At 32.0% G+C, this 115,065-nt stretch carries 111 protein-coding genes, 9 tRNA genes, 1 pseudogene, 2 riboswitches and 1 other annotated feature; of the genes and pseudogenes, 41 read left to right on the forward strand and 80 right to left on the reverse strand.

The genetic code is table 11. The annotated features are described in order from the left end of the window. Positions 1–129: 129 nt before the first annotated feature. Positions 130–1,824 carry a septation ring formation regulator EzrA gene (ezrA, locus tag LQ611_RS06500; protein ID WP_037588531.1) on the reverse strand — a complete coding sequence of 565 codons (1,695 nt, stop codon included), beginning with the start codon at positions 1,822–1,824 and terminating at the stop codon, positions 130–132. Positions 1,825–1,960: 136 nt separating this feature from the next. Here ezrA and LQ611_RS06505 point away from each other — a divergent pair, with 136 nt between their 5' ends. Together LQ611_RS06505 and rpsD are read left to right on the forward strand one after the other, a co-directional pair. After that, positions 1,961–2,425, forward strand: coding sequence for a GAF domain-containing protein (locus LQ611_RS06505; protein ID WP_103361546.1), 465 nt, complete (start codon positions 1,961–1,963; stop codon positions 2,423–2,425). Positions 2,426–2,650: 225 nt separating this feature from the next. Beyond that, positions 2,651–3,253 carry a 30S ribosomal protein S4 gene (rpsD, locus tag LQ611_RS06510; protein WP_025905513.1) on the forward strand — a complete coding sequence of 201 codons (603 nt, stop codon included), beginning with the start codon at positions 2,651–2,653 and terminating at the stop codon, positions 3,251–3,253. Positions 3,254–3,295: 42 nt separating this feature from the next. Here the strand turns inward: rpsD and LQ611_RS06515 are convergent, their stop codons facing one another. Further along, positions 3,296–4,060: a glycerophosphodiester phosphodiesterase gene (locus LQ611_RS06515; RefSeq protein ID WP_025905514.1), complete on the reverse strand. Its 765-nt coding sequence runs from the start codon at positions 4,058–4,060 to the stop codon at positions 3,296–3,298. Positions 4,061–4,133: 73 nt separating this feature from the next. Here LQ611_RS06515 and LQ611_RS06520 point away from each other — a divergent pair, with 73 nt between their 5' ends. The 3 genes from LQ611_RS06520 (at position 4,134) to serA (ending at position 7,424) form a co-directional block, all read left to right on the forward strand. Further along, entirely contained in the window at positions 4,134–4,577 is a 444-nt protein-coding gene (locus tag LQ611_RS06520; RefSeq protein ID WP_025905515.1) for an SACOL1771 family peroxiredoxin, read from the forward strand. Between the two features lie 101 nt (positions 4,578–4,678). Then, entirely contained in the window at positions 4,679–5,836 is a 1,158-nt protein-coding gene (locus LQ611_RS06525) for a pyridoxal-phosphate-dependent aminotransferase family protein (protein ID WP_204174845.1), read from the forward strand. After that, positions 5,829–7,424 carry a phosphoglycerate dehydrogenase gene (gene serA, locus LQ611_RS06530; RefSeq protein WP_025905517.1) on the forward strand — a complete coding sequence of 532 codons (1,596 nt, stop codon included), beginning with the start codon at positions 5,829–5,831 and terminating at the stop codon, positions 7,422–7,424. The genes LQ611_RS06525 and serA overlap by 8 nt, the downstream gene beginning before the upstream one ends. Positions 7,425–7,477: 53 nt before the next feature. On the opposite strand, the gene LQ611_RS06535 is transcribed toward serA, so the two are convergent. The 3 genes from LQ611_RS06535 to LQ611_RS06545 all read right to left on the reverse strand — a co-directional run bounded on the left by LQ611_RS06535 (position 7,478) and on the right by LQ611_RS06545 (position 10,055). Then, a complete protein-coding gene (locus LQ611_RS06535; RefSeq protein WP_025905518.1) occupies positions 7,478–8,011 on the reverse strand; it encodes a hypothetical protein in 534 nt (177 codons plus the stop codon). A gap of 144 nt (positions 8,012–8,155) precedes the next feature. Further along, positions 8,156–9,271, reverse strand: coding sequence for an HAD family hydrolase (locus tag LQ611_RS06540; RefSeq protein WP_103361548.1), 1,116 nt, complete (start codon positions 9,269–9,271; stop codon positions 8,156–8,158). 154 nt (positions 9,272–9,425) lie between these two features. After that, positions 9,426–10,055, reverse strand: a complete 630-nt coding sequence (locus LQ611_RS06545) for a lysophospholipid acyltransferase family protein (RefSeq protein ID WP_025905520.1) — start codon at positions 10,053–10,055, stop codon at positions 9,426–9,428. Between the two features lie 200 nt (positions 10,056–10,255). Between LQ611_RS06545 and LQ611_RS06550 the strand changes: the two genes are divergently transcribed. After that, the gene (locus LQ611_RS06550) at positions 10,256–11,479 is read left to right on the forward strand and encodes a S1C family serine protease (protein ID WP_210142522.1); all 1,224 of its coding nucleotides are present in this window, start codon (positions 10,256–10,258) and stop codon (positions 11,477–11,479) included. A gap of 59 nt (positions 11,480–11,538) precedes the next feature. Here the strand turns inward: LQ611_RS06550 and LQ611_RS06555 are convergent, their stop codons facing one another. The 3 genes from LQ611_RS06555 to tyrS all read right to left on the reverse strand — a co-directional run bounded on the left by LQ611_RS06555 (position 11,539) and on the right by tyrS (position 14,339). Then, positions 11,539–12,378 (reverse strand): TPM domain-containing protein, encoded by an 840-nt coding sequence (locus LQ611_RS06555; RefSeq protein ID WP_049318640.1) that lies wholly within the window; start codon positions 12,376–12,378, stop codon positions 11,539–11,541. Beyond that, positions 12,378–12,956: a LemA family protein gene (locus tag LQ611_RS06560; RefSeq protein ID WP_025905523.1), complete on the reverse strand. Its 579-nt coding sequence runs from the start codon at positions 12,954–12,956 to the stop codon at positions 12,378–12,380. Before LQ611_RS06560 ends, LQ611_RS06555 begins: the two co-directional genes overlap by 1 nt. 120 nt (positions 12,957–13,076) lie before the next feature. Then, positions 13,077–14,339 (reverse strand): tyrosine--tRNA ligase, encoded by a 1,263-nt coding sequence (gene tyrS, locus LQ611_RS06565; RefSeq protein WP_103361687.1) that lies wholly within the window; start codon positions 14,337–14,339, stop codon positions 13,077–13,079. 50 nt (positions 14,340–14,389) lie between these two features. Beyond that, positions 14,390–14,583 (reverse strand) — a binding site (T-box leader). 100 nt (positions 14,584–14,683) lie between these two features. Between tyrS and LQ611_RS06570 the strand changes: the two genes are divergently transcribed. Continuing rightward, positions 14,684–17,140, forward strand: coding sequence for a transglycosylase domain-containing protein (locus tag LQ611_RS06570; RefSeq protein WP_107565170.1), 2,457 nt, complete (start codon positions 14,684–14,686; stop codon positions 17,138–17,140). Positions 17,141–17,220: 80 nt separating this feature from the next. Here LQ611_RS06570 and LQ611_RS06575 read toward each other — a convergent pair whose 3' ends face one another. Together LQ611_RS06575 and acsA are read right to left on the reverse strand one after the other, a co-directional pair. After that, positions 17,221–18,888, reverse strand: coding sequence for a formate--tetrahydrofolate ligase (locus tag LQ611_RS06575; RefSeq protein WP_107565177.1), 1,668 nt, complete (start codon positions 18,886–18,888; stop codon positions 17,221–17,223). Positions 18,889–19,053: 165 nt separating this feature from the next. Then, positions 19,054–20,766, reverse strand: a complete 1,713-nt coding sequence (gene acsA / locus LQ611_RS06580; RefSeq protein WP_239709482.1) for an acetate--CoA ligase — start codon at positions 20,764–20,766, stop codon at positions 19,054–19,056. Between the two features lie 149 nt (positions 20,767–20,915). Here acsA and LQ611_RS06585 point away from each other — a divergent pair, with 149 nt between their 5' ends. Genes LQ611_RS06585 through LQ611_RS06595 form a run of 3 tightly spaced genes read left to right on the forward strand, consistent with a single transcriptional unit; the run spans position 20,916 to position 23,349 of the window. Next, on the forward strand, positions 20,916–21,551 hold the full coding sequence (locus LQ611_RS06585) for a GNAT family N-acetyltransferase (protein ID WP_025905291.1): 636 nt from the start codon (positions 20,916–20,918) through the stop codon (positions 21,549–21,551). Positions 21,552–21,566: 15 nt separating this feature from the next. After that, complete coding sequence (locus LQ611_RS06590; RefSeq protein WP_025905290.1) at positions 21,567–22,211, forward strand: CBS and ACT domain-containing protein; 645 nt, start codon at positions 21,567–21,569, stop codon at positions 22,209–22,211. Next, positions 22,204–23,349, forward strand: coding sequence for an acetoin utilization protein AcuC (locus LQ611_RS06595; RefSeq protein ID WP_025905289.1), 1,146 nt, complete (start codon positions 22,204–22,206; stop codon positions 23,347–23,349). Before LQ611_RS06590 ends, LQ611_RS06595 begins: the two co-directional genes overlap by 8 nt. A gap of 53 nt (positions 23,350–23,402) precedes the next feature. Here the strand turns inward: LQ611_RS06595 and ccpA are convergent, their stop codons facing one another. The 14 genes from ccpA to LQ611_RS06665 form a co-directional block, all read right to left on the reverse strand. Continuing rightward, on the reverse strand, positions 23,403–24,392 hold the full coding sequence (ccpA, locus tag LQ611_RS06600) for a catabolite control protein A (RefSeq protein WP_025905288.1): 990 nt from the start codon (positions 24,390–24,392) through the stop codon (positions 23,403–23,405). A 259-nt stretch (positions 24,393–24,651) separates the two neighbouring features. After that, positions 24,652–25,731 (reverse strand): bifunctional 3-deoxy-7-phosphoheptulonate synthase/chorismate mutase, encoded by a 1,080-nt coding sequence (locus LQ611_RS06605; RefSeq protein WP_103361691.1) that lies wholly within the window; start codon positions 25,729–25,731, stop codon positions 24,652–24,654. Positions 25,732–25,988: 257 nt separating this feature from the next. Next, positions 25,989–26,651 carry a YtxH domain-containing protein gene (locus LQ611_RS06610; RefSeq protein WP_107596724.1) on the reverse strand — a complete coding sequence of 221 codons (663 nt, stop codon included), beginning with the start codon at positions 26,649–26,651 and terminating at the stop codon, positions 25,989–25,991. Between the two features lie 91 nt (positions 26,652–26,742). Continuing rightward, entirely contained in the window at positions 26,743–27,294 is a 552-nt protein-coding gene (locus LQ611_RS06615) for a DUF948 domain-containing protein (RefSeq protein ID WP_025905285.1), read from the reverse strand. Positions 27,295–27,384: 90 nt separating this feature from the next. Next, complete coding sequence (gene murC, locus LQ611_RS06620) at positions 27,385–28,692, reverse strand: UDP-N-acetylmuramate--L-alanine ligase (RefSeq protein WP_239709483.1); 1,308 nt, start codon at positions 28,690–28,692, stop codon at positions 27,385–27,387. A 22-nt stretch (positions 28,693–28,714) separates the two neighbouring features. Further along, the gene (locus LQ611_RS06625; RefSeq protein ID WP_308192889.1) at positions 28,715–31,981 is read right to left on the reverse strand and encodes a DNA translocase FtsK; all 3,267 of its coding nucleotides are present in this window, start codon (positions 31,979–31,981) and stop codon (positions 28,715–28,717) included. Further along, entirely contained in the window at positions 31,965–32,570 is a 606-nt protein-coding gene (gene ytpR, locus LQ611_RS06630) for a YtpR family tRNA-binding protein (protein ID WP_107596725.1), read from the reverse strand. The genes LQ611_RS06625 and ytpR overlap by 17 nt, the downstream gene beginning before the upstream one ends. Positions 32,571–32,582: 12 nt before the next feature. Further along, positions 32,583–33,461 carry a DUF1444 domain-containing protein gene (locus LQ611_RS06635; protein WP_025905281.1) on the reverse strand — a complete coding sequence of 293 codons (879 nt, stop codon included), beginning with the start codon at positions 33,459–33,461 and terminating at the stop codon, positions 32,583–32,585. A gap of 155 nt (positions 33,462–33,616) precedes the next feature. After that, the gene (locus tag LQ611_RS06640) at positions 33,617–33,931 is read right to left on the reverse strand and encodes a thioredoxin family protein (protein ID WP_107596726.1); all 315 of its coding nucleotides are present in this window, start codon (positions 33,929–33,931) and stop codon (positions 33,617–33,619) included. After that, a complete protein-coding gene (locus tag LQ611_RS06645) occupies positions 33,928–34,944 on the reverse strand; it encodes a PTS sugar transporter subunit IIC (protein ID WP_049318627.1) in 1,017 nt (338 codons plus the stop codon). The genes LQ611_RS06640 and LQ611_RS06645 overlap by 4 nt, the downstream gene beginning before the upstream one ends. An 87-nt stretch (positions 34,945–35,031) precedes the next feature. Next, positions 35,032–35,760 carry an amino acid ABC transporter ATP-binding protein gene (locus LQ611_RS06650; protein WP_239709484.1) on the reverse strand — a complete coding sequence of 243 codons (729 nt, stop codon included), beginning with the start codon at positions 35,758–35,760 and terminating at the stop codon, positions 35,032–35,034. Further along, the gene (locus tag LQ611_RS06655) at positions 35,757–36,476 is read right to left on the reverse strand and encodes an amino acid ABC transporter permease (RefSeq protein ID WP_103361692.1); all 720 of its coding nucleotides are present in this window, start codon (positions 36,474–36,476) and stop codon (positions 35,757–35,759) included. The genes LQ611_RS06650 and LQ611_RS06655 overlap by 4 nt, the downstream gene beginning before the upstream one ends. After that, positions 36,457–37,236: an amino acid ABC transporter substrate-binding protein gene (locus LQ611_RS06660; protein ID WP_025905276.1), complete on the reverse strand. Its 780-nt coding sequence runs from the start codon at positions 37,234–37,236 to the stop codon at positions 36,457–36,459. Before LQ611_RS06660 ends, LQ611_RS06655 begins: the two co-directional genes overlap by 20 nt. An 87-nt stretch (positions 37,237–37,323) precedes the next feature. Then, positions 37,324–38,400 carry a M42 family metallopeptidase gene (locus tag LQ611_RS06665; RefSeq protein WP_037588580.1) on the reverse strand — a complete coding sequence of 359 codons (1,077 nt, stop codon included), beginning with the start codon at positions 38,398–38,400 and terminating at the stop codon, positions 37,324–37,326. 79 nt (positions 38,401–38,479) lie between these two features. Here LQ611_RS06665 and LQ611_RS06670 point away from each other — a divergent pair, with 79 nt between their 5' ends. Further along, complete coding sequence (locus LQ611_RS06670; protein WP_051539247.1) at positions 38,480–38,794, forward strand: hypothetical protein; 315 nt, start codon at positions 38,480–38,482, stop codon at positions 38,792–38,794. 62 nt (positions 38,795–38,856) lie between these two features. Here the strand turns inward: LQ611_RS06670 and LQ611_RS06675 are convergent, their stop codons facing one another. The 9 genes from LQ611_RS06675 to LQ611_RS06715 all read right to left on the reverse strand — a co-directional run bounded on the left by LQ611_RS06675 (position 38,857) and on the right by LQ611_RS06715 (position 48,075). Further along, the gene (locus tag LQ611_RS06675; protein ID WP_239709485.1) at positions 38,857–40,056 is read right to left on the reverse strand and encodes a MalY/PatB family protein; all 1,200 of its coding nucleotides are present in this window, start codon (positions 40,054–40,056) and stop codon (positions 38,857–38,859) included. Beyond that, positions 40,046–40,888, reverse strand: coding sequence for a YtnP family quorum-quenching lactonase (locus LQ611_RS06680; RefSeq protein ID WP_239709486.1), 843 nt, complete (start codon positions 40,886–40,888; stop codon positions 40,046–40,048). Before LQ611_RS06680 ends, LQ611_RS06675 begins: the two co-directional genes overlap by 11 nt. A 132-nt stretch (positions 40,889–41,020) precedes the next feature. Then, the gene (gene trmB, locus LQ611_RS06685; protein ID WP_025905271.1) at positions 41,021–41,656 is read right to left on the reverse strand and encodes a tRNA (guanosine(46)-N7)-methyltransferase TrmB; all 636 of its coding nucleotides are present in this window, start codon (positions 41,654–41,656) and stop codon (positions 41,021–41,023) included. Positions 41,657–41,669: 13 nt separating this feature from the next. Continuing rightward, complete coding sequence (locus LQ611_RS06690) at positions 41,670–42,461, reverse strand: phosphotransferase family protein (protein WP_025905270.1); 792 nt, start codon at positions 42,459–42,461, stop codon at positions 41,670–41,672. A gap of 263 nt (positions 42,462–42,724) precedes the next feature. Then, positions 42,725–43,573 (reverse strand): D-amino-acid transaminase, encoded by an 849-nt coding sequence (gene dat, locus LQ611_RS06695; RefSeq protein WP_103361695.1) that lies wholly within the window; start codon positions 43,571–43,573, stop codon positions 42,725–42,727. Continuing rightward, positions 43,570–44,988: a dipeptidase PepV gene (gene pepV / locus LQ611_RS06700; RefSeq protein ID WP_103361696.1), complete on the reverse strand. Its 1,419-nt coding sequence runs from the start codon at positions 44,986–44,988 to the stop codon at positions 43,570–43,572. The genes dat and pepV overlap by 4 nt, the downstream gene beginning before the upstream one ends. Before the next feature lie 252 nt (positions 44,989–45,240). Then, positions 45,241–45,666 carry a YtxH domain-containing protein gene (locus LQ611_RS06705; protein ID WP_025905267.1) on the reverse strand — a complete coding sequence of 142 codons (426 nt, stop codon included), beginning with the start codon at positions 45,664–45,666 and terminating at the stop codon, positions 45,241–45,243. A 63-nt stretch (positions 45,667–45,729) separates the two neighbouring features. After that, on the reverse strand, positions 45,730–46,437 hold the full coding sequence (locus LQ611_RS06710) for a pseudouridine synthase (protein ID WP_204177516.1): 708 nt from the start codon (positions 46,435–46,437) through the stop codon (positions 45,730–45,732). 3 nt (positions 46,438–46,440) lie between these two features. Beyond that, positions 46,441–48,075, reverse strand: coding sequence for a putative polysaccharide biosynthesis protein (locus LQ611_RS06715; RefSeq protein ID WP_107596727.1), 1,635 nt, complete (start codon positions 48,073–48,075; stop codon positions 46,441–46,443). A gap of 122 nt (positions 48,076–48,197) precedes the next feature. Here LQ611_RS06715 and LQ611_RS06720 point away from each other — a divergent pair, with 122 nt between their 5' ends. After that, positions 48,198–49,457: a BaiN/RdsA family NAD(P)/FAD-dependent oxidoreductase gene (locus tag LQ611_RS06720; protein ID WP_239709487.1), complete on the forward strand. Its 1,260-nt coding sequence runs from the start codon at positions 48,198–48,200 to the stop codon at positions 49,455–49,457. 153 nt (positions 49,458–49,610) lie between these two features. On the opposite strand, the gene LQ611_RS06725 is transcribed toward LQ611_RS06720, so the two are convergent. The 3 genes from LQ611_RS06725 to LQ611_RS06735 all read right to left on the reverse strand — a co-directional run bounded on the left by LQ611_RS06725 (position 49,611) and on the right by LQ611_RS06735 (position 53,795). Further along, positions 49,611–49,922, reverse strand: a complete 312-nt coding sequence (locus tag LQ611_RS06725) for a rhodanese-like domain-containing protein (RefSeq protein WP_103361701.1) — start codon at positions 49,920–49,922, stop codon at positions 49,611–49,613. Positions 49,923–49,943: 21 nt separating this feature from the next. Then, positions 49,944–52,328, reverse strand: a complete 2,385-nt coding sequence (gene leuS / locus LQ611_RS06730) for a leucine--tRNA ligase (RefSeq protein WP_239709488.1) — start codon at positions 52,326–52,328, stop codon at positions 49,944–49,946. 291 nt (positions 52,329–52,619) lie between these two features. Next, on the reverse strand, positions 52,620–53,795 hold the full coding sequence (locus LQ611_RS06735) for an MDR family MFS transporter (RefSeq protein ID WP_239709489.1): 1,176 nt from the start codon (positions 53,793–53,795) through the stop codon (positions 52,620–52,622). Between the two features lie 119 nt (positions 53,796–53,914). On the opposite strand from LQ611_RS06735, the gene mnmL reads away from it, so the two are divergent. Next, entirely contained in the window at positions 53,915–54,874 is a 960-nt protein-coding gene (gene mnmL / locus LQ611_RS06740; RefSeq protein WP_025905260.1) for a tRNA modification radical SAM protein MnmL/YtqA, read from the forward strand. Next, complete coding sequence (mnmM, locus tag LQ611_RS06745; protein WP_103361704.1) at positions 54,871–55,428, forward strand: tRNA 5-(aminomethyl)-2-thiouridylate-methyltransferase MnmM; 558 nt, start codon at positions 54,871–54,873, stop codon at positions 55,426–55,428. The genes mnmL and mnmM overlap by 4 nt, the downstream gene beginning before the upstream one ends. Positions 55,429–55,783: 355 nt before the next feature. On the opposite strand, the gene LQ611_RS06750 is transcribed toward mnmM, so the two are convergent. Both LQ611_RS06750 and LQ611_RS06755 read right to left on the reverse strand, forming a co-directional pair. After that, complete coding sequence (locus LQ611_RS06750; RefSeq protein ID WP_107572758.1) at positions 55,784–56,191, reverse strand: transcriptional regulator, SarA/Rot family; 408 nt, start codon at positions 56,189–56,191, stop codon at positions 55,784–55,786. An 81-nt stretch (positions 56,192–56,272) separates the two neighbouring features. Further along, positions 56,273–57,091 carry an alpha/beta fold hydrolase gene (locus LQ611_RS06755; RefSeq protein WP_025905248.1) on the reverse strand — a complete coding sequence of 273 codons (819 nt, stop codon included), beginning with the start codon at positions 57,089–57,091 and terminating at the stop codon, positions 56,273–56,275. 84 nt (positions 57,092–57,175) lie between these two features. On the opposite strand from LQ611_RS06755, the gene LQ611_RS06760 reads away from it, so the two are divergent. After that, complete coding sequence (locus LQ611_RS06760; RefSeq protein ID WP_239709491.1) at positions 57,176–57,685, forward strand: gamma carbonic anhydrase; 510 nt, start codon at positions 57,176–57,178, stop codon at positions 57,683–57,685. A gap of 40 nt (positions 57,686–57,725) precedes the next feature. Here LQ611_RS06760 and LQ611_RS06765 read toward each other — a convergent pair whose 3' ends face one another. Further along, entirely contained in the window at positions 57,726–58,061 is a 336-nt protein-coding gene (locus LQ611_RS06765; protein ID WP_025905246.1) for a hypothetical protein, read from the reverse strand. Between the two features lie 500 nt (positions 58,062–58,561). Between LQ611_RS06765 and LQ611_RS06770 the strand changes: the two genes are divergently transcribed. Then, positions 58,562–59,017: a DUF805 domain-containing protein gene (locus tag LQ611_RS06770; protein WP_103361707.1), complete on the forward strand. Its 456-nt coding sequence runs from the start codon at positions 58,562–58,564 to the stop codon at positions 59,015–59,017. A 245-nt stretch (positions 59,018–59,262) separates the two neighbouring features. After that, entirely contained in the window at positions 59,263–60,267 is a 1,005-nt protein-coding gene (locus LQ611_RS06775; RefSeq protein WP_103361708.1) for a proline dehydrogenase family protein, read from the forward strand. A 40-nt stretch (positions 60,268–60,307) separates the two neighbouring features. Here the strand turns inward: LQ611_RS06775 and ribH are convergent, their stop codons facing one another. The 5 genes from ribH to LQ611_RS06800 form a co-directional block, all read right to left on the reverse strand. Next, a complete protein-coding gene (gene ribH, locus LQ611_RS06780; protein WP_239709493.1) occupies positions 60,308–60,778 on the reverse strand; it encodes a 6,7-dimethyl-8-ribityllumazine synthase in 471 nt (156 codons plus the stop codon). 20 nt (positions 60,779–60,798) lie between these two features. After that, on the reverse strand, positions 60,799–61,971 hold the full coding sequence (ribB, locus tag LQ611_RS06785; protein ID WP_239709494.1) for a 3,4-dihydroxy-2-butanone-4-phosphate synthase: 1,173 nt from the start codon (positions 61,969–61,971) through the stop codon (positions 60,799–60,801). Positions 61,972–61,982: 11 nt separating this feature from the next. Further along, positions 61,983–62,615 carry a riboflavin synthase gene (locus LQ611_RS06790; RefSeq protein ID WP_103361435.1) on the reverse strand — a complete coding sequence of 211 codons (633 nt, stop codon included), beginning with the start codon at positions 62,613–62,615 and terminating at the stop codon, positions 61,983–61,985. 4 nt (positions 62,616–62,619) lie between these two features. Then, positions 62,620–63,666, reverse strand: a complete 1,047-nt coding sequence (ribD, locus tag LQ611_RS06795) for a bifunctional diaminohydroxyphosphoribosylaminopyrimidine deaminase/5-amino-6-(5-phosphoribosylamino)uracil reductase RibD (protein ID WP_103361434.1) — start codon at positions 63,664–63,666, stop codon at positions 62,620–62,622. Positions 63,667–63,808: 142 nt separating this feature from the next. Continuing rightward, a riboswitch (FMN riboswitch) is annotated at positions 63,809–63,941 on the reverse strand. 459 nt (positions 63,942–64,400) lie between these two features. Further along, positions 64,401–65,936 (reverse strand): FAD/NAD(P)-binding protein, encoded by a 1,536-nt coding sequence (locus LQ611_RS06800; protein WP_119493993.1) that lies wholly within the window; start codon positions 65,934–65,936, stop codon positions 64,401–64,403. 252 nt (positions 65,937–66,188) lie between these two features. On the opposite strand from LQ611_RS06800, the gene LQ611_RS06805 reads away from it, so the two are divergent. The 5 genes from LQ611_RS06805 to LQ611_RS06825 all read left to right on the forward strand — a co-directional run bounded on the left by LQ611_RS06805 (position 66,189) and on the right by LQ611_RS06825 (position 70,653). Further along, positions 66,189–67,343: a betaine/proline/choline family ABC transporter ATP-binding protein gene (locus LQ611_RS06805; protein WP_103361432.1), complete on the forward strand. Its 1,155-nt coding sequence runs from the start codon at positions 66,189–66,191 to the stop codon at positions 67,341–67,343. Positions 67,344–67,356: 13 nt separating this feature from the next. Beyond that, on the forward strand, positions 67,357–67,992 hold the full coding sequence (locus LQ611_RS06810; RefSeq protein ID WP_025905237.1) for an ABC transporter permease: 636 nt from the start codon (positions 67,357–67,359) through the stop codon (positions 67,990–67,992). A gap of 15 nt (positions 67,993–68,007) precedes the next feature. Further along, a complete protein-coding gene (locus LQ611_RS06815; RefSeq protein WP_119493994.1) occupies positions 68,008–68,958 on the forward strand; it encodes an osmoprotectant ABC transporter substrate-binding protein in 951 nt (316 codons plus the stop codon). Between the two features lie 2 nt (positions 68,959–68,960). Then, entirely contained in the window at positions 68,961–69,650 is a 690-nt protein-coding gene (locus LQ611_RS06820) for an ABC transporter permease (protein ID WP_025905235.1), read from the forward strand. Between the two features lie 169 nt (positions 69,651–69,819). After that, complete coding sequence (locus LQ611_RS06825; RefSeq protein WP_107565969.1) at positions 69,820–70,653, forward strand: DUF6612 family protein; 834 nt, start codon at positions 69,820–69,822, stop codon at positions 70,651–70,653. Between the two features lie 565 nt (positions 70,654–71,218). Here the strand turns inward: LQ611_RS06825 and sagB are convergent. Next, positions 71,219–72,148, reverse strand: coding sequence for a peptidoglycan release complex glucosaminidase SagB (gene sagB / locus LQ611_RS06830; protein ID WP_107566135.1), 930 nt, complete (start codon positions 72,146–72,148; stop codon positions 71,219–71,221). Positions 72,149–72,334: 186 nt separating this feature from the next. Beyond that, positions 72,335–72,556 (reverse strand): hypothetical protein, encoded by a 222-nt coding sequence (locus LQ611_RS06835; protein ID WP_025905232.1) that lies wholly within the window; start codon positions 72,554–72,556, stop codon positions 72,335–72,337. Between the two features lie 278 nt (positions 72,557–72,834). Between LQ611_RS06835 and LQ611_RS06840 the strand changes: the two genes are divergently transcribed. Together LQ611_RS06840 and LQ611_RS06845 are read left to right on the forward strand one after the other, a co-directional pair. After that, a complete protein-coding gene (locus tag LQ611_RS06840) occupies positions 72,835–73,311 on the forward strand; it encodes a sigma-70 family RNA polymerase sigma factor (RefSeq protein WP_119493995.1) in 477 nt (158 codons plus the stop codon). Between the two features lie 75 nt (positions 73,312–73,386). After that, positions 73,387–73,857, forward strand: a complete 471-nt coding sequence (locus LQ611_RS06845) for a competence protein ComK (RefSeq protein ID WP_232151596.1) — start codon at positions 73,387–73,389, stop codon at positions 73,855–73,857. A gap of 42 nt (positions 73,858–73,899) precedes the next feature. Here the strand turns inward: LQ611_RS06845 and LQ611_RS06850 are convergent, their stop codons facing one another. Beyond that, entirely contained in the window at positions 73,900–74,721 is an 822-nt protein-coding gene (locus tag LQ611_RS06850) for a DUF5996 family protein (RefSeq protein WP_107566138.1), read from the reverse strand. A gap of 24 nt (positions 74,722–74,745) precedes the next feature. Then, positions 74,746–75,201, reverse strand: a complete 456-nt coding sequence (locus LQ611_RS06855) for a hypothetical protein (RefSeq protein WP_107566139.1) — start codon at positions 75,199–75,201, stop codon at positions 74,746–74,748. Between the two features lie 97 nt (positions 75,202–75,298). On the opposite strand from LQ611_RS06855, the gene LQ611_RS06860 reads away from it, so the two are divergent. Continuing rightward, on the forward strand, positions 75,299–75,970 hold the full coding sequence (locus LQ611_RS06860; protein ID WP_107565777.1) for a helix-turn-helix domain-containing protein: 672 nt from the start codon (positions 75,299–75,301) through the stop codon (positions 75,968–75,970). On the opposite strand, the gene LQ611_RS06865 is transcribed toward LQ611_RS06860, so the two are convergent. Together LQ611_RS06865 and LQ611_RS06870 are read right to left on the reverse strand one after the other, a co-directional pair. Further along, the gene (locus LQ611_RS06865) at positions 75,961–76,593 is read right to left on the reverse strand and encodes an HAD family hydrolase (RefSeq protein WP_107572762.1); all 633 of its coding nucleotides are present in this window, start codon (positions 76,591–76,593) and stop codon (positions 75,961–75,963) included. The genes LQ611_RS06860 and LQ611_RS06865 overlap by 10 nt on opposite strands. Before the next feature lie 67 nt (positions 76,594–76,660). After that, positions 76,661–77,050, reverse strand: coding sequence for a hypothetical protein (locus LQ611_RS06870; RefSeq protein ID WP_182461935.1), 390 nt, complete (start codon positions 77,048–77,050; stop codon positions 76,661–76,663). Positions 77,051–77,261: 211 nt separating this feature from the next. On the opposite strand from LQ611_RS06870, the gene LQ611_RS06875 reads away from it, so the two are divergent. Continuing rightward, positions 77,262–78,611: a PepSY-associated TM helix domain-containing protein gene (locus LQ611_RS06875; RefSeq protein ID WP_239709495.1), complete on the forward strand. Its 1,350-nt coding sequence runs from the start codon at positions 77,262–77,264 to the stop codon at positions 78,609–78,611. 94 nt (positions 78,612–78,705) lie between these two features. On the opposite strand, the gene LQ611_RS06880 is transcribed toward LQ611_RS06875, so the two are convergent. The 3 genes from LQ611_RS06880 to LQ611_RS06890 form a co-directional block, all read right to left on the reverse strand. Then, a complete protein-coding gene (locus LQ611_RS06880; RefSeq protein ID WP_162841912.1) occupies positions 78,706–78,870 on the reverse strand; it encodes a hypothetical protein in 165 nt (54 codons plus the stop codon). A gap of 96 nt (positions 78,871–78,966) precedes the next feature. Beyond that, positions 78,967–79,830 carry a cation diffusion facilitator family transporter gene (locus LQ611_RS06885; protein ID WP_374229777.1) on the reverse strand — a complete coding sequence of 288 codons (864 nt, stop codon included), beginning with the start codon at positions 79,828–79,830 and terminating at the stop codon, positions 78,967–78,969. Between the two features lie 316 nt (positions 79,831–80,146). Beyond that, complete coding sequence (locus LQ611_RS06890) at positions 80,147–80,857, reverse strand: transaldolase (RefSeq protein ID WP_103361843.1); 711 nt, start codon at positions 80,855–80,857, stop codon at positions 80,147–80,149. 199 nt (positions 80,858–81,056) lie between these two features. Here LQ611_RS06890 and LQ611_RS06895 point away from each other — a divergent pair, with 199 nt between their 5' ends. Genes LQ611_RS06895 through LQ611_RS06910 form a run of 4 tightly spaced genes read left to right on the forward strand, consistent with a single transcriptional unit; the run spans position 81,057 to position 83,010 of the window. After that, positions 81,057–81,908, forward strand: coding sequence for an MBL fold metallo-hydrolase (locus LQ611_RS06895; protein ID WP_107565780.1), 852 nt, complete (start codon positions 81,057–81,059; stop codon positions 81,906–81,908). 46 nt (positions 81,909–81,954) lie between these two features. After that, positions 81,955–82,257, forward strand: a complete 303-nt coding sequence (locus LQ611_RS06900; RefSeq protein ID WP_025905535.1) for a hypothetical protein — start codon at positions 81,955–81,957, stop codon at positions 82,255–82,257. A 43-nt stretch (positions 82,258–82,300) separates the two neighbouring features. Then, on the forward strand, positions 82,301–82,666 hold the full coding sequence (crcB, locus tag LQ611_RS06905; protein ID WP_103361845.1) for a fluoride efflux transporter CrcB: 366 nt from the start codon (positions 82,301–82,303) through the stop codon (positions 82,664–82,666). Continuing rightward, entirely contained in the window at positions 82,663–83,010 is a 348-nt protein-coding gene (locus LQ611_RS06910; RefSeq protein ID WP_107565782.1) for a fluoride efflux transporter FluC, read from the forward strand. Before crcB ends, LQ611_RS06910 begins: the two co-directional genes overlap by 4 nt. Positions 83,011–83,100: 90 nt before the next feature. Here the strand turns inward: LQ611_RS06910 and LQ611_RS06915 are convergent, their stop codons facing one another. From LQ611_RS06915 to metK, 4 genes are all read right to left on the reverse strand, one after another. Next, complete coding sequence (locus LQ611_RS06915; protein ID WP_025905538.1) at positions 83,101–83,943, reverse strand: aldo/keto reductase; 843 nt, start codon at positions 83,941–83,943, stop codon at positions 83,101–83,103. A 28-nt stretch (positions 83,944–83,971) separates the two neighbouring features. Continuing rightward, the gene (locus tag LQ611_RS06920; protein WP_025905539.1) at positions 83,972–85,354 is read right to left on the reverse strand and encodes an NAD-dependent succinate-semialdehyde dehydrogenase; all 1,383 of its coding nucleotides are present in this window, start codon (positions 85,352–85,354) and stop codon (positions 83,972–83,974) included. Between the two features lie 59 nt (positions 85,355–85,413). After that, positions 85,414–86,325 carry a nuclease-related domain-containing protein gene (locus LQ611_RS06925; RefSeq protein WP_119494051.1) on the reverse strand — a complete coding sequence of 304 codons (912 nt, stop codon included), beginning with the start codon at positions 86,323–86,325 and terminating at the stop codon, positions 85,414–85,416. Between the two features lie 678 nt (positions 86,326–87,003). After that, a complete protein-coding gene (gene metK, locus LQ611_RS06930; protein WP_025905541.1) occupies positions 87,004–88,197 on the reverse strand; it encodes a methionine adenosyltransferase in 1,194 nt (397 codons plus the stop codon). 103 nt (positions 88,198–88,300) lie between these two features. Then, positions 88,301–88,412: riboswitch (SAM riboswitch) on the reverse strand. Positions 88,413–88,594: 182 nt separating this feature from the next. Here metK and pckA point away from each other — a divergent pair. Continuing rightward, positions 88,595–90,196, forward strand: a complete 1,602-nt coding sequence (gene pckA / locus LQ611_RS06935) for a phosphoenolpyruvate carboxykinase (ATP) (protein ID WP_107565783.1) — start codon at positions 88,595–88,597, stop codon at positions 90,194–90,196. A 21-nt stretch (positions 90,197–90,217) separates the two neighbouring features. Here pckA and LQ611_RS06940 read toward each other — a convergent pair whose 3' ends face one another. Both LQ611_RS06940 and ytkD read right to left on the reverse strand, forming a co-directional pair. After that, a complete protein-coding gene (locus LQ611_RS06940) occupies positions 90,218–90,994 on the reverse strand; it encodes an alpha/beta hydrolase family protein (RefSeq protein ID WP_025905543.1) in 777 nt (258 codons plus the stop codon). After that, on the reverse strand, positions 90,978–91,442 hold the full coding sequence (gene ytkD, locus LQ611_RS06945) for an RNA deprotection pyrophosphohydrolase (RefSeq protein ID WP_037560128.1): 465 nt from the start codon (positions 91,440–91,442) through the stop codon (positions 90,978–90,980). Before ytkD ends, LQ611_RS06940 begins: the two co-directional genes overlap by 17 nt. Before the next feature lie 66 nt (positions 91,443–91,508). Here ytkD and LQ611_RS06950 point away from each other — a divergent pair, with 66 nt between their 5' ends. Continuing rightward, positions 91,509–92,294 carry a hypothetical protein gene (locus LQ611_RS06950; RefSeq protein WP_025905545.1) on the forward strand — a complete coding sequence of 262 codons (786 nt, stop codon included), beginning with the start codon at positions 91,509–91,511 and terminating at the stop codon, positions 92,292–92,294. A gap of 10 nt (positions 92,295–92,304) precedes the next feature. Beyond that, on the forward strand, positions 92,305–92,529 hold the full coding sequence (yidD, locus tag LQ611_RS06955) for a membrane protein insertion efficiency factor YidD (protein WP_025905546.1): 225 nt from the start codon (positions 92,305–92,307) through the stop codon (positions 92,527–92,529). Positions 92,530–92,575: 46 nt separating this feature from the next. On the opposite strand, the gene menC is transcribed toward yidD, so the two are convergent. The 4 genes from menC to LQ611_RS06975 form a co-directional block, all read right to left on the reverse strand. Then, positions 92,576–93,574, reverse strand: coding sequence for an o-succinylbenzoate synthase (gene menC / locus LQ611_RS06960; protein WP_119494052.1), 999 nt, complete (start codon positions 93,572–93,574; stop codon positions 92,576–92,578). Continuing rightward, complete coding sequence (menE, locus tag LQ611_RS06965; RefSeq protein ID WP_107565785.1) at positions 93,561–94,970, reverse strand: o-succinylbenzoate--CoA ligase; 1,410 nt, start codon at positions 94,968–94,970, stop codon at positions 93,561–93,563. The genes menC and menE overlap by 14 nt, the downstream gene beginning before the upstream one ends. 116 nt (positions 94,971–95,086) lie before the next feature. Beyond that, positions 95,087–96,253: an MFS transporter gene (locus LQ611_RS06970; protein ID WP_025905549.1), complete on the reverse strand. Its 1,167-nt coding sequence runs from the start codon at positions 96,251–96,253 to the stop codon at positions 95,087–95,089. A 141-nt stretch (positions 96,254–96,394) separates the two neighbouring features. Then, on the reverse strand, positions 96,395–97,234 hold the full coding sequence (locus tag LQ611_RS06975; protein WP_103361856.1) for a DegV family protein: 840 nt from the start codon (positions 97,232–97,234) through the stop codon (positions 96,395–96,397). Positions 97,235–97,595: 361 nt separating this feature from the next. Between LQ611_RS06975 and LQ611_RS06980 the strand changes: the two genes are divergently transcribed. Further along, positions 97,596–98,027: a GNAT family N-acetyltransferase gene (locus LQ611_RS06980; protein WP_107591086.1), complete on the forward strand. Its 432-nt coding sequence runs from the start codon at positions 97,596–97,598 to the stop codon at positions 98,025–98,027. 20 nt (positions 98,028–98,047) lie between these two features. Next, positions 98,048–98,362, forward strand: a pseudogene (locus LQ611_RS14275) (EamA family transporter); the annotation flags it as partial. A 370-nt stretch (positions 98,363–98,732) separates the two neighbouring features. Here the strand turns inward: LQ611_RS14275 and LQ611_RS06990 are convergent. The 12 genes from LQ611_RS06990 to hemE all read right to left on the reverse strand — a co-directional run bounded on the left by LQ611_RS06990 (position 98,733) and on the right by hemE (position 103,585). Beyond that, positions 98,733–98,821, reverse strand: a tRNA-Ser gene (locus tag LQ611_RS06990). 42 nt (positions 98,822–98,863) lie between these two features. Further along, positions 98,864–98,935: transfer RNA gene (locus LQ611_RS06995), tRNA-Glu, on the reverse strand. A 3-nt stretch (positions 98,936–98,938) separates the two neighbouring features. Beyond that, positions 98,939–99,013: transfer RNA gene (locus LQ611_RS07000), tRNA-Asn, on the reverse strand. Positions 99,014–99,020: 7 nt separating this feature from the next. Next, positions 99,021–99,094 (reverse strand) — tRNA-Gly (locus LQ611_RS07005). A gap of 20 nt (positions 99,095–99,114) precedes the next feature. Further along, positions 99,115–99,190, reverse strand: a tRNA-His gene (locus LQ611_RS07010). A 20-nt stretch (positions 99,191–99,210) separates the two neighbouring features. Beyond that, positions 99,211–99,283 (reverse strand) — tRNA-Phe (locus LQ611_RS07015). A 10-nt stretch (positions 99,284–99,293) separates the two neighbouring features. Next, positions 99,294–99,369: transfer RNA gene (locus tag LQ611_RS07020), tRNA-Asp, on the reverse strand. Between the two features lie 14 nt (positions 99,370–99,383). Then, positions 99,384–99,457 (reverse strand) — tRNA-Met (locus LQ611_RS07025). A gap of 87 nt (positions 99,458–99,544) precedes the next feature. Further along, positions 99,545–99,619 (reverse strand) — tRNA-Glu (locus tag LQ611_RS07030). A 525-nt stretch (positions 99,620–100,144) separates the two neighbouring features. Continuing rightward, on the reverse strand, positions 100,145–101,539 hold the full coding sequence (hemY, locus tag LQ611_RS07035) for a protoporphyrinogen oxidase (RefSeq protein WP_107565464.1): 1,395 nt from the start codon (positions 101,537–101,539) through the stop codon (positions 100,145–100,147). Positions 101,540–101,571: 32 nt separating this feature from the next. Beyond that, entirely contained in the window at positions 101,572–102,492 is a 921-nt protein-coding gene (gene hemH / locus LQ611_RS07040) for a ferrochelatase (RefSeq protein ID WP_239709496.1), read from the reverse strand. Positions 102,493–102,532: 40 nt separating this feature from the next. Further along, complete coding sequence (gene hemE, locus LQ611_RS07045) at positions 102,533–103,585, reverse strand: uroporphyrinogen decarboxylase (RefSeq protein WP_025904823.1); 1,053 nt, start codon at positions 103,583–103,585, stop codon at positions 102,533–102,535. Between the two features lie 166 nt (positions 103,586–103,751). On the opposite strand from hemE, the gene LQ611_RS07050 reads away from it, so the two are divergent. After that, positions 103,752–104,279, forward strand: a complete 528-nt coding sequence (locus tag LQ611_RS07050) for an antibiotic biosynthesis monooxygenase family protein (RefSeq protein WP_025904822.1) — start codon at positions 103,752–103,754, stop codon at positions 104,277–104,279. Between the two features lie 60 nt (positions 104,280–104,339). On the opposite strand, the gene ecsB is transcribed toward LQ611_RS07050, so the two are convergent. Together ecsB and LQ611_RS07060 are read right to left on the reverse strand one after the other, a co-directional pair. Continuing rightward, on the reverse strand, positions 104,340–105,560 hold the full coding sequence (ecsB, locus tag LQ611_RS07055) for an ABC transporter permease EcsB (RefSeq protein ID WP_119494208.1): 1,221 nt from the start codon (positions 105,558–105,560) through the stop codon (positions 104,340–104,342). After that, positions 105,553–106,290, reverse strand: a complete 738-nt coding sequence (locus LQ611_RS07060) for an ABC transporter ATP-binding protein (RefSeq protein ID WP_037589715.1) — start codon at positions 106,288–106,290, stop codon at positions 105,553–105,555. The genes ecsB and LQ611_RS07060 overlap by 8 nt, the downstream gene beginning before the upstream one ends. A 128-nt stretch (positions 106,291–106,418) precedes the next feature. Here LQ611_RS07060 and LQ611_RS07065 point away from each other — a divergent pair, with 128 nt between their 5' ends. From LQ611_RS07065 to LQ611_RS07085, 5 genes are all read left to right on the forward strand, one after another. Next, on the forward strand, positions 106,419–106,841 hold the full coding sequence (locus LQ611_RS07065) for an HIT family protein (protein ID WP_025904819.1): 423 nt from the start codon (positions 106,419–106,421) through the stop codon (positions 106,839–106,841). 64 nt (positions 106,842–106,905) lie between these two features. After that, a complete protein-coding gene (locus LQ611_RS07070) occupies positions 106,906–107,283 on the forward strand; it encodes a YtxH domain-containing protein (RefSeq protein WP_025904818.1) in 378 nt (125 codons plus the stop codon). A gap of 96 nt (positions 107,284–107,379) precedes the next feature. After that, positions 107,380–107,925, forward strand: a complete 546-nt coding sequence (locus LQ611_RS07075; protein WP_025904817.1) for an HTH-type transcriptional regulator Hpr — start codon at positions 107,380–107,382, stop codon at positions 107,923–107,925. Positions 107,926–107,963: 38 nt separating this feature from the next. Beyond that, complete coding sequence (locus LQ611_RS07080) at positions 107,964–108,527, forward strand: DUF3267 domain-containing protein (RefSeq protein WP_025904816.1); 564 nt, start codon at positions 107,964–107,966, stop codon at positions 108,525–108,527. Between the two features lie 71 nt (positions 108,528–108,598). Then, a complete protein-coding gene (locus tag LQ611_RS07085; protein ID WP_025904815.1) occupies positions 108,599–109,570 on the forward strand; it encodes a peptidylprolyl isomerase in 972 nt (323 codons plus the stop codon). 51 nt (positions 109,571–109,621) lie between these two features. Here LQ611_RS07085 and yhaM read toward each other — a convergent pair whose 3' ends face one another. The 3 genes from yhaM to LQ611_RS07100 are packed head-to-tail and all read right to left on the reverse strand — an operon-like array spanning position 109,622 to position 114,682. After that, complete coding sequence (gene yhaM / locus LQ611_RS07090) at positions 109,622–110,563, reverse strand: 3'-5' exoribonuclease YhaM (RefSeq protein ID WP_025904814.1); 942 nt, start codon at positions 110,561–110,563, stop codon at positions 109,622–109,624. Then, entirely contained in the window at positions 110,560–113,493 is a 2,934-nt protein-coding gene (locus LQ611_RS07095; protein WP_025904813.1) for an ATP-binding protein, read from the reverse strand. The genes yhaM and LQ611_RS07095 overlap by 4 nt, the downstream gene beginning before the upstream one ends. A 4-nt stretch (positions 113,494–113,497) precedes the next feature. After that, entirely contained in the window at positions 113,498–114,682 is a 1,185-nt protein-coding gene (locus LQ611_RS07100) for a metallophosphoesterase family protein (RefSeq protein ID WP_025904812.1), read from the reverse strand. Positions 114,683–115,065 lie beyond the last annotated feature (383 nt).

Below are 115,065 nucleotides of genomic sequence, written 5' to 3' on the forward strand. Positions count from 1 at the left end.
AGTTTAATCATGATTTTAGTGGAAAATATTAATCCATATAAAAAAACAAACTGAACTTATAAATTTAAGTTCAGTTTGTCCACAGTCTGAGGCAAAGACATTTACCATGTCTTCGCCTTTATAACGTTCTTATCGTTTATTTACATCTTCTTCTATTTTTTCACTGATACCCGGTTCTACTTTTTCAAGTGCCGCTTCAGCTATTTCAATAGCACGTTTATATCTATTGTTAGCAAACAGTCTTTCTGCTTCATTAAGACTCTTATTCAGTTCATTATTTTCTTTTCTATATCTATTACCATATTGAATTAATGTTTCAGCATGAACAGCATTAATAAGTACATCTGTTGTTTCATCTTCAAATTTATTCATTTGAAGTACAATGTTACTTACTTTATCTTTCACATATTGTACATTAATAGGTCTTTGACTAAAGATTTTATTTACTTCACGAATTTCGTGATCAATTTCATTTTTCATAATGATAAATCTTTCAGGTACACTTGGTAAATTAGATGCTAATAAATTTCTATATATTTCTTCTTTCTTAGATTGAACACGTAATGTATTTTGTTGAGCTGTAGCTTCGTCTTCTCTAAGAGAAACTAAATGATTTTGTATTTTTTGTTGGTTATCATTAATTACTTTAACATGTTCTTCTATATATAGAAGATTATCTTCAACTTCACTATAGCGTACATTTGTTTTAGCCATTTCACCTAAAATTTCATCGTATACACTGATTAAGTTTTGAATTTCATTCTCATACTGTCTTACTTTATGTACATCTTCTTCAGAAATATAATAGTTCTCTTTTACATATTCAATTTCAGTTTGAAGTGTGTAGTTCATATCTTTAGCATGGAATAATTCATCTGTAATAATTTCTTTAGATTGTTCGACAGTATTTTTAGATTTTACTTCATGTTCAATTAAATCATACATATCATCTAAAGAATCATTAATTTCATTAATAATGCTTTCAGCTTTCGTTAATTCTAATCTTCCAATCAATGGTTCAACTAAATTTAATTTGCCACGTAATGTTTGAAGCGTCCCTTCTACTTTAACGTGTTCAAGGTTATAACCTTCAACTTTCAAATCTCTACATCCAAATTTCAAGTCTTGGAATTGACCTGGTAGTTCTTTTTGTACATCTTTGATTAATAATGGAATTTCCTCCATATCTTCTTGCATACGTTTCATATCCGTATTCAATTGATCGATATGACCACTTGCTTTAATGTAGTGTCCATCTTCAACAAGTTCTTCATATTGTTCAATTCTAGGTAGAAAAGCTTCGATGTTTTTTTCGATTAGTTCAGCAGCATCCCCAAACTGGTGTCTATTCGCTAATACTTCTCTCTTCGTTTCTCTATAAATCTGTTTAGATTCATCGTATAGTTTGTCGCTTGTTTCCACTGTTGTCATTAATTCTGTAACACTCTGAGTTAAGCGCGTATATTTCTTTTCTATACCATCCATTATTTTGTTAGCATCAGCAATACTTTCTTCTGATTGTGAGAACTTAAATTTATCAAGTTCTGCATCAGCATCATGAATTTTTGCATCTACAACTTTTAAATCTTCTTGTAAAACAGTTTGCCATTCTCTCTTAAATTGGTCATACTTGTCTTTAGCTTCACCATGGATATTTAATTTTTTAAGCTTAGCTAATTCATCTTGAAAAGGTAATTGCTTAATTTTTTGCTTACGCTGCTCAGTCTCAGTAATCAAATTTCGCTTTGATGTACGCAACCATAACATTATACCAATACCAATTAATATAATGATTATAACTGCAAGTGTTATATAAATTGCCATTATGTATTCTCCTCCTAAATCGTTCTCTTTATTATAACGTAAAATATATATCCAACAAACCTTTTTCTATGCAAAACATATTCAAAATCATAAAATAGTAATATAATTCAAATAAATATTGAAATGAGGAATAAAAATGTCAGAACAACAACTAGATTATTCATTACTCAACCGCCAATTAGATGGTTTATTATCAGGAGAACAAGATTTAATTGCTAATTTAAGTAATGCATCTGCGTTCATCAACCAATTCTTACCAAACATTAATTGGGTTGGGTTTTATCTTATTAAAAATAATGCCTTAAAACTTGGTCCATTTCAAGGATTACCAGCTTGTGTAGACATTGAAATTGGTAAAGGGGTTTGTGGAACAGCTGTTGCCGAAAAGCAATCACAACTTGTTGAAGATGTTAATCAATTCCCTGGACATATTGCATGTGATGCGAATAGCCAATCAGAAATCGTTATACCTATATACTATAACAAAGAAATCATCGGTGTGTTAGATATAGATGCACCTGTTAAATCAAGATTTGATCAAACTGATCTTGAAGGGTTAGAATTACTTGTCAAAACGCTAGAAAAGCATATCCATCTTTAAAATATAAATTGACATGAACAAAACAAAAATGTATAATGATTTTTGTGTGAATTAACGAAAGTAGCAGTTAAATATTATAAGGCTCTATGTTATTCCCAAAGAAGGCGTGTTGTGTAACCGCGGCTGCAAGGTGAAGGCACACAAATATAACATATCCCTATGAGCATTTAACATTCTTTCTTGTTTCTTCATAACAATCAAACAAGAAAAAGGAGGAACTTCAAAATGGCAAGATTTAGAGGTTCAAACTGGAAAAAATCACGTCGTTTAGGTATTTCATTAAGCGGCACAGGTAAAGAATTAGAAAAACGTCCTTACGTACCAGGACAACACGGTCCAACTCAACGTAAAAAATTATCTGAGTATGGTCTTCAATTACAAGAGAAACAAAAATTACGTTACATGTACGGAATCAACGAACGTCAATTCCGCACTATTTTCGATAAAGCTGGTAACATGAAAGGTATCCACGGTGATAACTTCATGGCACTATTAGCTTCACGTTTAGACGCAGTAGTTTACCAATTAGGTTTAGCTCGTACTCGTCGTCAAGCACGTCAATTAGTTAACCACGGTCACATTACTGTAGATGGCGCTCGTGTTGATATCCCATCTTACACTTTAAAACCTGGTCAAACTATCAGTGTTCGTGAAAAATCACAAAAATTAAACATCGTATTAGAATCAGTTGAATTAAGTCATCACGTTCCTGATTACTTATCATTCGATGCTGACAAATTAGAAGGTACTTTCGTACGCGTTCCAGAACGTAGCGAATTATCTGCTGAAATCAATGAACAATTAATCGTTGAGTACTACTCTCGTTAATCTTTGTTCAAACAAAACCACTTTCATTTCGAAAGTGGTTTTTTATTTTATAATTGATGACTTCATCCATTCATCTAATAAATGTGCGTAATCCGATATTAAACCATCAACACCCATCGCTAACATTTTTTGAGCCGTAGATTTATTATTTATCGTATACGGTAATACCTTAAGTTGCGATGCATGTGCTGCCTCTACAAATTTTCTCGTTACAATTTTATAATTCGGATTAATATAGTTTGCATACTCCCCTATTTTCTTAATTGCCCTTTTACTTATAAAGCGGTTTTTCTTCTTAATCAATACACCTAATTCAATATCTGGCAATAAAGTGCTTATTTTTTGAATTGAATTTCTATTGAATGACTGAATCATAATTTGATTGTACGAAATATCATGTTGTTTGATCATAGCGATAATATCCGATTCAATATTAGGATAGTTTTCTGGTTGCTTGATTTCTATTAGAAGCTTTATATGTGTGTCTTTTATTAATTTAAGTACATCTTGAAATAACGGAATTTGCTCACCAATATATGCTTGACCTTTCCATTTACCGACATCATATTTTGTCAATGTTTCATAAGTTAATTTATTGATGACCCCTTTTTCTTGTGAAGTACGGTTCGTCGTTGGATCATGAATAACAACAAGTTCACCATCAATCGTTCTATGTATATCTATTTCTAGAACATCTATATTGAATTCTATTGCACGTTTAAAAGAAATCATTGTATTTTCTGGTGCTAATGATGGAACACCTCTGTGTGCAATTTTTAATTTGCAATTTTGATTATTCACATTCATTGTCTACTCCTTTAAAATCAGTCATACTATAGATTATACCCAAATATTTTTAATTATAGAAAGGAACATGAATATGACAACACATATTTTTAATTTAAAAGGAACATGGACTAAAGGCAGAAATGCTTCTGGCCATATCACAACTGATAATTTATCTACACGCGTATCAATCCCTGTAGTAATGGACGGACCAGAAATAGGTACAAATCCAGACGAGATGTTATTAGGTGCAGCTTCAACTTGCTATATGATTACATTGGCAGCAATGATTGAACGTTCTGAAATTGATATCGAAAGAATCGAAGTGGATTCTAAAGGTCATGTTGATTTTGAAGATGGCGTGATCACTTATAGAAAAATAGAACATTTCCCTATTATTTATTTATCTGAAGAACCAGATGAAAATTTACAAAAAAGATTAAACAGACTTGTTCAAAAAGCAGAAGAATCTTGTATGGTAACACGTGCTTTAGCTGGTAATGTTCAAGTTGTAGCAACAGGTGAAATAAGATTTTAGTAATGAAAACGTTTTAATCGGAATTTTCAATAAATTCACTATTATTTTACTATTTTCTTTGCTACAATATAGAACATAAATTCAGTAAGGAGTGTATATATATGTATCAGCATGATTCTTTATTACTCGCACCAGGTCCTACAACTGTTCCTAGGGAGATTTTAGAAAGTATGAATCAACCTATGACAGGACATAGAACAAAGGAATTTAGTCAAATTATTCATCAAGCATCGAGAGATTTACAAACAATTTTTGGGGCTAAACACCCTGTTGCTATTCTAACTTCATCAGGAACAAGTGCTCTTGAAGCAGCTATGGTTAATGTAGCGAATCCTGAAGATGATATTGTCATTATTGTTTCAGGCGCTTTTGGGGATAGGTTTAGAAAAATCGCATCCTCATATCCATTTAAGGCACATATTTTTGAAGTTGAATGGGGAAAAGGTGTCGATTTAAAAGAATTTGAAACATATTTAAACTCACTTAATGTTGATGTTAAAGCCGTATTCACACAATTTTGTGAAACGTCTACTTCTGTTAAACACCCTATTAATGCTTTAGGTAAGTTAGTTAAACAATTTAATCCTGACATCTATTTTGTAGTGGATGGCGTTAGTATTATTGGCGCAGTTGAAGTAGATATGGAACAAGACAACATCGACGTTCTCGTTTCAGGTAGTCAAAAAGCAATCATGTTACCACCTGGAGCTGCATTTGTAGCATATAATGATAGAGCTATCGAAAGGTTTAAAGAAGTGACTACTTCAAGATTTTATTTAGATTTAAATAAATACATAACTTCTTTAAACGATGATTCAACACCTTTTACACCAGCTGTATCACTTATTAGAGGTGTACAAACTTATTGTGATTTAATTCAAGAAGAAAAATTTGAAAATACAATCAAAAGACACGAAGTATGTAAAACAGCCGTTCGAGAAAGTTTAAAAGCTTTAGATATGGAACTATTAGTTGAAGATGAATTTGCTTCACCTACTGTAACAGCTTTTGTGCCAAATAAAGATGAAGTTAAGACGATTAAAGATGAATTACTTAATAGATTCAACATTACAATTGCAGGTGGTCAACAGCACCTTAAAGGAACAATATTAAGGGTTGGTCACATGGGTAAAATCTCTCCAAATGACATGTTGCAATTTATTAGCGCATTAGAAATTATACTTTCAGAAATACGTGATCAATCAGTACTTGGTAAAGGTGTTTCAAAATTCCAGGAGGTAGTTAATCAATATGTTTAAAGTAATTGTAGTCGATCCAATATCAGAAGAAGGTTTAAAAAGTTTAACAGATCATGAAAAATTCGAAATAGACATCAAAACTGGCTTGAGTGAATCAGAAATCGTTAACATTATCGGTGACTATGATGCTTTAATCGTAAGAAGCCAAACTCAAATCACACCCCCTATTCTAGATGCAGCGAAAAATCTTCGCGTTGTAGCTAGAGCTGGTGTTGGTGTTGATAATATTGATATCGATCACGCAACTAAACAAGGTATTCTTGTTATTAATGCGCCTGATGGTAACACTATTTCTGCAACTGAACATTCTATGGCAATGATTCTTTCTATGGCTCGAAATATTCCAGAAGCACATCGCTCATTACAAGAAGGTAATTGGGATAGAAAAAAATATCGTGGTACTGAATTATACAAGAAGACACTTGGCGTAATTGGTGCAGGTAGAATCGGTTTAGGTGTTGCCAAACGTGCTCAAAGTTTCGGCATGAATATTCTTGCATTTGACCCTTATTTATCAAGTGATGACGCGAAACGTTTAGAAATTACGAGAGCAACTGTAGACGAAATTGCTGAACAAGCAGATTTTATTACAGTGCATACTCCTCTTACACCAAAGACTAAAGGTCTTGTAAATGAAGACTTCTTCAATAAAGCAAAACCTAACTTACAAATCATCAACGTTGCTAGAGGTGGTATTATCGATGAAGATGCCTTAATTAAAGCACTTGATGAAGGTAAAATCGAAAAAGCTGCTCTAGACGTATTTACTGAAGAACCAGCAAATAACACACCACTTACGCAACATGAAAAAATAATCGTAACACCCCATCTTGGTGCTTCAACTATCGAAGCTCAAGAAAAAGTTGCAGTATCTGTTGCAAATGAAATCATCGATATCTTTGAAAATAATAACGTCTTACACGCTGTAAACGCACCACAAATGTCTGGTGAAGTTGAAGCAGAACTTAGACCTTTTGTTGAATTAAGTAGAACAACTGGTGAAGTTGGTATCCAACTATTTGAAAAAGGTCCAAGAGAATTAAAAATTAAATATCATGGTGAAATTGCATTAGATGACACAAGTTTAATTACAAGACAACTTGTTATGGGTGTCTTACAACAAGACTTAGGTGATCATGTTAATTTAATCAATGCACTCGTATTGTTAAATGAACAAGGTGTAACGTATCAAATCGAAAAAAATAGTAAAAAATATGGTTTCAGCAACTATATTGAATTAGAATTAGTGAACAAAGATCATTCTATTAAAATCGGTTCAACTGTATTAAATGGTTATGGACCTCGTATCGTAAGAATTAATGACTATCCTGTAGATTTCAAACCTGAAAAACATATGTTACTTATCCATCATAATGACAGACCTGGTATCGTAGGTAAAATGGGACAAATCTTAGGAGAACATGGCATTAATATTGCTTCAATGCACTTAGGTAGACATTCTATCGGTGGAGAAGCATTAATGATATTATCAATAGATGATGAAGCTTCAGATGAAACAATAGATGACTTATTTGCTATTGATGGCTTCCAAAGCATTAAAAAAGTCGAACTAAATAAACAACTATAAACAATTAACCACGTGTTAGATCAATACTAACACGTGGTTTTTATTATGCATATTTAACTAACAAATCCTTTGAGTACGAGTCTTGCTCGATTGTTGTTCATTTCATGAATATCATAGTACATTAAGATATGTAACCTTAAATCATTAATCAATTTTTCTTCAGATGATTTACCAATACTTTTCACTTTGCCTACAATCCATAAAATAAATGACGTTAAAACAGTTTGGGATACATCTTTCATATATTGCTGATCATGAGAGATATCAGATTGCTTAATATCATTAATCAAACTATAGACCCCTTTACTCACTATAAATTCTTTAGGGCTCGTATCAATCACAATCTTTAGTTCTTCGACAGTTTGTGCTTTATAAAGTGTCCCCTTTTCTTTAATTTGCACTAATTCATTTCTAGTACTGTCATAGCTTAAATTAAGGAACTGAGCGATCTCTTTTATTAAATCATCACTATACGAATTAGGATCTTGTTTATTGAGTTTAGAAATTTTCTTATGAGAGAACCCAGTTTGCCTTATAAAGTGGTTTCTATCAGCATCATGATTTTTAAATAAAATATCAATATACATTATTCCAACCACCATTTGCTTTTCAAAATTTTATTCACACTCTTATTATACAATATTTGTAAGTAAATATTGTAATGAAATCTTATAAAATGTTTATTTATCAAAAAATCCCACAAATCTTTGATGATTTGAGGGATTATCAATTTATAATAATACGTTTCTAATATCTAATACGTTATCTACAATATAATCAGCATCATAATCTTCTAGCTCTGCTCTTGCAGACTGACCTTTTAATCCAGTAAGTGTGCCTATAAATGTTGCACCTGTTTTTTGTGCACTCAATAAATCAGCTAATGAATCACCTACTATATATATATCTTGCTCACTAAACACTTGTTCTTGTTTTTTTATATAAGTTAAATAGTTCTCTGGGTCATTTCCACCATTCGCTATTAAATAGCTAAATGGATTTGGTTTACCGAGTGGTTTAAATTCTGGATATGTTGTTTCTGCTTTAAGAACTTCTGATGCTGTTCCAATATGGAATTCATCAAATTGTTTTAACCAACCGATTGTTTCAAATGGAACGATTGTTTCTGTTCTTGGTCTACCTGTAGCAATACCGATTTGATATCCTGCTGCTTTCAAATCTTCTAGCAATTGTGTCACTTCATCCACATCAGCTAACACTACTTCTTCTTTTATATAACCATTTTTAAAAGTTGTACGAGGTGTCTTATGTTCAACTTCTTGATATAGCTCAGTACCTAAGTACCATTCTTGATATACTTCTTGTGCTACATCCCAGAACTTACTTTTCAGTTCAAAAATTGAAGCATCTTCTACATTTAGTTCTTCTTGAGCAAAAGCGATAAGATCATGATAAATATTTTCTTTACCGGAAGTCGCTTTAGATAAAAATCGACGAGGAGTTTCTATATTTATCTCTTTACCTACTATTTGTTGAGCATAATTTTTCAAAGTATTGTCGTCAAAGTTAACGTTACTCAAGTCAAGATTTTTAGCTTTTGCTTGCTTTAACAATTCAATTAAATGTGTACTAATCACAATAAAAAGCATATCCCAGTTAGAATTTAAACCTAAAGACTTAAGTTGATTCAGAATTTGATCATCAATAAATATGTCTTTTCTAATTTGTTTAATATCTTGTTCTTCTAATGTTTCTATGTCTACTGTTCCTTTTAAGTTTAAAAAAGCTTCACTATGTAAAATTTCATAAACTGTTAAAGCAGAAACGTCAAAACATCTTTCTTCACTTAAAAAAACACCGTCTACATCAAATAATACTTGTTTCATATTATGCCTCCATTTTTTGAACATTCTGATTATAATTTTAGCATAGATTATTACTGAATACAGTAGTATTACAACATAAGATAAATGAAAACGTTTTAGTTTAAAATACAAAAAAATCTTACAAGCAAATGATCGCTTGTAAAATTTTATAATGTTATTTTTGTCTAGATTTCTGAGCGATATACGTCACTTCTTTTTGTAAAGTATTCGTTCTTTCTTCTAATAAAGTCATAATTTTAGCGATTTTTTCACTTTTCTTCATATCACTTGGAAAGTCGTTTGGATCAATCGGATCACCAAATTTAATAAATGACTTTTGTCTAAATCCAAAAATTGATTTAACTTGTTTAGGTCCTTCAAAAGCAGCTGGTACAATTGGTTTGTTACTTAATACAGCAATCGTTGCAGCCCCTCTTTTTAATGGTGCTTCTCCTGTTTCTGCTCTATGACCAGATGGGAAAATTCCAACACTTTTACCTTCATTTAATAACTTAACAGGTATTTTCAAAGTACTTGGACCTGGTTTTTCTCTATCAACTGGAAATGCATTCAATGAATGAAAGAACTTATCTGACCAGTCTTTCGAAAATAATTCCTTTTTAGCCATATAATTAATTTCTGTAGGATATAAACTTAAAGCTAACATGATAACTTCTACATATCCTGTATGTGTACACGTAACGATATAAGGTTCATCAGGAACTTTCTCTTTGTTAATTGCTACAATTTGTTTCCCGAATTTTTGAAAAATAGTATGTAAAACTGTACTCGCAAATTTATACATTTAATGACCACTCTCTTCTTAATGATATACATATTCTATCATTGTCGTACTTACGTAACAAGTTTTCATACAAAATATTGTAACAATTTAAAACAACCATATTATTAGCTTTTTAAAGGAATTTCTATAATAATTATTTTATGGACAGTGTTTAAGGAGGCAATACAATGGATCAAAATCAAAATGAGGATCAACAAAATATTAATAAGACAACTTCAAATGGTTACTATTACAAACAAAAAAATAAAATCCCTTGGTATCAAAGTTGTCTTATCCCATTTATTTCTGGTATTTTAGGTGCGGTCTTAATACTCGCCTTATATATCGGCGGGACTAAAATAGTAGATGTGTTTACCAATTATAATGATGAAGCAAATATTACAAAAGCACCAGCTAATGAAAAAGGTGGCAATATTAAAGATAATAAATCAAGCAACAAATCCGTTTCTAAAATGATTGAAGATGTTTCACCTTCAATTGTAGGCGTTATTAACAAACAAAAAGCAAGCGGACTAGAATCATTTTTCGGTGGTAACAATTCTGAGGATTCAGACGGATCTGGTGATTCAGAAGAAACGGGAACAGGTACAGGCGTGATTTATCAATCTAATGGTAATAGTACTTACATCGTAACGAACAACCATGTTATAGAAGGTGCAAATGAAATAGAAGTTCGCCTTCATAATGATAAATCAGTGAAAGCCAAACTTGTCGGTACAGATGTTATGACTGACTTAGCAGTATTAAAAATAGAAGGCAATTATAATATTGAACCAATTAAATTTGCCGATTCATCTAAAGTTAAAGCTGGTGAAACAGTATTTGCTTTAGGTAACCCATTAGGTGTAGAATTTGCAAACAGTGTGACTCAAGGTATTATTTCTTCAGAAGAACGTACGATGAATGTACAAACTTCTCAAGGTGTTACAGAAGCAACAGTTATTCAAACAGATGCTGCCATAAACCCAGGTAACTCAGGTGGCGCATTAATCGACTTAAACGGTAACCTTATCGGAATTAACTCAATGAAAATTTCAAGATCAGATGTAGAAGGTATCGGCTTTGCAATACCAAGTAATGAAGTAAACAATATCATTAAAGATATAATGGATGACGGTAAAGTAACACGACCTTATATCGGTATCAGCATGATCTCAATAGATGATATACCAAATCAATATAAGAAAGAATTAAATCTCACAACAGATAAAGGTGTTTACATTTCTGAAGTAGATAAAAAAGCAGACAACGGACTTAAAAAAGATGATGTCATCACTAAAGTAGACGATAAAGATGTATCAGACGTTTCTGATATTAAAAATTATATCTACAATGAGAAAAAACCAGGTGACAAAATCACAATCAAATATATTAGAGACGGTAAAACACATACAACAAAAATCACATTGAAAGAACAAAACTAATTCAAAAAAGCATGCAACTCATATCGAGTTGCATGCTTTTTCTATATACATATTACAAACTAAAAGCCTCTACCTGCGCCTCCGCCAGAGAAGCCGCCTCCTCCGCCGAAGCCACCTCCGGAGAATCCGCCACCAGAACTACCTGATGAACCTCCAAAGATAAATGGTCCAGTCATACCACGTCTTGTACCTCTTCTATTTCCACCTCTTGGAGGTCTACCGCCTCCATTTTTGAAGTAAATAATGAAGAAAACAATAATAAATATGATAAAGATGATAAATGGTATTTTTCCTAATCCACTACTTTGTGGTTCGTCTTCTGTGAACTTCTTACCATCGTATCCGTAACTTTTAGCTACTTCATCCCACACTGCATCATATAAATTTGTTAAACCTTGACTGTAATAAGCATTTGCTTTTTTACTATCTTTAGTTTGAGAAGCTTTCTTTTGATAAGGCATAAATTTAGAATCAATCAATTCCCCAACTTTAGAGTCGTTAAGGACACCTTCAAGTCCATCTCCAACTGCTATATCAATACCTCTATTATTATTCTCATTACCGTTATCCATATTTAAAAGAATAACAATACCTCGATTATGCTTTTGGTCGCCAACTTTATAGTGTCGCCCCGCTTCTAATGCATAATCTTGGCGAGGTGTTTGACCTATTGATTTCATCGTCATTAACAAGATATCTGCATCTGTTCCGTCTTGTAATTTTTGACCTTTTTGATTAATTTTGTCTTTATCTTGATCAGTCATTAATTTAGCATGATCTTGTACAAATACAGGCTGTTCTAACTTAGGAAATTTATCATCAGCTGCATGTACGACATAACTTAGTGAAAAAAAGCTAACAATAAGCAAGACACAAAATCGTTTAAACATTGATTTCATTAAGATTCGTCTCCGCCAAAGTCAACTTTTGGTGCATCTTTAGCTTCACCTTTGGCTTGGAAATATTCTTTCTTATCAAAATTAAACAATCCTGCTACGATACTAGATGGGAATCTACGAGTAGCTTGATTATATTCATTAATAGATTCATTATAATCTTTTCTAGCTACTGCAATTCTATTCTCAGTACCAGCTAATTCGTCTCTTAATCCTGTAAATTGCTTATCTGCTTTTAAATCTGGATAATTTTCACTGATAGCAAGTAAACGACTTAACGCACTATTAACTTCACCATTTGCTTCTGCTTTTTCTTCTGGCGTATTCGCACCTGCTAATTTACTACGTGCATCTGATACATCTTTGAATACTTTTTCTTCGTGTTTCGTATAACCTTTAACTGTATCAACTAAGTTAGGAATTAAGTCAACACGTCTTTGAAGCTGATTATCAATATTAGATAATGACTTATCCGCTTCTTCTTCAAGTCCAACTAATCTATTGTATGGACCGATCATAAATAAGCCAATAATAACAATTACTGCTAAAACAACAATAATTGGTCCTAAATATTTTTTCATTAAATGTCTCCCTTTCTTTTTATAAATAAATGGTCTTCTTTATTATACAATAAATACCATATGTATGCGAAAAAAGACTGAGACAAACATCATTGCCTCAGCCATTATAGCTCATAAATATTAAACGTATTTAACCATTGTGTATTTCTTCTTACCTCTTCTAACAATTGTAAATTCGTCATCTATTTTATCTTCGCTTGAAATCTCGTGGTTAACATCTTGAATACGTTCACCGTTTAAGTAAATTGCACCATTTGTGATATCTTCACGTGCTTGTCGTTTTGAAGGTGAAACACCTGCTTCAATAATAAAGTCAACAAGTTGTACAGTTTCAGAACTTACTTCAGCTGTTGGCACATCTTTAAAACCTTCTACGATTTCTGATTTTGTTAATGATTTAATATCGCCTTTAAATAGTGCATCTGTAATTCTTTTAGCTTCTTCTACAGCTTCTTCACCATGTATAAAGCGAACCATTTCTTCAGCTAATACTTTTTGAGCTTCTCTTAAATGAGGTGCTTCTTCAACTGTTTTTTCAAGTCTTTCAATTTCTTCTCTATCAAGGAAAGTAAAGTATTTCAAGTATTTCACAACATCAGCATCTTGTGAATTAATCCAGAATTGGTATAACTCGTAAGCTGACGTTTTACTTCTATCTAACCATACAGTACCTGATTCAGATTTACCGAATTTTTTACCGTCTGCTTTTGTAACAAGTGGAATTGTGAAACCGTAAGCTTCAGTGTCACCGTACATTCTTCTCATTAAATCTAATCCTGTCGTGATGTTACCCCATTGGTCTGAACCACCAATTTGCATTTTACAATCGTAATTACGGTTTAAGTATCCGAAATCAATGGCTTGTAAAATCATGTACGTAAACTCAGTGTATGAAATACCTGTTTCTAATCTCGTCTTAACAGAATCTTTCGCTAACATGTAGTTTACACCCACGTGTTTAGCGTAATCTCTTAAGAATGAAATTAAATCTATTTCTTTTAACCAATCTTTATTGTTAACAAGAATCGCTGAGTCTTCACCTTCAAAATCAAATATTTTATGCATTTGATTCATGATTCCTCTTACATTAGCTTCAACTTGTTCATCAGTTTGTAATTTTCTTTCTTCTGAACGACCTGATGGATCTCCAATCATACCTGTACCACCACCGACTAAGACGATTGGTGTATGACCATGGTTTTGGAAACGACGTAGTGTTAAATATGGTAATAAATGCCCAATGTGCAAACTATCAGCTGTAGGATCTGCACCACAATATATTTTAACTGACTCTCTATTTAATAAGTCTTCAATTTCTTGTTCATCAGTTTGTTGATAAATTAAACCTCTCCATTTTAAATCTTCTAAAAGTTCATTTGTCATTATATTTTCCTCCTCTAAAATAGAATATAAAAAAGCACCCTCACAAAAAATGTAAGGGTGCTTGAATACACGGTACCACCATACTTATGACGTAAATTCATACATCATCACTCTTTAATGTTACGTACATTAAAAACGTTGAACTTGTTGTTATAAAGGTGTATTCATCATTATCACTTTATCAGTTCGCAGCACCACTGACTCTCTTAAAAAGAAAATAATCACTACTTCTCCTTTAGTTCATTACCTTATGCAATTAATTACAAAGTATAATGCTAACTTTTTTAAAAGTCAACACTAAACATATATGTTATAATATTGATGATTAGATTGGAGGTAAAAATTTGAGTTCAAATCAGTCTAAAAACAAACTTAAAGAACAATTTAATCGTTCAAGTAAGAAATATAAAGATACTTTTAAAGAAACAAAATGGTCCCCAAAACTCATATTCCATACTACATACAATGTAATAAGCAATTTATTTTTCATTATTGTATTTATTAGTTGTTTATTATTAGCTTTAGGATTGGGTATTGGTGGCGGATACTTCGCAGGACTTGTCAAAGATGAAAAAGTAATGTCTAAAAAAGAAATGAAGCAACAACTTTATTCAATGACAGAAAGCACATCTGTTTATTTTGGTTCTGGAGAGTCACTTGGTCGATTAAAAAGTGATGTCCAAAGGGATGTTATTAAAGGGAAAGACATAAGTAAGAATGTTAAAAATGCACTTATATCAACAGAAGATGAAGACTTCTATAACCATAATGGTATTGTACCTAAAGCTTTTATAAGAGCATCAGTACAAGAAGTACTTGGTAGTGCTAATTCTTCTGGCGGGAGTACATTAACGCAACAACTTGTTAAGAACCAACTTTTAACTAATGAAACATCATTTGAACGTAAAGCTAAAGAAATGCTACTTTCAATGAATGTTGAAAAGAACTTATCAAAAGAAGAAATTATTGATAGTTACTTAAACGTCGTTTCATTCGGAAGAAATTCAAATGGTTCTAATATAGCGGGTATTGAAGCCGCTGCTCAAGGTGTATTTGGTAAATCAGCCAAGAATTTAAACATCGCACAATCTGCGTATCTTGCTGGATTACCACAGAATCCTTACACATACACACCTTTCTTACCGAATGGTGATTTGAAAGATGATGAATCCTTGAAATACGGCATCAATCGTCAACACTATGTTCTGAAAAGAATGTACCAAGAAGAAAAAATTACGAAAAAAGAATACGATGAAGCATTAAAATTCGACATCAAGAAATCATTTGTTGATAAAGTTGAAGAACCTAATCAGAAATATCCATTCTTAACGGAAGAAGTTGAAAAACGTACTGTTGATATCCTTAAATATCATTTAGCTAAAGAAGATAATATTTCTAAGAAAGAACTTGATCAAACGCCAGTTCTTATGACGAAATATACTGAAAAAGCTAATCAAGCTATGCGAACTGAAGGTTACCGTGTAGATACAACGATTGAAAAAGATATGTACGATAAACTTCAAGAAGTTAAAGATAATTCTGGTAGCTACTCTTGGGATAGAGAAGCAAGTTATACAAACAGTGAAGGTAAAAAAGCTTCTAAAGAGTTCCAACATGAAGTCGGTGCATTATTAAAAGAAAATCAATCTGGTAAAATTCTAGCGTTCGTTGGTGGTAGAGATTACGAAAAATCACAAATCAATCACGCAACAAGTGCTAAACGTTCACCAGGTTCAACAATGAAACCATTACTCACATATGCACCAGCATTTGAAAATGGATTAATCACACCAAACACTGCCCTACTGGATAAAAAATTCGACTTCCAAGGTTATTCTCCTGATAACTACGATAGAAGAGAATTTGGTCCGGTAACAGCAGATTATGCATTAAGAAACTCTTTAAACTTAAGTACTTTAAGATTGTATAGTAATGTTCAAGATTACAAACCATGGGAAAACTTAAATAAAATGGGTATGACCGTACCTAAAGATATCCAAGATGGTTTAGCCTTAACACTTGGTACAGCAGACTTCACATTAGAACAAGATGTGAATGGTTACAGTACTTTAGCTAATAAAGGTGAATATAATGAAAGTTATATGATTGAATCTATTAAATCACGAGATGGTGAAGTGATTTATCAACACAAAAAAGATCCTAAACGTATCTTTAGTGAATCAACAACATATTTAACAACAAGTATTTTAGAAGGTGTTCTTGATGACGGTTCAGGTTACCAAATTAAGAATTCATTTGACGGTAACTGGGCTGGTAAAACGGGTACATCACAAGATGCTAAAGATAGCTTGTTTGTAGGCTATACACCAAAAGTTACACTAGGTATTTGGATGGGTTATGACCAACCAATAACATTTGATGAAGACAGTCATTATCAATTATTTATGTGGAGAGATATGGTTAATGCATTATCTTCTACAGATAGAGAAAAATTAGGATACGATAGTGAATTCTCTAGACCTAGCACAGTTAAAGAAGACACAATTTGCCAATACACAAATTCTACAGGAAGCTGTAGCAGTGGTGAATCTAAATCTTCTACATTAATATCTGACAAAGTCGATACTTCGAATAAAGATATTAATTCTGACTATGTATTAAAACGACTAGGACAAGCAATTGATACAAACACATCATCAAAAGTTAAACCAAAAGAACGTGTATCTAAAAATTCTAAAGAAGCTTGGTCATATAAATCAAGCAGTAATAATAGTAGTTCAAACAGCAATAGCAAGCCATCCAGTGGTACAAGCACCGCACCACCAAGTGGCAATAATTAGATAAACTTTCTAGTTCAAAATAAATAACACCTCATTTTCAGTGAAAATGAGGTGTTATTTTTTGTTGAATTATATTCTATTTAGAATAATCCTACTGCAGAACCGTCTTCGTTAACATCCATATTTAATGCTGCTGGTTTCTTTGGTAAACCTGGCATTGTCATGATGTCCCCTGTTAATGCTACGATAAATCCTGCGCCAGTTCTTGGTGATAATTCTCTAATTGTTATATCAAAGTCTACTGGTGCACCAAGTTCTTTTGGATCGTCTGTAAATGAATATTGTGTTTTTGCCATACATACTGGGTATTTATCCCACCCGTTTTCTTTAATTGTCTTCAATTGTTTTAAGGCTTTGTCACTGAATTTAACAGATCTTCCGCCGTATACTTTCTGAACAATAGTTTCTATTTTTTCTTCTATAGATAAGTCCAAGTCATAAAGATGTTTAAATGATTGTGGTGTTTCTAATACTTTTAATACTTCTTTAGCAAGTTCGACGCCACCTGCTCCACCTTTTTCCCAAACTTTTGTTAAAGCTACTTTTACGTTATTTTCTTTACACCAATCTAAGACAACTTGTACTTCATCATCTGTATCGTGAATAAACGCATTAATTGCTACAACAGGCTCAACGCCAAACTGTTTAATGTTATTGACGTGTCTTTCTAAGTTTACGATACCTTGTTGAACAGCTTGAACATTCTCTTCTTTTAGATCTGTTTTTGCTACACCGCCATGCATTTTTAACGCACGAATAGTTGCGACTATAACAACTGCACTTGGATCAAATCCAGCTTTACGTGTTTTGATATTTAAAAACTTCTCGGCACCTAAATCTGAACCAAATCCACTTTCTGTTACAACTATATCCGCTAACTTTCTAGCAGTATTCGTTGCAATAATTGAATTACATCCATGCGCAATATTCGCAAAAGGTCCACCATGTACTAATGCAGGCGTGCCTTCTATCGTTTGTACGATATTAGGTTTTAGCGCGTCTTTTAAAATAAGCGTTAAAGCACCTTCTACTTTTAAATCACGAACCGTTACGGGTTGTTTATCGACATTATAGCCAATAGTAATATTAGCTAGATTTTCTTTTAGATCTTTAATGCCGTTTGATAAACAGAATATAGCCATTATTTCAGATGCAACTGTGATATCAAAACCATCTTCTCTTGGTACACCTCTTGTTGGACCACCTAAACCAACTACAACTTGACGTAACTCTCTATCATTCATATCAAGTACACGTTTCCATTCAACGCGTCTAGAATCAATATTAAGTTCGTTACCTTGATAGATGTGATTATCGATAAATGCTGACAACGCATTGTTTGCAGTCGTTATCGCGTGTAAGTCACCATTAAAATGTAAATTGATTTCTTCCATTGGTAAAACTTGTGCATAACCACCACCTGTTGCGCCGCCTTTCATACCAAATACAGGTCCAAGTGATGGCTCTCTTAATGCGACCATTACATTTTGATTAAGTTGATTAAAGGCATCTGCTAATCCAACCGTTACCGTTGATTTACCTTCACCAGCTGGAGTTGGACTTAAAGCTGTTACAAGTACAACTTTACCTTTTTCCTCTAGATCATTTAGCTTTGTAATATCAACTTTTCCTTTATAGTGACCATAAGGTTCCAAAGCTTCATGAGAAATCCCCACCTTCTCAGCTATTTCACTAATTGGTCTTAAAGTACTTTGTTTTGCAATTTCTAAATCTGATAAATGACTCAACATCGTTCACTCCTTAAATTTATATTACAAATTAAATATTAAATGACATATCCTAACACTATTAGGATATACAATTCACTCATAAAAGTCGATATGTAAGCTACTTTTATTCAAATTTCCCGTAAAAAAGATCACGCCAATTATATGACGTGAACTTTATTTAATTTAATCTTCAAGCGTAGATAAGTCACCTGCTGGTAAATCTAATTCCCAAGCTTTAAGTACACGTCTCATAATTTTACCTGAACGTGTCTTCGGTAATTTATCTTTAAATTCAATTTCACGAGGTGCTGCATGTCCAGCTAATCCTTCTTTAACAAACTTTCTAATTTCTTCTTTAAGTTCGTCTGATTCTTCATAGCCATCTCTTAAAGCAATAAAAGCTTTAATAATTTCACCTCTTACTGGGTCAGGTTTACCGATAACACCCGCTTCAGCAACAGCTGGATGTTCAACGAGTTTAGATTCAACTTCAAATGGACCTACACGTTCACCAGCAGTCATGATGACATCATCAACTCTACCTTGGAACCAGTAATAACCATCTTCATCTTTATATGCAGAATCTCCTGAAACATACCATTCATCATTGATAAAGTAAGAATCATATTTAGGCTGATTATTCCAAATTGTTCTCATCATTGATGGCCAACCTTTTTTAAGGGCTAAGTTACCCATTCTATTCGGTGGTAATTCATTACCTTGATCATCTACAATTGCTGCTTCAATACCTGGTAAAGGTTTACCCATTGAACCAGCACGTATATCCATAGATGGATAGTTTACAATCATATGTCCACCTGTTTCAGTCATCCACCATGTATCATGTACTCTATGATTAAATACGTTATGTGCCCATTTAATAACTTCAGGGTTTAACGGTTCACCTACTGAAAGCACATGTCTTAATGATGAAAGATCATATTTACTAACAACATCATCGCCAGCACCCATTAACATACGTAGTGCAGTTGGCGCAGTATACCAAATCGTTACGCCATATGTTTGAATAAAGTCATACCAGCCTTCTGGTGAGAATCTTCCACCGACGATACAGTTTGTAACACCATTTAACCATGGACTAAAGATACCGTATGATGTGCCAGTTACCCAACCTGGGTCAGCTGTACACCAATAAACGTCATCTTCTTTAAAGTCTAATACATATTTACCAGATATATAATGTAGAATCATAGCCTCTTGAACATGTAATACACCTTTAGGTTGTCCTGTAGAACCTGATGTATAATGTAAGATCAAACCATCTTCTCTATCTAACCATTCAATATCAAATTCTTCACTTGCTTGCTCAAATGATTGATTGAAATCAATATATTCATCACTTACTTCGTCATCTACAACGACAATATGTTCAAGGTTTGGTAATTCATCTTTCGGAATTCTACCAACTAAATCGTTCGTTGTAATGATAACTTTAGCTTCACTATTTTCTAATCTGTCTTTAACTGCTTTTTCCATAAAGGCTTCGAATAATGGACCTACAATAGCCCCAATCTTCAAAGTACCTAATAAAGAGAAATATAATTCAGGTGTTCTCGGCATAAATATAAATACTCTATCACCTTTTTGTACATTCGCTTCATTTTTCAAGACATTTGCAGCTTTATTACTCGCGATTTGTAATTCTTTAAATGTATAACTATCTTGTCTATTGCTATCTTTATAATGAAGTGCAATTTTGTCCCCTTTACCATTATCTACATGACGATCTATACATTCGTAAGCCATATTTATTTTTCCAGTTTCACTCCAACTGAAATTCTTTTCGATATCTTTCCAATTATGATTTTTTACTGTTTCATCATAATCAGCAAGGTTATAAGAATCATTTAATGCTTCGTATACTTCGACTTTCATTTAAATCTCCCCTTTTATGAATGTAATCGTTTTCAATAAAGCCTATTTACATTATAATATAAATAGATGATACTTTTCAAAAAAATTTGATTATTCAAAATACATATTACAAATATAGAATATCATACTTAATGAAAGGAGGTACAACATTGGAATTCAAGAAGACTTTTATATCTGAAACTGTCCCCTATGATAAAGACACAGACATTATCGTTGAAGGACCTGTACATCCAGATGAATTACGAAATATGACTTTTGATGAAGGACTCAATAGTTTTAGAGTATCTAAAGAACAATTTGAAGCCATTATTGAAATTGCAGAATTACCTGAAGGAAGAATAATTATTGCACGTATTGATCAACATATTATTGGTTATACGACATACTTATACCCTGACCCATTAGAGAGATGGTCTGATGGTAATTTACCGTATATTCTAGAATTAGGTGCTATTGAATTGTCATTAGATTATCGTAAATATGGTCTAGGTAAAAAAATGCTTCAACTTGCTATGAAAGCACCTGAAATGGAAGATTTTATCGTCATTACAACTGAATATTATTGGCATTGGGACCTTAAAAACAGTGGTTTAGATGTTTATCAATATCAGAAAATCATGAATAAAATGATGGCTGAAGGTGGATTAGAAGTGTTTGCAACAGACGACCCTGAAATTATTAGTCATCCAGCAAATAGCTTAATGGCAAGGATTGGACAAAATATTCAACAAGAACAAATGGAAGCATTTGATAAGCTCAGATTTATGAATAGATTTTTCTTTTAGAGGGGGTTTAAATTTATGTTAGTTGAAAAAATTATGACATCACCTTGTACGACAATACAAAGTGATAAATCTATTGAAGATGCTTTAGTATTAATGACACAAAAAGAAATTAGACATTTACCGATTGTTGATGAAGAAGATCATTTACTCGGTATTATTTCTGATAGGGATATAAAAATGGCTCTGCCAAGCATATTATCTGATGACGAGCCTAACAAAAGTTTGTCATTGTCTGTTTCAAAAATAATGAGACGTAATGTGATACGTTGTCATCCACTTGATTTTGTAGAAGATATTGCACTAGATTTTTATGAAATGTCTATCGGGTCAATTCCAGTTATTCGAGATAATAAAGTAATTGGTATCGTAACCCAAAAAGACATGCTCAATACATTTTTAGAACTTACTGGTGTGACTATGCCCGGTTCTATTATTGAAGTACATATTGATGATAAAGTTGGCGCACTGCATGATATTACAAGAATATTTAAAGAACAAAATATTGATATTTTAAACGTTCTAGCATATGCAGATCAACAAGATATTAGCAAGAGATACCTGATGTTACGAGTGAAATCAATGAATCCAGAGAAGATATACAAATTATTAGAAGAACAAGATTACCATGTCATCTATCCGTTTGGTATAAAAAATGACTAATGCTAAATATGTATATTCTGAAGATTTATTGAAATATCGTTTTTCAGATAGTCACCCTTTCAATCAAATGAGACTTAAATTAACAACTGATTTACTCTTTGATTTAGGTGTATTAACAGAAGCACATATTATTCCACCTCGGGTAGCGACTGATGAAGAACTTCAACTCGTACATGAACCAAATTATATAGAAGCTATTAAAAAAGCTGGCAATGGTGAATTACCATTAGAAGAATATGATAAATACGGATTAAATTCTGAAGACACGCCACAATTTGTAAATATGCATGAAAATAGTGCACGTGTTGTTGGTGGGACTTTAAGTGCAGTAGATGCCGTTATGACTGGAGAAGCAACAAGAGCATGCCATCTTGGTGGTGGCTTACATCATGGCTTCAAAGGAAAAGCGAGCGGATTTTGTATATATAATGACAGTGCAGTTGCCATCCAATACATGCAATCAAAGTATAATCAACGCATCTTATATATCGATACAGACGCTCATCATGGCGATGGCGTACAATGGTCATTTTATACAAATGAAGATGTCATGAACTATTCTATACATGAAACAGGTCGATACTTATTTCCAGGCACTGGCGCCTTAACAGAACGCGGTGATGGTAAAGGATTTGGAACGACTGTCAATGTGCCATTAGATGCTTATACAGAAGACGATTCATACATAGACGTCTTTAAAGATACAGTAGAAGCCGTTTGTAAAGCATATAAACCAGATGTCATACTGAGTGTAAATGGTGTTGATATACATTACTTAGATCCACTCACACATTTGAGCTGTACACTTGATACATTGTATAAAATACCTTATATCGTTAAAGGTTTAGCAGACAAATATTGTGATGGCAAAATCATTATGATTGGTGGCGGTGGATATAATATATGGCGCGTTGTACCTAGAGCGTGGTCACATGTATGGTTTGCATTAAATGACCTACAAACACCTGAAGGCTCACTACCAGATTCATGGTTACAAAAATACCAACCACACGCACCATTACCACTACCTTCAACTTGGGTAGATGAAAAAGAAGACTATACTGAAATACCAAGAAGAACAGAAATAACTGAAAAAAATAATAATACTAAATTAAGAATATTAGACTGGTTTAATTAAATATTAAAAAAGAAGACTGACACAATTGATATGTTTCAGTCTTCTTTTTACTATTATTTAGTTGTACCTCTATATTCAACTCTATACGGTAAAATCACATTCGGTTCATCAATTTGTTCGTCATTCATATATTTAGTTAATAATCTCATACCAACTGCACCAATATCATATAATGGTTGTGTCACACTTGATAATTGAGGTCTAACCATATGAACTAATCTTGTATTATTGAAACTTACAACTTGTAAATCATTTGGTACATTAACGCCTGCATCTTGTGCTGCGTGTACAATACCAATTGCTTGTTCATCACTAATACATAAAATAACATCCGGCTTATCTTGAGAAACAGCCTCATAAGCACGGCTACCATCTTTATATGTTTCATTACCAACAAATTTAGCATTGTCTTCGATTTCAAGGCCAGCTTCTTGAAGTGCAAGTTCTAATCCTTTAAAAGCATCATCCTGTGCTTTTTCTGAATATCCTCCACCTACAAATGCAAATTTCTTAGCACCTTTCTTGATCAATGATTCAGCAATTTCTTTACTAGCTTCTGTATAGTTAATGTTAACTGAAGCAAGTTTAGAATCTTTGTCATTCGTACCTGATACGACTACTGGTACTGATGATTTATCAATAAGGTCTACTGTTTCATCTGTTAAAGTACCACCTAAGAAAATGATACCGTCAACTTGTTTACTTAATAAATTATTAAATATCTCTTGTTCTTTTTCACTATCATTATCAGAATTTGAAATGATTGTATGATATTTATACATAGTGGCAATATCTTCTAATCCACGAGCTAATTCAGAATAATAAACATTAGAAATGTCAGGAATAATTACCCCAACAGTTGTTGTTTTCTTACTTGCTAAACCTCTAGCTACAGCATTAGGTCTATAATTTAATCTTTTAATGACTTCATTTACTTTATCACGTGTTGAAGGTTTAACATTTTGGTTACCATTCACGACACGTGAAACTGTTGCCATTGATACTTTTGCTTCTCTTGCAACATCATATATTGTTACAGTCATAATATCCTCCTATCTTGAAAACGTTTTCTACTTTATTCTAGCACGTTTTCATAATGTTTTCAAAGTATATGAAAGCGAACTCACAATTACCAATTATAAAAGATTATAGAGGTGTTGTCGATACAATTGCTCTAATATTTTTGGTTTTTGTGTAAATTGTAAATAGTTTTTCAGAAAACAAACGAACATATGTTAATTTACAACATAAAAAACTGGCGAAAAGTTATGATAACTTTTCGCCAGTTAATGTATATGAATATTATTTTTCGTATAATTTAGCAGCTTCAACGATTTCTTTGTAGAATGCATCAAATTCGTTTAAGTCCATTTGTTGACCAGCATCACTTAATGCTACTGATGGATCAGGATGTACTTCTGCCATTACACCGTCAGCTCCAACTGCTAATGCAGCTTTAGCACATGGTAACATAATATCTTTACGTCCAGTACTATGCGTAACGTCTACCATAACTGGAAGATGTGTACCTTGTTTTAAAATTGGAACTGCTGAAATATCTAATGTGTTTCTTGTAGCTTTTTCATATGTTCTAATACCACGTTCACATAAGATAATGTTATTGTTACCTTGTGAGTGAATGTATTCTGCAGCGTAGATGAATTCTTCGATAGTTGCAGAAAGACCACGTTTTAATAAGATAGGTTTATTTGTTTTACCTGCTTCTTTTAATAACTCAAAGTTTTGCATGTTTCTTGCACCAATTTGGAATACATCTAAGTATTCATCAGCCATTTCAAAGTGTGCAGGATTTACAATTTCACTTACGATATTTAAACCGTATTTATCTTTAGTATTTTTAAGAATTTTTAATCCTTCTTCACCTAAACCTTGGAAGTCATAAGGAGAAGTACGTGGTTTAAATGCGCCACCTCTAATGAATTTTTCGCCTCTATCAGCTAAATCTTTCGCAACTGCATCAACTTGTTCTTGTGATTCTACAGAACATGGACCGAATACGAATGATTTTTTATTATTACCAATGATTGCACCATTGTCGAATTGTACAATAGTATCTTCTGGTTTTAATTTACGAGAAACATATAAATGTTTTTCATTTTCAGATTTTTGTAAGTCAGTAGAAGCTTTAAAGATCTCTTTAAATAATTGCTTAATAGTATTGTCGTTATATGGTCCTTGGTTATTATCAATTAAATGATTTAACATTTCTTTTTCACGTTGCGGATCATATACTTGAGTACCTTGTTTACGTTTTTCTTCACCAATTTTTTTAGCTAAAGTACCACGCTCTTGTAATAAAGCTAAAATTTCATCATTAATACCTTCAATTCTTTTTCTTAAATTCTCTAATTCATTTGACATCCTTTTCACCTCATGTAAACAATTTAACTCACATACTTTAAAGCGATAAAATATATAAGTAATTAGATGTTAGTATAACAATTAAAATGCTCTGATTCAACCCCAACATCTCAAAAATATTTAAATTTATTACTAATCAGACTAATAAAGTATATTTTAATTTATAATAGTGTTCATTACAATATAAAAAACTACCGAAAAGTTATGTTATGACTTTTCGGTAGTACAAATAATATGCGTTATACATCACTTATTTATTATTTTTTATCGAAAGTTTTTTTCTCTACAACTGTTTTTGGACCTTTTAAATCTTCATTTTCTACTTCAGATTTAATCGCACCTTTTTGTGCTTTTAATTCTTCGTCGCCTACATCGTCAGCTGTTACAACGCCTTTGTTAGCTTTCTTTTCAGCTTGTTTAGATTTTACTTCTTCTGCTTTTTTCTTAGTTTCTGTTTTCTTTTCTGAAGCTTTTGTTTTAACTTCTTCTTTTTTGTCATCGGCTTTAGCTTTTACTTCTTCCGCTTTTTGACTAGCTTCTTCTTTCTTATCAGCAGCTTTAGCTTTCACTTCTTCTGCTTTTTCACTAGCTTGTGCTTTTTTATCTTCAACTTTAGTTATAACTTCTTCTTTCTTTTCTTCAGCTTGTGTTTTGATTTCTTCAGCTTTAGATTGAGCTTGAACTTTTAAGTCGTCAGTTTTAGTTTTAACGTCATCGATAATTTTGTTTGATTTCTCACTTAAATCATCTTGTAATTCTTTCCCTGATTTAGGAGCTAGTAATAAACCAACAATTCCGCCTACTACTGTACCTAATACTACACCAAATACAAAATCTCTACCGTTTGTATTTTTTTCATATTCAGCTTCATACGTTTCTAAACCATGTGTATATAAATCTCTATTGTATTTGTTTTCCATTTTATTTTCCCCCTAATTTTATTAAAGAAATCAGGCTGTGACATTTTTAAATGTCTCAGCCTGAAAAGATAGTTATTCGCTTCCATGCACGTTATTTTTTCAAGCCTGCACCAATTTTATCTTCATCTAGGTTGTCACCTGATGTTGTTGTTTCATTGTAGTCTTTCGGCACTTGCGCTTCAAAATCTTTAGAAGCATTTACATTATTTTTGTATGATACGTTACTTCTACGATCTCTTCTTAATTGCCATTTATCTGCAACTTCCATTGCAACATTTGACCATTGAATAACTTGAGAAATCTTATCTTCATTTTGTGAGATATTGTGTGTAATAGAATTTGTAACTCTATCAACTGAATTATTAAGTGTTTGTACAGAATCTCCAACACCTTTAACTGCATCTACTACTGAGTTTAAGCGTAATGATTTATCTTGAATATCTTCAGTTAAACGATTTGCTTTATGAAGTAAATCAGTAGATTCACGTGTGATACCTTGTATTTGGCCTTGAATGCCATCTAAAGTTTCATTAATTCCTTTAACTGTTTTTAATAATTGCATTAAAAATAGTGCTAAGACAACACAAATAATTAAAAATGCAACCGCAGCAATTATGCCTGCTATTGGTAAAATCCAATCCATACTGAACGCCTCCTAATAATTATAAAACTAATCTTTATTCGATTTACTAATATTTAATACCCTCACTATTAAAGTATAAACATATTATATTTAATGTGACAGTGAAGAAACATAGGCTTTTTGAACTTTTTGAATATCTCCAGCACCCATAAATAGTATAACACCATTATCATGCTTTTGTAGCTGAGAAACTGATTCTTCGCTTATTAAATCCGCATTAGGAATTAATGCTTTTAAATCATGTATTGTCAGCTCACCTTGTTGTTCTCGAATAGAACCAAAGATGTCACATAAGTATACTTTATCAGCAAGGTTTAAACTTTCAGCAAATTCGTTTAAGAAAGTTTCTGTTCTTGAAAATGTATGAGGTTGAAATACTGCAACCACTTCGTTTTCAGGATATTTTTTTCTAGCTGATTCAATTGTAGCATTAATTTCTCTCGGATGGTGTGCATAGTCATCGATTAAGATTTGATTGTCGTAAAAACTTTCACTAAATCTTCTTTTTACACCACCAAATGTTAATAATGCTTCTTTAATATTTTCAATATCAAGTTTTTCTAAATGACAAATTGCAATAACTGCTAATGCATTTAGAACGTGGTGATCACCATACATAGGTGTTGTAAATGTACCTATGAGTTCGTTTTTAGATTTGAAGTAAACATCAAATGTTGTACCTTTAGAAGACGTTTGAACATTGTCAGCATAGACATCGTTATCATGCTCAAAACCGTAAAAGTAAATTGGAACATCAGCTTTAATTTTTCTTAGCTCAGCATCATGTCCCCAAGCAACGATTGCTTTTTTAACATTACTAGCCATCTCCTGGAATGCATTTGTTACGTCTTGTAAATCTTTAAAATAGTCCGGATGATCAAAATCAATATTTGTCATAATCGCATAATCTGGATAATAACTTAAGAAGTGTCTTCTATATTCACAAGCTTCAAAAGCAAAGTATTTGCTATCAGGTAATCCCATACCTGTTCCATCACCTATTAAGAATGATGTCTTTTGATCACCATTCATCACATGTGATAATAATCCAGTTGTCGATGTTTTACCGTGTGCACCTGTAACAGCCACTGACGTATATTGAGACATAAATTCGCCTAGGAAAATATGATATCTTTTCACTTCAAGTCCCATTTCGTATGCTTTAGCTATTTCAGGGTGTGTATCTGGAAAGGCATTACCTGCTATAACAGTCATGCCTTCTTTAATATTTTCAACATCAAATGGTAGTATTTTAATGCCTTTATTTTTTAATGCTATTTCAGTAAATACTGTATTCTCTATATCAGAACCTTGTACTTTATGTCCCATGTCGTGCATGATTTGTGCAAGTGAACTCATACCTGCACCTTTTATGCCGACAAAATGAAATAATGTCATTTCATGTCACTCCTTCTATTTCTTAAATGTTAGTTTCTCTTTCTTCTATCATATCTTTAGTAATGAGTACATCTCTTGGTTTAGAGCCGTTAGGTCCAGATATATAACCTCTCTCTTCAAGGTTATCAATCATTCTCGCTGCTCTATTATATCCAATTTGGAAATGTCTTTGTATAAGTGAAGTTGAAATATGACCTTCGTTTAACATAAATTCACAAACTTCATCAAACAGTGCATCAGCAGGTTGTTCATTTACCTTTTTCAACAATGTTTCTTCTTTGAATAGATAATTTGGTTTCATTTGACTACTTACATTTTCTACTGTTTCATCAATTTCATCATCTGATACAAATGCACCTTGAACTCTTATCGGTTTATTCATACCGTTACCAAGATATAACATATCACCATTACCAAGTAATTTCTCTGCTCCACCAACATCAAGAATTGTTCTAGAGTCAATAGAAGACGATACCATGAATGATATTCTTGTTGGTACGTTTGCTTTAATTAAACCTGTAATCACATTGACGGATGGTCGTTGTGTCGCAAGAATCATATGTATACCACATGCTCTAGCTTTTTGTGCAATTCTAGCAATAGATTGTTCAACTTCTTGAGGTGACATCATCATTAAATCAGCTAACTCATCTATAACTATAATGATTTTTGCCATTCTTTGCTCGTAATTTGCTTTCTTATTAAATGCAGTAATATTTCTAACATGTAATTCTGCAAAACGTTTATATCTACGTTCCATCTCTTCAACAGCCCATTTTAAACTAGCTGTTGCCGCTTTAACATCGGTAATAACTGGCGCAACTAAATGCGGTAAATTGTTATACGGTGCAAGCTCTACCATTTTAGGATCAATCAGTAATAGTTTCAGCTCATCTGGATGATTTTTATAAAGTAAACTTGTTAAAATAGCATTAATACATACTGACTTACCTGAACCTGTTGCACCGGCAATGAGCGCATGAGGAGTCTTTGCAATATCCATTAATAGCGGCTCGTTATTTATTTTAAAGCCCATTGCTACAGTCAGTTTACTTTCTGCTTGTTGGAAAGGTTTAGACGTAATCATTTGGCCTAATGGAATCTTTTTAGGACTTTGATTAGGCACTTCGATACCTACTAAACTTGTACCTGGAATAGGTGCTTCAATACGGATATCTTTAGCTGCTAATGCCATTTTAATGTCATCTTGCAAAGCAGTAATTCTAGATACTTTAACACCTTTTTCAACAGATAATTCAAACCTCGTTACAGTAGGTCCTTGTATCATATTTACAACATGTGCAGGCACATTAAAATGATAAAAAGCTTCATCTAGTTCTTTTTTCTTTTCCTCTAACCATTCACTATTATCTTCTTCCTCTACAACATCATCTAATATAGATACTGGTGGAAGTACATAAGATGGTCCTTTACGTTTAACAGCTTGGTTAGACTCATGTTGTTCATTTTGAGTTTCACTTCTTGTTTCTTGTATGTTTGATGTTTGTGTCTTGTTGATATTTGATGAATTCTTAAATGCTTGATGTTTACGCTTATCTGATGGCGTCATCATCACGTTAAATGGTGAAGACTTTCTAACAGGCTTAGGCTTCAAGATTGGTTCGTGAGAAGTTGTCTCTTTAGGTTCTTCAGGTTGTTGAACCGTGTCCTCTACTTCTATAGGATCGTTATTTGTTTCTTCTTCTTCTTCAGAAATAACATTATCCGCTTCTTCTGTTTCAGTATCACTTTCCACATCAACATGATCAGACTCGAATAAGCTTTCTTCTTGATCTTCTTCAGTTTCGTCAAATGTTAGTACATCTTCAGCATTATCGATTGTATCTATTTCTTCAACTTCAGAATCAGAATCTTCTACTTCTTCAAAATAAATATCATCTTCGACAAATTGTTCTGATTGTGTAATTGAGGCATCATTGTCTTCTTCGAGAGAATCATGCGTATCGATTATTTCTGAAGGTTCGATAACAGCTTCATTAGAATCATCTTTATCTTCTTCAAAATGCTGTATTGCTTCAGCTTCAGTACTATCTTCAGCATTATGAATTTCTTCTACTTCATTGTCTGATTCTACTTCTTCAAATTCTGAAGTTTCCGCTTCATTTGAATCGTGATTTGAGTTGACTTCTTCTTGTTCAGCATCAACTTCTTCAACAATTTCATCAAAATTGTCTTGCTGAATGTCATCTTCTGTATCATCAAAATCCAAGTCTATCTCTTTAAATTCATATGTAGTTAAATCATTGACATCTGGTTGTAACGCATTAGAATTAGCCTTCTCTTCTTGTAAGTCGCTTGTTTCATCTTGATGTATGTCATTTTGTAATTCATCGTGTAAGTCTTCTTGTTCATCTTCCACGTCTTGATAATCTTTTGGATCATTTTTAATAAATGACGCTTGTTGTTTTAAATAATAGTCTTGATTTTTAATTTGTGACTTTTTCTCTTCTGAATCAAGAATGTTAAGTTCTTGTTCTCTTTTTTCTCTTAAAGCTTTTTCAAATTGTTTTTTCTTTTGAAGCTTCTTCTCACGTTCTTTTCTAATTTCAGAAACAATTTGTGAAGCATAAATATTCTCAATGTTAATCGTATTGTCCGTCTTTGAATAAGTAGGGACATCTCGTACAATTTCACTACTTTGTTTACGTTTATTTTCTTTTACAGCATCATTTTCAGTAGATTTAGCTGAATGATCTTTCAAACCACTATTGGGAACTTCTTTTTGTTTTCTCATACCGAATATTGCTGAAGGCACTTCAGAAGCTTTAAATTTTGGTTGATGTAAAGCATTCAATCTCTCTTCAAATTGATAGTCATCATTATGACGTTTACTGTTGTCGTAGCGTTGAGAGGATTGTTTACTTTTCGCACTGTAATGATGTGTTACATCCTGGTCATAACTTCTTGACTTCTTAGCAGGTTCATATGAATCTGCATTACGATTTCTTCTACGTCTTCTTCTATTCGTTGGAAAAGAAGCTGAGCTTTCATCATAAAATCTACTATCATGATATTTCTCTTCTCGTTGACTTGTTTCATTATCATGTTGATGATGCTCTTGATTTGATTGCTCTTCATATTCCATTTGTATTGGAAATCTAAATTTGCCTTTAGGTCTTCTATAAATTTCTTCATTAGTTGAATCGTCATCTGGATGATGATCAAAAGACACTTGATCGCTTTTTTGTTTTTCATTTTTTTGTTCATTTTTCGATTGCCCGAATATATCATCAAACCAACTCATAGGTTCACTACCTTTCGTCTTCAAAGAATGGTGTTCCTACAGTATAACTATCATCTAGTACCATTATACCTTTTTCTTTTGGAGCACCTTCTAAATCAAGTTCTTTCATTGAACAAATCATACCGCTAGAAGGAACACCACGTAATTCTGCATCTTTAATAATCATTCCACTAGGCATTACCGCTCCTACTTTAGCAACGACAACTTTTTGTCCTTGATCAATATTTGGAGCGCCACATACAATTTGTAATGTCTCATTACCAATATCTACTGTACATACTGATAGCTTATCTGCATCAGGATGTTTTGATTTTTCAGATACGTATCCTACTACAAACTTAGGAGATAAATCAACGTCTAATTTATAATTAATATTATTTTTCTCTAGTAAGTCTTGAATACTATTAATGTGTTTCTCTTCAACTTTAATATTGCCATTGCCTTCTATTTGAACATATTTAGAAGCATTGAATATATTAAAACCAACAATTTTATCTTCGCTTTTGATAATTGTTAAATCATTTTGAAAATCATATTCTAATCCTTCAGTTAAAGGTTCTAAAGTAACCATTAATACGTCGCCAACACCATTTTTATTATAAAATAAATTCATTTCTCCTACTCCTTACAATCTTTTTTGATTATTTTTCATTTTTTTAAAAATTTCTCTATTTTTTTCTAAACGCTCAATAACTTCTTGGTTTCTCTTACGAGAGTGATTTTTACCTAAAATAAATATTGGTTCTAAAGGTTTATCAGGTGTATAAGAGAATGATAATGATGTTATTGGCACTAAGCCATTTTGGAAGAATTGCATCGTCATTTGCGCTACAATATCATATCCAATTTCATTTTTAATATCACAAATCACCAAAACATCTTGATGAGGTGTAGCTAATAACATTTCCCCTTCAATATTTTGATAAACATCTTTTAAGAATGTTTGATTGAGAATACGTGAAGCATCATATCCGTCATTCGTGTTTATGAAATAGAATGTATTGCCTTGAACTTCATCAGACTTGTAAGTTGTTTTTCTCTTTTTAATATTGAATAACGCTTGCTCTTTAATTTGTTCTTTCGTTAAATTAAGTTCACTGAGCATAGACTCATCTATTAGTCTATAAGTATTTCCTAAATCAAGCGCATAATATATATTTGTTTCAGCTGTATGTTCATCAATGACAAAAGGTGTACCTTCTTTCGTTTCTTTATGAAAACTAGTAGACCTAATGACAGGCAAGATCTCAATTTTATTAATTTCTTTATTGGATTCATCTTGCATTGCATTTATTGTTTCAGTGACGTAATAAACAATTTCGTCTATTGTTTTATTACCGTTATTTTTATATTTAGCAATAATCGGAGCTAATTTAACTGAAAGCCCTTTTTGATTATCCGTTCGTTCAATTCTTAAACTTTCATTTTCCCTATCAAACTTAAAATTTGCATCTAAAGTTTTCAATCGGTCTTTTAATAAATCTCTCATTTGAAAGACATTCATACTTAACACTCCTATTTTTATACCTCTATATAGTTTACAACAAATCGCAGTTATGTAACAGTGATAAACATATTTAAATGAAGTTAAATAAAATAAAAAAGCAGGTAATTCGAAAATAAAAGAAACTTTTTTCGACCTGCTTTTTTTATATAAATTTATTTATTTAATCCATCAATAAATGCACTAATTTGTGGAATTGTTTTTCTTTCTTTACCAACGTATCTATCAAGTTCTTGACCATTGTTATAAGCGATAAAACTTGGAATGCCCATAACATCAACTTCTTGGCATAAATCAATAAATTCATCACGATCAACTGATACGAATTGATATTGATGATATTTCTCTTCAAGTCCAGGTAAATCAGGATCTATAAAATGACAATCCGGACACCAAGATGCTGTGAACATAAATATTGTTGGTTCGTTAATCAATGATTTGTATTCTTCGATTGACGTTAATTGTTTCATTTCTTTGCACTTCCTATCATTAATGTTTGTTGACCATCTTTAATTATATGATACTTCTTCAACAAATGATAAACAAACAAACTGATTACAGCTGGTAATAAGAAATGGAAGAATGCAATTTGTAAGTATACTTCAGTCGTACTACCCATTGTTTTAATCGTCATAATTTGCCCCACAAGTCCACTTGAACCCATTCCAGCACCAGCAGCATTATTTTCCATTGGCCAAAAGACTGTCATGATTGGTGCTACGACAATACTTGCTACGACTGGCGGAATTAATATAAAGGGTTGCTTTAAATAATTTGGAATTTGAAGTTTACTTGTACCAATACCATGAGCAATAACACCTGAAATACCATTATCTTTATAGCTTGTTACTGCAAAGCCGACCATATGACAACAACCACCTATCGTAGCTGCTGCTGCCGCTGTTCCACTTAAGCCAAGCATTAATGCTAAAGCTGCACTTGAAATCGGACTACTAAGTGTAAGACCAACTATAAGGCTGACGAATATCCCCATTAATAAAGGTTGTTGATCCGTACTTAATTGTATCCAGTTTCCTAATGCTTTCATAAATGCATCAATAAATGGTGCTATAAACTTTGCAATTGCTGCACCTATAAATAACGTTAAAATCGGTGATAAAATAATATCTATTTTAGTTTTGCCTGAATATAATCTTCCAAGTTCACTTGCAAATACTGAAGATAAATAACTACCTACAGCGCCCCCTTGTTCATATCCATACATTCCTGTTACAGCAGTTGTAAATATAATGAGTGGTGATGCGCCTAAACCGTAACTCACTGCTACCCCTACCCCAGCTCCAGTTAAAGTTTGAGCTAACTTACCTATTTCTATCATCATTGAAGTATCAAAATATGTATTTAATGATTGGCCTAAAGTTTCAATAATCAGTCCAACAATTAATGTACTAAACAAACCTAAAGCCATATAACTTAATCCATCTATAATTGTTCGATTAAAAAAAGATTTTACGCGTTCCATTTATTCACACTCCTTAAATGGATTATACAATAAAAAATACACATGTCATTATTTAAATTAAAATAATAACATGTGTATGTTGAATCTTTATACTTCTATAACATTTAGAAATTTCTTCAATGCGTCTGTTTTCGGTTGAGTAAACATTTCTTCCGGTTTACCTTCTTCACCGATTAAACCATCATGAATGAATATCATTCTATCAGAAACTTCTCTAGCAAATCTCATTTCATGTGTAACAATGACCATCGTCATACCTTCATTAGCTAAATCTTTAATAACTTTTAATACATCATTCACTAACTCTGGGTCTAATGCTGATGTCGGTTCGTCAAATAACATGACTTTAGGGTTCATTGCCAATGCTCTCGCAATCGCCACACGTTGTTGTTGACCACCAGATAAAGCATGAGGTCTTTGATCTTTAACACTTTCTAATCCTACTTTTTCTAAAAGTTGAAGTGCTTCGTCATATGCTTTTTGTTTATTTACTTTTTTAACAGTAACTAAACCTTCCATAACATTTTCAATTGCTGTTTTATGTGGAAACAAGTTGTAATTTTGAAACACCATACCTGATTGTTTACGCACTTTAATTTGTGACTTCTTATTATCTGCTGTGTACGTTTCTCCATTAACAACTACAGTACCTTCAGTCGGAATTTCCAATGCATTCATCATTCTCAATAAAGTTGTCTTACCAGAACCTGATCTTCCAATCAAAGTAATCACTTCACCTTTACCTACTGAAAGATTAATCCCTTTGATGACTTCTTTATCATTAAATGACTTTTTAATATTTTGAAGTTCAATCATGAACGATACCCTCTTTCAATATAAGATTCATAGTAAGATTGAATGATTGATATGATAAAACATACAATCCAATATAATATCGCTACTAGTAAATAAATCGTTAAGAATTCATATGTTGTAGAAGCGACTTCTTGTGCTTTTCTAAACATTTCTGCTACTAAAATAAAGCCAAGTAAAGACGTATCTTTAATTAAACTTAAGAATGTATTACCTAATGCAGGTACTGAAACTCTGATTGCTTGAGGTAATATGATTCTTTGTACAGTTTGTTTATAATTCATACCAATCGAGTATGCCGCTTCAGTTTGACCTTTCGGAATAGACATAATTCCACCTCTTAAAATTTCAGATGCGTATGCACCTACATTAAGAGAAAGACCAATTATCGCAGCTATGACAGGTGACAAAGTTAATTGATTGTCTGCATTTCCTGTTGCCAATCTACCAATCTCAGGGATTCCGTAAAAGATAATGAATAATTGAACAATCATCGGTGTACCACGAATGATTGAAACATAAAAACGTGCAATCCCTTTTAGAACTTTACTACTTGATATGCGCATTAATGCAGTAGCTAATGCCAAGATTAAACCAAGCACAAAAGTAACTAAAGTAATAGGAATAGAATATTTAACTAGACCCTCTAACATCGGTAGAAATGCTTGTTTGGCAGCATTTAATGCATGAAGTTGCTCATCATTTAGGCTCTGAAACATTAGCGCCAAACCATTTCTTACTTATTTTTTCTAATTCGCCATTATCTTTTAAAGTTTTTAGACCTTTATTAAAATCTTTAATCACTTTGTCATCTTCTTTTTTACTAAATGTAAATGCAGATTGACTTTGTTCAGCATCACCTTGAATTGCTTTTATTTTAGCGTTAGGTTTTTGCTTTTTATAATCTAAATATGAAACATTATCATTGAAAGTACCTTCAACACGATTTGACTGTAATAAATCCATCGCTTGGTTGAAGCCGTCTACTTTAGTAATATCTGCACCTTTAGATTTTGCAAGTTGACCATAGTTAGATGTTAAAGTTTGTGCTAACTTTTTACCTTTAACATCATCGAATGATTTAATGTCTTTATTATTCTCATTTACTACTAATACACCATTTGAATAAGTGTATGGATCTGAGAATTTATATTTTGCTTTTCTTTCATCGTTAATACCAACTTGGTTAGCAATCATATCAAAACGTCCTGAATCTAACCCAGCAAACATTGAATCCCATTGTGTTTCTTTAAATTTAACTTTGTATCCCATTTCTTTAGCAACTGCTTTAGTTACTTCTACATCATATCCAGTTAACTTATCATTTTTATCATGGAAGCTAAATGGAGAATAAGTACCTTCTGTACCAACTACAATTGTTTTATCATCTTTCTTACTGCTTTCTTTCTTGTCGTTGCTGTTTCCACATGCAGCTAACACAACAATTAATGCAATAATTAAAAATATACCCTTTTTCATATATACATCCCTCTATTCTTAGTATCCAAATCGGAATAAACATATTTTAGACCGAATTACAACTACTGTCAATTACTAAAATCTGGACTATTTAAATTTCAAATATTCAATCTTTTCTGAACTTAAATTTAACACGATTTCATTGAGTAATAATTTTGCACTTTCATAATCTCTTGCGTCATAAATAGCTTTACTTGTATGGATATATCTAGCACAAACACCGATTACCGCAGTTGGAATACCTGTTAGAGCTTTATGGATTTCTCCACCATCTGTACCACCTGGTGATTGGAAGTATTGATGATTAATTTCTTTTTCTTCAACCATTTCAATTAAATAATCTCTCATTCTTTCAGATAAAATCATCGTACGATCTAAAATTCTAATTAATACACCTTTTCCTAAAGCACCTGATAAGCCAACGTGACCTTTCATATCATTTGCAGGTGAACAATCCACAACTAATGCTAAATCTGGTTTGATTAAATTCACACTTGCTGAAGCACCTCTTAAACCAACTTCTTCTTGAACATTTGCGCCTACATATAAATCAACATCAAGCTCTTCATCTTTAACTGCTTCTAATAATTCTAATCCAACTAAACAACCATATCTATTGTCCCATGCTTTAGCGAGTATTCTATTCTCTGTTAGTTGTTCAAAATTCGTACTTGGAACAATTGTATCACCAATTTTAATGCCCATTTCTTTTAATTGATCAATGCTTTCTGCACCAACATCTAAAAGCATATCTTCAATAGAAACACCTGACTCTTTACCAGTTCTAAAATGTTTAGGGATACTGCCAACTACGCCGTTATAGTATTTACCGTCACGCGTTTTTAACTGTAGTGTTTGTGATAGCCATACGTCTGATGACACACCGCCAAGTGGTGTGAACTTTAACATACCCTCTTTTGTCATTTCAGTAACCATAAAGCCAATTTCATCCATATGAGCTGCTACTAATACTTTAGGTGCATTTTCTTTTTTAGATTTTTTCACACCATAAATACTGCCCATATTATCACCAATAATTTCATCAACAAAAGGTGCCATTTTTTCTTTTAAATATTCACGTACTTCATTTTCAAATCCAGGTACAGCGTGTAACTCTGTTAATTCTTTCATTCTATTAAGTGTTTCTTGTCTAATTTGTGTCATTGTAAATCTCCTTATTGAAATATTTATCTATCATTCAGTCTTTGTGTTAAACTTAAATTAAATAGAAGGAGGCATGGTCATGCAGAATAATAAGTTCCGCTTTTTCATTATATTATTGTCCGTTTTTACTGGTTTAGGTATTGTTGCTTCTATCGTATATGCTAAGCAATATAAACCATATAGTTGTGAAGAAATACTTAAACAAGTCAAAGCACAATTTAATAATGTTGAAGCCTCTTATATATTACATATCCCAAAGACCTACCAAAAATTCGGCATTGAAACTAAAGTTGTGCATGGTGGTATTACCGTTAACAATGATGGTAAACAAGTACACTATGAATTTATAGCCGATGCCTTTAACGGCCAAGTCATTGATATATTTGAAATTTAATAAGCTTAAAAGATGAGTCTGAGTGATTAATTAACCTCAGACTCTTTTTTATGACTGAAATATTATTCAACTTCACCGTGATCTAGTGCGTCGAATGATTTTTTAATAGATTCTAAACCGCTTCTTAATTTTTCTTCACTACAAGCTAAATTCATTCTGAAATGGTGACTTTCTCCGAGCTCGTATGAATGTCCGATGCCTGTTGCAAGTTTACCTACAGATTGCAATGCTTTTTGAACATCACTTTCTACGTAACCACTTTTAGAAAAGTCTATCCAAGCTAAATATGTCGATTCAGGCTTAATGAATGATAACTGATCAGACATTTCATTTTTAATAAATTCATCTAAGATGGTCATATTCTTCTCGATATGCTCATTTAATTGATCTACCCATTCACCTGCTTCATTATACGCTACTTTAACTGCTTCAACAGCCAATGTATTTGCAGCTGACAATCCATAATATGTTGCCAATTTACGATTGAATTGTAATGTGAAATAGCGATGTTTTGTAATCATATAACTACTTGCTAAACTCGCTAAGTTAAATGTTTTACCTAATCCAGTAACAACAAGAATTGGAGAATCTAACGTCATTTCATTTGTCATTGAATAGAATCCATTTTCACTTCTCACAAAATCCATATGAATTTCATCAGAAACAATAAAGACATCATGTTTTTCACAAACATCTTTCATAAATGCACATTCTTCTTTCGTCCAAACTTTACCTGTTGGATTATGAGGACTACACAGGACTAACACTTTAACATCATCACGTGCTGCCATTTCTTCAAATTGTTCTTTATCCAACTCATAACCGTTATCTGTCGCTACTAATGGTGATTCAACTGCCACTCTTTTATTACCTTCAATTAAATTTAAAAAGGCATTATATGAAGGTGTATGAATTAACACACCTTCACCTTCTTTTGTAAATTCACGTATAACTTCAGTTACCGTAAATAAAATACTTGGCACATAATATATATCATTCTTTTGGATATTCACAGAAAATCTTGTTTTGTACCAATTTTTAATCGCATTTAAATATGCTTCTTGCTTCCATACTAAATAACCGAAATGTGCTTGATCTAATTTGTTTTTCAAATGGTTAATAATAAAATCAGGTGTCTTAATATCCATATCGGCTATCCAAAATGGTTCTAAGTTCTCATAATCATAAACTTTACGTTGTCCATCATATGCTACTGTTGCTGTTCCCCTTCTATCAATCACTTCATCAAAATTATATTTCAATTAAATCATCCCTTCTTATTTCTTTTTTAATTCCCTTCGTTTGTTCATCAAGTTTGAGCGCAAAATAATTGGCATCATGATAGAACACGAACCAATAATCTTCTTTAATATATCTCTGTAAAAGTCTTTCCTTAGCATTAATAGAATCCATTGGATAATCATCATAGGCTGTAACCCATAAAGGATTTAAGTGAGCTAATGTAGGCAAGATATCGGCCATATGCACACCTTTCATGCCATTACTTTCAATTTCAATGACACTATGACCAGCGCTATGACCACCAGTATGTATCATTTTAATGCCTGGAACGATTTCCATCGAATCTACAAATGTTACAACTTGATGTTCAATACCTTTATAATTTTGTTCCCAATATGTAGCACTACTTCGTATATTTGGGGCTCTCAATTCATTCCATTCAATTTGTGATGTATAAATTGTTGCATTTTTAAATACTGATTGACCATCTGCAGTTGTGAGTCCACAAGCATGATCAAAATGCATATGAGACATCAATACAATATCAATGTCATCTATGGTCAAATTAAATTGCTTTAATGAGTTACTAATATCACTTTCATAAGTTGTACCATAGTTTCTTTTTTGTTTGTCTGTTAATTTACCATTACCTATCCCAGCATCAATTATAATATTGTGTTCATCTGTTTGAACGAATATTGGATGTGTTACGAGAGGTATTTGATTAAGTTCATTAGGCGGATATTTTTTAGTCCACAATGCTTTTGGAACGACACCAAACATTGCACCACCATCCATTTGAGTAATACCACCTTGTAATGGATATAATTTAAAATCACCTATATTTAACAAGAAATTCCCCTCCAATCATTTATTATTATTTTATCACTAATTAGAGTAATGAACATCTTTCATGATTGCTACAACACTTTAGTTAAAAATGGCATAAAAAAAGAAGTTAGAATCATAATGATTCCAACTTCCTTATTTAAAGCTTGCTTCCATACGATAGATTCTAAAACCTCTACTAGAGAATTTATCTTCGTATTCAGTACGGATGTTATCTTCAGGCTCATCTTCATGTAAATTCAAATTAATATAATCAAATGACATACCATATTGAGACATACTTTCTAAACTATACTCAAATAATCCTTGATTATCTGTTTTGAAATGTATTTGTCCATCTTTTTTCAAAATGTGCTGATAAATTTCTAAAAAGCTAGAGAAAGTTAATCTTCTTTTAGCATGTCTTGTCTTTGGCCATGGATCTGAAAAATTCAAATAAATTCTAGAAACTTCATTTTCAACAAAATACTCTGTTAATAATTTAGCATCTTGATTAATCAATTTAATATTGTTTAATTCCATTTCTTTAACTTTTTCAAGAACACGGACCATAACATTTTTATCTTTTTCAATTGCTACGTAATTGATATTAGGATTTTGTTTAGCCGTCTCAGTAATAAATCTACCCATACCAGTTCCGACTTCAATATGAATGGGTTGATCTTTATCAAACCATTCAGCCATCTTATATTGATGATTAAGATCTACATCTACTATATTGGGATGATCTTTTAAGAAATCGTCAGCCCAAGGTTTATTTCTCATTCTCATTCAAAGTTACTCCTTATATAAATACATTTCTTGTCATTACTTCATTTAAGAAGTGTAACCAATCATTCATATCTTTATAACGTTTTTTCTCTTCATACCACTCTACCATTGCGATAGCTTGAATCAATGTATACCACTTCATACGTTTCTTTAAATCATGCGTATCGTTAATACCATACATACTTAGCCAATCTGACCAATCTTTCTCATCAACATAAGTATATAAAATCATTCCGATATCAATAGCTGGATCTGCAATCATTGCACCTTCCCAATCTACTAAGAAAAGTTCATCTTGATCAGATAAAAGCCAATTATTGTGATTCACATCTCCGTGTATGACTGTATAGAATCTACTGTCTAATGTTGGCATGTTATCTTCTAGATATAACAATGCCTTTCTCACTGTACGGTTAGACAATACATGTCGTGACAATGAGCTGTTAATTTTATTAAATAAAATCTCTGGATGCATAGGTTTCATTTCCATACGTTTAAGCATATTTAATAATTGTTTAGAAGAATGTATTTTTTTAAGAAGTTTGGCAACACGGTTAGAATTCATTTCATCTTGGACTAACTCTCTACCATTTTTCCAATGTTGTGCAGTTACAACTTCTCCTGTTTCAATTCTTTTTGTCCAAACTAATTTTGGCACGATACCTTCAGCAGATAATGCTGTTAAGAAAGGACTTGAATTACGTTTTAGGAAGAGCTTGCGGCCATCTTGTTCTGCCATATATGCTTCACCAGATGCACCACCTGCTGAGTCTAATGTCCATCCTAATTGATAAAAATGTTCCAACCTATCCACCTCACTTTCAATAAAAGAAAAAGAAAAAGACTCAAGAATATTCTTTTTCAAGAGTCATATTTTAATCTTAAAAATTTTTGTTTAATTTTTGTAATTTTAGTGCGCTTGATTTAAATTTTATTATCTTTCGGTTAAGATTTCAACCTCATAAATGAAAACTTTCGAGTATTTTGAACCTATTCATATACAATAAGTCTTATAAATTCAGTATCCACTTGAATTACTTAAGATATTAAAATTACACTAAAAAATTTTTATGATTTCGACTCTATATAATTATTAAATGCATTTTGTAATTGCTTCGTAATTTGTCCGACTTTTCCGTCACCTATTTTTTGATCATTTACTTGTACAACTGGCATCACTTCAATAGATGTACTTGAAATAATCACTTCATCTGCATCATTTAAGAAATCTAATGTAAATGATTCTTCAATAAATGGAATATTTAAATCTTCGGCTAATTCTTTTATAACACGTCTCGTAATCCCATTAAGGATTAAATTATTTGCAGGATGTGTATAAATTTTGCCATCTTTAATTGCATAAACGTTACTTGAACTACCTTCAGTAACCGTTTCACCTCTATGCATGATTGCTTCAGCTGCATCGTTTTGAGTAGCTTTCTCTTTTGCTAACACGTTACCTAATAAGTTTAAACTCTTAATATCACATCTCAACCATCTGATATCTTCAACTGTAATAGCTTTAACACCATTTTCTAATTCGTCATATGGTCTGTCATAGCTTTTAGAGAATGCTGAGAATACAGGCTTTGTACTCGCATCAGGAAACGGATGGTTTCGAGGTGCAACACCACGTGTCACTTGAATATACACGCCACCATTTACAACATTATTCTTCGCTGCTAATTCTTTCGTTACTTCTGTTAAACCTTCAACAGAATACGCATCTAAATTAAGTCCAATTTCTTTCGCACTTCTAAATAATCGTTCATAGTGCTCTTTAGATGTGAATACTTTGCCATCATATATACGTATGTATTCGTATATGCCATCACCAAAGTTATAACCTCTATCAGAATAGCTAACCTTACCTTCAGATTCATCAACAAACTCATCATTTATATAAATATAACTCATTCATCATCACCCTTTACACAGACATTGTATATAGCTTCTAAATAAATTGCAGTTGCATTAAATAATTGTTTTTTCGTGATATATTCATTTTTTTGGTGCATTAAATCTTCAGAATCTTTAAACATGGCACCGAATGCCACACCTTTATCTAAGTTTCTAGCATATGTACCGCCACCGATTGTATACGGCTCGGATTGATCACCTGTTTGATTGCGATATGCTGATAATAATTTTTCAATGAATGGATCATTTTTATCTACATAATGCGGAACTTGGTGTTTATCCATTTCAATTTCGAAGCCTTTTTCTTTCACTTCTTCAGAAAAACGAGACATTGATTGATCGAAATTAAAGCCTTCTGGATATCTTAAATTAATACCAAATTGACCACCATCTACATCTGTATAACTCATAATACCTGTATTAGTCGTCACTTCACCCATTTCTTCAGTAGCAAATTTCATACCCATTTTTTCACCTTTTGGAGAATCAACTAAGTATTCATTTGCAAATTTCACATATGAGCTCGCGTATTTATCTAAATTTAATTCATTTAAGAATTGAATAAGGTATAAGCCAGCATTCACACCTAATGTAGGATCCATACCATGAGCTGATTTACCATGAACAACGATGTTTAAGAATCCTTCATCAATTGTTGTTTCGCCTTCAATCTCATGTTCATTTAAAAATGATTCGAATTTTTGAACAACATTTGTCATTTGTTCTTTGATAAGTAATTTAGCTTGTGCAGTATCAGGTACCATATTGAATCTTTCACCTGAGAAGAATGCTTTTAATTCTACTTCAGGCTCATCATTATCTTCCACATATCCAGATTGAACGATGTTAAATGTTACAATCCCTTTTTCTCCGTGGATTAATGGGAATTCTGCATCTGGTGCAAAACCTACTGAAGGCATTTCTTCAGTTTCAAAATAACGATCTGTACATTTCCAATCAGATTCTTCGTCAGTACCTACAATAATATGTATTCTTTTTTTCCATTCGACTTTCATATCTTCAAGTATCTTAACGGCATAGTATGCTGCAATTGTTGGTCCTTTGTCATCAAGTGTACCTCTCGCAATGATTGCATCTTCTGCTTCTACAGGTTCAAATGGATTAGAATCCCATCCAGCACCTGCTGGAACAACGTCAACATGGCAAAGTATACCTAATAGATCATCACCTTTACCCGCTTCAATTCTACCTGCAATATTGTCTATATCAACATGAGAAAATCCATCTCTTTCACCTAACTTGTACATATAATTTAACGCTTCTTTTGGACCTGGTCCAACTGGCGAATCGTATGTACTTGCTGCATCATCTCTTACACTTTCGATGCTTAATAGCCCCTTTAAATCATTTATAATATCTTCTTCATATTCTTTAACTTTATTTCTCCACATCGAAAATCATCTCTTTCTTAACTTGAATAGTTATCTATATAATACATGATATTTTTGTAAATATGAAATAGAATTACCGATAAATTTTTAATTTTTTATACAGAAAGTTATTTCCTTTTACGTACGACTAAAGTCGTATATAAAATTATTTTTTGAATCATATTATTTCCCGACACGACAAAAGTTGTTAACAAAAAAACTAGGACAAATAAGTTGCCCTAGTTTTAGCCAAAATTGAACATAAGAAGAAAATTATTTCTTCAAGTCTTCTTCTGTAACAACTCTTAAATTGTTGTTTGCAGTTCCGCCTTCGTCATCAAATTTAGCTTCTCTTTGTTCAGTTGGATCTTGATCTTCTTTTTTTAGACGAGATTTAGCATTTGATGCATAACCTTTTGGATCTTCTTTTGCTTTTTGGAATTCATTTTTTGCTTTTTCTTTAGCCGACTCTTTATAAGAAGTTGGATCTTCTTTATATTTTGAGTACTCGTCTTGTGCTTTACCTTTTAGTTCATTTGCTTTTTGTTTAGCATTTTCTTTGTAATTCTCTGGATCTTCTTTATATTTCCCGTATTCATTTTTTAATTTATCTCTATTTTCTTTTTTAGATAAGACAACTGCTGCTGCAGTTCCTCCTAATACTACTAACGTTCTAAATAATCCTGCTTTTTTAGCCATTTGTATCCACCTCTATTTAGTTAATAGTTATTATATTACCCCGAGGAAATCTTTCTAAACATTTTAAACAGATAAATTTAAAAATTTAAAATCTTCTTCTAACAAATGTCTATACTCACCAAGTTCTAAACGTTCATCAAGTTCTAAATCAGCAATTTGAACACGTTTTAAATAAGTCACTTCACAGCCAATCGCATGAAACATTCGCTTAACTTGGTGGAATTTACCTTCGTAAATCGTAACGTAAGCTATCGACTCTTCTCCATTTTCTACAATTTCTAATTCACTTGGAGAAGACGTAAAGTCTCCTAAATCAATGCCTGCTTTAAAAATATCTATTGCATCATCTGAAATGTGTCCAGATACTTCAACATAATACTTTTTAGCGACTTTTTGTTTCGGACTCATAAGTTGATGCGAGAATTTACCATCGTTTGTTAAAAGTAATAAACCTTCTGTATCTTTGTCTAAACGCCCTACCGGGAATAAATCTAAATGCATATATTCTGGAACAATATCAATGACAGTTTCATGTTCATCATCTTCAGTTGCTGAAACGAATCCTGCTGGCTTATTCATCATTAAATAGACAACTGGTTCATATTCTATCGGAATATCATCAAATGTTATAACATCTTCTTCTGGATTAATATGCATTTCAGGTTTCTTAACGATTTCATCATTAACGGTAACGAGATTTTTCTTTAGAAACTTTTTAACTTCTTTTCTTGTTCCGATACCTGAATTTGATAAAAATTTATCTAATCTCATTATTTACACCCACTTAATTTTGCGTCTAATTTTTGCAGTTAAATCACCTAAAAATTCATCTGCTAAACGTGAACGCATTGTTAAATATCCATATACGATTACACCAACACATCCGCCTACAATAAGTGTGATAAGCGCACCTAATTTAGATGTTGGATCAATGATTAATGACACAATAAAGTAACTTAACTCAACGAATAGTACCATGATAATAGTATAGAAAGTAATTCTTAATGTATGGTAAATTGTGATATTAAATTTAAAGTCTGCATATTTATATAGAACTACACAATTTAAGATAACAGCAACTAGTAATGCGATTGCCGTACCAATAACTGCACCTAACGTATGGAATACCATAATAAGTGGTAAGTTTATAACTGCTTTAATGACTAATGAAGTGATAACGATCCAAACTGTTAAGGCTTGTTTATCAATACCTTGCAACATTGAAGCTGTTACAGATAATAATGCGATTAAAATACTAACTGGCGCATACCAGAATAATATTTCTGTACCCATTGGATTATAACTATAGAACACGTTATATAAAGGCTGTGCTAATACCATAATGCCAAGTGATGCTGGAACTGTTAAATATAATAATACGCCTAATGATTTTCTAATTTGATGATGCATTGCATCAATTCTACCTGAATTGTAAGTATTCGTAATAAATGGTACTAAACTCACTGCGAATCCTGCTGCAAGAGATGTTGGAATCATAACAATTTTATTAGTTGTCATACTCAGCATTGTGAAATAAATATCTTGTAATTCACTGCCTACCCCCGCCATCGCTAACCCCGTATTATGTGTAAACTGGTCGATTAAATTTATAATTGGGAAACATAAACTTACAATTACAAATGGAATACTGTATTTAATAATTTCTTTATATATTTTGATATACGACACATCAATATCGCTTGTATCTTGTTCAACTTCTGCTTTTATTAAATGTCTTCTCTTCATCCAAAAATAAAGTAAAGTCAGTAATGCGATAATTGCACCGATACCTGCTGCAAATGTTGCAACTTGGTTGGCCATTAACACAGAACCATCCATGACATTTAATACGATATAACTTCCACCAAGTATAAATGCGATACGTGCTACTTGTTCAGTTACTTCAGATACAGCTGTAGGTCCCATTGAATTAAATCCTTGGAAGATCCCTCTCCATGTTGCGAGTAATGGAATAAATAATACTACAAAACTTATTGTTCTAATAACAGTTGTAATATCTTCTATACCCCATCCACCTTCTATACCACCTTTATTTGCTAAAGTTAATTGAGCAATAGTTGGTGATAAGAAATAAAGTAATAAAAATCCGATAAATCCTGATACCGTCATAACTAAAAAGCTTGACCGGTATAATTTTCTACTTACTTTATAAGCACCTAATGCGTTATATTTAGATACATATTTCGCAGCTGCTAAAGGAACGCCCGCAGTTGCTATTGTTATCATGATTGTGTATGGTTGATAAGCATATGTAAATGGAGCAAGATTTTTTTCATCGCCTATAATAGCGTAAAAAGGTATTAAATAAAGAATACCAATTACTTTTGTTATTAAAATACTTGCAGTAAGTAGGAAGGTTCCCCTTACTAGCGCTTTACTTTCTGACATAATTTCATCCCTATCTAATTTACTTTTAAATTTAATAATAACAGGTTTATTTCTATTCTACTACTTTTTTAAAGACACATTATTCGTTAAAATATTATTACATCGACTTATGGAGGTAACTTATGTATCATACAATAATTATCGGCGCTGGACCTAGTGGTTTAATGGCCGCATATAGTGCAAGTTCAAATGGTAAAAACGTCTTGCTACTCGAAAAGAAAAAAGGCTTAGGACGAAAGCTCCGCATTTCTGGTGGCGGTAGATGTAACGTTACCAACCGCTTACCTTATGAAGAAATTATAAAAAACATTCCTGGTAATGGAAAATTCTTATATAGTCCATTTTCAACATTCGACAATGAATCTATTATACAATTTTTTGAATCTAGATCTGTACAATTAAAAGAAGAAGATCACGGACGAATGTTTCCTGTTTCAAATCGCGCTCAAGATGTTGTTGATGCACTAGTTGATTCCATTAAACAAAATGGTGTAGAAATACGCCAAGAAACTACAGTATCATCTATTGAAAGTGAAAATCAACAAATAACAGGCGTCACACTACAAGATGGTACATTTATCCCTTCAAAGACTGTCATCATCGCATCAGGCGGTTGCAGTGTACCACATACTGGATCGACAGGAGACGGATATAAATTTGCTGAGCATTTAGGTCATTCCATAACAGAACTATTCCCAACAGAAGTACCAATTAAATCTAGTGAACCATTCATTAAAAACAAAACACTACAAGGATTAAGTTTACAAAATGTTGGACTATCTGTACTCAAGAAAAATGGTAAACCTAGAATTACACATCAAATGGATATGTTGTTTACACATTTTGGCGTTTCAGGACCAGCAGCATTAAGATGTAGTCAATTTGTTTACAAAGAACAAAAATCTCAAAAGAAAACCGACATACAAATGTCTATAGATGCCTTTCCAGAAATTAAAGCACATGACTTAGAACAACAAATTGTAAAAAAATTAAAAGACGAACCAAATAAAGCAATTAAAAATGCACTAAAAGGACTTGTCCAAGAAAGATATTTACATTTTATCTTACAACAGTCAAGTATTGATTTAGATGTGACATACCATCATTTGTCCCAACAGGCCATTCGAACATTTGTAGAAAACCTTAAATCATTTACATTCACAGTAAATGGGACCCTTCCACTCGATAAAGCTTTCGTAACAGGTGGCGGTGTTAATATTAAAGAAATCGAACCTAATATTATGGCATCCAAAATATGTGCCGGGCTTTACTTTTCAGGTGAAGTACTAGATATCCATGGTTATACAGGTGGCTATAATATAACAAGCGCACTTGTCACAGGGTATGTAGCAGGCCATAACGCCGCACAATTTAATGATTAAAATTCTATAGTATGCATATAGTGTGAGGTGTGATTTATGGCACCCTCATTTACAAAACTACTTAGAATTGTTACTAACTCTAAACAATATTATACTCACACATATTTTAAGGCTGAGACATTTTAAAATGTCTCAGCCTTATCTATTTCTTCATTAAACTCTTTTGTTTTCTAAACCATCGTCGCCCCACTCATTCATGCCGCCTTCTACGTTTACTGCATCAATGTCGTGGTCATTTAAATAATCAACTACTCGAGCACTTCTAACGCCACCTGCACATACAATATAATATGTTTGGTCTTTAGAGAAATGATCTAATTCATTTGGAATTTCTCCCATTGGAATATGTTTAGCGCCAGGGATTACACCTAATGCTACTTCATGGTCTTCTCTCACATCAACTATATTAATTGGATCATTAGATGTAATTTTTTCTGCTAATTCTGTTACTGTAATTTCTTTCATCACTAGAACACTCCTAATTGATTAATTTGCTACGATATTAACTAACTTTTGTGGAACTGCAATCACTTTACGGACTGTTTTACCTTCAATCGCTTCTTTGATTTTTTCATTATCCATTGCTATTGCTTCCATTTCATCTTTCGATAAATCTTTAGAAATTTTAATTTTGTCTTTTAGTTTACCGTTAACTTGGATAACAATTTCTATTTCGTTATCTACTAGTAATGACTCATCAAATGTTGGCCATTCTTCATAAGATAAAGTATCGTTATGACCAAGTTTTTGCCATAATTCTTCAGAAATGTGTGGCGCAATTGGTGATAACATTTTAACAAAACCTTCAGCATATGCTTTATTGATTTGATCTTGTTTATAACAATCATTAATGAATACCATCATTTGACTGATTGCAGTATTGAAGTTTAGTGTATCGAAGTCTTCAGTTACTTTCTTAACTGTTTGGTTATACACTTTGTCTAGGTCTAGTGTTTCGTTGTCAACGACCTTATCCGTAATGTTCCCTTCTTCAGTAACAAATAAACGCCATACTCTATCTAAGAAACGACGTGAACCGTCTAGTCCATTTTCACTCCATGCAATTGCTGCATCTAAAGGACCCATGAACATTTCATATAGACGTAATGTGTCTGCACCATGAGAACGTACAATATCATCAGGGTTAACGACATTACCTTTTGATTTACTCATTTTTTCATTACCTTCACCAAGAATCATACCTTGGTTAAATAATTTTTGGAAAGGCTCTTTAGTTGGTACTACACCGATATCGTATAACACTTTATGCCAGAATCTTGAATATAATAGATGAAGCACGGCATGTTCTACACCACCAATATATAAATCTACTGGTAACCAGTGTTTAAGTTTTTCTGGATCAGCTAATTGTTCATTGTTATGTGGATCGATATATCTTAAGTAATACCAACAGCTTCCTGCCCATTGTGGCATCGTATTCGTTTCACGACGACCTTTCATACCTGTCTTAGGATCTACAACATTAATGAATTCATCGATATTAGCTAAAGGTGATTCTCCTGTACCTGATGGTTTAACTTGATCTGTTTCAGGAAGGATTAATGGAAGTTCTTCTTCAGGAACTGTTGTCATTGTACCATCTTCCCAATGAATAACTGGAATTGGTTCACCCCAATAACGTTGTCTACTAAATAACCAATCTCTTAATTTATAGCTTACTTTTTTATGACCGATACCTTTTTCTTCAAGTAATTCAATCGCTTTAGGTACCGCTTCTTCTTTCGTTAAGCCATTTAATACATCTGAATCAATCATTTTTCCATCTTCATCATATACTGTGATGATATCTAAATTGAATTTCTCAGCAAATTCAGCATCTCTTTCATCGTGTGCTGGAACTGCCATAACTGCACCTGTTCCATAACTAATTAACACATAATCGGCAACCCAAATCGGCATTTTTTTACCAGTGAATGGGTTAGTCGTAAATGCACCAGTGAATACACCACTTTTATCTTTTGCTAAATCTGTTCTTTCTAAGTCAGATTTACGTGATGCTGCTAATTTATATGCTTCAACTGCTTCTTTTTCATCTTCTGTCGTAATTAAATCTACTAAAGGATGTTCTGGAGAAAGTACAGCAAAAGTTGCGCCATAAATTGTATCTGGACGAGTAGTAAATACTTCAAATGATAAATCTGTATTATCAATATTGAATTTTAATTCGGCACCTTCAGATCTACCAATCCAGTTTCTTTGCATATCTTTAATAGATTCAGGCCAATCTAATTCATCTAAATCTTCTAATAAGCGATCCGCATATTCAGTAATTTTTAATACCCACTGTCTCATTGGTTTACGAACAACTGGATGTCCTCCACGTTCTGAAACACCATCAACAATTTCTTCATTAGATAATACTGTACCTAATGCTGGGCACCAGTTTACTGCTACTTCATCAACGTATGCCAATCCTTTATTATATAATTGAATGAAAATCCATTGCGTCCATTTATAGTAATCTGGGTCAGTTGTATTCACTTCTCTATCCCAGTCATATGAGAAACCTAGCTCTTGAATTTGTCTTTTAAAAGTCGCAATATTTTTAGCTGTGAATTCTTTAGGGTCATTCCCTGTATCGATAGCATATTGCTCAGCTGGTAAACCAAATGCATCCCAACCCATTGGGTGAAGTACATTGTAACCTTGCATTCTTTTATATCTTGAGACGATATCTGTAGCTGTATAACCTTCAGGATGTCCTACGTGTAAACCAGCGCCAGATGGATACGGAAACATATCTAAAGCGTAGAATTTCTTTTGTCCAAGATTATCGTTAGCTTTAAATGTTTTGTTAGCTGCCCAAAAATCTTGCCATTTCTTTTCAATTTGTTGATGATTATAATTCATTTGTTCGTTCCTCCTATAAAATAAAAAAAAGCCATCCCAACCATCATAACAGTTGGGACGACTTGAATAAATATGCCGCGGTACCACCCAGAATTCACAATTAAGTGCTCTTCATTTATATGGTTTAAGATTGCTTTTAATAAATAATAAATCGTTCATAAGTTCACTTAATGGATATCATCAGTTCACAGCACCACTGACTCTCTTAAGATTCGCATTAAAGCTACTTTACTTATATACATCCTAATATTATGCAATTTCAATATATTTTGCAAGTCTTATTTATTAATATCATGTATCTTGCTTTGAAATACCTCTATCATAAATGTATAAGAAGTAATAACCTATTAAAATAAGTAATATCATACTGTAAAACATCATTTTCATATCAAACATATCAACTATTACGCCACCTACAACTGGCCCGAATGCTTTCCCTACTGTTGAAGATGCGTTTACAATACCTTGATATGCACCCATTCTGCCTTTAGGTGCTAATTTATTTGCAATTGCAGGTACTGCTGGCCATACAAACATTTCTCCAAATGTTAAAATAACCATCCCTACTACAAACATTGTAAATTGCTCAGCAAAACTTGTAATTACATAGCTTAATATAAAAATCGTCAGCCCTATAAACATTTGTAATTTCAATTTCTCTTTAAATCTATTGATAAATGGCGCAATTAAAGGTTGTCCTGCTAATATCAATACACCATTTATTGTCCAAAGGAAACTATATTGTTTCAAGGAAATTCCAACTGACTGTGTATAAGTTGCAATTGTTGTTTGCCACTGAACATAACCGATCCAACATAAACTAAACATAACACATAGAAGTATAAGTGCAGTGAATTTACTTTTATCTTTAACTTGCATAGCACTCGTGATGCCTTCATCATTTTTCAAATGAATATCTAAATCTATGTTGTAATATTTTAACGCTATTATGATAAATACGACATATAGTAGTAAGTTCGCCATAAAAATATAATTAAAGCTAAAGTCCGCTACAAATCCACCTGCTGCAGCCCCAATAGAAACACCTATGTTTTGTGCAAGATAAATTGCATTAAATGTTGTACGTCCACCGTTTGGCCAACTTGCAGCAGCCATAGCATAAATAGCTGGCACAATCACGCCTCCACCGAAACCAAGTATCACAAGCCAAAATGGATACCATGGCCAATCATTTAAAAAGTTTAACCCGATTAAACTTAAAATATTTAAAATAGAGGCAAAAATAATAGAACGAAACCCACCAATTTTGTCGAATAAACTTCCGCCTAATAAATTCCCGATTACACTCCCGAATGCATTAATCATTAAAACGATACCAGCTGTACTTAAACTCTTACCTAATTCTTCATTCATATATATTGTATTAAGTGGCCATAAGAAACTCGATCCTGTAATATTAATCGCCATTCCTATGATGAGCATTTTAACAATTTTCGGCATTCTCAAGGATTTCGACCTCCTCTCAAATTTTGTCAATTTTAATAGTCTAAACCTTTTTCTGCAAAAGTTCAATATTATATGTTAAAATGCTTTAGATAAGTTTGTAGAACAGGATGTGAAATATAATGACAGAACAATTCCGTTATGCATTTGATAACAAGAGATATCATACATGGAATTATCATTTAAGAAATAAATTTGGTGAGAAGATTTTTAAAATAGCATTAGATGGTGGATTTGATTGTCCAAACCGTGACGGCACAGTAGCTCATGGGGGTTGTACATTTTGTTCAGCAGCCGGGAGCGGTGACTTTGCAGGTAATCGTGCAGAACCAATCCATGTACAATTTAAAGAAATTAAAGACAAAATGCATGAAAAATGGTCTGAAGGAAAATATATCGCTTATTTTCAAGCTTTTACAAATACGCATGCGCCAGTTGAAGTATTAAGAGAAAAATACGAAGCTGCTTTATCAGAAGAAAATGTAGTCGGACTATCAATTGCGACAAGACCAGATTGCCTACCAGATGATGTTGTAGAATACTTAGCAGAATTAAATGAAAGAACATATTTATGGGTAGAACTTGGTTTACAAACTGTACACCAAGAAACATCTGATTTAATTAACCGTGCTCATGATATGAAATGCTATTACGAAGGTATCGCTAAATTAAGAAAGCACAATATCAATATTTGTACGCATATCATTAACGGTTTACCTGGTGAAGATTACGATATGATGATGGAAACAGCGAAAGAAGTCGCACAAATGGATGTTCAAGGCATTAAAATTCATTTATTACACCTACTTAAAGGTACTCCAATGGTTAAACAATACGAAAAAGGTATGCTTGAATTCATGACTCAAGATAATTATACGCAACTCGTATGTGACCAATTAGAAATTTTACCAGAAGAAATGATCATTCATCGTATTACAGGTGATGGCCCTATCGATTTAATGGTTGGACCTATGTGGAGTGTAAATAAGTGGGAAGTCCTTAACGCTATAGACAATGAACTTAAAGAACGTGGCACAATGCAAGGCTCTAAATTCAAGAAAGCAGAACAAGTTCAAAAATGATTGTTCAAGGAATTTTACCATTCGCAAGAGATTTAATAGCAACACATATAACGGATAAAAGTATCGTAGTTGATGCGACATGCGGCAACGGCAACGATACACTTTTCCTTGCTAATCAAGTTCCGAATGGAGAAGTATATGCGTTCGATATACAAGAAGAAGCCATTAAAAATACTAAAATCAAAACAGAAGCATTTAGTAATATCCATTATTATCAAACAGGTCATGAAAATGCAGCACCTATAATAAACGAACGTCATAAGCAAATAGACGCATCAATATTTAATTTAGGTTATTTACCAAAAGGCGATAAACATATTACAACGAATGCACCGACAACAATTAAAGCAATTGAAAGTCTATTCGAAATGACAAGTAAAAATGGCATCATCGTATTAGTCGTATATCCAGGACACCCAGAAGGACAGATAGAATCTAACGAAGTCATCAATTACGTAAGTTCAATAGATCAACAATCAGCACACGTACTCCACTATCAATTTATAAACCAAAAAAACAATCCACCATATATATTAGCAATAGAAAAAAGATAAAAATGAGTATTATGAATAAAATGAGTAAACGCAAACCTTGGGTTAGGTTTGCGTTTTTCGTTATATGTGCACTTTGAATTTTATGGATATATTGGTGGTTGAGCCACGACTTGGCCTATCTCTTGGCTTTATTCGGTACTTAAGCTAAGACTTACACGATCTCTTGGCTTTACTCGATACTTAAGCCAAGACTCGTGTGTTTATCCCACATTTAACTCACATCTTTTTCCACCCTTAAACTGCTCACTCATTTTTTAACCTTATTCTTTCTTAATTCCTGCAGCCAAAACCTATATACCTCCCCAAAATTCTTCAAAAATGACAAAACGCAAACCTGCTCATCAGGTTTGCGTTTTTATATATTACATGTATTAACGATTGACTCAAATTGTTTTTCAAAATGTTCTTTTCTATTCTTGATTTCTTCACAAGCGAAATCGATTATTGCATCTTTCTTATCTTCAAAGTCTTTATTCACTTCAACGATTACTGTTCTTTCATCATTCTCTGGGCGTACTTTCTTAATCCACCCTTTTTTCACAAGGTTATTGTATAATCTTGTTCGTTTGTATGGCTTAATATCTATATAACCATCCAACTCTTTCAAACTCATTGATCCATTATTCCATAACATGACTAATGTAAGAAACTCTTCTTTTTCTATATCAAACTTTTCTTCGATTTTATAAAAAATAATATTTATATTTTTTTGAATATCATCTAATAGAATTAAGTCACTTACGTTATTTACTTTCTCTGTCATAAACTCGCCTCCAACGTTCTCTATATGTGTTATATACCCGATATAGTAACGTCTAAGCTTATTTGTATGATATTTTACAAATTATTCTGTTTCATCATCTATTAATAATCCTACATAGTGAATGCGATTATTCATAAATGAAATGATATATTTCATAACATTCTCGCGTTCTGGTTCATTATGTACTTCATGGTTAAGTCCATGCCAAGCTTTAAAATATAATTCGTTTGTATTGATTGTTTTACCGATTTGTCGGATTGATTCTGTATCAACTATTTTATCTTCTGTACCTAGCATAAGTAATGTAGGAATTGGAGATATGTGGTGAATATTTTCCATTGTTGCTTTCATCGTTTCTAAAATGGTCTTATACCAGTGGTAACTCACTTTATTTAGCATTAAAGCATCTTTATTCGTATCATCTATTACTTCTTTATTTCTTGTTAAGCTTTCTACTTTAATACCTGTATCAAATTTAGCATCTTTCGCAACTGTACCGAAACTTGAAGCTAAGAAATTACGTCTTGTTGAAATATTTTGTTGAAAAGCTACTAACGGTGAAATCAATAGTACGCCTTCTACTTTTAAATCTACTTTTTCTAATAAATTAAGAAGAATAAGTCCACCGAGACCAACACCTAATGTAAATACTGGTAAGTGATATTCTTCTGCAATAGATATCCATTCAAGTACTTGCTCATGGTATTCTTCAAATTTATCAACATGTCCTCTATGTACTCGGGAAGTTTGTCCTTGCCCTTTTAAGTCACCCATAATAACGTGGTAACCTTCTCGTCGTAGCTTAGTGATTACGTATGCGTATCTACCTGTATGTTCTAGCATATTATGTACAATTACTACAATTCCTTTAGCTTCTTTCTCAGTTTCCCATTTCCACATAATATATTACTCCTTTTACCTAAATAGCTACTTTTTTGTTAAACTTAGTATAACAAAATTTTTCAAAAGAATGGAGAATCTTGAATGATTAAATCTTTTAAAGGTCAAAAACCACAAATTGATCAAAGCTGTTATATTGCTGAAAATGCAACTTTAACTGGTGATATTACGATAGGTCCTAAAAGCTCAGTATGGTTTAACTCAGTTATTAGAGGAGATGTTGCCCCTACAATTATTGGTGAAGGTGTTAATATCCAAGATTTATGTTGTTTACACCAAAGCCCTAACCAACCACTTATAATAGAAGATTTTGTAACAATTGGTCATAAAGTGACATTACATTCTAGTATTATTCGTAAACATGCGTTAATCGGAATGGATTCAACTATTCTTGATGGTGCAGAAATTGGAGAATATGCATTTATCGGTGCTGGGTCACTCGTTCCACCAGGTAAGAAGATCCCGCCACATACGTTAGCGTTTGGTCGTCCTGCAAAAGTAATTAGAGAACTAACAGAAGATGACTATAATGAATTAAAAAGAATCAATGCATCATATATTGAAAAAGCTGAGATTTATAAAGCAGATCAATAAATAATTAAAAGGATTGAGACACGATGTCCCAATCCTTTTTTTACGCTATTTTAAATTTGCTATGCATAAACGGTAATTTTACAACGATATAAGCGATAATTATTTCATAAAACATTGAGAAGAACTTCTCAAAGAAGAAGACAACATTCTGAACTAATATTGTACCTATACCTGCCCCACTAAAGTGGTAGTTAACGAGTAAGAAATTATCAATAATATTTAAAGCAATGATTGTTATAAAAACTGTCCATGACTTTTTAGTAATCATCGCCACTAAAATTGCTATAATACCAATCACAATCGGTTCAAAAATAAACAATTGTACGAAACTATCTAAAGGTTTCCCAAACATATAAAATGCCATATCCCTAAACATCCCGATTTCTCCTTTACAGTCATTTCTAATACATTAATTGTATCACGATAAACGAGCTATAATTATTAAGATATTTTAAAGATTCATCGCTTTCCTTAACATAAAATTAACATTAATAGCCATTAAATCTTTACATTGAATTAGCAATCAATTCATATTGTCGTGTTAATTTAAAGATGTAACATAAGACGCCTTTAAAGGAGCATGATAAAATGCATTTCTTTAAAAAAATAATTATTTCTTTGTTTATATTCACATTTCTACCACATGCAATTAGCATAGCAGCAGAACCCATTTCACCAAACTATGAGCAAGTCAATTCATCATCAACCCCCTAAACCATAATAAGCAATATTAAAAAAATTAAATAATAATGAATTAACAAAGAAACTGAACTTCCCAATCAGTTTCTTTATCACAATATAAATTCCTTTTTTATCCATTTATGTATATAATAGTATTAATTACATCTTAGAAAAGTATTATTGGAGGGATTTATTATGGTGCATTACTACAAACTATTTTGGTTAAATGCTTTTAATATTCACGGTCGATCTAGACGTAAAGAATTTTGGTATCCAATACTTGCTACAATCATTATCACTATGCTAGGTAATCTATTAATTACAGTACTACCCATCCCTGAACTGATTACAGTTATTGTTTCTAGCATATTTAATATCGCAACATTTGTTGCTGCTATTTCAGTAACAAGTAGAAGATTCCATGATTTAAATATGACAATGACATTTCCAACTATAACTTATGCACTTACTTTCACTTTAAATATTTTGTATAGTTTATTCAATAGTTACGTTACAAGTACAATTGTGATTGTAATATATGCTGTTTTAATGATTATCTGTTTCTTTTTGAATCTAGCAATACTAATTATGGCGTGTGGTGACGGACATAAAGAACCAAACAAATATGGAGAAAGTCCTAAATACGCTTAAGATTTAATTGTTCAATGGCATTATACAAATCTAATTAAACTACATTAATATACGTGTATACAATTTCTAATTTCGGTCAAAATATTGTCAATATTATGGAACGCCTTACGGGGGCGTTCTTTTTCGTGTCAGAATTCATAATTAGTATAATTTTACATTATATTAAAAATGTAAACGCTTAACTAAATTTGTATTTCCATGATAAAATAAATTAAATGAACATATATATTTAAGGAGGACTTGCTATGCCTGTCGTAAAAGATTTTTTTATTGCATTATCTAACAACAAATTCATGAATGAATCAGCTAAGAAAATGGGTCCTGCACTAGGTGCAAACAAGGTCGTAGCGGGCGTTGATATTGATTCAACAATCGATACAGTTGAAAGATTAAATATGAAGGGAATTTCATGTACGTTAGATAATTTAGGGGAATTCGTAACATCACGTCAAGAAGCTTTAGAAGCTCAACAAAATATTGTTGAAATTATGCGAAGAAACTACAATGCTAATATTGATGCGCATGTATCTATTAAACTTACACAATTAGGTCTTAATATAGATAGAGAGTTTGCTTATCAAAATACGAGAGAAATTTTGTTAAAAGCTCATGAATACGGAAATACATTTGTAAACATCGATGCTGAAAAATATGAAGATTTAGTAGGAACTACGGAAATAGTAGATAAACTTAAAGGGGAATTCAAAAACGTAGGAACAGTAATTCAAGCATACTTATTTGATGCTATGAATATTATGGATAAATACGATGATGTACGTTTACGATTAGTAAAAGGTGCATATAAAGAAGCACCACATATTGCTTTTCAAACTAAAGAAGAAATTGACAAAAATTATATAGCATTGATTGAAAAAAGATTATTAACTGCTAAAGCATTTACTTCAATTGCAACACACGATCATAATGTAATTAATCATGTTAAACAATTTGTTAAAGATTATAACATCTCAAGAGATTCATTTGAATTCCAAATGTTATATGGTTTTAGAACAGATTATGCATATCAAATTGCTAACGAAGGCTATAACTTCTGTATGTACGTACCATTTGGGGAAGATTGGTTCGGTTACTTTATGAGAAGATTAGCAGAAAGACCTCAAAATATTAATTTAATGTTATTAGATATCTTTAGTGAAAAGAATAAAGGTAAAATCGCTATCGGAGCTAGTGTATTAGCTGGCTTGACCCTATTGGGTATTGGCGGCATTGCTAAAGGTAAGAAAAAATAATACTTAAGAAGCCAGGACACTTGTCCTGGCTTCATTGTTTTTATATTTGTGATTCGATATTTTTAAGTAAGTTTGCCATTTCAATTGCAGCTAAGGCAGCATCTCCACCTTTATTACCTGCTTTTGTTCCTGCTCTTTCAATCGCTTGTTCAATTGTTTCTGTCGTTACGATTCCAAATATTACAGGTACTTCCGTTTCATCATTTACTTTAGAAATACCTTTCGCAACTTCATTACATACATAATCATAATGTGTAGTCGCCCCTCTAATGACACAGCCTAATGTTACAACTGCATCGTATTTACCTGACTTCGCTAACTTTTTAGCTACTAAAGGAATTTCATACGCTCCAGGTACATATGCGACATGAACATTTTCTTCATCCACATTATGTCTGATTAAAGTATCTTTAGCACCATCTAATAAACGACCTGTTATAAAATCATTAAATCTACTCACGACGATTGCTACTTTTAATTGTGATCCATTCATTTTACCTTCAAATTTCATTTTAAAAACTCCATTCTATTTTATATTAAATGACCCATTTCATGCTTTTTAGTATTGATATATGATGCGTTTGTTTCGTTCGGTTCAATGACAACTGGAACTCTATTAGAAACATGTATACCTAAATATTGTAATTGATTAAATTTATCTGGATTATTACTGATGAGTTGAATTTCTTCTATATTAAAGTATTTCAAAATCTGACTCGCTTCAGTATAATCTCTTAAATCCGCTTCAAAGCCTAAAGCTTCATTAGCAGTAATCGTGTCATAACCTTGTTCAATAAGTTCATACGCTTTAAGTTTATTGATCAGACCTATTCCTCTACCTTCTTGAGGTAAGTATAAAATCATGCCACCATGTTCTTGAATGTATTTCATTGAATATTCAAGCTGTTCTCCACAATCGCATCTTGCACTATGGAAAATATCACCTGTCACACATTCAGAATGAATACGTACATTCATACCATTTTTGATTTCTCCTGAACTAATGACAATATATTCTTTAATATCTAATTGAGATGTAAAGCCGTACATATCGAATTCACCGTATGAAGTTGGTAATTTAACTTTAGATTCAAGATGAATAATTTTATCATGTCGTTTTCTATACTTTACAAGTTCATCAATCGTTATCATTAACAAACCATGTTTACGTTTAAATTGATATAAATCATCTCTACGAGCCATCGTGCCATCATCATTCATAATTTCACAAATAGCACCAGCTGGTTTCGCTCCAGAAAGTTTCGCTAAATCAACACAAGCTTCTGTATGACCTATTCTTTCAAGAACACCATTGTCTTTAGCTATTAATGGAAATACGTGACCTGGTTGAACAAATGCTGTTGGTGACGTTTCATTTATTAATGCTTTAATCGTATCTGCTCTTTCAAAAGCACTAATCCCTGTCGTACTCGATGCATGATCAATACTTACAGTAAATGCAGTCTTATATTTATCACCCGTTTCAGCCATCAATTTCAAACCAAATTTTTGGGCAATTTCACTGCTAATCGGTGCACAGATTAAACCTCTCGCATGTGAAGCCATAAAATTAATCGTTTCAGCTGTTAAATACTCAGATATAGCGACGAGGTCACCTTCATTTTCTCTATCTTCATCATCTACTACAATAATCGGTTTACCACTTTTAAGTTCTTGTATGGCATCTTCTACGTTATCAAACATGTTATAGCCTCCTAAAATCCTAGATTAAGTAATTTCTCTTCGGATAAATTTGAATGATTTTGTCCTGTTGCTTTCTGCACATATTTAAATAACAAATCCGTTTCAATATGTACGCTGTCGCCTTGTTTTTTATTAACAAAGATTGTACGATCTCTCGTTTCAGGGATTAAATGAATTTCAAATTTTTGAGGATATAATTTGAAAATTGTCAAACTAACACCATCAACTGTGATAGATCCTTTATCAATCATTTGATTTAATAAATGCGCTTCTGTAGATATTTCAATAATCCATTCATCTTGTCTCTTTGAAATATGTTTAATAATGCCTTGACCATCTACATGTCCACTTACAAAATGACCGCCAAATCTTCCATTCGCTAACATTGCTCTTTCAAGATTGACTTTGTCATTCATTTTCAAATGTTCTAAATAAGTTACTGAGATTGTTCCAGTAATCACTTCCACTTTAAAAGTAGAACTTGTTTTCTCAGTAACGGTCAAACAAACACCATTAACAGCAACGGAATCACCTAGTGATAAATCATCCATTATTTCAGTGGCTTCAATTGTTAATGTTTTAACGCCTTGGTTTGTGCTTGTATTCTTGATTACACCAACTGTTTCAATGAGTCCTGTGAACATCTTGTCACTTCTTTCTTAATGTTATTTTAAGATCTCCACCAATGATTTCTGTTGATATAATTTGAAATAATTTACTATTGGATAAAGGAACGACATCATGCGTTTGATAATATTGATATTTTCCTTGACCACCAATCATCTTCGGGGCTTGATAAATAATTAATTGATCTACTAAGTCTTGTTCTATAAACTGACTTACAAGTTTAGGACCTGCTTCAACCATCACTTGAGCATATCCTTCTTCATATAAATCTTTCATAATCGTTTTTAAATTTGATAATTCACTGTTCTTAACTTTGATATGTTGATTCTCATACGTGTGAAATGATTCCGAACTCGTTACAACAACGACAGGATTATCTTCATCTTTGAATATCTCATATTCACCTTCAAAGCTTGATTGCTCTGTTAATACAATTCTAGTTGGATTACTTAACTCAGGATTACGAGAAGTTAATAATGGATTATCTTCACGAACTGTCATCCCACCTGTAATAATTGCATCATGTTGTGAGCGCAATTTTAATACATCTTGTTTAACTTCTTTAGATGTAATCCATTTACTTTCTTTGTAATCTGTCGCAACTTTACCATCTAGACTCGCAGAAATTTTCAAAGTAATAAAAGGTAATTTCGTTTGTTGTTGATGAAAAAATGCCTCATATAAGTCTTCAGCTCTTTTTGAAGGCTCATGTTTTACATCAATTCCAGCTTCGTACAACATTTCATGACCACTATTTTTAAGAGAACCATCTTTGACTGCATATACAACTGATTGAATACCATTGTCGATAATTGCTTGCGCACAAGGTGGTGTTAAACCATAATGTGAACAAGGTTCTAAAGAAACATATATTGTTGCACCTTGAGCTTCTTCACCTGCCATTTTTAAAGCTTGTATTTCAGCATGTGCTTCACCCTTTTTTAAATGCGCTCCAAAACCTATAATTTTATGATTTTTAACAATAACAGCACCAACAGAAGGATTCGTACCCGTCTGCCCTTGTACCCGTTCAGCTAAATCAATTGCAAAATCTAAATATTGATTCATTTCATTACCTCCTAAAAATAAAAACCACCGAAAATCACTTTTCGGTGGTTGGGAGTAAAAATGTATCACGAAATAAGCCTTTTATGAAAAAGACTTTAACATTTTAAGTATAACGAAATAAGCGTATAGCATACGCTGTCGTCTATTCTTTCTCCCATCCAGACTATACTGTCGGCTTCAGAATGTTACTGAATCAGCCATAAATGAAAAATCACTTATGGGTCGCGGGCTATTATACCGCCGGTTGGGAATTTCACCCTGCCCCGAAAGAATATATTATTAAATTATATATCAGTAATCACTGATGACATCATTCTATACCATTTCACTAAGAATTACAAATGAAGAAGATAAATTTATTTAGCTGGTGTTTGTCTAATGGTTTAAAAAACTTGTAACGGCGGGCTTTGTGAACATTTCTGACCAAACTTGTTCATAACTGGGGCGTTAGTTACTAAAATCGGCTGAATTGTAACTATAGACCCCCTTATTTACAAAACTCCTCTAAATTGTTACTATGGACGGCCTTAATTACAAAACTACTCAGAAGTGTTAATACTGGTATTCTTATTTGCACTTTGTACCAGAACTGCTAATAACGGCATCACTATTTGCACTTTGTACCAAAACTGCTAATAACGACATCACTATTTGCACTTTCAACCAAAACTGCTTATAACGCCCCATCACCCGTACATAAAAAGAAGCTTGAGACATCAAACATTGCCTCAAGCTTACATTTCAATTTCCCTTATTCTATTTCTTTTTAGATTTCGCCTTTTTAACTTTTTTCTTTCTTCTAATTCAACATATAAGTCATTGACTGCTCTTACGGATTGATCGACTAATAGTGAAACGCCATTTACATCAAAATTAACACCACTTGTTAATTGTCCAATCACTTTTAAATTAGGCATTGTACCGAATTTAGGACTAATGACTTCATTTGAATATGGCATGACTAGAATACCTCCAAATGGATGAGCAGCTATAATTTGTTTGTTCTCTAAACCTTTAATAAAATGCTCTTCTTCTGTCAGTTCTGATAAATGTTTTTTAGGACCAGTTGCATTTATGACATAATGATAACTTAATTCTTCTTGTTCACCTTCGTATTTAATTCTAAATTTACCGTAATATTTTCGTACATTTTCTAATCCTTCTTTAACGACAATGTCTCCATTTTCAATCCATTCGATTAACTGCTTTGCTGATGATTGAGGCATTGGATTCGCATTACGTTTAAAGTGATGTCCATACTTTTCTAAAAATGTCGTCTTATCATCGAGTGTCATGGCATTCCAAACAGGAATCATATGATGTTTTACTTCTTCTACAAATGATTGAAAATGCCCTACTTCATCTTCATGTCTTAAATCATATTTCATATTCGCTACATTATCTTTTTTAAATCGATAAAGCATTTTTTTCAAGTTAATATTTTGATATTCACATTCTTTCGCAAAGAGGTTTTCTATTTCTTTTAATGGTGCAATACCTTTATGCGTCTTTTTTAATTTTTCTATTGCATCTTTCGTAATATACTTCAAATTGATTTCATGTTTAATACCTCTAACTGTCGGAAATTGAGCATGTCTTGATGCTACAGTTATTGGCAGTTGTTTATGATTTTCCATTACAAATCTAATGACATCTATTGAACTAAGTCCCGTTCCAATTATCGCAATATCGTCATTTTCTTTTACATCACGCAATGCTTTAATTGTTGGATATGGTGATTCAATATAGCCTTTTAATCCAGATAAATTGTACGGATCTTTATAAGGTAAAGTTCCAATAGTTAAAAAGACATAGTCATACTTTTGGCATACCGCTTCATCATCTTCTATATAACAGACATCTATTTTATATTGACCTCTTTCATCTTTAATTTCTTCGACATAGCAACTATCAACTTTATGCTTATGTACGAATATATTATCGTGTTTATTTAACAAGTCATTTAAAATAGATTTCATATAATGACCGAATACTAATCTTGGTAAATATTTAGCTTTACCATAGTCAAAATCATCATTTTTCTTATACCATTTTTTAAAATCTTTCGTATCATCTGGACTTAAAGACATTTGATTAGCTGGTAAGTTAATGAGTAAACGATCACTATCATTTTGAAATGGCTTGCCCATACCCATATCTTCGACACTATCAAATATATCGACCGTTATTTTTTTGAATTTTTTATGCTTTGCTAATTGATTTAACGTGCTGACACCAGCAGTTCCCATTCCTATTATAGCTACTTTCAAATTATACCCCTCCAAATCTCTCAATGCATAATATGCAAAAAACATTCAATATTATAAATCTATTATACATGTGGAAAACATAACATGTCTTTATATATAACATTAGTCTCATTCACACTTTTTGTATTTATTCCTTTTTTTAAATAACAATAAACATAAATTACACGATTTGGGCGATTTTCATAATTATGCAACTATTGTGTTATAATAATAAACGTCATTATTATAAATTTCAAAAAAAGGAGAAGTGTTATGTTATCAATCCAAGACTTAACTAAAGTTTATCGTGGCGGTAAAAAAGCCGTTAATAGCATCAATATGGAAATTGAATCTGGTGAATTCATAGCTTTTATCGGTACGAGTGGTAGCGGGAAGACAACTGCTTTAAGAATGATTAACCGCATGATTGAGCCAACTAGCGGGACAATTACGCTTGACGGGAAAGATTTAAGCAAGATGAATCCAGTTAATTTAAGAAGAAATATAGGTTATGTCATTCAACAAATTGGTTTAATGCCACATATGACAATACGTGAAAATATCGTATTAGTACCTAAATTACTTAAATGGACTAAAGAAGAAAAAGAGAAAAAAGCTAAAGAACTCATTAAATTAGTAGACTTACCAGAATCATATTTAGATTTATATCCATCTCAATTATCTGGTGGACAACAACAACGTATTGGTGTTGTAAGAGCACTTGCTGCAGATCAAGATATCATTTTAATGGATGAACCATTTGGTGCGTTAGACCCTATTACGAGAGATACATTGCAAGACCTTGTAAAAACTCTACAACAAAAACTTGGTAAAACCATTATATTTGTAACGCACGATATGGATGAAGCGATTAAATTGGCAGATAGAATTTGTATTATGTCTCAAGGTGAAATCATTCAATTTGATACACCTAATAATATCTTAAAAAATCCAGCTAATGATTTCGTACGCGAGTTTATCGGTCAAAACAGACTTATACAAGATAGACCTAACATACGTGTTGTTGATGATGCAATGAAAGATCCAATTGCCATCACTTCTGAGAAGACTATTGACGAAGCCGTTTCAATTATGAGAGAGCGACGCGTAGATACGCTATTTATTACAAATGTAAAAGGGAAACTTGTTGGATATATTGATATTGAAGATTTAAACGAAGGATATCGTAAAAAATCAGACATTATCGATATTATGCATCGAGATATTTATACAGTTAAGACAGGTACGATGCTTCAAGACTCTGTTCGTACAATATTAAAACGAAATGTGCGATTAATTCCTGTGGTTGATGAACAATATTACATAAAAGGTGTTATAACAAGAGCAAGCTTAGTAGATATTGTTTACGATTCTATATGGGGACAAACTGAGGAAACAGAAGCAAGTGAAAAAAGTGATATAAAATAAGGAGTGAAAAATAGTGATTGAATTCTTACAAGTTAACGGAAACGAACTACTTCAGAAGACACTGGAACACTTCTATATTTCATTATTAGCTTTACTTTTAGCAATGATCGTAGCGATACCACTTGGCATTTTATTAACACGAACTAAAAAGTTAGCCAAAGTCGTATTATCTATTGCAAGTGTTCTACAAACCGTTCCGTCATTAGCAGTATTAGCACTTATGATTCCTTTCTTAGGTGTTGGTAAATTGCCTGCCATTTTAGCATTATTTATTTATATCTTATTACCGATTTTAAACAACACATATATCGGCATCAATAATGTTGATAAAAATGTTAAAGCAGCCGGACTAAGTATGGGTATGACAAAATTCCAAGAGATGTTCATGATTGAATTACCACTTGCTATATCAGTTATTATGAGTGGCGTACGCTTATCAAGTGTATATGCAATCAGTTGGGCAACATTAGCAAGTTTCATTGGTGCTGGTGGTTTAGGTGACTTTATCTTTAATGGTTTGAACTTATACCAACCTGATTTAATTATTGGCGGTGCCATAAGTGTTACATTAATCGCGCTTATTATGGACTTTGTACTTTCTAAAGTTGAACTATGGGTTACACCTAAAGGGTTAAAAGTTTCAAGATAAGGAGGAAATATAAACATGAATAGATATTTTAAACTGTTATTGCCTATCATGGCTTTATCTGTCATTTTATCTGGATGTTCATTACCTTTTCTTGGCGCTTCAGGTGATGAAAACTCAATAAAAATAGGTATGCAAAATACAAGTGAATCACAAATTATGGGACATATTGATAAATTGATGATAGAACATGAAGCTAAAAAAGATAACGTAAAAGAAAACAACATACAGCTTATCAATAATTTAGGATCATCAACTGTTACATTTAATGCACAAAATAGTGGTGATGTTAACATTTCAAGTGCTAGATATACGGGAACTGATTTAACGGGTGCTTTAGGTAAAGACCCTATCACTGATCCTAAAAAAGCTTTAAAAGTAGTGAGAGATGCATTCGATAAAGATTATGACCAAAAATGGTATGGTTCATATGGTTTTGAAAACACTTATGCCATGATGGTTACGAAAGAAACAGCGAAGAAATACAATCTTAAAAAAGTTTCAGATATGAAAAAAGTAGCAAACAGATTAGAGGCTGGCGTTGACTCATCTTGGATGAAACGTCCTGGTGATGGATACCCAGCATTTAAAGAAAAATACGGTTTCGATTTTAAACGTACACGTCCAATGCAAATTGGCCTTGTATATGATGCGTTAAACACAGGGAAAATGGACGTTGTATTAGGTTATACAACAGATGGAAGAATTGCGAGCTATGATTTAGTTGTACTTGAAGATGACTTGAACTTCTTCCCTCCATATGATGCAAGTCCATTAGTTACAAAATCTTTAATTAAAGAAAAACCTTATGTTGATCGTGCAATGAATAAATTAAGAGGAAAAATCTCAACAGAACAAATGCAAAAATTAAACTACGAAGCAGATAACAACCTTAAAGAACCTGCTGTAGTAGCTGAAGAATTCCTTAAAAAGCACAATTATTTTGACGATGAAAAGGATGGTGAGTAATAGTGGTTGATAATCATGTATGGTCACAATTAGTCGATTATTATGCAACAAATGGTGGATATATATTTCAACTTTTTCTAACTCATTTACTTATTTCTGTTTATGGTGTGTTATTTGCGGTTATAATAGGTATACCAGTAGGCATTTTCATTGCTAGATATTCTAAATTATCTGGCTTTGTCATTTCACTAGCTAATATTATTCAAACGGTTCCAGCACTTGCCCTACTTGCTATATTAATGCTTGTGATGGGACTTGGTTCAAACACTGTTGTTATGACAGTATTCTTATACGCTTTATTACCGATTATCAAAAATACGTATACCGGAATTAATAACGTAAATTCTAGTATTAAAGATGCTGGTAAAGGTATGGGTATGACATCACGTCAAATCTTAACGATGGTTGAACTTCCCCTTTCTTTATCTGTAATGATTGGTGGTATAAGAATCGCGTTCGTTATTGCAATTGGTGTTACTGCAATCGGATCATTTATTGGATCATCTACACTTGGTGATATCATTATTAGAGGTACAAACGCTACTGATGGTACATCATTAATCTTAGCCGGTGCAATCCCTACCGCTTTATTAGCAGTATTAAGTGATTTATTTTTAGGATATATTGAAAAGAAATTAGACCCAACAAAGAGAAAGCAAAAAGGTCCACAACCTCAAACACTTTCGGAGTGATATTAAATGAAATTTATATTTAAAGTAATTGTAGCAACTATTGTTATTTTAATACTTTCACCTAAGAAAAAACTCAAATAATTTACATTCATAACTTATGTAATTATATAATTTTTTGCTATTATGAATTGCATAGTGTTAGTATAGTTAAAACAAAGGAGGAAGTAATATGAAATATAGAATACTTGGAAGTTTATTTTTATCATCAACACTTGTTTTAGCAGCATGCGGGAATGGCTCAGATAGTTCAGATTCTGATACAAAATCAGAAAAGAAAGATGATACTAAAAGTTCTAGCCAAGTCGTAAAAGACTTACAAAGTAGTGCGAAAGATGTTAAAAGTTATCATACTGATAACAAAATCGAAGTTTCTGCTGAAGGCGAAGATAGTCAAACTGTAGAAGTTGGCATGGATGTTGATGAAAAAGAAACAGCTAAATTAGATATGGACCAAGCTGGTCAGAAAATGTCAATTTATGTACAAGGCGATAAAATGATTGCTAAAGTAGATGATCAATGGGTAGACTTATCTTCTCAAGTAGAAAATATGAATATCGATAGTTCTCTAGACCAATTAAATTATGAAAAATACGCAAAAACTTTAAGTGCTTTTAAAGATGCGAAATCTAAAAAAGTTGACGATGGATATGAACTTACATATGACATCAAAAACAAAGAAGATTTCACTAAGTTAGCTAACGCCTCAGGTAACAAAGATCAACTAGAACAATTTGAATCACAAGTTGATAAAGTAAAAGGTAATGCCGTATTGAAAGTAAATAAAGATAATCATATTGATTCATACAAATTAAATGCTAAATTAACTAAAGATGACGAAACTGCTGATATGAAGACAAACGTCACTTATAATAAGTTAAACAAAATTGATGAAATTAAGATTCCAGATGAAGCAAAAGACGCTAAAAAAATAGAAGACTTGCAAGGCGGATCATCTAGCTCATCAAGCAGTAGTTCATCAAACAGTTCAGATAAAGCATCATAAATAGTAAAGACTCGAGGTTAATGCCTCGAGTCTTTTTTGATTTGGACGGGTGCATTGTGAACACTTCTGGTCGAACTTGTTTATAACGGGTGCGTTGTGAACACTTCTCGCCAAACTTGCTCATAACAGGTGCGTTGTGAACACTTCTCGCCAAACTTGTTCATAACGCGTTTGTTAGTTACAAAACTTAGACGAATTGTTAATAAGGACCGTCTTAGTTACAAAACTCGGCCGAAGTGTTAATATGGACCGACTTAGTTACAAAAATCAGCCAAACTGTTACTATGGACCGCCTTAATTACAAAACTCGCCTGAAGTGTTACTATGGACCGCCTTAATTACAAAACTCGCCTGAAGTGTTACTATGGACGCCCTTAATTACAAAACTCCTGAGATTTGTAACTAAGGAACACAGTATTTGCACTTCTCACCAAAACTGCTAATAACGACACCAGTATTTGCACTTCTTGCCAAAACTGCTTATAACAGCAGTCCATTATGACAATTTCAATACTCCACTCACACAGAAAAGACTCGAAACATTTGTCTCGAGTCTTCTTTATTACTATTTTTCTTCTTGTTTATCTAATTTTTCATCTAATGCTTTGATTGAAAGTGACTTATCTGTATCTTGGTACTTATATACGATATAGTACTTTCCTTCTGTTTTAAGTTCGTTATAGAAATCTGCTATTATACGTGCATTACTTTGTGCCCATTTGATATCTGTTGCGTATTGATGTACGCCAGGTTTCTCTGGGTTCCATCTCATACTATATAAGGTATTTTGTTCTGGGTTTGATAAATAATGATCATGTATAAATTTCGCGCCACCTGATATGGCTTTTTGAGGTGTATCCCAGCCTCTTTTTTTAGCGTAATTTGCGCCTGTTCCGATAGGATCACTGTCTAATGCGCCGACACCATAAAAGTTATAATACTTTTTACCATCAGATTCTTCTTTAGATTTCGTTACTTTCCCTTTGTCGGTTAACATGACACCATTTGCTAATTCACTTTTGTTATTACCTGTTTCTAATATGGCGTGAGATATTAAATACACTTCATTAACATGCTCTTTCTTAGCAGCATTTAAAAATTCTGTTGTATAATCTTCAAGTACTTCTTGTTTTCTTAACATATGATGAATTCGTTTTTCTTCAATTCCTTGATACTCTGATAAGTTCAAGAATTGATATACTTGTTTTTTATCATTTAAGATTTTTTCTACATCCATCACTTCATATATTTCGCTTCGTGTTGCATTTTTCCAATTGCCTGACTCTGTTGCTACTTGCATTTTCGTATCATTTTTATATTGTTTATTTACCGCTTTACTTAAAGTTAATGGAACTTCTACATTATCTTCTTGTTTATCTACTTCATAAAATTTCAAATGATCTGAAATCAAATAATAAAACAGGCCAACAATAACTAACAAGACTATTGATAATATGACTAAATTTTTAATGGTTTCTAGCCTGGCATTCTTCATCGTTTCACCTCTGTGTTTGTAAACCACCATCAATCATAATTTATTACCTAATTTTTACAATTGCATTAAAGTTTACTCTTTATATTCTATAGGATAAGGGCTTATTATTCAAAAATAAGAATGTTACGTTTTAATTACTATTATATTTCAACAAAAAAAGCAAACATGCTTTGAAAGTATGTTTGCTTATTTATAAGTTGAATAATTCATAAATATAAATGACATTGCCGCTGATCTATTCTTATAGTTATAGTGGCTTAAATTGATTGTACCCTCTTCTTCGCCATTTCTATAATTCATAAATCTGTTTACGTTGTTAATCATTACAAAATCTGCGTTATCTCTTATCGTATTCAAGTCATTATTTCTTGCAAAAAAGTGTTCTAAATTTAGATGTTCGTAATCCATATGATGAGCCTCCTAATCTTTGCCCCAATAAAACATATGTCCATATATATAACCAAATATACACGTTTGAAGCGAAAATGTAAATCATTTCAATCTATGTTTTTATAAGATATTTTCGAGAAAAAGTCTTTATTTTTTCAAAATAATCTCATAAATTATGTTCTATTTTAAAGTTTGTCCGTTTTTTTAATATTTAACTGATTTTTAAAGTGTTTCTATATTATTTACAATGCGTTTATCCGGAAATAAACGTGTGCATGCTCACCAAAGAGGACAACATGAAACAACACAAATTTGAACATTATTATAAGCAATATAAAAATATGATTCATTATTTACTGCATCGATATCATATCCAATACGGTTACGAAGATTATTATCAACTGTTATTAATTAAACTATGGACTGAAATTGAGCGATACGATTTTTCAAAGACCGCTTCACTAGATAAATATTTATATACGAAATTAAAGTATTATCTCATTGACTGCATCAGAAAGCAAAGTAAAGATTCAAAACGTGTTTCACCCACTTCTAATCATGAAATGTTAGATCAAAGCTTCATTGAATCTCATCAATTTGAAACATTTAGTATGTTAGAGATTTTATCTCAAGATGAACTCATGTGGTTAACGCTAACATTACAAGGATTCTCAACCCAAGAAATTGCGATATATTTAAATAAAAGTGAATCGTCCATTGAGTATTATCGCAAAAATGCGCGTCGTAAATTGAAATCACATTTTTTATTTTAATTACAATTAAATCTTCAAAAATTACAATATTTTTCCCGAAATTTAAGTAACATGTTATATAGGGAGGTGTATCAAATGACTTTAATCAACCCTAATATGACATTACTGAAATACGCAGATGATTCAGCTTATAGATTCCAAATCGAATATTTAGATAAATCAACCATTTATACTAATCATTCAATCCCCTATCTTATTAATGACGCACTAAAAATTGAAGGTGCTAGTTTAAAATCAAGAGAACATTACGCCAAATACGTCTTAAATATTTCTAAACTGCTTCCCATTCTTATCTATGCCACTGAAGATTTCGTATTATTTCCAACAAGCGCTAAATCTAACTACAATTATATGTTGATTAACAGTAAACACATTGTTCATATCGACGCATACAAACATTACACTAAATTGTTATTAATTAATCAGCATACGAAAGTCATCTATCATGAATATCCTATAATCAGTATGAAACTCGGTGAATCATTAAGACTCATTCAGTTTCAAAAGCATCATCTTAACAGACAAAATCTACCCTCAAATATATAAAAGTCGTTACGCACTAATTGCGTAACGACTTTTTTTGTTATTCTATATTAACTTACTACTTACGCCTGATAACAATGCTTGGTATGCACTATTAAAGAATGTCAGCAATACTTCATCTCTTCTAATAATACTTTCCAAATCTTCTTCATAAATTAAAAAGCTTCCATCTTTACCATTATATTCAGCATATGATGGTTCTACTTGTTTCAAGTTGATTTTATCTTGCTTAAACGGATTAATCTTAATAATATAATAAGGAGACTCTCTATATTTATCTCCAAAGTAATAACAAAGTGATACGGTATACTCATCATTACCTTCTACATAAAAAATAGATGTTACATCAAATTTATCCCAGAACAAACCTGTTTTGACATCTTTAATATTTCTTGAATGTAAAAATTGATAATGATCATATTGAGCTTGCTGCATTAATCTTAGTGCATGATATGCAGTCTTTGGATTAAAGATTCGTTCTTTGTCATCTTCATCTAGCGTTTTTTCATATGGAATATTATACGGTTTCGTATTGATAGTGATATCAATGCCGTTATCATGTAATGTATCAAATACAAAGTGATAATATTCTTGAATTGTAAGTCCAGATTTGACGATCATAGATTCTTCTTTTTCATCTATTTTAACGATTAATAACTGATCGATTAAATCTAAGTTAATTTCAAATGTATGATTGTCCTTTTTTAATACGCCTGTAGATAGCCCAACTTGATTGACAGTTAACATGACGTGCTTATATAACGGTTCAGGTGTATTCACAGCTAAACAACATTTCCCCATAATTTGAACAATATATCTTATTGTTGCACGTGTATCACGCCATTCATCAAAATATAACAAGCTCATCTACAACACCCCCTAGTTAGTAATCTATGAAAATTCTTTAAATCTTCTAGCGATTAATAAACGCCTTGTAAAGAATGCATTTACCCATTTGATACCTTTATAACCTATAAAAAATAACACAATACCAATGACAAGGTATAAGGCTTGTAATGTTAATGCTTCACCAATTGGTTTTGTGAAATATAAAGTAAATGTCCCTAATATCAACAAAGCAGCTGTTATTAAAATGCCCGCCATTAAGACATTTCCAAATAATAAACCACCTAACGTGATTACTTTATACAAACTACTTGGTGGTGTTGCTTTATCTATAATTTCATTTTCTACAAATTCATTCACAAATTTACTTGGTTTACCATATTCATCGATTAAATTTTTATCTGCATGATGGTTTAATTTCTCATCCACTATATGTTTTTCTTTTTTATTGATAAACCAAAGCTTTTTATAAACAATGGATTTATATTGTTCGTTATTCATTACACACCTCTAAAATTCATTAATATTTTAATTATAACATTAATCAAACTATACGTTGATTATTTTTCAAAATTGCTATTTTGAAGGAGTGAAAAGGATGTTTAAGTTTAATATCAACTTTATTTCACATGAAAATAAATGGATCTATCATAATGAAGACGCATCGATCATCTACGTCACAAATGGTAATATTAATATTTTTTATCATACATCGAACTACATGATGACATTGAATAAAGGATTTTTGTGCATTGTACCATTTGATGAATATAGCTTTATTTATGCAGTTAATGGTCAAATATGTATACTTAATATTAATAAATTAATGGTATATACATTGGCTTCAAATATTTATGAATACTTCTTACTCAAAAATTTTTACCCCATTATTCAGTCTTTCAAATTTGATAAAGTATGTGACCACTTAAATACGCTTAATATTCTTGCACCTTTTCATAAAGAACAATTAACAACGACCGTTTCTACGAGTATCATTGCGTTATTAGATGATATTAAACAGCCACCCTATTGTGAAATTCCTACTAACGATACCTATGTAAGTCATTCCCACCATAATTATTATAGAAATCGCCATTTGTTTGAAGCTACTGTTGCACTTATTTTCAATACAAATCAAACTATTTCAGATATAGCGTTAGAATATGGCTTTTATGACCAAGCTCATTTTACAAAAGTCTTTAAAAATCATAGAAACATGACGCCGCTTCATTTTAGAAAAAGATACAATGTATATTCACATTACAAATAGCGATTGATAATCTCTTCAGCCTCTATATTCTTTGCTAAAATATTTAATGAATCAAAATTCAAATCTTCTGTAATATCATGCGTTATAACGATTACGTCCATACCAGCATCTATTGCAGCTTGTGCACCATTTGTTGTGTCCTCAATTGCTAAACACTTTTCAGGTTCAACTTTAAGATCATGTGCTGCTTGAATGTATAATTCTGGATTCGGTTTAACAAACGCAACATCTTCTCGCCCTTTAATAACATCGACATATTTATCTAATTCTAATCTTTGTACATTAGGCATAATATGCGCTTTATAACTACTAGTTGCGATACCCATTTTCTTTTGATTTTGAGTACCATATTCTATTAAATCTTTAACTACTGGTTTAATCGGTAAAGATTTCGTACCTTCATAATGATCTTCAAACATCTCTTCTAAAGCCTGTTTTGAACCTAAAGCATTTAATATTTTATCATTTAATGCTTCTGATACTGATCCGATAGAAGCTTTATATTCATCTAAACTTATCTTTTCATTATTCTTTTGTTCAATATGTTTATTTAAAGTGTTAAATAAATTAATTTCTGTATCTATTATCGTACCGTCAAAATCAAATATGATTGCATCGTACATGTTCATACACTCCATTCTAAAAAAATAAGAGACTAGGACTATTCTTAATCCCGATCTCTTATTATGATTATAAATCTTCTGATTTAAGTGTCAATTCTAAACGATCGATAATGTTCTCTAATTGAATTAAACTGAGTGATTTTTCCTGTGCAATACGTTCTCTATTTGTTGCTAAATATTGCACGATATCATGTAATGGGATAATTGAGCCTTTTTGTGTCCCATTCTCTTCAATGATAAATAAGCCATCTGACTCATTTAAGTTTAATTCATCTTGTTTAGCTTTAGATAAATCATTCTTAAAATATACTGAACCATGAGGAAAATCTTGATGCTTTCTTTCTTCTAAAGCAATGACTGCATCATGTATATTCTCTTGATTTAATCCATTGTAAAATTGATTAATAATTTGAGTGCGATTATCGTGATCGTCGAATAATTTTAGGTTTGTTAACATAGTCATTCACCTCATCCCGTTGCTTATATTTTAACATCTTAAACTGAATATTTAGAGTATTTTATTATTACATTTTCAAGTCATTTATTACATATATTTTTCGGTCTTCACGAAAGCGTCAAAAATTGCGTCGTTTCCATATTGTAATTAATTTCAAAAAATAATAATGTTAAATAGAAGTTATACATTATTTGAAATAGAGGTTGAGTACATGAACAAAAGTTTTAATCCATTGAGACGGTTACATTTTTATGCGGCTTTCTTTATCACACCTTTATTATTGACACTCTCACTTACTGGTATTGGTTATTTATTTTATACAAATGTAGAAAATAATATTTACCACGATGAATTTTTTAAAGATAGCGCTACAAAGGGTCATCAATCACTAGATGATGCTATTCAAGAAATTAGAGATGTATATAAAGGATACGACATTCAAAAAATTAGTATTATGAATGAGCCATACAATAACAGAGTCACAATCGGGAATGAAGAGGGTGATTCACGCTATATTTTCTTGGATGAACATAACCAAAAAGTTGCAAATCAAAACGCTAAATATACATATTCCAACGTATTAAGAGAAGCACATAGTTCTTTATTTGTTGGTGGTAGTTTTGTAAATTATTTAGTTGAGCTAGCAGCATGTTGGACAATTTTTATGATTATATCAGGTATTTATTTAACTTTTAAATCAAAAGCATTGAAACCAACAAAAAAGAAATCATCATTCTTATTTAATAGACGATTACACGCGATTATAGGACTTGTTATTGCAATTCCTATATTTATAATCGTATTAACTGGTTTACCGTGGTCAGCACTTATGGGTAAACAAATTAACCAATTTGCTGAGGATCATCCAAAGCTTGGCTATACAGCATTACAAGCTAACCCACCAGAATCAGAAGATAATGAATTACCCTGGGCAACTCGTACTAAGGAGAAACCTTCATCTAAAAAAGATCCACATGCCGCACATCACGGTTCTATGAGTAATGTGATTGGTGCAGATGGACAACAAAGTTTAGAAAATATTATCGCAAATGCTGAAGAAAATGGCATTAAAAAGCCATTCTCTATCGTTTACCCTTCTGATGAAAAAGGTGTATTCACTGTTTCGAAAAGTAGTAATACAGGTGTTACAGGACTAGACGTTGCACCAAAAGAAGAAACAACAGCATATTTCGATCAATACTCAGGTAAACTATTAGATAAAGTAGATTATGATGATTATGGTATTATCGGTAAATGGTTCAGTTTCGGTATACCTTTACATGAAGGTCATCTATTTGGAACTGCAAATAAAATCATTAACCTATTAGTTTGTTTAGCCTTTATTGGTGGTATTACATTTGGTTTCTTATCATGGATGAAACGAAAGAAATCAAACTCATTTAGCGCACCAATAAGAACTAGTAATCAAATTCCAATTGGACTCATTGTATTCTTAGTTATACTAGGAATCGCAATGCCATTATTCGGATTATCACTTATTCCAGTTGCTATTATTGAATTCTTCTTATGGAGACGACATAATAGATTAAATACAGTGTAAATAAAAAGCATATCACGCATCTAAAATTAAATTCAGATGCGTGATATGCTTATTTCTATACAAATATTTAAATGCATTCATATATTCATTAAACTTAGCTATTAGCCTCATCATAATCATTACAAACTGCTTCAAGTAAGTGTCTTAAATCATGATCATCCATATCATCTGGAACTCTAACTTTTATAAGATGATTTTTATCAGTAATAACATGAAAATAATGATGGTCATTCTCATATCCTTTTCCTAGTATTTGCATGAATAACATCCCCTTAGATATATATCAAACACTCATATACTAATAGTATCATACTTATTTAATTTATTTTAATATTTGAATTTCATAATAAATTGTTTACAAGTTAGGCTCAGGATGTACATAAGATGAATAAGCGCCTGCTTCTTTTAATTGATGTTCAACTAAATCACATATATCATGTGCTTCATCTAATGTTAAATCTTTATCTACAATGATCGTTACATCAAGAAAGACACTATTACCATGATAACGCCCTTTTATAGATGGAACGTCTAATACGCCCTCTATATTTTCAATTTCTTCTATATAATTATTTAAATCTTTTTCATGAAAACCATCACTCAAAGTGAATATTGATTCTTTAAAAATCGTAAAACCAGTATAAACAATAATAAAGCCAAGAATAACAGCAAGAATAATATCAATTATAGGTAGACCAAACTGTGTAAATATAAGGCCAATACCAGTACCGATGCTGACTAACGCATCAGACAAATTATCTTTTGCTGCTGATTTAAGTGATGTACTTTTAGTCTTAATCGCTAACTTCCAATTAAATAAATATACTAAAATCATAATAATACCACTTATAAAACTAACCCATATTGTTAGTGTGCTAGGTTCACTATAATTACCTTGAACTAACTTAGGAATGTTGCTAGAAATAACTTCTATCCCGACAAACATAATGATAAAAGATACAATTAAAGTTGTAATATTTTCAGTCTTCATATGTCCATAAGGATGATTTTTATCTGCAGGTTTTACTGAAATCTTCAACCCTATCAGTACTGCCACAGAAACAAATATATCTGTTAAGTTGTTTAAACTATCCGCTTTTAATGCAGCTGAATTATAAGTTGTCCCTACTACATATTTCAAAATAGAAAGGATAATATAAGTAACCAAACTTATATATGCGCCACGTTGTGCAATTCTCAAATTATTTGCCATTTCCAACACTCCGATTTTTTCACTGAAATATGATTATATAACAAAATTTGAGACAAGTTAATGAATTAGTTATCGTAAAATAATATAAATTATTTCGCATATTTATGTTTTAGGCATGCCTATATTTCAAGTACATATTCTCTTATAATATAGTATTTATATATCTAAAAATTTTTAATATATGCTCTTATGATATTTGTTACTATAAGCTCTCTTAATTACACTTCCTCCTACTTTTGTTACTTCTAAAAATCATTTTATTTACAAAACTAAAAAACCCAACAAAGTTAACTAACTTTGTTGGGTTCGATGATCTTCATTCTTATAAAATACTTAATCCGCTAGCCTTAATATCTTTAGCAAATCCTTGAACTGTATCTACAGATAGTTCATTAATATCTCTTCCGATGTTTGGTACTTTTGCTACTACATCTTTTGGACATGTAATGATATCTACGCCAATTTCGTCTGCTTGAATAACATTAAATAATTCACGGCAACTTGCCCATAATAATTTAACGCCTTCTTTACTATGACAAACTTTTTCTGATTCTTTCATTAATGGTAGTGGATCTACACCTGTATCAGCAATTCTACCTGCGAATACTGAAACATAAGTTTCAACACCTGGTTTAATTGCTTCTACTATGTCTTTAACTTGTTCAATTGTATAAACAGCAGTGACGTTAACTTTAACATCACTTTCTGATAATTTTTTAATTAAAGGAATCATTGATTCACCTTGTGTATTTACAACAGGAATTTTAACAAATACGTTTTCACCGTATTGTTTTAAGATTTCTGCTTCTTTAGCCATTGTTTCTATATCATCTGCAAATACTTCAAATGAAATTGAAGCATCTGGTATTGCTTTAACGACATCTTCAGCAAATGTTTTATAATCCGTTACACCTGCTTTTTTCATTAAACTTGGATTTGTTGTAAAACCATCAACTTCTTTATTCTGATAGGCTTGTTTCATTTCTTCAATGTCTGCACCATCAGCAAAAACTTGTACTTTAAGATTACTCATGAATTTCATTCCTTTCTACATGTTGTGCATTTATCGTACCATAATTTGCAATCGCTTACTAAATTATTTGTTTAAAACGACAATATCCAAGTTATTTTAAATGTATTTTGAGGTGCTTTATGGCATAATAAGAATAAATATAAATCAAATAATATTTTTTAAGTAATATAAATATAAATTGCTTAGGTGGTGTATTTTGATGGCTGATAATATAGAAACAATAAAGCATTTCAAACTATATACGACCGGTTCGTTTTTAGGTGATGAAGCAGTCATCAATAATAGTCCTACGAGCCGAGTTGAACGGTACTATATTTTTTCCTACTATTTAGAAATTAATGATTTCAAAATACTCATAAATACAGGCTTTTCCGAACATGTGAAACCAAGCACTGATTTAAAAACTTTAAAATTATTTCGTAGACAAGACTATAAAGTGTACGAAACGTTGCCAAGTCAATTGTTGAAAGATCATATACATCCAGATGAGATCGATTATTGTATCATTACCAATTTTTCAAGTCATCATCTCGGTTATTTAAACGCGTTTAAAAATGCGACTATCATAACTTCAAGTGAAGCTTATCATGATTTTATTACACAACAAGTTTCCAACAACAATAACCTTCAATTAAGCTTTCATGTTATGCCAGATAACTTTAAAGAGCGCATTGAATTTGTAGAAGATTTTGTACAAACAGAACACCCTATTTTGGGTAAAGGATATAAAGTCTTCAATCAAGATGCCTTAGTTAGCTTTGATTTGCCAGGAGCCATGCCAGGTCAATTTGGCTTAATGATGACATTCTCTAATTTAAAGATTTTTATGTGTAGCGATGCCGCATGGTGCCGTTCAAATATTCAAAAGAATGACCTTCCTACTAAAAGATTGTTGCGCAAAGCATACAACGGCGAACTTTTCATTGAAACCCATTTAAAACTTATTGATTTAAAAGAAAATGCGAATACCTCTCTTTTCATCATTCCTAGTCATTGTAAAAAAATGGACGACTTTGAAGAAGTAATGGAATTATTAGATGCAATAAAATAATTTATATGATAACATAAACGATTATACGGAATTTTTGGAGGGCATCATGGATAAAGCTAAACGCTATTTTTATATATCAATTATACTTATTATTATTAGTTTATTTTTAAGTGCACAAAACCCACTTTTAGAAACGATGTTTGGATCTTTAGTGTCACTCGTACTAATAAGTAGTATATTAAACGGTATTTTATTATTAATCGCTGTCTTTACAACTGATAAGTCAATTAAATATCAAACTGATAAACACACAACGCTTTCAAAATTGAATAAACTATTACCAATCGTTTTATTCATCGTCATTTTATATCATATTGTCGTTATAATAAGATTTTTCGGAATAATTTAAGGGAAACATTATGTTTCCTTTTTTTAATGAGGAGGTTTATTAAATGGTATATTTAGCAATATTTTTAGGTGGTGCTATAGGTGGAGGGTTAAGATATTTAGTTTCCTTAATGATCACTAATGACGCATTCCCGTTCTCCACATTAACCGTTAACGTAATCGGAGCACTTTTAATGGGTATATTCTCTACATATTTCATTAACTATTTCAAATCACATCCAAATATTAAAAAATTAATAACAACAGGCTTCTTAGGTGCTTTAACAACATATTCATCTTTAAGTTTAGAAACAGTCGAGCTACTAGAACGTGGACATATATTCCTTGCAGGCACGTATTTACTCGTTAGTTTACTTCTCGGTTTCATATTTATTGCAATAGGTTATAGGAAAGGAACTGACCAAGCATGACGTTATTATATATTATGATAAGTTCAGGTATAGGTGCTCTTTGCAGAAATTTTGTGAATGAATTCTTCACTAAACTGTATACAAATCACTTCCCAGTAGCTACTTTAACTGTTAACGTAATCGGAAGCCTTATAATTGGATTTGCTGCACAATATTTAAATGATGATAGTTTTTCATATGCAATTATTGCAATAGGCTTTTGCGGAGGATTTACAACATTCTCTACTCACTTTTTAGAAATTTATGAACGATACTTGTTAAAATCATATAAAATGATGACTATTTATATCGTATCTACAGTCATACTATCAATCGGAGCATGTTATTTAGGTTATCACTTATAAAGCCTCTTACGTAAAAGGTTCATTTATATGTATGACAAAATAAAAAGGACTGATAAGAATAAATTTTTCTTATCAGTCCTTTTGTGTTTATTATTGACCAGTAAAGACTTCTGGGTCTGGTCCGATTCTTTCGTCTTTATTTAAAGCATTTAATCTTGAAAGTTGATCTTCTGATAACTCAAAATCAAATACGTTTAAGTTTTCTTCGATTCTTGATGGTGTTACTGATTTAGGAATAACAACAATATTTTCATCAATATTCCATCTTATAATAACTTGAGCTGGTGTTTTACCTAACTCATTTGCAACTTCTTTTACAACTTCGTCTTCTAATATTTGTCCATTCATTAAAGGAGACCATGATTGTGCAACAATTTTTTGTGCTTCTAAATAAGTTCTTAATTCTTTTTGAGTTAAGTATGGATGACATTCTATTTGATTAATAACTGGTTTAATAGAAGCTTCTTGTAATAATGATTCTAAATGATGTACGTGGAAGTTACTTACACCAATATTTTTAATTTTGCCTTCATTGTATAAGTCTTCCATAGCTTTCCATGTTTCTGTGATAAGGTCTTTATCTTGGCCAGGCCAATGAATTAAATATAGATCTACATAATCTAAACCTAATCTTTCTAAAGATGCTTCATATGCTGATTGAACATTCTCTCTACCATAATCTGTCATCCAAAGTTTAGTTGTAATAAATAGATCTTCTCTATTTAATCCTGTTTCTTCTAATCCTTCTTTGATACCTTGTCCAACTTTTTCTTCGTTGTGATAAGTTTGAGCTGTATCTATATGTCTATAACCACTTATAATAGCATGTTTAACTGCTTCTCTACATTCATCATTATTTTCTACTCTGAATGTTCCTAACCCTAAAGCTGGTATAGAATTGCCATTGTAAAACTCAATTATTTTCTGTGTCATTTTACTGCCTCCTAATTTTAGACGATACTTAAATTAAAATTGAAACAACTTTAGTTTCTAAATATGGTTCAATACCTTCTGAACCACCTTCTCTACCAAATCCACTTTCCTTCATTCCACCAAATGGAATATGAGCTGCACTTGGTCCGCCATCGTTCCAACCAATTACACCATAATCTAAGTTCTCATACAACTTTATACCATTACTATAGTTTTCAGTAAAGAAATATGCTGCCAAACCAAATGGTGTATCGTTTGCTTTTATAATAACTTCATCTAAATCTTTATAAGTTTGAATTGGTGCTACCGGTCCAAACGTTTCTTCTACCATGATTTTCATATCGTCTGAAACGTCAGATAGAACAGTTGGTGTAATAAAATAACCACCATCTTTATAACTATCTCCTCCAGTAATCACGCGAGCACCTTTACTCGTTGCATCTTCAATATGAGATTTAACTTTTTCAAAACCATCTGCATTAATAACAGGACCTATATCTGTTGATTCATCCTGACCATCGCCTACTTTTAATTTACTAACTTCTGCTCTAAGTGCATCTTCAAATGCGTCTTTAATAGATTCGTGTACGTATATTCTATTTGCACATACACATGTTTGTCCTGCATTTCTAAATTTAGAAGCAATTGTTCCTTGAACTGCTTTATCTAAATCTGCATCTTCATGAACAATCAATGGTGCATGGCCGCCTAATTCAAGTGTTACTTTCTTCAATGTCGAACTAGATTGTTCCATTAACTGTTTACCTACAGGTGTTGAACCTGTATAAGTAATTTTTGAAATTAAAGGATGTTTTGTAAAAATTGCACCGACGTCTTTTCCTGAACCATTTACATATTGGATAACACTTTGATCAAATCCTGCTTCATGTGCAAGATCAACTAATTTCATAGTTGTAAGAGGTGTATCTTGTGCTGGCTTACATATAAACGTACATCCTGCTGCTAATGCTGGTGCTGCTTTTCTAGTCATCATAGCTGCTGGGAAGTTCCATGGTGTTATACTCGCTACAACGCCTACAGGTGCACGTGTAACGATAAGTCGTTTGTTATCAACATGTTCTGGAATGGTTCTTCCATAAGTACGTTTTGCTTCTTCAGCAAACCATAATATATAATCTGTCGCATATTTAACTTCACCTAAAGCTTCTTTTAATGGTTTTCCACTTTCTTTTGTCATAATTAAAGCAATTTCTTCTTTATTTTCAAGAATCAATTCATACCATTTATATAACAATGCACTACGTTCATGAGCTGGTTTCTTTTTGTATGTTTGAAAAGCATCATGTGCCTGTTCAATCTTGTTGTTAATATCTTCTTCCGTATTGTTCTTAATCGTTTCGATTACTTCACCAGTTGCAGGATTTTTAACTTCAAAATTTTCTTTTACCATACTTATAACCACCTTTTTTAGTATAAAAATAGCGCTACATAAAATGCAGCGCTTAGTTATTACGGGTTAAACTTTTCAATTTCATCCATAATTCTCTCAAGGTCTTCCACACTATATTGGAATCTACCATGGAATACAAATTTATTAAAGAAATGTTGAAGTTGTTTTTCACCAACTAACACTTTAATGTTAGGGTCTTGTGAATAATTACTGATAGTTGCTTCACTTACTTCATTTGGATGGAAGTAAATAATTGGTGTCGGTGTATATTTAAGTTCTAACTGTCTTTGTAATTCTTCAGTTGTATTATCAACTTCTTTAACTTCATCAGTATATGAATGGAATGCTGCAGTTTTATTATTTGATTGTTTTTCAAGTAATAACGTTTGTTCTTTGTATGGGTTTAAATTCAATGTTTCAAAGACTTGTCCTAATACTGGAAAATCACTAAACTGCTGTTCAGTAATACCGTGATAGATATGACCACTTACTAAATTAGAGTCAATTACGTATATACCCGTTCTTGTTAAGACTAAATGATCAATTTGTCGAACTTTACCTAATGGATCTTTAGGTAAGAAGATATTTGCCATAATATGCATATCTTCAGGTCTAATTCTACGTTCATTAACAAGTTGGTCTCTCAACTCTAACAAATGTCTATCAGTTATATATTCCCCTTCATTCTTAGAAAATAACTTTAATGAGTCAATTTCTCTTTCTTTTTGTGAAATTGCTTCTTGATGAGTTTCTTCTTGTTTCGTTAGAACCTTTTTATTTTCAACTCTTTCATGATCTAACTTTTCTTTATGTTCAGATTTAAGCGTCTCATTTTCTTTTTTATGAGCTTCTTGAATCTTATTCAAAGATTTTTGTTTCTGCTTTAATGAAACAAAGAATAATATAATAAATAGTATCGCAATAACGATCGCTGCGATTAATCCATAATGAATCGGTTCTAATTGACTCATAATTGTAGATCGCTCCCTTTCATATGTATTAATTCCATTATAGTAAAAATTACAAATAAATTCAGTATATATCATGAAATATATTGATTATATAACGTAATTTCTTATACTTCATACATTTGAGTAGTTAAACCACACTTTAATAGTAAATATTTTATAAAAATTCAGTTCATTATGAACAACTTGACTTAAATTTGTTTATAACGGGTGCGTTGTGAACACTTTCGCCCAAACTTGTTCATAACGAGTGCCTTAATTACAAAAGTCAGCTCAAGTGTTACTAAGTATAGCCTTAGCTACAAAACTCGCCTGAAATGTTACTATGGGCAGCCTTAGTTACAAAACTCGCCTGAAGTGTTACTATGGACCTCCTTAATTACAAAAGTCGGCTGAAATGTTACTATGGACGGCCTTAATTACAAAACTACTCAGAAGTGTAATTATCGGTACCAGTATTTGCACTTCTAACCAAAACTGCTAATAACGACCCCAGTATTTGCACTTTCACCCTAAACTGCTAATAACAACCTCAGTATTTGCACTTCTAGCCTAAACTGCAAATAACACCCCCAGTATTTGCACTTCTTACCAAAACTGCTAATAACGACCCAACTTCCACCTAACCTAAAATAAAAACTCTGCATAAATCCCGTAAGATTATATACAGAGCTTCATCATTTATTTTAATAAGTCTTTTAGTAAATCTACTTTATCTAATTGTTCCCATGGTAATTGAACATCTGTTCTACCGAAGTGACCGTATGCTGCTGTTTTTTTGTAGATTGGTTGTCTTAAGTTTAACATTTGAATAATACCTGCTGGTCTTAAATCAAATACTTCTCTTATTTTTTCTACTAATACAGTTTCTTCTACTTTACCTGTACCAAAAGTATCTATTGAAATGGATACTGGTTGTGCTACACCGATTGCATATGCTAATTGGACTTCACATTTATCTGCTAATCCACTTGCTACTATATTCTTAGCAACATATCTTGCAGCGTATGCTCCTGATCTATCTACTTTAGTAGGATCTTTACCACTGAAACATCCTCCGCCATGTCTTGCATAACCACCGTAAGTATCTACGATGATTTTTCTACCTGTTAATCCAGCATCTCCTTGTGGTCCGCCAATTACAAATCTACCTGTTGGATTAATAAAGAATTTAGTTTCTTCATCTAATAATTCTTTAGGTACGATTGGATAAATAACATGATCTTTAATATCTTGTTGAATTTTTTCTAATTCAATTTTTTCATGATGTTGTGAAGAAATAACGATTGTATCTACTCTTACTGGTTTATCATTTTCGTCATATTCAACTGTTACTTGTGTCTTACCATCTGGACGTAAATATTCTAAAGTACCGTCTTTACGTACATCTGTTAATCTCTTCGCAAGTTGATGAGCTAAATAACCTGGTAAAGGCATGTATGTTTCAGTTTCATTTGTAGCAAAACCAAACATAAGACCTTGGTCACCTGCACCAATTGATTCTATTTCTCTATCTGATAAATCATCTCTATCTTCTAATGCGCAATCTACACCTTGTGCGATATCTGGTGATTGTTCATCAATAGCAGTTAAAATCGCCATCGTTTGGAAATCATAACCGTACTTCGCTCTTGTGTATCCTATATCTTTTACTGTTTGTCTAACTACTTTAGGGATATCTACATAAGTTGAAGTAGAAATTTCACCTGCAATTAAAGCCATACCAGTTGTTACTGTTGTTTCACAAGCGACTCTTGCTTTAGGATCCCCTTTTAATAATTCATCCAAAATAGCATCGGAAATTTGGTCCGCAATTTTATCTGGATGCCCTTCTGTTACTGATTCTGATGTGAAGAGTCTTCTATTCTTTGACATAAAAAATCTCCTTTAAATAAAGTTGTACGGTCTCTTCCTCAGCGCAAATAAAAAGTGCCTTCTCTCAATAAAGATATAGAGAGAAGGCACACTCGTCCATTCGCTCTTATCGTTCAGACAATATTGGTCTGCAAACGGTTTGGCACCTTTCTTTCATTAGAAAGAGGTTGCTGGGTTTCATTGGGTCCATGTCCCTCCACCACTCAGGATAAGAGAATCCGTCAGAAATGATAATACTAAAGTTTTCATAATATGTCAATGGAACGAAACACATTCAAATTTCTAAAAAAATTTTATAACAAATTTACTCATTAGTATAGACTATATATTTTAATGTGTTATACTAATTCCATGAAAATGCTTACAACATTAATATTAGACATGGGGGTCGTCATTTATGGCAATACAGTCAATTACCGAATCAATCGAACTTTCAAACCTTTTAAAGAAGGACACTACACTACAACAACTTTCTAGAACTGAATTGTACAATCACATTCTAGAAGCAGGAGAAGGCGTATTAACAGAATCTGGTGCAATCAGAATGGAAACTGGTAAATACACAGGTCGCTCTCCTAAAGACAAATTTATCGTTAAAGAGGAAGATACTGAACAAGATATTGATTGGGGAACAATCAACCAACCTATCTCAGAAAGTAACTTTTTAAATTTATATGATCAAGTTATTGACTACTTAAACCAAAAATCACAACTTTATGTCTTTAATGGATATGCAGGTGCAGATGAATCATCACGTTTAGATTTACGTGTTATTAATGAGTTACCTTGGCACAACTTATTTGCACAGAATATGTTTATCCGCCCAGAAACTAAAGAAGAAGCACTTAATATCAGCCCTAATTTCACTGTTATTAGTGCACCAGGATTTAAAGCTGATCCAGAAAAAGACGGCACAAATTCTGAAACATTCATTATTACTTCGTTCAAACACCGTGTCATATTAATTGGTGGTACTGAATACGCTGGTGAAATGAAAAAAGGTATATTCTCAGTCATGAACTATTTATTACCTAAAAAAGGCATTATGAGTATGCACTGTTCAGCAAACGTAGGTTATAACAAAGATGTAGCTTTATTCTTTGGTCTATCTGGTACAGGTAAAACAACTTTATCTGCAGATCCTAATAGAAAATTAATCGGTGACGATGAACATGGTTGGAACGAAAATGGTGTCTTCAATATTGAAGGTGGTTGCTACGCTAAAACAGTAAGTCTTAGCCGTGAAAAAGAACCACAAATTTACGATGCTATCCGTTATGGAACAGTTTTAGAAAATGTTACCGTAAATCCTAATGGATCAGTTGATTATGACGACACTTCATTAACTGAAAATACAAGAGCTGCATACCCAATTGATTTTATCGATAATATTATTACACCATCAATAGCTGGTCACCCAAATACTATTATCTTCTTAACTGCAGATGCATTTGGCGTATTACCACCTATTTCTAAATTAGATAAATCACAAGCTATGTACCATTTCTTAAGTGGATTCACTTCTAAGTTAGCAGGTACAGAAAGAGGCGTAACAAGTCCTCAACCAGTATTCTCAACATGTTTCGGTTCACCTTTCTTACCATTACATGCAACTGAATACGCTGAATTACTTGGTAAACTAATCGATGAACACAATGTAGATGTTTATCTTGTAAACACTGGTTGGACTGGTGGCGAATACGGTGTAGGTTCAAGAATGGACTTGAAGCATACACGTTCAATGATTCGTCGTGCAATTAGTGGAGAAATTAAGAATTCAGAATTTGTTAAAGATGAAATCTTTGGTCTTAATATTCCGAAACATGTACCAGGTGTACCTTCAGAAATATTATATCCACGTAATACTTGGGTATCTTCTGACGCATATGACGAAAAAGCAAAATTACTTGCTATGAACTTTAAAGAAAACTTCAGTAAATTCGGTGAGTCTTCTGAGCATATTCAAGAAGAAGGCGGATTTACGTATAATCGCTTATAAAATATTAAAAGAGCTTGGGCCTTATTGGTCCAAGCTCTTTTCACATTTATACATCCATTCTTTAATTTGTAACAATGTTTGCTTTTCTATTTCTGGTCTTAAAACATGGCCTTCTCCACTTAAATAGATTGTTTGATGATCTACCGCTTCTTGCTTTAAATGTTCTTCTAGATGATATGCCATATTAATATTAACTTGCTTATCTTCATCACCATGAACGATTAATATAGGCGGACTATCTTTATGAATAGATTGCAATGCATTTCTACGTGCATATGCTTCAAATTGTTTTTTAGGATGTCCGACCATTCTTTTTAACATCCCTCTTAGATCAATTCGTTCTTCATACATCATCAATAAATCTGAAACGCCACCCCATATAATGTAACTCGTCGCTTTCACTTTTTGATACGTAAGTAAGCCTTGAATACCACCTCTAGAGAATCCAATCATATGAACAGGAACGTTTGGGTAATGTGACTTTAATATTTCGATACCTTTTATAACATCATGTAGGTCATCACCACAAAATTCATCTCTACCTTCACTACCGTTACTACCTCTGTAATAAGGTGCAAAGACAAGTGTATGCTTATCTTTAAATTGCGCCATACGACCTGGTCTCACTCTACCTACTTGTCCTTTTCCACCACGTAAATATACAACGATGCGATTAACACGTTCATTTGGTGTCATCAACATGCCTCTAACTTTCAATTCATCCACTTCATATATCACTTCTTCAGTTAGATGATGATTAAAGAAAACTGGCATTTTTTTCTTACTGTAGAAATCCAAGTTTATACACCCTTTCAACGCACTTTAATATTGCTGTATCTTTTAATAGAAAACTCTTCTCTTCTTCAGGTATATCATTGATTTCTTTAGCAATAACGGGTCCATAAGTTTCGAAATACGCTTTATTGCTATCCATTGACTCAACTTCAATAAAATAGACATCTTTATTAAATGGGATTGTATCATGTACAGTATACGAAGCAATAAACGTTATATTTTTAGCGACCGCACCCGTTTCTTCATATAATTCACGCTGAACAGCCTCTTTATTCGTTTCATTTGGTTCAACTTTCCCACCAGGAAATTCAATACCTCTTATCTTATGATGCGTTAACACATATTCATTATTAAAAATAGGAATACCTAGAACATGTTTCGCATTTTGTTGATCTGTTGGACATTTATAAGCTAAATCAACATCCAATCCATTTGGATCTTTGTAGCGCATGATACACGACCTCTTTCTTCAATTATGATAAACTGTATATACATATTATTAGGAAGGTAGAAGATATTGAAAAAGTTAACCTTAACGACCTTAGTATTAACAATTACTCTTATTCTAGCAAGTTGTAGTCCAGAAGGTCAAAATAAATTTGATGATAGTAGCGATGCTATCGAAGCTTTTCAAAAAAATATTAAAAAAGTAGATTCACATTCGATTAAATCTAGTAACGAAACAACAGTTGATTTTCAAGATAAAAAAACAACGCTTAAACAACTGTCACATGGCCGAACAAACCACCATGATAAACTTGCATTTAATGTCGAACAAGAAAGTAATACAAAACAATTTCCAGTGCATAATAAAAGTGTTTGGATTGATTCAAACGAAATCAAATCCTCACCTAAATCTAAGTATTTAAATTATCATGCAAAGAATGCCGAAATAGATTATTATCAAAAAATTGGACAAGATTGGTTCGATTTAACGACTTTTAATCAAAGTTTACTTAAACCTATTGAAGACGATGTCACTTTAGAAAACGATACCCTTTCATATGAAGGTACAGGTAAAGTTATGGAATATCTCTATCAACTAGGATTTAGCCAATCACCTCTGGCAGATCAAGCGTCATTAAGCAATATTAACGACTTAAAAATTAAAAGTGGTAAGTTTAAGCTTACATTCCAAAAAGACAAAACATTACCAAAAACGCTAACCTTTAACATTAAAGCAACTGGAAAAATTAAAAATGAAACGATTAACATTCATATGAAACAGACAACAGATTTCTATAAATTCAATTCTACTGATGTTAAACCATACCAGAACTTAACGAAAAACAATTATAAATAGGAGCATTGCTATGAAAAAAGTATTTATTAAATTAATACGCCTTTATCAACGATATATATCGCCACTGACACCACCAACATGCAGGTTCCAACCAACATGTTCTAACTATGCTGTTGAAGCTATTTCAGAGTATGGGGTTATAAAAGGGACTTGGTTAGGTACGAAACGCATCTTAAAATGCCACCCATTTCATCCAGGTGGCTACGATCCTGTTCCACCTAAAAAAGATTCATAACATTTATTTAAAGGCATATGCGCTAAAAATTTAGCACATATGCCTTTTATTTTGTTAATTTATCTTTATCAACTATCGGTCGTACATATTTAATTTGATGACCATTAGTCTTTGCGCTATCAACAACGAAATCTTTCGTGAAGTAATAATCACTTGGCGTCACATCACTCGGATATGAACTGTGCTGTGCCAAGTAAGCTGTAAAGTAACTACTAAGTCCAAATTCATACATTCCACCTATGACATATTTAAGTCGATGTTCGTGACAATATTCAATAATTTCAAGTGCTTTATCTATCCCTCCAACACGTGAAGTTTTAATCACAACACCATCGATAAGATGTTGCTGATTAAATTGAATAATTCCCTCTAAATTTAGAGCACTTTCATCAATAAATACTGGTAACTCGAGCGTATTAACATGCTCAATATAGTCCTCATATTTAGAAAATGGCTGCTCAATATATATAAATTGTTCATCTTTAAATGTATTTAATAAAGAAACATGTTCATGATTTAACACGCCATTTGCATCAATCGCTCTTTGTATTTGCGGATAATATTCTGTTAAAAATTCTATATCTTGATTAACTTCGTCATGCCATTTTAATTTAATTCTCGTTGGTAATTCACCTTTATATTGCTTGAAATATTGTTCAATATTTTGATTAATTGTTGCACCATATGCTACTTCAATCGGCTTTAACTCATGGAATTTCTGAAAGAATATCATAGACATAACGCTACGTGCATTCGGATATTCATTGAGTTCATCTATTAATTCACAACATAATGGATAGCTATTAAAATCAACAAATTCATGTTTTTCGAACCATTTTATTAAAGTTTCTTCAACTTTATTTATTGTCTCGAAATGATACCAGTCACTATTAAACGCATTGCATTCACCATAATATGTAGACCCATTCATGTCTTGCCATTCTACAATTAATGCTTCTCGTTCATTTAATTCTACTAAAGGTGTTCGTATTGGTACTCTGAAAGGTGCTTTGAATCTATAGTAATGCAAACTATTTTTTCTCATTCATGACCCACGCCTTTACTTTATATCTTGAAAGTTTACCTGTTGAAGTTCTTGGAATTTCATTTATTTTATAAAAGTATTTTGGGTGTTTATACTTTGCTAATTTTGTAGCGAGTATATTTTTAAATACATCATCTTGGATAGTCTGTTCCGCTTCATACACTAATGCTGGTACTTGCCCCCACTTTTCATCATCAACTGGTACAACAACACAATTTTGAACGTCAGGATGATTTAATATCACATGTTCAATTTCAAATGGATAAATATTTTCTCCACCACTAATGATTAAATCTTTTCTTCTATCATAAATATATACATAACCTGAATTATCTATTGATCCCACATCACCTGTTTTAAAATAACCATCTTCAAATGTATCTGAATTCTGACTACCTGTTAAATAACCATTCATCACATTTCCACCATATACAGCGACTTCCCCATGTCCTTCTTTATTTTGATTTAAAATTTTAAGTCGAACATTTGAAGGTACTTTCCCTACTGTACTTGGTTCTTCACGTAACATCTCTGGACTTGCTGTCACAAACTGCGAGCATGTTTCAGTCATTCCAAACGAATTATAAATCGGTAATTGATTGTCTAACGCTTTATTAATCATCGTTTCGGATAACTTTGCGCCGCCTAATAATATTTTTTCTAATTGATATGGTTGTGTTAACTCATCTTGCATCAACCATTGTAATGTTTGAGGCACTAATGAAATATGTGTGATGTTATCATTTTTAATTAAATGCATTACGCGATTTACATCAAATTTCGGTTCTAAAATAAGTGTAAAACCTTCTATTAAACTACGTATTAACACACTTAAACCTGAAATATGGTAAATCGGCAAGACGGACAACCATCTCGTTGATTCATCATAGCCGAGACTTTCTTTGCAACCCATTGCACTAAAATAATGATTTGAAAAAGTTTGTGGTACAGCTTTTGCAGGACCAGTTGTACCAGAAGTAAACATAATCGTCGCAATATCATCCATATCAAACGTAAAATCATAATTCTCATGTTTACTGTCTTCCAAATAAATATCCTCAATATCAATACAATTTTGCTTGATATTTAAAGGTTTATACGTAAAGACCGTTTGAACGCCAATACTTTCTAATTGTTGTTCAATTTCAACTGGTGTTAACTTCGTATTAATCATAACCACTTCTACATTTGCTAACCAAGCTGCAATGATAAGTGATGCATGTTTAATATCATTCTTGATATATAATCCAACTCTTTTCAATTGAAGTTGTTTAATGTAATGTGCTTTATTTTTAGAATCGTTAAATAGTTGTTCATACGTTAATTCAACATCACCTTGTTGAATTGCAATTTTATGCGGTGCACGTAACACCTGTTGTTCAATCCAATGTTTCATCGTTTGGACCTCCTTATACCATTATTCATTATAACGATATTTTTGAATTTAAACATAAAAAATGCTTTATAATATCAAAAAACCTAGGCGATTAATTCACCTAGGTTTCCATCATATTAGATTGCTTCTTTTTCTCTTCTTTGCGTAACGAATCGTTCAAGTAATAAGAAGACAAGTCCTATAATTGTTAAGAATGGCGCGACTAACGCTAAATCCTTAACTTCTAATTGACTAACTACGATACCGCCGATGAACGCACCAAGCGCATTACCGATGTTAAATGCAGATTGGTTCATCGTACTAGCAAGCATTGGTGCATCTTGTGAAATGACCATACTTTTAAATTGTAATGATGGGCTCATACTAAAGCCAATCAAACCAAATACAAAAATACCGACAACCATTAGCAAGCTATAGTTTTGAATAAAGTACATCATAAAGATATATATTGGGAAGACGATAAATATCGTATTCAGTGCTTTATTTAAATTCCAGTCTGCTAATTTTCCACCAATAATATTACCAAATGTTACACCAACACCGAATATAATAAGGACAAATGAAATCCAGCGTTCTTCTATATGCGAAACATTGATTAATATTTGAGAAATATACGTGAAATAAGCAAATACACTACTGAATCCGAATAGTGTTACACCTAGTGTCAGCCAAAGTTTAACATCTTTTAATACACTCAATTCATTTTTAATTGAAATCGGCTGTGTATCTTTTTGGTTAGGTACAAATCGAATAATACCTATTAATGTTAATAGTCCTAGAACACTAATAATAATAAATGTCATTTTCCAGCCAAATATTTGCCCTACAAATGTTCCGAATGGTACACCAATGATGTTGCTCATTGTTAATCCCATAAACATTAACGCCATTGCACTTGCTCTTTTATGAGGCGGTACCATACTTGCTGCTAGTATTGATCCAATACCAAAGAATGAACCGTGTGCTAAAGCGGCAATAATTCTACTTAACATAAGCGAACCATAATTAGGTGCAATACCACCTATCCCGTTACCTACTATAAAAATAGCCATTAATAAGACGAGTAAATTTTTTCGAGGTAATTTATAAGTCGCTAACACTATAATCGGTCCGCCAATTGCAACACTCAATGCATAACCTGTAATTAATTGACCCGCATCAGATACAGTTACATCAAGATCTCTTGCAATATTAGGTAACAAACCCATGATTACAAATTCAGTCATACCTATCGCAAAAGCACCAAGGCTTAGTATCCAAATCGCTAAAGGATATTTTTTCATGTCTCAACGCTCCTTTAATCTTATTATTTTAATCAGATTTAACCATATTAGTACTTTTGCTATGCAATTACAAGAGTTTTTTTGAATTTTGTATATAAAAAAACCTGAGAAATTAAATTCTCAGATTTTTAAACGTTTTCATTATTGAGTTTGTATCCAACCTATTCCAATTGTGCCATACCCCGTATGAACAGATGCTACTGGAACTAACGGTTCGACATATACATTAACATCTTTATTTAAAGTTAAAATGCGCTCTCTCCATACATGTGCTTCTTGCTCATTTCCTGCATGTAACACACCAATGTTTGTAACACCTTTATCAATAATTTCTTTAATATGTGTGATTAAATAAGCTTCTATTTTCTTATTGCCTCTAGACTTAAGTTCTAAGTCGATTGTACTATTCTCTAATTTCAATAGTAATTTAATATGAAGTAAGCTACTTAATAAATATTTGCTATTCGAAACCCTTCCACTATTCTTTAATTGTTGTAAGTTTCGTGGCAACAAATATAATTCACTTGTATGTTTAACTTCTTCTAACTTATTAACGATTTCTTCAAATGAATAGTCCTCGTCATAAAGTTTTCTACCATACTCGACTAATTCTTTTTGAGGAAAGCTTCCTGTTCCACTATCAATTACACGAATTTCCATAGGGAAAGATTGTGCAGTTGATAACGATGATGCATATGTTCCTGATAAACTACTAGAAGGATGAACCGCAATAACATGCGTATAACCTTCTTCTTGAATTTGCTCATACGTCTCAATAAAATCTTGAGGTGTAGGTTGAGCCGTTTTAGCACCATTACCATTTTCTTTTAACATATCAAAAAATAACTTTGAACTTTCAAATTCTGAATCTTTATAAGGTTTGTCATTAATAATTGTAGATAAAGAAACGACAAATAAATCTTTATCATCCATATTTTGATCAATATAAGTTGTTGTATCAATTAACCACGCTAATTTCATTACTTCCTCCATTGTATATACAATAAATGCATTCACTTTATAAATAAGTATTTTTAACCTAACTTAATTAATAACATATAATCACTATTGAAACAATTAAAAACAGAACTGATAAGTTAAAGCAATCATATAATAAATACCGCAAATATCATTCTAGTATAATAAATTGATAAATACATAGAAAACACAATACCTTTACACCAATGAATCAAATTTTAACGTTAGAATATTCCTATAAATTTATTATTAAAATATAGCATTTATAAGATTGTAACTTTATAAAAAAATGACAATACGCTATACGCATTTAACCTACATATGCTATCATTTTAATATTGATAACGAGTTAGGAGTCATAACAATGTGCTTAGTAAAAACAGAACTACAAGAGAAAGATTATCCACTTGCATTAAAAATTTGGGAACGTTCCGTACTCGCAACACATCACTTTTTAAAAGAGGAAGACAGAATTGCATTAAAAAAAGAAATACCCACCTACTTAAAATATGTAGATGCAAACTTATGGCTATACGATGGAGCAGCTGTTGGTTTCTCAGGTATCAATAAAGGTAACTTAGAAATGTTATTTATAGATCCAGAACATTTCAGAAAAGGATTTGGAACTGAAATACTTCAACACTTGTTAACTGAAGATCATATCCAAAAAGTTGATGTAAACAAAGATAACGAGCAAGCCTTGAACTTTTATATTAAAAATGGATTTAAATCATATAAAGAATCTTCACATGATGAACAAGGCAGAGATTATCCAATCATACATCTAAAATTATAATTTAAATTGGGGTTTTGCTTATGAATAAACAGACTAATATGTTATTACTTATTTCAATTATTGCAATTTCACTAGCTGCCATATTAGTAAAGCTATCAAACGCCCCTTCTAGCGTAATAAGCATGAACAGAATGTTTATAGCAGTCATCTTGCTAGTACCCTTTGCATATCGATATAAAAAAGAAATCTTCAAATTAAACCTTAAAGATTTTCTATATCTTGTATTAGCTGGTCTATTTTTAGCTCTTCATTTCGGATTATGGTTTGGTTCATTAAAATTAACAACCGTTGCTAGTTCAACAGTCATATTATCTTTACAACCCATTATTGCGGTTTATGATACAAATAAATCTAATCCAGACAATTCATTAAATCATTATTATAAGCTAATTTATTTCTGTAATAGAGTTAGTGGAGAATTAACAACAAGTGTTGAAACCAGTTCAGTTAAATACTTTGGAATCAATAATTTACCTGAACTATCGACTAAAAGAAATACAACAAAACAAATTAAAGAATGCTTTGAAAATAGAACAAATCATACTATTATTGAATAATTAAGTAATAAAAAAGAGCAAGTGTCAAAAAGTAAGAGAAATTTTCTCTAGACACTTTTTTGACACTTGCTCAAACGGATCAACTTACCAAATGCAAGAAAATCCAGCAATATCAACGTCTTGGATTAGTTGATTATTAAGGTACAAACGGAGAGTGAGGGATTCGAACCCTCGAGACGCTTGTGGCGCCTACACACTTTCCAGGCGTGCTCCTTCGGCCAACTCGGACAACTCTCCACAAACAAAAAAATCAGAAGCGATATTTCACCTCTGATTATATGACCCCTACGGGATTCGAACCCGTGTTACCGCCGTGAAAGGGCGGTGTCTTAACCGCTTGACCAAGGGGCCTTATGGCTCCACAGGTAGGACTCGAACCTACGACCGATCGGTTAACAGCCGATAGCTCTACCACTGAGCTACTGTGGAATAATAATGGAGCGGGTGATCGGAATCGAACCGACAACATCAGCTTGGAAGGCTGAGGTTTTACCACTAAACTACACCCGCTTAAGTAAATAATATATATATGGGGCGACTGATGGGAATCGAACCCACGAATGTCGGAACCACAATCCGATGCGTTAACCACTTCGCCACAATCGCCATACTTGTTTAAAAAAGTATGGCTCAGGACGGAATCGAACCGCCGACACAAGGATTTTCAGTCCTTTGCTCTACCGACTGAGCTACTGAGCCAAAATATAAATGGCGGTCCCGACGGGAATCGAACCCGCGATCTCCTGCGTGACAGGCAGGCATGTTAACCGCTACACCACGGGACCATCATTAAAAAGTATTGCGGGAGGCGGATTTGAACCACCGACCTTCGGGTTATGAGCCCGACGAGCTACCGAACTGCTCCATCCCGCGCTAATAATAAGTAATTTGGCTACCTTATTAATATAACACATTCATTAATATTATGTCAATAAAATTTTAATAAATTTTTATTAAAAATGGTGACCCCTACGGGATTCGAACCCGTGTTACCGCCGTGAAAGGGCGGTGTCTTAACCGCTTGACCAAGGGGCCTCTAATTGAGAACTACTTAAGTATATATAGAAATATAAAGAACGTCAATGCTATTTCTTTACTTTTCTTAATAAAAATTTGAACTTTTAACATCTATGTGACAATTGTCACTAAAGGGAGAAATAATCATTCAAAACACACTCTTTTTTATCTTCTAAAGTGTCATTTTTTCATGACTTTTACAGAAAAAAATGATCATAAAGTAGTTTTTTTGAAGTCATTGTGAAAAAGATGAATTAAAATTCCACATTTTTAATAAAGTATACATTAAGTTATATAGACATCTCTATGTTGCTTGTTTGGCCTGTCTTGCAACTTACAACGACTCTATGTTTCATGTTTGGCCTGTCTTGCAATTTACAGCTGCTCTATGTTGCTTGTCACCCTCCACTAGCAATATTCACCCTCCCCCTCCAACAAAAAACAGAAATTCTAATATTAAATTAGAATTTCTGTTCCTTTTCCCTGCACTTCCATACGCTTTCTTCCACTTCCGCACACTATCTACTTACTACTTTCTACTATCTACTTCAAATACTCTATCATCTTGTCACTTGCGTTCTTAGCCATTTGTACACAGTCTGGTAATCCGACTGCATCAAATGAAGCGCCTGTTATGATAAGGTTATGATAATTCTGATCGATATGTTCTTGTATATCTCTAATACGATCAATATGACCGACTTCATATTGAGGCATGCTGTGTGGTAATTTCGTTACGATAAAGAATTCTGGTTCTCCTTTAATCGTCATGATTTTATTCAAATCATTTAGAGCGACTTGTTTCAATTGTTCTTCGTCTTTGTGATGAATAATATTTGAGCCTGGTTTACCTACATATGCTCTTAATAAGACTTTTCCTTCTGGTGTTGTATGTGGCCATTTTTTGTTTGTCCAAGTACATGCTGTTATGGCTGTATCACTTGTTCTTGCGATTACAAATCCAGTTCCATCTTTATCATTCACGACTTGGTCTTTATCAAATGCCATAACGACTGTTGCCACACTTGTTGAAGGCATATAGTTAAAGTAATCTAATTTAAGGTCATCTTCAAACCATTTAACGAAATGTTGGTGTGGTATTGTAACAATTACACCATCATATTCATGCTCTTCATTATTTATCGTCAAAATTGTTTTGTTATCTTTTTCTACTAAATTTTGAACTGGAGCGTTTAAATGTATTTGAACTCCTTTATCTTCAAGACTATCACGTAAAGTTTGAATGAATGATTCAAGGCCATGTCTAAATTGTTTAAATTGACCTTTTGGTTTAACTGTTACTTTTTTATCAGCATTATTTTTTGCTTTTTGAGCTATCATGCCTTTTATTAAGCCGCCCTCTTTTTCTTCTTGTTCTTTAAAATGAGGAAATGTTGTTTTTAAGCTTAATTTATCAATATTTGCACCATAAATACCTGCCATTAAAGGTTCGATTAAGTTTTCTAATACTTCATCACCTAATCTTTGTCTAAAGAAATGGCCGATTGATATATCTGTATGCATCGGTTTAACAGGTAAGAAATAATCTAATCCTGCTCTTAATTTAGCTGCTGGCGAAATCAATTGTGTCTTAAGAAATGGTTTGATTTCTGTAGGTATACCCATAATTGAACCGCCTGGTATTGGATATAACTTATTATGGCTGTAAATATATGATTGCCCTGTTTTATTTGTTACTAAATCATCAGCAATCCCAATTTCTTCAGCCAATTCTGTCATAATTGTCTTTCTACCTAAGTAAGATTCTGGCCCTAGTTCAATTGTATAACCATCTTTACGATACGTTTTGATTTTGCCGCCTACTCTGTCTGATTGTTCATATACATCAATTTCTGCATTTGGATAATCTCTTCTTAAATAATGGGCAGCAGATAACCCAGTTATCCCTGCCCCTATTATTGCAATTCGTTTTGACATTCTTATCACTTCTTTCTTAATCGAATATCGAATTAGAATTTTTTCTTAATTGCTGATACCATTGCTTCTATAAATTCAGGATCAATATTTGGCATTGGTGGTCTGTGATATTTCACGCCTAATTCATCACAAACAACTTTACATTCATAGTCGTTATCATATAATACTTCTAAATGTTCACATACAAATCCTACTGGTGTATAAATAAAGTGTTTATAGCCATGTTCATTATATAAGTCTCTTGTTAAATCTTGAACATCTGGTCCTAACCAAGGTTCTCCAGTTTGACCTTCTGATTGCCAACCTACTGATACATGTTTAATGTTAGATTCTTCACTTAAAATTTTAGCAGTTTCTTCTAATTGATCAGGGTATGGATCATTTGCTTTTTTAATTTTTTCAGGCAAACTATGCGCAGAAACGATTAATACTGTTTCATCATGACTTTCTTCTGGAATCGTTTGTAATGTTTCATCAATCATGTTTGTCCAGTAAGAAATAAATGCTGGTTCATTGTAAAATTGCTCAATGTGATGCATTGAAATGCCGTATTTATCTGCTTCTTCTTGAGCACGTTTATTATAACTTCCAACTGAGAAATTAGAATAATGAGGTGCTAATACAATCGTAACCGCTTCTTCAATACCATCATTATGCATTTGTTCTACTGCATCTTCAATAAATGGATGAATATGTTTTAAACCAATGTACAATTTAAATTCAACATCTTCATATGCTTCATTTAAAGCGCCAAGTAAACTTTCTGCTTGTTTCTCTGTTGTACCTGCTAATGGTGAAATACCACCAATCGCTTTATAACGTCCTTTTAAGTCTTCAATTTGCTCATCAGATGGCTTACGACCATGTCTAATGTGTGTATAATAAGGTACAATGTCACTTTCTTTATAAGGTGTACCATATGCCATAACTAAAAGTCCCACTTTTTTATTCATCTTCTATACTCCCTTTAATAAAATTAAGCTGTTTAATAACCTATCTTTGTTGTGATTTATATTTTGCTGAATAATCATGCACAAACTGAGCAACTCTTCTCAATGTATCAGGTTGTACTTCTGGAAAGACACCATGTCCAAGATTAAAGATATAATTATGGTCTACTAAACCTTGATCCAATATTTGAACGAGTCTTTGTTCAATAACTTCCCATGGTGCTAGTAAAATAGCTGGATCTAAGTTTCCTTGTAACGTCTTAGTAATACCTTTTTCCCTAGCTTCTTTGATTTGTAAGCGCCAATCTAGCCCGATTACATCAACCGGTAATTGATTCCATTCTTCTATTAAATGGCTTGCTCCAACACCAAATGTTGTAACAGGTACGTTCTTTTCTTTAATTGCTGCAAAAATTTTATTCATAGATGGTCTAATGAAATAATGATAATCTTCAGCATTTAACGCACCTACCCATGAATCGAATACTTGAATCATCTTACATCCAGCATCAATTTGAGCATGTGTATAGCGAATTGCCATATCTGCTAATGTATCCATTAATTTAAACCAAGCTTCTGGCTGTTTATACATAAACGCTTTAGTCTTATTATAATTTTTAGAAGGTCCACCTTCAATCATATAGCTCGCTAGCGTGAACGGTGCGCCAGTAAATCCTATTAATGGTACGTTTAGTTGTTCTTCTGTTAAAAGTTTAATCGTATCTAAGACATATTTCACGTCTTCTTCAGGATTGATTTGACCTAATCGATTAATATCAGAAATGTCTTTAATAGGGTTATGTATAACAGGTCCTATTCCAGATTTAATTTCTACATCTACACCAATTCCAGTTAAAGGTGTCATAATATCTTTATATAAAATTGCAGCATCAGTATTATATTGATCTACTGGTAATTTTGTAACATATGCACAAAGTTCTGGTTGATGTGTAATTTCAAATAATGAATACTTTTCTTTAATTTTTCTATATTCAGGCTGTGATCTACCTGCTTGCCTCATAAACCAAACTGGTGTATGAGTTGTTTTTTCTCCCTTTGCTGCTTTTAAAATTGTATCGTTAAACGGTACACTCATTTATTTCACCTCATTATAATCATTACAATCTATTTTAACATATTCTATTATAAAGACATCTATGTGTACAAAAATTCATAAATTATACAAAAGATTTCATGTATTGGTTGATTTTAGCGCTTACATGTTTATAATCTAATTAAAGAGATATAGGAGGTATATCATTATGAAATGTTATATAACAACAGGTACGTATCATTTTCTGCATAGTATAATGAAGAAACATCCAGATGAAGATATTCATCATTATACGAGACAAGATACGACAGTACTTATTCATGAAACAAATGGTGATACAGTATTTGCACAACCAAGAGAATATCGAATATTAGAATCAAAAGGTGTTTTTATCAATCATGAATTTATAGCAGCAAGCTACATTCCTGTATCTGATGAAATGCAACATCGATTCGAAAATCATTATGTAGATATCGACAGTCAATTTGATAATTTCGAAGGGTTCGAATCATTTAGATTACTTAAACCTCGAAAAGGCGATACTTATATGATATTAGTAGGTTTCGATTCAAACGAATTATATGAAGATTTCACAAAATCATCTTTCTATGCGGAATATTTCTCAAGAGAGGCTACTCGTAAATTCTCTGGCGCTGAACAATATTCAACAGCAAATTATACAAAGTATTGGTATAGACCTGAAGAAGATGAAGAAACAGAAAACGAAGAAGCATAATTATAAAATAAAAAAGAAGAAATGATTCTCACTGAGTCATTTCTTCTTTTTTATTTGTTATTAATCTCTAAGTAGCTCTTGATGTTTTTTAATTTTCTTAATGGACGAATCTATTGTTAACCAACCAACAACGAAGAATAATATAACGAAATAAATCGCTGTAACAAATTTCAAGATATATATGATTGATAAAATAATACCTAATACAAGCATGATATTAATTAAAAACTGATGATAGCCTTTAACAACTTGTCCTTCACTAACCGGCCATACTTGTGGCCACAACCCGTATGCTTGTTGTTTATAAAATTGAGATAATTGTAATATCAACAAGTACATGATTAAAGCACCTAATATGGCTGATATGAATGGCTGATCAATCCACCAAATTAATACAAGTCCGATAATCAATAATCTTAATACGATAAAGAATGCATCTTTCCCTCTCGCAAAACTTCTTACAAATAAGAATTTATACATATAATTTTGATTAAATTTCTTAGGACTCGGAACTTTTAAGAAGACATCTAAATATCTTCTGCGAACTGTTCGTTCATTTAATACTTTTACATCTGTAAACATATTAACGAATTTATAATAATTCATCTTATGATTATGTTCGATAGTGATTAATGTTTCCCACTGATAAAAAGTACCTCTATTGATATTTTCTAATAAAATAATTAAAGCAATCAATACGACAATAGATAATAGACCTGATAAAGCCCCTACTTTTAAAGTTGTGTAATAACCACTCGCATATACGATAAAGAGTAATACATTAATTCCCCATATTTCTAAACCATATTTTAACCAGAACCATTTCATCATCAGTCCTAGAATTGGAAAGATGAAACTCAAAACCATTACCGTGATATATAAATAAAATTTACCACCCATTAATTGATAGAATAATGGTAAACCGATCACTAATATTACGACTGGTAAATATAGTCGATTAAAATAACTATAAGTCAGTGCTTTTCTAATATAGAGCGTTAAGTCTTTTTCAAATGGTAACAAATATAACTTATCTGCTTCTCTAAAGAAAGTCCTCATTGGAAATATCGAACAAATAGATAATATAACTGAAAAGATTAAACGATAGTTAATATTTTGTGGAATATCTTTTAACCAATTACTATAGCCCAACGCAAAAGCGCCAATCATAATGGTTATAAATATCAAGAAATGACCATTAAAGATGAATTTATTGTAATTCATTTTCTCTAATACTTCTTCTCTTTGTCTAACCTTATATAAAGTATTTACATCATTCATACGCTTCACCTTGTGTTAAATGTATATAAATATCATCTAGTGTTGCATTAGTAAGTCCAGTTTTTTCTCTCAATTCTTCTAAATTGCCCATCGCTACTAAACGACCTTGATGTAATATAATAAATCGGTCGCAATATCTTTCAGCAGTTGCAAGTATATGTGTAGACATTAATACTGAAGAGCCTTGATTACGTCTTTCTACTATTAAATCTAACATTGTTTGTATACCTAATGGATCTAACCCTAAGAATGGTTCATCTATGATATATTGTGTCGGTTCAACTAAGAATGCACAAACAATCATAACTTTTTGTTTCATACCTTTTGAAAAATGTATCGGAAAGACTTTTAATTCATTTTCAAGTCTTAGTCTTTTCAATAACGGCATTGCCTTTTCAAGCGCTGTATCTTTATCAATACCATATGCCATTGCAGTCATGTAAATATGTTCTTCTAAAGTTAATTCATCATATAAAACTGGACTTTCTGGTATATATGTAAGATTTCTTCTATAAGATTCTATATCTGCTTTAATATCTATATTATTAATGGACATCTCACCTTGTTGTGGTGTTAATAAGCCAAGTATATGTTTAATTGTTGTACTTTTCCCTGCACCATTTAATCCAATAAGTCCTACGACTTCACTTGGTTTACATTCAAATGAGATATCATGGATAACAGCTTTTTTACCGTATCCACCTGTTAAATTATTCACTTTAATTGTCACGTGAACACACCTCCAAAATATATTGTAGCATGTTCTCAATGTTACATTCATTAAATATTATCTTTATCAGTGAGATGATATTACGAGCATGATATAATAAAACTAATATTTACATAGGAGATGATAGTATGTCAGAAACAATATTCAGCAAAATTATCGATGGTGAAATCCCATCATTCAAAGTTTACGAAAATGATTATGTATATGCATTCTTAGATATTTCTCAAGTAAGTAAAGGACACACATTACTTATACCAAAGAAAGCTTCACCAAATATTTATGAAACAGACCCAGAAACAATGAAACACATAGCTGAAGCTTTACCAATCGTTGCAAATGCCATCAAAAAAGCTTTCAATCCTGATGGTTTAAATATTATTCAAAATAATGGTGAGTATGCTTCACAATCTGTATTCCATATCCACTTCCACTTAATCCCTAGATATAAAGAAGATATTGATGGATTCGGTTATATTTGGAATACAAATGAAGACCAATTAGATGATGAGAAAAAAGCAGAAATCGCACAAACAATTCAACAGCATTTTTAATACACTGCATGTTTATAAAAATTCAGGGTATATATTTAAATAAGAGATATCAAGGAGGATAATTATGAAATTTTCAAGACTCGCAATTGGTGTTGGTGTAGGATTTGTTACAGGTTTTACAACAGCCATTTTAAATACAGACCGTTCTGGTGATGCTTTAAAGACAGATTTAAAATCAACTGCTGACGGATCTAAAATTCAATTAAGTGAAATTAAAGACAATGCTATTGAAATAAAAGATTATGTATTAAAGACTAAAGACGAAAGCCAAATTGCCATTCAATCATTAAGTGAAGAAATTAAAACGATGATTAATGAATTTAAAGCTGATATTAACCCTAATATTGAACAAATACAGAAAAATATTGAAAATATTAGCAATCGTGGCAATGAAATTCAAAAAGAAATTCAAAATACTAAGCTTCCATTTCTAAAAAATTAGAAAACGTGTTAAAATTATTATATTATTAAAGTGTTATAACTAAGCATGATACATTAGTATCATGCTTTTATTATACAAACAAAGGGGGATTTAACTATGTCGAATGAATTGGACATGATTGAAAAAATGTTATTTACTCATAAGGTTTCACAGTTATCTAAAGCTTTATGGAAGACAATCGAGAAAGATTGGCAGCAATGGATTAAGCCTTTCGACTTAAATATTAATGAACATCATATTTTAATTATTATTAGAAGCTTAAATGAAGCTACAATATCTGAAGTGAGTAAATATGGCGTTATGCATGTATCTACTGTTTTCAATTTCGCTAAAAATTTAGAAAAACGTGGCTATTTAACAATGCCTAAAAGTCAGCACGATAAGCGTACGACTTATTTAGAATTAACAGATAAAGGTCTTGCAGTGTTAAGAAAGACATATTTAAACTATTCAAATGATACGAACAGATTATATGAAATTGCTGCAGATTATGAGAAAGTCATGTACAATATGCCAGAATTTACAGATGTGAAATATATCGTTGGTCAAATATATGGTAGCGACTTTATTCATCACATTGAACAAAACCATGAGCAATTAAGAAAATATCTACTTGACGAACAGTCTGAGGATGATGCATAATATCAAGATAAATCATATCTTAGAAGGTGACATTAACCATGTTTTTGTGTTCTAAATCAATTAATATACAGTCTCGTTATGGATTGCAGAGAATTGTATTAATTAGTGCTTTAGTTTCATTCTTAACATTTATCGTCACTTACGAAATATTCAATTATATACAAACAGAACCTTTAAAGGACGATAAGTTTATACTATTCTTATTCGTCCTTTGCTTAATTTATCCAATTCATAAATTGTTGCATTTGATTGTATTAATGTATTATCGTAAGTCATTTAAAATGAACAAAACGACTAAAGCTAAACGTGCTTTACCTTTATATAATATTAGAGTAGATCAACCAGTTAATAAGATTGTATTTTGTTTTGCACTTATTTGCCCACTCGTTACGATAACTACCCTATCTATTGCACTCGTAAATATAATTCCACAATATGGACATTACATTTTATTTATCATGTCTATCAATATTGGCATATCAATTATCGATTTACTTTATTTGAAGATTATTTTATTTACAAAAAAAGGTACTTATATTGAAGAAAGAAAAAATGGTATCGAATTGTTAACAAAACGTTCACTGGATGCCGAACATTTATAGTTTATTTTTTGTATTTAAAATAGTATATATGCTATATTTATCATTGTATTCTTACAAAAGGAGTTCTATTTATGAAATCAATTAAAAAAATAGTGTTACCTGTAACACTTTCAGCATCAGTATTAACTTTAGGCGCTTGTGGTAATGGTTCAGATAATTCTGGAGAAACTTTAGTAGAAACTAAAGCCGGAAACGTAACTTCACAAGACGTACTAGACAAAATGGGTAGTAACGAAGTCGCACAAAATGCATTTCAAATTGTACTTAACAAAGTCTTAAAAGATAAATACGAAGACAAAGTTGATACGAAGAAATTAGACAAACAAGTTGATAAACAAATCGAGCAATACGGTGGTAAGAAGAAATTTGAAGAAGCACTACAACAAGAAAAACCAGGTGCTACTATAAAAGACTTTAAAGAATCTCAAAAAACTTCTAAATATCAAGAAGAATTTATCAACGATGCCGTAAAAGTTTCTGACAAAGAAATCGATGAAAATACTAAAAAGGCTTCACATATCTTAATCAAAGTTAAATCAGATGATTCTGATGAAGGTTTAAGTGATAAAGCAGCTAAGAAAAAAGCTGAAAAATTACTAGCTCAAATTAAGAAAAACCCAGACGACTTTGAAAAAATTGCTAAGAAAGAATCACAAGATGAAGGTACTAAATCTAAAGGCGGCGCTCTAGGATTTGTATTGAAAGGTCAAATGGATGAGTCATTTGAAAAAGCATTATTCAAACTTAAAAAAGATGACGAAATTTCAGATGTTGTTAAATCTCAATATGGTTACCATATTATAAAAGCAGATAAAGGCGAACCATCTAAGAAAGAAAAAGCGAGCCTTAAAGAACAATATCGTCAACTAAAAATCCAAAAAGAACCTAAGATCATCATCAATGCTTACAAGAAATTATTAGATGAATACAAAGTTGACTACAAAGATAAAGATATTAAAAAAGCAATCGAAGATAATATCTTAAACGAAAAAGCATTACAACAACAACAAATGCAAGCAGCACAACAATCATCAGCAAGCTAAAATTAAAAAGCTATGAAGAAACGTTAAACGTTACTTCATAGCTTTTTTTGATTAATCTAAAGTTTCAGGTTTATAAAATTGTCTATTTTCTAAAGCAAAGATGCGCTCTGTAAATTGACCTTTATCTACTTTTTTAAGATGTTTTTCAAACATCATCATTCTTGCATCAATATTATCAATAAAATGAAGAATTTCTGCTTCTTTAACCATAGGTAATTTTGGTGAACCATACTCTAATTTACCGTGGTGACTTAAAACTAAATGTCTCAATAAGAGGACTTCTTCCCCTTCTATATTGTGCTCTTTTGCAACTTGTGCAATTTCATCACTAACGATTGAAATATGACCTAATAAGTTCCCTTCAACTGTGTATGATGTAGCGACTGGTCCTGATAACTCTTTTACTTTACCTAAGTCATGCAAGATAATACCACTATATAATAAGCTTCTATTTAATATTGGATAAATATCACACAATGCCTTCGCTTGTCTTAACATTGTTACAACATGATAGCTTAAGCCAGAAACAAAATTATGATGATGTGAACTAGCTGCTGGGAATGTAAAATACTCTTTTTGATATTTTTTAAGTAATATACGTGTAATTCTTTGTAATTTAGCATTTTCAATATCTAGTATATACGTCATAATTTCTTCTGACATATCATCGATTGATAATGGCGCCGCTTCTAAGAAGTTTTCCAATTTCACATTATCTTCATCTACAGCCACTCTAAATTGATTAACTTTCATTTGTTTTCTTCCACGATAATCAATAACGTCACCTTTCACACGAATAATCGTTTCAGGTACGAGTAGTTGAATATCTTCATTTGTTACCGTCCATACTTTTGCTTCTATATCACCACTTTTATCTTTAAGATAAAGTGTCATATATGGTTTACCTTGAGCTGTAACACCTTGAGTTGCTCGATGAATCAAAAAGTAATGATCTACTGAGTCTCCTGGTTTCAATGTCTCTATAGTTCTCATTTGCTCTTAGCTCCTTCTATTTTTGTCAGCGTAATTGTTTGTTTCTGAGGTACATTTTGATCTTTATTACAAGTGAAATAAAGTATTTGAATATCATCTTTCATACTCATTAAATATTTAATCATAATTTCTTTACGATGTTTATCAAAATGCACAAATGCATCATCAACGATAATTGGAAATGGATAATATTTTTGTAATGATTTAATTAAACTAAATCTTAACGCGATATATAATAATTCTTTCGTTGATTGACTTAATTCAGTAGGATGGAATATTTGTCCATTTTCATGTCTAACTTGTACATTTTGTTCTTCATAAATAACTTGATTATATCTGCCTTCTGTTAATGCTTTTAAAATATCTGTAGCATCTTTTACAACATAAGGTAGTCGTTTATCTTTAATTTGTTTAATATGTGCTTCAACTAAGTTTTGTAAATAACTCAATGCAGCCCAATCATTTGCAGTTTCATTCACTTTATCTTTAAGTAAATGGTATTCATGTCTTAAAGCTGAAAGTGTTTCATCCGTTTCCATATGATTGATTTGAGCATTCAAATCACTTAATTCTGCTTGAACATTTAAATAACGATCATTATATTCATCAACTTGACCTTCTAACTGAGTACGTTCATTTTCTAGGTCTGTTTTTGTCATATAACTTAGTTGTGTATTTTTATCGTAATCGTAATTTTGATTGTTCAATAAATCTGTTAAATAATTAAATCGTTTTAAATCCTCATGATAAGACACATATGCTTTATGATGACGATAATAAGCTTCTTCATTATCTACACTAATGAAGTCAAATAATGATTGAATCACATTGTTATTTTCTTCTAAACGTTCATTCAATGCATTTATTTCATTGGTTAATAATGCTTGTTGGTCGTTATTGCGTGATTGAATATTAAATTCTTTTTGATGTTCGTCTAAAGCTTGTTTGACATCATGAAATAGTGAAATCTCTTGATAATGTAATCCAGCATGACTCACAATGCTATCAGCTTCTCTATAAAATGCTTCTAAAGCTGCTTGTTTCTCATCTCTTATTTTAGTAATGCGTGTAATTTCTAATCTATTTTGTTTAATTTTTCTAATTGTCGACAATGCATCATTTAATAATTGTGAAGATATTTGATTAGATACATGTAAACTTACTTTAGTTTCTTTAAGTGCTCTTTCTTTAGTCTCAATAATTTCTTCTACTTGTTCAAGTTCTTTATTTAATTCAGATTGCTTAGTAGATAGTATCTCTTGAGACTGATAATAACTTTCTAATTCTTGTCTAATTTTCGTTTGTTCATCAAGATTAAAGTCTAAATCATAAAATTGCTTTAAGTGTTGAACTTTCTCTTCTAATTCATCTATTTCTTTAGAAAATGCTTGATCATGATTTAACTCTTTAGATTTAATCATAAAGGCTAATCCAACTAATACAACACCTACAACAGCGAATATAGCACTAAATACAATTTGTGATGCAATAAACGCATAAATGGCAATTGCGATTAATAATATGCCACCAATGCCAGAAGCAAGTCTATATTGTTTACTTCTCTTTTCACTTTCTTCTTTTTGCTTATTAAAGCTTTCTTCCATTTTTTTGTATAGTGATTTCTTTTCGCCAAGCTCTAGCGCTTTTTGATTATATACTTTCTTTTGTTCATAGTTTTCATCAGATACGAGATCATTATGCAATTTATCAACATTGTTAGAGTAACGCTCTTGTTCAATTGATAATTGGTTGAGCGAACGTTTTATTTGTTCGCGTTCTGCAACGTTTTCTTCTCTAATGCGATTGACTTCAGCTATATGTGTCTTCATCGCGTCAGACGTATCTACATCTAAAAATTCTTCATTCCAGCCGATATCTTGTCTAAGTAATTCATTATCACGTTCAGCATTATCGATTTGCTGGTTTAATTGTTTTAATTCTTGATGTTTCTCTTTAATATCTGATTCTCTTTGTCTAATACTATTGAGCGCTTTTTCATCTCGTTCAGACATAACTTTAACATTTTCTAAAGTATGTACGACTTGTCCAAGCTTTTCATTTCTTAGCGTTAAATCGCGTTTAATACTTTCATTAGAACGTACAGCTGATTCATAGCGCTCTATCCCTTGTTCAGGGAATTCATATGGTTCTATATTTAAATTGCTTTCTAACTTCTTCCATTCAACCACTTCGTTATGTAGTGAAATTTCTTTTTCTTTACTTGTTAACCTATCAGTAAGTTTACCGAGATTCTCTTTTAATTGATTTAATCTTCGAGATGTTTTATCACGTTCATCTTGAAGTCTTTCATATTCTGAAAGTTTCTTTTCTTCGTTTTTAATCTTAATTTCTAAATCATTCAACTGCTCTAATTGAACATTTAGCACTGGATTTTTACCATTCTTCTTATATAATGCATCTTTCTCAACTTGCATTAAATCACTCATACCTGTGAACTCAGTTGAACCGAGTGCACCTGCTTGAAGTAAATACATTTGAAGTTGGTCTTCAGTTAAGTTCTTATGAATATCTTGTAATCCTAATACATTAAAAGAGAAGATACCTTGATAAGTTCGTTTATTAATGAAATTTAACTTTTGTTTCAGCCATTCTTCATCTTTAACTTTACCGTTAGAAAGATATACTTTAACGTCACCTGTTACGCGACCTTTAACTCTTTCAACTTCAACAATTTGACCATCGAAATCTAACACTAACTTACCGCCGTATTGGTTCCCTAGTCTTGGTTCCAATCTTGGTTCATTTTCTTTTTTAGTTGGAAAGCCAAATAATATAGAATGAATAAATGCTTGTATCGTTGATTTTCCTGCTTCATTCTCACCATATATTTGCATAAAACTTTGATCAAATTTTATTTTTCTAGACATGAGTTGGCCATAGCCATAAATTTCTAAAGATTTAATTTTCATCGCTTTAACCTCTCATTCTTCTTTTTAAAATTGCTTCCCCACGCTCAATAAGTGCTTGTTTATCAACATCACTAAATGGCTCTAAAAATCGATTTGCTTTTGGATTCATATACAAATCACTGAGTGCTTCTTCAAGAATGTTCTCGTCTTGTAGGATATCATCATTGAACTCATTCGCTAAAGCTACTTCTGAATCTTGATCAAAGAATACATTCAACTGTTCAACAAAGATAAAGTTTGTTTGATTCTCTTCATACTCTTGTATCAATTGAATAACTTGGTTAATTTCATCTTGTTTTAAAATTTCATCATGTTTAACATAAACATCTAATTGATAAAAAGCCTTACCTTCAGTTCTCACACTATCTTTGAATTTTTGTATCGCTTCGTATAATGCATGCTTACCTTTAGCTTGAGTTTCAATGACCGCTTTTTCAAACCTAATATATTGAGTTGGTTTGAATGATGCTTGTAATTTAGACTCATCACCTTCAACTAATAAATAACCCTTTTCACCTTTTTCTTTAAAATGACGGGCTTGTATATTACCAGGATAATGGACTTGAGATAACTCACTAATCATTGCTCTTTCGTGAATATGCCCCAATGCCCAGTAATGATATAATTTGCTATTTAAATCTTCAATATTGAATTCAGTATATCTTTGCTTCACTCCTGAAGCTTGTGAATATGTACCATGTAATACACCAATATGTATCCCTTTATTACCTGTAGATTCAGGATATTCATCAATTTTATTCTCATAACTTTGATCTTTTTGATAACTAAAACCATGTAAATAAACAACTTGTCCATTTTTCGTAATAAGTTGATAAGTAGAAACTTTATCAGAGAAAACTGTAACATTCTCTGGCCAAACTGTATGGACACCAACAGATAAAGGATCGTGGTTACCATGTATAATATAAACAAAAATTTGTTCATCTTGTAGTCTAAGAAATTGCTCTCTTAAAAACACTTCCGCACGCAAAGTTCTATTATTTTGATCAAATAAATCCCCTGCAATGACGATGAAGTCAACTTGCTCTTTAATTGCGTCGTCAACAATTTTTCTAAAACTATTATATGCACTTTGTTTTACATCGCTTAAAATAGAAGGGCTTAAATAATGTCTAGACTTAAATGGACTATCAAGGTGTAAATCCGCACAATGTATAAATTTAATCATATACCTAACCTCTTTCAATATTAGCTCATTTCTTAATTATTATATTCAAGCTCAACCAATAGAATAATCAGATTTATAAAGATTTTTAATGCTTTAATTTTACCATATTCCGCGCGTATACGATACATCGCACATATAAGATTAAACAACAAAAAAGCGACATATGAATTGTTAATTCGTGAGATTGTAATGGATACGTTATGAACACTTTCGCCCAAACTTGTTCATAATGGGGCCTTGTGAACACTTTCGCCCAAACTTGTTTATAACGGGGCTCTTGATTACAAAACTCAGTCAAGTCCATATGTTTGTGTAATATCTTTAGTATGTAATCAACCTTTGGTTTTTAATGAATCGAACAACTATATTTGTTTTGAAGTTTA

Origin of the sequence: Mammaliicoccus sp. L-M44 (assembly GCF_022386355.1) — a bacterium.
In the GTDB taxonomy this organism is placed as follows: Bacteria; Bacillota; Bacilli; order Staphylococcales; family Staphylococcaceae; genus Mammaliicoccus; species Mammaliicoccus sciuri_A.

What these genes read in the sequence shown, in the direction of transcription:
- ezrA (WP_037588531.1), bottom strand. Translation starts at nt 1,824, where the DNA reads ATGGCAATTTATATAACACTTGCAGTTATAATCATTATATTAATTGGT.
- LQ611_RS06505 (WP_103361546.1), top strand. Translation starts at nt 1,961, where the DNA reads ATGTCAGAACAACAACTAGATTATTCATTACTCAACCGCCAATTAGAT.
- rpsD (WP_025905513.1), top strand. Translation starts at nt 2,651, where the DNA reads ATGGCAAGATTTAGAGGTTCAAACTGGAAAAAATCACGTCGTTTAGGT.
- LQ611_RS06515 (WP_025905514.1), bottom strand. Translation starts at nt 4,060, where the DNA reads ATGAATGTGAATAATCAAAATTGCAAATTAAAAATTGCACACAGAGGT.
- LQ611_RS06520 (WP_025905515.1), top strand. Translation starts at nt 4,134, where the DNA reads ATGACAACACATATTTTTAATTTAAAAGGAACATGGACTAAAGGCAGA.
- LQ611_RS06525 (WP_204174845.1), top strand. Translation starts at nt 4,679, where the DNA reads ATGTATCAGCATGATTCTTTATTACTCGCACCAGGTCCTACAACTGTT.
- serA (WP_025905517.1), top strand. Translation starts at nt 5,829, where the DNA reads ATGTTTAAAGTAATTGTAGTCGATCCAATATCAGAAGAAGGTTTAAAA.
- LQ611_RS06535 (WP_025905518.1), bottom strand. Translation starts at nt 8,011, where the DNA reads ATGTATATTGATATTTTATTTAAAAATCATGATGCTGATAGAAACCAC.
- LQ611_RS06540 (WP_103361548.1), bottom strand. Translation starts at nt 9,271, where the DNA reads ATGAAACAAGTATTATTTGATGTAGACGGTGTTTTTTTAAGTGAAGAA.
- LQ611_RS06545 (WP_025905520.1), bottom strand. Translation starts at nt 10,055, where the DNA reads ATGTATAAATTTGCGAGTACAGTTTTACATACTATTTTTCAAAAATTC.
- LQ611_RS06555 (WP_049318640.1), bottom strand. Translation starts at nt 12,378, where the DNA reads ATGAAATCAATGTTTAAACGATTTTGTGTCTTGCTTATTGTTAGCTTT.
- LQ611_RS06560 (WP_025905523.1), bottom strand. Translation starts at nt 12,956, where the DNA reads ATGAAAAAATATTTAGGACCAATTATTGTTGTTTTAGCAGTAATTGTT.
- tyrS (WP_103361687.1), bottom strand. Translation starts at nt 14,339, where the DNA reads ATGACAAATGAACTTTTAGAAGATTTAAAATGGAGAGGTTTAATTTAT.
- acsA (WP_239709482.1), bottom strand. Translation starts at nt 20,766, where the DNA reads ATGAAAGTCGAAGTATACGAAGCATTAAATGATTCTTATAACCTTGCT.
- LQ611_RS06590 (WP_025905290.1), top strand. Translation starts at nt 21,567, where the DNA reads ATGTTAGTTGAAAAAATTATGACATCACCTTGTACGACAATACAAAGT.
- LQ611_RS06595 (WP_025905289.1), top strand. Translation starts at nt 22,204, where the DNA reads ATGACTAATGCTAAATATGTATATTCTGAAGATTTATTGAAATATCGT.
- ccpA (WP_025905288.1), bottom strand. Translation starts at nt 24,392, where the DNA reads ATGACTGTAACAATATATGATGTTGCAAGAGAAGCAAAAGTATCAATG.
- LQ611_RS06605 (WP_103361691.1), bottom strand. Translation starts at nt 25,731, where the DNA reads ATGTCAAATGAATTAGAGAATTTAAGAAAAAGAATTGAAGGTATTAAT.
- LQ611_RS06610 (WP_107596724.1), bottom strand. Translation starts at nt 26,651, where the DNA reads ATGGAAAACAAATACAATAGAGATTTATATACACATGGTTTAGAAACG.
- LQ611_RS06615 (WP_025905285.1), bottom strand. Translation starts at nt 27,294, where the DNA reads ATGGATTGGATTTTACCAATAGCAGGCATAATTGCTGCGGTTGCATTT.
- murC (WP_239709483.1), bottom strand. Translation starts at nt 28,692, where the DNA reads ATGACATTATTTCATTTTGTCGGCATAAAAGGTGCAGGTATGAGTTCA.
- ytpR (WP_107596725.1), bottom strand. Translation starts at nt 32,570, where the DNA reads ATGAATTTATTTTATAATAAAAATGGTGTTGGCGACGTATTAATGGTT.
- LQ611_RS06635 (WP_025905281.1), bottom strand. Translation starts at nt 33,461, where the DNA reads ATGAATGTCTTTCAAATGAGAGATTTATTAAAAGACCGATTGAAAACT.
- LQ611_RS06640 (WP_107596726.1), bottom strand. Translation starts at nt 33,931, where the DNA reads ATGAAACAATTAACGTCAATCGAAGAATACAAATCATTGATTAACGAA.
- LQ611_RS06645 (WP_049318627.1), bottom strand. Translation starts at nt 34,944, where the DNA reads ATGGAACGCGTAAAATCTTTTTTTAATCGAACAATTATAGATGGATTA.
- LQ611_RS06650 (WP_239709484.1), bottom strand. Translation starts at nt 35,760, where the DNA reads ATGATTGAACTTCAAAATATTAAAAAGTCATTTAATGATAAAGAAGTC.
- LQ611_RS06655 (WP_103361692.1), bottom strand. Translation starts at nt 36,476, where the DNA reads ATGTTTCAGAGCCTAAATGATGAGCAACTTCATGCATTAAATGCTGCC.
- LQ611_RS06660 (WP_025905276.1), bottom strand. Translation starts at nt 37,236, where the DNA reads ATGAAAAAGGGTATATTTTTAATTATTGCATTAATTGTTGTGTTAGCT.
- LQ611_RS06665 (WP_037588580.1), bottom strand. Translation starts at nt 38,400, where the DNA reads ATGACACAAATTAGACAAGAAACACTTAATAGAATGAAAGAATTAACA.
- LQ611_RS06670 (WP_051539247.1), top strand. Translation starts at nt 38,480, where the DNA reads ATGCAGAATAATAAGTTCCGCTTTTTCATTATATTATTGTCCGTTTTT.
- trmB (WP_025905271.1), bottom strand. Translation starts at nt 41,656, where the DNA reads ATGAGAATGAGAAATAAACCTTGGGCTGACGATTTCTTAAAAGATCAT.
- dat (WP_103361695.1), bottom strand. Translation starts at nt 43,573, where the DNA reads ATGAGTTATATTTATATAAATGATGAGTTTGTTGATGAATCTGAAGGT.
- pepV (WP_103361696.1), bottom strand. Translation starts at nt 44,988, where the DNA reads ATGTGGAGAAATAAAGTTAAAGAATATGAAGAAGATATTATAAATGAT.
- LQ611_RS06705 (WP_025905267.1), bottom strand. Translation starts at nt 45,666, where the DNA reads ATGGCTAAAAAAGCAGGATTATTTAGAACGTTAGTAGTATTAGGAGGA.
- LQ611_RS06710 (WP_204177516.1), bottom strand. Translation starts at nt 46,437, where the DNA reads ATGAGATTAGATAAATTTTTATCAAATTCAGGTATCGGAACAAGAAAA.
- LQ611_RS06715 (WP_107596727.1), bottom strand. Translation starts at nt 48,075, where the DNA reads ATGTCAGAAAGTAAAGCGCTAGTAAGGGGAACCTTCCTACTTACTGCA.
- LQ611_RS06720 (WP_239709487.1), top strand. Translation starts at nt 48,198, where the DNA reads ATGTATCATACAATAATTATCGGCGCTGGACCTAGTGGTTTAATGGCC.
- LQ611_RS06725 (WP_103361701.1), bottom strand. Translation starts at nt 49,922, where the DNA reads ATGAAAGAAATTACAGTAACAGAATTAGCAGAAAAAATTACATCTAAT.
- leuS (WP_239709488.1), bottom strand. Translation starts at nt 52,328, where the DNA reads ATGAATTATAATCATCAACAAATTGAAAAGAAATGGCAAGATTTTTGG.
- mnmL (WP_025905260.1), top strand. Translation starts at nt 53,915, where the DNA reads ATGACAGAACAATTCCGTTATGCATTTGATAACAAGAGATATCATACA.
- mnmM (WP_103361704.1), top strand. Translation starts at nt 54,871, where the DNA reads ATGATTGTTCAAGGAATTTTACCATTCGCAAGAGATTTAATAGCAACA.
- LQ611_RS06750 (WP_107572758.1), bottom strand. Translation starts at nt 56,191, where the DNA reads ATGACAGAGAAAGTAAATAACGTAAGTGACTTAATTCTATTAGATGAT.
- LQ611_RS06755 (WP_025905248.1), bottom strand. Translation starts at nt 57,091, where the DNA reads ATGTGGAAATGGGAAACTGAGAAAGAAGCTAAAGGAATTGTAGTAATT.
- LQ611_RS06760 (WP_239709491.1), top strand. Translation starts at nt 57,176, where the DNA reads ATGATTAAATCTTTTAAAGGTCAAAAACCACAAATTGATCAAAGCTGT.
- LQ611_RS06765 (WP_025905246.1), bottom strand. Translation starts at nt 58,061, where the DNA reads ATGTTTAGGGATATGGCATTTTATATGTTTGGGAAACCTTTAGATAGT.
- LQ611_RS06770 (WP_103361707.1), top strand. Translation starts at nt 58,562, where the DNA reads ATGGTGCATTACTACAAACTATTTTGGTTAAATGCTTTTAATATTCAC.
- LQ611_RS06775 (WP_103361708.1), top strand. Translation starts at nt 59,263, where the DNA reads ATGCCTGTCGTAAAAGATTTTTTTATTGCATTATCTAACAACAAATTC.
- ribH (WP_239709493.1), bottom strand. Translation starts at nt 60,778, where the DNA reads ATGAAATTTGAAGGTAAAATGAATGGATCACAATTAAAAGTAGCAATC.
- ribB (WP_239709494.1), bottom strand. Translation starts at nt 61,971, where the DNA reads ATGTTTGATAACGTAGAAGATGCCATACAAGAACTTAAAAGTGGTAAA.
- LQ611_RS06790 (WP_103361435.1), bottom strand. Translation starts at nt 62,615, where the DNA reads ATGTTCACAGGACTCATTGAAACAGTTGGTGTAATCAAGAATACAAGC.
- ribD (WP_103361434.1), bottom strand. Translation starts at nt 63,666, where the DNA reads ATGAATCAATATTTAGATTTTGCAATTGATTTAGCTGAACGGGTACAA.
- LQ611_RS06805 (WP_103361432.1), top strand. Translation starts at nt 66,189, where the DNA reads ATGTTATCAATCCAAGACTTAACTAAAGTTTATCGTGGCGGTAAAAAA.
- LQ611_RS06815 (WP_119493994.1), top strand. Translation starts at nt 68,008, where the DNA reads ATGAATAGATATTTTAAACTGTTATTGCCTATCATGGCTTTATCTGTC.
- LQ611_RS06825 (WP_107565969.1), top strand. Translation starts at nt 69,820, where the DNA reads ATGAAATATAGAATACTTGGAAGTTTATTTTTATCATCAACACTTGTT.
- sagB (WP_107566135.1), bottom strand. Translation starts at nt 72,148, where the DNA reads ATGAAGAATGCCAGGCTAGAAACCATTAAAAATTTAGTCATATTATCA.
- LQ611_RS06835 (WP_025905232.1), bottom strand. Translation starts at nt 72,556, where the DNA reads ATGGATTACGAACATCTAAATTTAGAACACTTTTTTGCAAGAAATAAT.
- LQ611_RS06840 (WP_119493995.1), top strand. Translation starts at nt 72,835, where the DNA reads ATGAAACAACACAAATTTGAACATTATTATAAGCAATATAAAAATATG.
- LQ611_RS06845 (WP_232151596.1), top strand. Translation starts at nt 73,387, where the DNA reads ATGACTTTAATCAACCCTAATATGACATTACTGAAATACGCAGATGAT.
- LQ611_RS06850 (WP_107566138.1), bottom strand. Translation starts at nt 74,721, where the DNA reads ATGAGCTTGTTATATTTTGATGAATGGCGTGATACACGTGCAACAATA.
- LQ611_RS06855 (WP_107566139.1), bottom strand. Translation starts at nt 75,201, where the DNA reads ATGAATAACGAACAATATAAATCCATTGTTTATAAAAAGCTTTGGTTT.
- LQ611_RS06860 (WP_107565777.1), top strand. Translation starts at nt 75,299, where the DNA reads ATGTTTAAGTTTAATATCAACTTTATTTCACATGAAAATAAATGGATC.
- LQ611_RS06865 (WP_107572762.1), bottom strand. Translation starts at nt 76,593, where the DNA reads ATGTACGATGCAATCATATTTGATTTTGACGGTACGATAATAGATACA.
- LQ611_RS06870 (WP_182461935.1), bottom strand. Translation starts at nt 77,050, where the DNA reads ATGTTAACAAACCTAAAATTATTCGACGATCACGATAATCGCACTCAA.
- LQ611_RS06875 (WP_239709495.1), top strand. Translation starts at nt 77,262, where the DNA reads ATGAACAAAAGTTTTAATCCATTGAGACGGTTACATTTTTATGCGGCT.
- LQ611_RS06880 (WP_162841912.1), bottom strand. Translation starts at nt 78,870, where the DNA reads ATGCAAATACTAGGAAAAGGATATGAGAATGACCATCATTATTTTCAT.
- LQ611_RS06890 (WP_103361843.1), bottom strand. Translation starts at nt 80,857, where the DNA reads ATGAGTAATCTTAAAGTACAAGTTTTTGCTGATGGTGCAGACATTGAA.
- LQ611_RS06895 (WP_107565780.1), top strand. Translation starts at nt 81,057, where the DNA reads ATGGCTGATAATATAGAAACAATAAAGCATTTCAAACTATATACGACC.
- LQ611_RS06900 (WP_025905535.1), top strand. Translation starts at nt 81,955, where the DNA reads ATGGATAAAGCTAAACGCTATTTTTATATATCAATTATACTTATTATT.
- crcB (WP_103361845.1), top strand. Translation starts at nt 82,301, where the DNA reads ATGGTATATTTAGCAATATTTTTAGGTGGTGCTATAGGTGGAGGGTTA.
- LQ611_RS06910 (WP_107565782.1), top strand. Translation starts at nt 82,663, where the DNA reads ATGACGTTATTATATATTATGATAAGTTCAGGTATAGGTGCTCTTTGC.
- LQ611_RS06915 (WP_025905538.1), bottom strand. Translation starts at nt 83,943, where the DNA reads ATGACACAGAAAATAATTGAGTTTTACAATGGCAATTCTATACCAGCT.
- LQ611_RS06920 (WP_025905539.1), bottom strand. Translation starts at nt 85,354, where the DNA reads ATGGTAAAAGAAAATTTTGAAGTTAAAAATCCTGCAACTGGTGAAGTA.
- LQ611_RS06925 (WP_119494051.1), bottom strand. Translation starts at nt 86,325, where the DNA reads ATGAGTCAATTAGAACCGATTCATTATGGATTAATCGCAGCGATCGTT.
- metK (WP_025905541.1), bottom strand. Translation starts at nt 88,197, where the DNA reads ATGTCAAAGAATAGAAGACTCTTCACATCAGAATCAGTAACAGAAGGG.
- pckA (WP_107565783.1), top strand. Translation starts at nt 88,595, where the DNA reads ATGGCAATACAGTCAATTACCGAATCAATCGAACTTTCAAACCTTTTA.
- ytkD (WP_037560128.1), bottom strand. Translation starts at nt 91,442, where the DNA reads ATGCGCTACAAAGATCCAAATGGATTGGATGTTGATTTAGCTTATAAA.
- yidD (WP_025905546.1), top strand. Translation starts at nt 92,305, where the DNA reads ATGAAAAAAGTATTTATTAAATTAATACGCCTTTATCAACGATATATA.
- menC (WP_119494052.1), bottom strand. Translation starts at nt 93,574, where the DNA reads ATGAGAAAAAATAGTTTGCATTACTATAGATTCAAAGCACCTTTCAGA.
- menE (WP_107565785.1), bottom strand. Translation starts at nt 94,970, where the DNA reads ATGAAACATTGGATTGAACAACAGGTGTTACGTGCACCGCATAAAATT.
- LQ611_RS06970 (WP_025905549.1), bottom strand. Translation starts at nt 96,253, where the DNA reads ATGAAAAAATATCCTTTAGCGATTTGGATACTAAGCCTTGGTGCTTTT.
- LQ611_RS06975 (WP_103361856.1), bottom strand. Translation starts at nt 97,234, where the DNA reads ATGAAATTAGCGTGGTTAATTGATACAACAACTTATATTGATCAAAAT.
- LQ611_RS06980 (WP_107591086.1), top strand. Translation starts at nt 97,596, where the DNA reads ATGTGCTTAGTAAAAACAGAACTACAAGAGAAAGATTATCCACTTGCA.
- hemY (WP_107565464.1), bottom strand. Translation starts at nt 101,539, where the DNA reads ATGTCAAAACGAATTGCAATAATAGGGGCAGGGATAACTGGGTTATCT.
- hemH (WP_239709496.1), bottom strand. Translation starts at nt 102,492, where the DNA reads ATGAATAAAAAAGTGGGACTTTTAGTTATGGCATATGGTACACCTTAT.
- hemE (WP_025904823.1), bottom strand. Translation starts at nt 103,585, where the DNA reads ATGAGTGTACCGTTTAACGATACAATTTTAAAAGCAGCAAAGGGAGAA.
- LQ611_RS07050 (WP_025904822.1), top strand. Translation starts at nt 103,752, where the DNA reads ATGAAATGTTATATAACAACAGGTACGTATCATTTTCTGCATAGTATA.
- ecsB (WP_119494208.1), bottom strand. Translation starts at nt 105,560, where the DNA reads ATGAATGATGTAAATACTTTATATAAGGTTAGACAAAGAGAAGAAGTA.
- LQ611_RS07065 (WP_025904819.1), top strand. Translation starts at nt 106,419, where the DNA reads ATGTCAGAAACAATATTCAGCAAAATTATCGATGGTGAAATCCCATCA.
- LQ611_RS07070 (WP_025904818.1), top strand. Translation starts at nt 106,906, where the DNA reads ATGAAATTTTCAAGACTCGCAATTGGTGTTGGTGTAGGATTTGTTACA.
- LQ611_RS07075 (WP_025904817.1), top strand. Translation starts at nt 107,380, where the DNA reads ATGTCGAATGAATTGGACATGATTGAAAAAATGTTATTTACTCATAAG.
- LQ611_RS07080 (WP_025904816.1), top strand. Translation starts at nt 107,964, where the DNA reads ATGTTTTTGTGTTCTAAATCAATTAATATACAGTCTCGTTATGGATTG.
- LQ611_RS07085 (WP_025904815.1), top strand. Translation starts at nt 108,599, where the DNA reads ATGAAATCAATTAAAAAAATAGTGTTACCTGTAACACTTTCAGCATCA.
- yhaM (WP_025904814.1), bottom strand. Translation starts at nt 110,563, where the DNA reads ATGAGAACTATAGAGACATTGAAACCAGGAGACTCAGTAGATCATTAC.
- LQ611_RS07095 (WP_025904813.1), bottom strand. Translation starts at nt 113,493, where the DNA reads ATGAAAATTAAATCTTTAGAAATTTATGGCTATGGCCAACTCATGTCT.
- LQ611_RS07100 (WP_025904812.1), bottom strand. Translation starts at nt 114,682, where the DNA reads ATGATTAAATTTATACATTGTGCGGATTTACACCTTGATAGTCCATTT.